This window comes from Dietzia sp. KRD202 (assembly GCF_017168155.1).
In the GTDB taxonomy this organism is placed as follows: Bacteria; Actinomycetota; Actinomycetes; order Mycobacteriales; family Mycobacteriaceae; genus Dietzia; species Dietzia kunjamensis.
On record NZ_JABFAN010000005.1, the window covers coordinates 355,140 to 468,189 of the forward strand.

Annotated in this window: 111 protein-coding genes, 1 tRNA gene and 1 pseudogene (1 of these 113 running past the window's edge); 53 read left to right on the top strand and 60 right to left on the bottom strand. The window is 70.4% G+C overall.

Features of this window, described 5'->3' with window-relative positions; all coding sequences use genetic code 11:
- Nucleotides 1–1,249: multidrug effflux MFS transporter (locus tag J1M64_RS02430; protein ID WP_307872347.1), on the top strand; the 1,249-nt coding region annotated here is incomplete at its 5' end.
- Here the strand turns inward: J1M64_RS02430 and J1M64_RS02435 are convergent.
- Entirely contained in the window at nt 1,224–1,961 is a 738-nt protein-coding gene (locus J1M64_RS02435; protein ID WP_206472459.1) for a CPBP family intramembrane glutamic endopeptidase, read from the bottom strand. The two genes, J1M64_RS02430 and J1M64_RS02435, sit on opposite strands and share 26 nt — an antisense overlap.
- A gap of 83 nt (nt 1,962–2,044) precedes the next feature.
- On the opposite strand from J1M64_RS02435, the gene J1M64_RS02440 reads away from it, so the two are divergent.
- From J1M64_RS02440 to J1M64_RS02455, 4 genes are all read left to right on the top strand, one after another.
- The gene (locus J1M64_RS02440) at nt 2,045–2,920 is read left to right on the top strand and encodes an oxygenase MpaB family protein (RefSeq protein ID WP_206472674.1); all 876 of its coding nucleotides are present in this window, start codon (nt 2,045–2,047) and stop codon (nt 2,918–2,920) included.
- A gap of 88 nt (nt 2,921–3,008) precedes the next feature.
- The gene (locus J1M64_RS02445) at nt 3,009–4,055 is read left to right on the top strand and encodes a DUF808 domain-containing protein (RefSeq protein ID WP_241260947.1); all 1,047 of its coding nucleotides are present in this window, start codon (nt 3,009–3,011) and stop codon (nt 4,053–4,055) included.
- Nucleotides 4,055–4,582 carry a DUF488 family protein gene (locus tag J1M64_RS02450; RefSeq protein ID WP_206472462.1) on the top strand — a complete coding sequence of 176 codons (528 nt, stop codon included), beginning with the start codon at nt 4,055–4,057 and terminating at the stop codon, nt 4,580–4,582. The genes J1M64_RS02445 and J1M64_RS02450 overlap by 1 nt, the downstream gene beginning before the upstream one ends.
- Nucleotides 4,583–4,622: 40 nt before the next feature.
- Nucleotides 4,623–5,105 carry an FABP family protein gene (locus tag J1M64_RS02455; protein WP_206472465.1) on the top strand — a complete coding sequence of 161 codons (483 nt, stop codon included), beginning with the start codon at nt 4,623–4,625 and terminating at the stop codon, nt 5,103–5,105.
- An 88-nt stretch (nt 5,106–5,193) separates the two neighbouring features.
- Here J1M64_RS02455 and J1M64_RS02460 read toward each other — a convergent pair.
- A pseudogene (locus tag J1M64_RS02460) lies at nt 5,194–5,466 on the bottom strand (ABC transporter permease); the annotation flags it as partial.
- A gap of 124 nt (nt 5,467–5,590) precedes the next feature.
- On the opposite strand from J1M64_RS02460, the gene J1M64_RS02465 reads away from it, so the two are divergent.
- A complete protein-coding gene (locus tag J1M64_RS02465) occupies nt 5,591–6,277 on the top strand; it encodes a PhoU domain-containing protein (protein WP_067718518.1) in 687 nt (228 codons plus the stop codon).
- A gap of 63 nt (nt 6,278–6,340) precedes the next feature.
- A complete protein-coding gene (locus J1M64_RS02470) occupies nt 6,341–6,745 on the top strand; it encodes a VOC family protein (protein ID WP_132063417.1) in 405 nt (134 codons plus the stop codon).
- Nucleotides 6,746–6,830: 85 nt separating this feature from the next.
- Here J1M64_RS02470 and ilvD read toward each other — a convergent pair whose 3' ends face one another.
- The 3 genes from ilvD to J1M64_RS02485 all read right to left on the bottom strand — a co-directional run bounded on the left by ilvD (nt 6,831) and on the right by J1M64_RS02485 (nt 11,207).
- Nucleotides 6,831–8,570 (bottom strand): dihydroxy-acid dehydratase, encoded by a 1,740-nt coding sequence (gene ilvD / locus J1M64_RS02475; RefSeq protein WP_206472467.1) that lies wholly within the window; start codon nt 8,568–8,570, stop codon nt 6,831–6,833.
- 108 nt (nt 8,571–8,678) lie between these two features.
- Nucleotides 8,679–10,040, bottom strand: a complete 1,362-nt coding sequence (locus J1M64_RS02480) for a deoxyribodipyrimidine photo-lyase (protein ID WP_206472676.1) — start codon at nt 10,038–10,040, stop codon at nt 8,679–8,681.
- Between the two features lie 99 nt (nt 10,041–10,139).
- Nucleotides 10,140–11,207, bottom strand: coding sequence for an LLM class oxidoreductase (locus J1M64_RS02485; RefSeq protein WP_206472469.1), 1,068 nt, complete (start codon nt 11,205–11,207; stop codon nt 10,140–10,142).
- Nucleotides 11,208–11,310: 103 nt separating this feature from the next.
- On the opposite strand from J1M64_RS02485, the gene J1M64_RS02490 reads away from it, so the two are divergent.
- Nucleotides 11,311–12,594 carry a cation:proton antiporter gene (locus tag J1M64_RS02490; protein ID WP_206472471.1) on the top strand — a complete coding sequence of 428 codons (1,284 nt, stop codon included), beginning with the start codon at nt 11,311–11,313 and terminating at the stop codon, nt 12,592–12,594.
- 130 nt (nt 12,595–12,724) lie between these two features.
- On the opposite strand, the gene J1M64_RS02495 is transcribed toward J1M64_RS02490, so the two are convergent.
- Both J1M64_RS02495 and J1M64_RS02500 read right to left on the bottom strand, forming a co-directional pair.
- Nucleotides 12,725–13,345, bottom strand: coding sequence for a hypothetical protein (locus J1M64_RS02495; protein ID WP_206472473.1), 621 nt, complete (start codon nt 13,343–13,345; stop codon nt 12,725–12,727).
- The gene (locus J1M64_RS02500; RefSeq protein ID WP_206472475.1) at nt 13,342–14,262 is read right to left on the bottom strand and encodes an endonuclease/exonuclease/phosphatase family protein; all 921 of its coding nucleotides are present in this window, start codon (nt 14,260–14,262) and stop codon (nt 13,342–13,344) included. The genes J1M64_RS02495 and J1M64_RS02500 overlap by 4 nt, the downstream gene beginning before the upstream one ends.
- A gap of 142 nt (nt 14,263–14,404) precedes the next feature.
- Here J1M64_RS02500 and J1M64_RS02505 point away from each other — a divergent pair, with 142 nt between their 5' ends.
- Nucleotides 14,405–15,388, top strand: coding sequence for a pseudouridine synthase (locus J1M64_RS02505; protein WP_154827970.1), 984 nt, complete (start codon nt 14,405–14,407; stop codon nt 15,386–15,388).
- Here J1M64_RS02505 and J1M64_RS02510 read toward each other — a convergent pair.
- The 3 genes from J1M64_RS02510 to J1M64_RS02520 all read right to left on the bottom strand — a co-directional run bounded on the left by J1M64_RS02510 (nt 15,357) and on the right by J1M64_RS02520 (nt 17,383).
- The gene (locus tag J1M64_RS02510; RefSeq protein ID WP_154827972.1) at nt 15,357–16,028 is read right to left on the bottom strand and encodes a dihydrofolate reductase family protein; all 672 of its coding nucleotides are present in this window, start codon (nt 16,026–16,028) and stop codon (nt 15,357–15,359) included. The two genes, J1M64_RS02505 and J1M64_RS02510, sit on opposite strands and share 32 nt — an antisense overlap.
- Nucleotides 16,029–16,077: 49 nt before the next feature.
- Nucleotides 16,078–16,542, bottom strand: a complete 465-nt coding sequence (locus J1M64_RS02515; RefSeq protein ID WP_206472477.1) for an SRPBCC domain-containing protein — start codon at nt 16,540–16,542, stop codon at nt 16,078–16,080.
- A 67-nt stretch (nt 16,543–16,609) separates the two neighbouring features.
- Nucleotides 16,610–17,383 (bottom strand): isocitrate lyase/phosphoenolpyruvate mutase family protein, encoded by a 774-nt coding sequence (locus tag J1M64_RS02520; RefSeq protein ID WP_206472479.1) that lies wholly within the window; start codon nt 17,381–17,383, stop codon nt 16,610–16,612.
- A gap of 98 nt (nt 17,384–17,481) precedes the next feature.
- Here J1M64_RS02520 and J1M64_RS02525 point away from each other — a divergent pair, with 98 nt between their 5' ends.
- The 6 genes from J1M64_RS02525 (at nt 17,482) to J1M64_RS02550 (ending at nt 25,438) form a co-directional block, all read left to right on the top strand.
- Complete coding sequence (locus J1M64_RS02525; protein ID WP_069390304.1) at nt 17,482–17,688, top strand: dodecin; 207 nt, start codon at nt 17,482–17,484, stop codon at nt 17,686–17,688.
- A 163-nt stretch (nt 17,689–17,851) separates the two neighbouring features.
- Nucleotides 17,852–18,295 (top strand): hypothetical protein, encoded by a 444-nt coding sequence (locus tag J1M64_RS02530; protein WP_069390305.1) that lies wholly within the window; start codon nt 17,852–17,854, stop codon nt 18,293–18,295.
- A 38-nt stretch (nt 18,296–18,333) separates the two neighbouring features.
- Nucleotides 18,334–19,899, top strand: a complete 1,566-nt coding sequence (locus J1M64_RS02535) for an ABC transporter ATP-binding protein (RefSeq protein ID WP_206472678.1) — start codon at nt 18,334–18,336, stop codon at nt 19,897–19,899.
- Nucleotides 19,896–21,746, top strand: a complete 1,851-nt coding sequence (locus J1M64_RS02540; protein WP_241260948.1) for an ABC transporter ATP-binding protein — start codon at nt 19,896–19,898, stop codon at nt 21,744–21,746. Before J1M64_RS02535 ends, J1M64_RS02540 begins: the two co-directional genes overlap by 4 nt.
- Nucleotides 21,747–21,858: 112 nt before the next feature.
- A complete protein-coding gene (locus J1M64_RS02545; RefSeq protein WP_069390307.1) occupies nt 21,859–24,093 on the top strand; it encodes an NADP-dependent isocitrate dehydrogenase in 2,235 nt (744 codons plus the stop codon).
- Between the two features lie 226 nt (nt 24,094–24,319).
- Nucleotides 24,320–25,438 carry a N(5)-(carboxyethyl)ornithine synthase gene (locus tag J1M64_RS02550; protein ID WP_241261035.1) on the top strand — a complete coding sequence of 373 codons (1,119 nt, stop codon included), beginning with the start codon at nt 24,320–24,322 and terminating at the stop codon, nt 25,436–25,438.
- Nucleotides 25,439–25,496: 58 nt separating this feature from the next.
- Here J1M64_RS02550 and J1M64_RS02555 read toward each other — a convergent pair whose 3' ends face one another.
- The 3 genes from J1M64_RS02555 to J1M64_RS02565 form a co-directional block, all read right to left on the bottom strand.
- Nucleotides 25,497–25,826 (bottom strand): hypothetical protein, encoded by a 330-nt coding sequence (locus J1M64_RS02555; protein ID WP_206472482.1) that lies wholly within the window; start codon nt 25,824–25,826, stop codon nt 25,497–25,499.
- Nucleotides 25,827–25,919: 93 nt separating this feature from the next.
- Nucleotides 25,920–26,252 (bottom strand): VOC family protein, encoded by a 333-nt coding sequence (locus J1M64_RS02560; RefSeq protein WP_206472484.1) that lies wholly within the window; start codon nt 26,250–26,252, stop codon nt 25,920–25,922.
- Between the two features lie 217 nt (nt 26,253–26,469).
- Nucleotides 26,470–27,123 (bottom strand): mismatch-specific DNA-glycosylase, encoded by a 654-nt coding sequence (locus J1M64_RS02565; protein ID WP_206472486.1) that lies wholly within the window; start codon nt 27,121–27,123, stop codon nt 26,470–26,472.
- Between the two features lie 174 nt (nt 27,124–27,297).
- Here J1M64_RS02565 and J1M64_RS02570 point away from each other — a divergent pair, with 174 nt between their 5' ends.
- Nucleotides 27,298–27,870 (top strand): YdeI family protein, encoded by a 573-nt coding sequence (locus J1M64_RS02570; protein ID WP_206472488.1) that lies wholly within the window; start codon nt 27,298–27,300, stop codon nt 27,868–27,870.
- A 62-nt stretch (nt 27,871–27,932) separates the two neighbouring features.
- Here the strand turns inward: J1M64_RS02570 and J1M64_RS02575 are convergent, their stop codons facing one another.
- Nucleotides 27,933–28,583 carry a DUF1877 domain-containing protein gene (locus tag J1M64_RS02575; protein ID WP_256819770.1) on the bottom strand — a complete coding sequence of 217 codons (651 nt, stop codon included), beginning with the start codon at nt 28,581–28,583 and terminating at the stop codon, nt 27,933–27,935.
- A gap of 122 nt (nt 28,584–28,705) precedes the next feature.
- Complete coding sequence (ychF, locus tag J1M64_RS02580; RefSeq protein ID WP_206472490.1) at nt 28,706–29,785, bottom strand: redox-regulated ATPase YchF; 1,080 nt, start codon at nt 29,783–29,785, stop codon at nt 28,706–28,708.
- Between the two features lie 99 nt (nt 29,786–29,884).
- Here ychF and J1M64_RS02585 point away from each other — a divergent pair, with 99 nt between their 5' ends.
- Both J1M64_RS02585 and J1M64_RS02590 read left to right on the top strand, forming a co-directional pair.
- A complete protein-coding gene (locus tag J1M64_RS02585; protein ID WP_206472492.1) occupies nt 29,885–31,390 on the top strand; it encodes an AI-2E family transporter in 1,506 nt (501 codons plus the stop codon).
- 11 nt (nt 31,391–31,401) lie between these two features.
- Complete coding sequence (locus J1M64_RS02590; RefSeq protein WP_206472494.1) at nt 31,402–31,899, top strand: DUF6542 domain-containing protein; 498 nt, start codon at nt 31,402–31,404, stop codon at nt 31,897–31,899.
- 71 nt (nt 31,900–31,970) lie between these two features.
- Here J1M64_RS02590 and J1M64_RS02595 read toward each other — a convergent pair whose 3' ends face one another.
- Entirely contained in the window at nt 31,971–32,951 is a 981-nt protein-coding gene (locus J1M64_RS02595; RefSeq protein WP_069390312.1) for a 4-hydroxy-3-methylbut-2-enyl diphosphate reductase, read from the bottom strand.
- Between the two features lie 73 nt (nt 32,952–33,024).
- Here J1M64_RS02595 and J1M64_RS02600 point away from each other — a divergent pair, with 73 nt between their 5' ends.
- From J1M64_RS02600 to J1M64_RS02610, 3 genes are read left to right on the top strand one after another with little or no spacing between them, the layout of a single operon-like run.
- Nucleotides 33,025–33,414 carry a hypothetical protein gene (locus J1M64_RS02600; RefSeq protein ID WP_067715593.1) on the top strand — a complete coding sequence of 130 codons (390 nt, stop codon included), beginning with the start codon at nt 33,025–33,027 and terminating at the stop codon, nt 33,412–33,414.
- Nucleotides 33,411–34,703: an exodeoxyribonuclease VII large subunit gene (gene xseA, locus J1M64_RS02605; RefSeq protein WP_069390313.1), complete on the top strand. Its 1,293-nt coding sequence runs from the start codon at nt 33,411–33,413 to the stop codon at nt 34,701–34,703. Before J1M64_RS02600 ends, xseA begins: the two co-directional genes overlap by 4 nt.
- Nucleotides 34,703–34,936 carry an exodeoxyribonuclease VII small subunit gene (locus J1M64_RS02610; protein ID WP_067715599.1) on the top strand — a complete coding sequence of 78 codons (234 nt, stop codon included), beginning with the start codon at nt 34,703–34,705 and terminating at the stop codon, nt 34,934–34,936. Before xseA ends, J1M64_RS02610 begins: the two co-directional genes overlap by 1 nt.
- Nucleotides 34,937–35,010: 74 nt before the next feature.
- Here J1M64_RS02610 and J1M64_RS02615 read toward each other — a convergent pair whose 3' ends face one another.
- Entirely contained in the window at nt 35,011–35,571 is a 561-nt protein-coding gene (locus tag J1M64_RS02615) for a DUF4245 domain-containing protein (RefSeq protein WP_206472496.1), read from the bottom strand.
- A gap of 165 nt (nt 35,572–35,736) precedes the next feature.
- Here J1M64_RS02615 and glpX point away from each other — a divergent pair, with 165 nt between their 5' ends.
- Both glpX and J1M64_RS02625 read left to right on the top strand, forming a co-directional pair.
- Nucleotides 35,737–36,747 (top strand): class II fructose-bisphosphatase, encoded by a 1,011-nt coding sequence (glpX, locus tag J1M64_RS02620; RefSeq protein ID WP_067715604.1) that lies wholly within the window; start codon nt 35,737–35,739, stop codon nt 36,745–36,747.
- Between the two features lie 73 nt (nt 36,748–36,820).
- The gene (locus J1M64_RS02625) at nt 36,821–38,224 is read left to right on the top strand and encodes a class II fumarate hydratase (RefSeq protein ID WP_206472498.1); all 1,404 of its coding nucleotides are present in this window, start codon (nt 36,821–36,823) and stop codon (nt 38,222–38,224) included.
- An 88-nt stretch (nt 38,225–38,312) separates the two neighbouring features.
- Here J1M64_RS02625 and J1M64_RS02630 read toward each other — a convergent pair whose 3' ends face one another.
- The 5 genes from J1M64_RS02630 to J1M64_RS02650 form a co-directional block, all read right to left on the bottom strand.
- Nucleotides 38,313–38,921 carry an LGFP repeat-containing protein gene (locus tag J1M64_RS02630; RefSeq protein ID WP_206472500.1) on the bottom strand — a complete coding sequence of 203 codons (609 nt, stop codon included), beginning with the start codon at nt 38,919–38,921 and terminating at the stop codon, nt 38,313–38,315.
- Nucleotides 38,922–39,007: 86 nt separating this feature from the next.
- Nucleotides 39,008–40,363 (bottom strand): PhoH family protein, encoded by a 1,356-nt coding sequence (locus J1M64_RS02635; protein WP_206472502.1) that lies wholly within the window; start codon nt 40,361–40,363, stop codon nt 39,008–39,010.
- A 222-nt stretch (nt 40,364–40,585) separates the two neighbouring features.
- Complete coding sequence (locus J1M64_RS02640) at nt 40,586–41,812, bottom strand: acetyl-CoA C-acetyltransferase (RefSeq protein WP_241261041.1); 1,227 nt, start codon at nt 41,810–41,812, stop codon at nt 40,586–40,588.
- Nucleotides 41,813–41,853: 41 nt separating this feature from the next.
- Entirely contained in the window at nt 41,854–42,306 is a 453-nt protein-coding gene (locus J1M64_RS02645) for a MaoC family dehydratase (RefSeq protein WP_206472504.1), read from the bottom strand.
- 13 nt (nt 42,307–42,319) lie between these two features.
- Nucleotides 42,320–43,474 carry an acyl-CoA dehydrogenase family protein gene (locus J1M64_RS02650; protein WP_206472505.1) on the bottom strand — a complete coding sequence of 385 codons (1,155 nt, stop codon included), beginning with the start codon at nt 43,472–43,474 and terminating at the stop codon, nt 42,320–42,322.
- 179 nt (nt 43,475–43,653) lie between these two features.
- Here J1M64_RS02650 and J1M64_RS02655 point away from each other — a divergent pair, with 179 nt between their 5' ends.
- Nucleotides 43,654–44,670 carry a MaoC family dehydratase gene (locus J1M64_RS02655; RefSeq protein ID WP_206472507.1) on the top strand — a complete coding sequence of 339 codons (1,017 nt, stop codon included), beginning with the start codon at nt 43,654–43,656 and terminating at the stop codon, nt 44,668–44,670.
- A 26-nt stretch (nt 44,671–44,696) separates the two neighbouring features.
- Nucleotides 44,697–45,455, top strand: a complete 759-nt coding sequence (locus J1M64_RS02660) for a FadR/GntR family transcriptional regulator (RefSeq protein WP_206472509.1) — start codon at nt 44,697–44,699, stop codon at nt 45,453–45,455.
- A gap of 34 nt (nt 45,456–45,489) precedes the next feature.
- Here J1M64_RS02660 and fabG read toward each other — a convergent pair whose 3' ends face one another.
- From fabG to J1M64_RS02675, 3 genes are read right to left on the bottom strand one after another with little or no spacing between them, the layout of a single operon-like run.
- On the bottom strand, nt 45,490–46,230 hold the full coding sequence (fabG, locus tag J1M64_RS02665) for a 3-oxoacyl-ACP reductase FabG (RefSeq protein ID WP_206472511.1): 741 nt from the start codon (nt 46,228–46,230) through the stop codon (nt 45,490–45,492).
- The gene (locus tag J1M64_RS02670) at nt 46,217–47,398 is read right to left on the bottom strand and encodes a CaiB/BaiF CoA-transferase family protein (RefSeq protein WP_206472513.1); all 1,182 of its coding nucleotides are present in this window, start codon (nt 47,396–47,398) and stop codon (nt 46,217–46,219) included. Before J1M64_RS02670 ends, fabG begins: the two co-directional genes overlap by 14 nt.
- On the bottom strand, nt 47,395–48,633 hold the full coding sequence (locus tag J1M64_RS02675; protein WP_206472515.1) for an acyl-CoA dehydrogenase family protein: 1,239 nt from the start codon (nt 48,631–48,633) through the stop codon (nt 47,395–47,397). Before J1M64_RS02675 ends, J1M64_RS02670 begins: the two co-directional genes overlap by 4 nt.
- 121 nt (nt 48,634–48,754) lie before the next feature.
- Here J1M64_RS02675 and J1M64_RS02680 point away from each other — a divergent pair, with 121 nt between their 5' ends.
- The 3 genes from J1M64_RS02680 to J1M64_RS02690 are packed head-to-tail and all read left to right on the top strand — an operon-like array spanning nt 48,755 to nt 52,224.
- Nucleotides 48,755–49,921, top strand: a complete 1,167-nt coding sequence (locus J1M64_RS02680; protein WP_206472517.1) for a CoA transferase — start codon at nt 48,755–48,757, stop codon at nt 49,919–49,921.
- Nucleotides 49,918–51,099 carry an acyl-CoA dehydrogenase family protein gene (locus J1M64_RS02685; RefSeq protein WP_206472519.1) on the top strand — a complete coding sequence of 394 codons (1,182 nt, stop codon included), beginning with the start codon at nt 49,918–49,920 and terminating at the stop codon, nt 51,097–51,099. Before J1M64_RS02680 ends, J1M64_RS02685 begins: the two co-directional genes overlap by 4 nt.
- Before the next feature lie 21 nt (nt 51,100–51,120).
- Nucleotides 51,121–52,224: a zinc-binding dehydrogenase gene (locus J1M64_RS02690; RefSeq protein WP_206472521.1), complete on the top strand. Its 1,104-nt coding sequence runs from the start codon at nt 51,121–51,123 to the stop codon at nt 52,222–52,224.
- Nucleotides 52,225–52,439: 215 nt separating this feature from the next.
- Here the strand turns inward: J1M64_RS02690 and J1M64_RS02695 are convergent, their stop codons facing one another.
- The 6 genes from J1M64_RS02695 to J1M64_RS02720 form a co-directional block, all read right to left on the bottom strand.
- On the bottom strand, nt 52,440–53,582 hold the full coding sequence (locus tag J1M64_RS02695) for a thiolase family protein (protein WP_069388699.1): 1,143 nt from the start codon (nt 53,580–53,582) through the stop codon (nt 52,440–52,442).
- 69 nt (nt 53,583–53,651) lie between these two features.
- Nucleotides 53,652–54,857: an acyl-CoA dehydrogenase family protein gene (locus J1M64_RS02700; RefSeq protein WP_067715648.1), complete on the bottom strand. Its 1,206-nt coding sequence runs from the start codon at nt 54,855–54,857 to the stop codon at nt 53,652–53,654.
- 100 nt (nt 54,858–54,957) lie between these two features.
- Nucleotides 54,958–55,719 (bottom strand): SDR family NAD(P)-dependent oxidoreductase, encoded by a 762-nt coding sequence (locus J1M64_RS02705; protein ID WP_206472686.1) that lies wholly within the window; start codon nt 55,717–55,719, stop codon nt 54,958–54,960.
- 62 nt (nt 55,720–55,781) lie between these two features.
- Nucleotides 55,782–56,855 (bottom strand): phosphotransferase family protein, encoded by a 1,074-nt coding sequence (locus J1M64_RS02710; protein WP_206472523.1) that lies wholly within the window; start codon nt 56,853–56,855, stop codon nt 55,782–55,784.
- Between the two features lie 67 nt (nt 56,856–56,922).
- Entirely contained in the window at nt 56,923–58,305 is a 1,383-nt protein-coding gene (locus tag J1M64_RS02715) for an MFS transporter (RefSeq protein WP_206472525.1), read from the bottom strand.
- 1 nt (nt 58,306) lies between these two features.
- Nucleotides 58,307–59,995 carry a class I adenylate-forming enzyme family protein gene (locus J1M64_RS02720; protein ID WP_206472527.1) on the bottom strand — a complete coding sequence of 563 codons (1,689 nt, stop codon included), beginning with the start codon at nt 59,993–59,995 and terminating at the stop codon, nt 58,307–58,309.
- A 118-nt stretch (nt 59,996–60,113) separates the two neighbouring features.
- On the opposite strand from J1M64_RS02720, the gene J1M64_RS02725 reads away from it, so the two are divergent.
- On the top strand, nt 60,114–60,749 hold the full coding sequence (locus J1M64_RS02725; protein WP_167507159.1) for a TetR/AcrR family transcriptional regulator: 636 nt from the start codon (nt 60,114–60,116) through the stop codon (nt 60,747–60,749).
- Nucleotides 60,750–60,810: 61 nt separating this feature from the next.
- Here the strand turns inward: J1M64_RS02725 and J1M64_RS02730 are convergent, their stop codons facing one another.
- Together J1M64_RS02730 and glyA are read right to left on the bottom strand one after the other, a co-directional pair.
- The gene (locus J1M64_RS02730) at nt 60,811–61,527 is read right to left on the bottom strand and encodes a LysR family transcriptional regulator substrate-binding protein (RefSeq protein ID WP_154828036.1); all 717 of its coding nucleotides are present in this window, start codon (nt 61,525–61,527) and stop codon (nt 60,811–60,813) included.
- A 31-nt stretch (nt 61,528–61,558) separates the two neighbouring features.
- Nucleotides 61,559–62,863, bottom strand: coding sequence for a serine hydroxymethyltransferase (glyA, locus tag J1M64_RS02735; protein WP_206472529.1), 1,305 nt, complete (start codon nt 62,861–62,863; stop codon nt 61,559–61,561).
- A gap of 136 nt (nt 62,864–62,999) precedes the next feature.
- On the opposite strand from glyA, the gene coaA reads away from it, so the two are divergent.
- Complete coding sequence (gene coaA, locus J1M64_RS02740; RefSeq protein WP_206472531.1) at nt 63,000–63,932, top strand: type I pantothenate kinase; 933 nt, start codon at nt 63,000–63,002, stop codon at nt 63,930–63,932.
- Here coaA and J1M64_RS02745 read toward each other — a convergent pair.
- Nucleotides 63,929–65,035: a tocopherol cyclase family protein gene (locus J1M64_RS02745; RefSeq protein WP_206472533.1), complete on the bottom strand. Its 1,107-nt coding sequence runs from the start codon at nt 65,033–65,035 to the stop codon at nt 63,929–63,931. The two genes, coaA and J1M64_RS02745, sit on opposite strands and share 4 nt — an antisense overlap.
- Nucleotides 65,036–65,072: 37 nt before the next feature.
- Between J1M64_RS02745 and J1M64_RS20135 the strand changes: the two genes are divergently transcribed.
- Both J1M64_RS20135 and J1M64_RS02755 read left to right on the top strand, forming a co-directional pair.
- Entirely contained in the window at nt 65,073–65,561 is a 489-nt protein-coding gene (locus tag J1M64_RS20135) for a PH domain-containing protein (protein WP_206472542.1), read from the top strand.
- The gene (locus J1M64_RS02755) at nt 65,558–67,024 is read left to right on the top strand and encodes a PH domain-containing protein (RefSeq protein ID WP_241260949.1); all 1,467 of its coding nucleotides are present in this window, start codon (nt 65,558–65,560) and stop codon (nt 67,022–67,024) included. The genes J1M64_RS20135 and J1M64_RS02755 overlap by 4 nt, the downstream gene beginning before the upstream one ends.
- A 39-nt stretch (nt 67,025–67,063) precedes the next feature.
- On the opposite strand, the gene J1M64_RS02760 is transcribed toward J1M64_RS02755, so the two are convergent.
- The 3 genes from J1M64_RS02760 to J1M64_RS02770 all read right to left on the bottom strand — a co-directional run bounded on the left by J1M64_RS02760 (nt 67,064) and on the right by J1M64_RS02770 (nt 69,722).
- Nucleotides 67,064–67,756 (bottom strand): MOSC domain-containing protein, encoded by a 693-nt coding sequence (locus J1M64_RS02760; protein WP_206472544.1) that lies wholly within the window; start codon nt 67,754–67,756, stop codon nt 67,064–67,066.
- Complete coding sequence (locus J1M64_RS02765; protein ID WP_206472546.1) at nt 67,756–68,523, bottom strand: isoprenyl transferase; 768 nt, start codon at nt 68,521–68,523, stop codon at nt 67,756–67,758. Before J1M64_RS02765 ends, J1M64_RS02760 begins: the two co-directional genes overlap by 1 nt.
- 125 nt (nt 68,524–68,648) lie before the next feature.
- The gene (locus J1M64_RS02770; RefSeq protein WP_206472548.1) at nt 68,649–69,722 is read right to left on the bottom strand and encodes a 3-deoxy-7-phosphoheptulonate synthase; all 1,074 of its coding nucleotides are present in this window, start codon (nt 69,720–69,722) and stop codon (nt 68,649–68,651) included.
- Between the two features lie 560 nt (nt 69,723–70,282).
- Between J1M64_RS02770 and J1M64_RS02775 the strand changes: the two genes are divergently transcribed.
- Together J1M64_RS02775 and J1M64_RS02780 are read left to right on the top strand one after the other, a co-directional pair.
- On the top strand, nt 70,283–71,533 hold the full coding sequence (locus tag J1M64_RS02775) for an LLM class flavin-dependent oxidoreductase (protein WP_206472549.1): 1,251 nt from the start codon (nt 70,283–70,285) through the stop codon (nt 71,531–71,533).
- Nucleotides 71,530–72,231: a CE1759 family FMN reductase gene (locus J1M64_RS02780; protein WP_206472551.1), complete on the top strand. Its 702-nt coding sequence runs from the start codon at nt 71,530–71,532 to the stop codon at nt 72,229–72,231. Before J1M64_RS02775 ends, J1M64_RS02780 begins: the two co-directional genes overlap by 4 nt.
- A gap of 57 nt (nt 72,232–72,288) precedes the next feature.
- Here the strand turns inward: J1M64_RS02780 and J1M64_RS02785 are convergent, their stop codons facing one another.
- Together J1M64_RS02785 and mca are read right to left on the bottom strand one after the other, a co-directional pair.
- Nucleotides 72,289–72,615, bottom strand: coding sequence for a hypothetical protein (locus tag J1M64_RS02785; RefSeq protein ID WP_067715680.1), 327 nt, complete (start codon nt 72,613–72,615; stop codon nt 72,289–72,291).
- Complete coding sequence (gene mca / locus J1M64_RS02790) at nt 72,612–73,535, bottom strand: mycothiol conjugate amidase Mca (RefSeq protein WP_206472554.1); 924 nt, start codon at nt 73,533–73,535, stop codon at nt 72,612–72,614. Before mca ends, J1M64_RS02785 begins: the two co-directional genes overlap by 4 nt.
- A gap of 153 nt (nt 73,536–73,688) precedes the next feature.
- Here mca and J1M64_RS02795 point away from each other — a divergent pair, with 153 nt between their 5' ends.
- The 6 genes from J1M64_RS02795 to J1M64_RS02820 all read left to right on the top strand — a co-directional run bounded on the left by J1M64_RS02795 (nt 73,689) and on the right by J1M64_RS02820 (nt 81,009).
- The gene (locus tag J1M64_RS02795; protein ID WP_067715685.1) at nt 73,689–74,147 is read left to right on the top strand and encodes a DUF4307 domain-containing protein; all 459 of its coding nucleotides are present in this window, start codon (nt 73,689–73,691) and stop codon (nt 74,145–74,147) included.
- Between the two features lie 147 nt (nt 74,148–74,294).
- Nucleotides 74,295–74,792, top strand: coding sequence for a transcription elongation factor GreA (gene greA, locus J1M64_RS02800; RefSeq protein WP_067715687.1), 498 nt, complete (start codon nt 74,295–74,297; stop codon nt 74,790–74,792).
- A 94-nt stretch (nt 74,793–74,886) separates the two neighbouring features.
- Nucleotides 74,887–77,127: an AAA family ATPase gene (locus J1M64_RS02805; protein ID WP_206472556.1), complete on the top strand. Its 2,241-nt coding sequence runs from the start codon at nt 74,887–74,889 to the stop codon at nt 77,125–77,127.
- Nucleotides 77,124–78,551: a hypothetical protein gene (locus J1M64_RS02810; RefSeq protein ID WP_307872348.1), complete on the top strand. Its 1,428-nt coding sequence runs from the start codon at nt 77,124–77,126 to the stop codon at nt 78,549–78,551. Before J1M64_RS02805 ends, J1M64_RS02810 begins: the two co-directional genes overlap by 4 nt.
- A complete protein-coding gene (locus J1M64_RS02815) occupies nt 78,548–79,747 on the top strand; it encodes an SGNH/GDSL hydrolase family protein (RefSeq protein ID WP_206472559.1) in 1,200 nt (399 codons plus the stop codon). The genes J1M64_RS02810 and J1M64_RS02815 overlap by 4 nt, the downstream gene beginning before the upstream one ends.
- 41 nt (nt 79,748–79,788) lie before the next feature.
- Nucleotides 79,789–81,009 carry an acetyl-CoA C-acetyltransferase gene (locus J1M64_RS02820; RefSeq protein ID WP_154828059.1) on the top strand — a complete coding sequence of 407 codons (1,221 nt, stop codon included), beginning with the start codon at nt 79,789–79,791 and terminating at the stop codon, nt 81,007–81,009.
- 292 nt (nt 81,010–81,301) lie between these two features.
- Here the strand turns inward: J1M64_RS02820 and J1M64_RS02825 are convergent, their stop codons facing one another.
- The 5 genes from J1M64_RS02825 to J1M64_RS02845 all read right to left on the bottom strand — a co-directional run bounded on the left by J1M64_RS02825 (nt 81,302) and on the right by J1M64_RS02845 (nt 85,312).
- Entirely contained in the window at nt 81,302–82,165 is an 864-nt protein-coding gene (locus tag J1M64_RS02825) for a Bax inhibitor-1/YccA family protein (protein ID WP_069389597.1), read from the bottom strand.
- Between the two features lie 226 nt (nt 82,166–82,391).
- Nucleotides 82,392–83,216 (bottom strand): excalibur calcium-binding domain-containing protein, encoded by an 825-nt coding sequence (locus J1M64_RS02830; protein WP_205475761.1) that lies wholly within the window; start codon nt 83,214–83,216, stop codon nt 82,392–82,394.
- A 140-nt stretch (nt 83,217–83,356) separates the two neighbouring features.
- Entirely contained in the window at nt 83,357–84,187 is an 831-nt protein-coding gene (locus J1M64_RS02835; protein ID WP_206472561.1) for a hypothetical protein, read from the bottom strand.
- Nucleotides 84,184–84,915 (bottom strand): ABC transporter ATP-binding protein, encoded by a 732-nt coding sequence (locus tag J1M64_RS02840; RefSeq protein ID WP_241260950.1) that lies wholly within the window; start codon nt 84,913–84,915, stop codon nt 84,184–84,186. The genes J1M64_RS02835 and J1M64_RS02840 overlap by 4 nt, the downstream gene beginning before the upstream one ends.
- A 1-nt stretch (nt 84,916) precedes the next feature.
- Entirely contained in the window at nt 84,917–85,312 is a 396-nt protein-coding gene (locus tag J1M64_RS02845; protein ID WP_206472565.1) for a GntR family transcriptional regulator, read from the bottom strand.
- A gap of 147 nt (nt 85,313–85,459) precedes the next feature.
- Between J1M64_RS02845 and J1M64_RS02850 the strand changes: the two genes are divergently transcribed.
- Nucleotides 85,460–85,951: a flavodoxin domain-containing protein gene (locus J1M64_RS02850; protein ID WP_206472567.1), complete on the top strand. Its 492-nt coding sequence runs from the start codon at nt 85,460–85,462 to the stop codon at nt 85,949–85,951.
- Nucleotides 85,952–86,166: 215 nt separating this feature from the next.
- Nucleotides 86,167–86,337 carry a hypothetical protein gene (locus J1M64_RS02855; RefSeq protein ID WP_096905156.1) on the top strand — a complete coding sequence of 57 codons (171 nt, stop codon included), beginning with the start codon at nt 86,167–86,169 and terminating at the stop codon, nt 86,335–86,337.
- Between the two features lie 246 nt (nt 86,338–86,583).
- Here J1M64_RS02855 and J1M64_RS02860 read toward each other — a convergent pair whose 3' ends face one another.
- Nucleotides 86,584–86,760: a hypothetical protein gene (locus J1M64_RS02860; protein ID WP_206472569.1), complete on the bottom strand. Its 177-nt coding sequence runs from the start codon at nt 86,758–86,760 to the stop codon at nt 86,584–86,586.
- A 29-nt stretch (nt 86,761–86,789) separates the two neighbouring features.
- On the bottom strand, nt 86,790–88,172 hold the full coding sequence (locus J1M64_RS02865; RefSeq protein ID WP_206472570.1) for a family 1 glycosylhydrolase: 1,383 nt from the start codon (nt 88,170–88,172) through the stop codon (nt 86,790–86,792).
- A gap of 223 nt (nt 88,173–88,395) precedes the next feature.
- On the opposite strand from J1M64_RS02865, the gene J1M64_RS02870 reads away from it, so the two are divergent.
- Entirely contained in the window at nt 88,396–90,027 is a 1,632-nt protein-coding gene (locus J1M64_RS02870) for an MFS transporter (protein ID WP_206472572.1), read from the top strand.
- Complete coding sequence (locus tag J1M64_RS02875; RefSeq protein WP_206472574.1) at nt 90,020–90,637, top strand: TetR/AcrR family transcriptional regulator; 618 nt, start codon at nt 90,020–90,022, stop codon at nt 90,635–90,637. The genes J1M64_RS02870 and J1M64_RS02875 overlap by 8 nt, the downstream gene beginning before the upstream one ends.
- Nucleotides 90,638–90,658: 21 nt before the next feature.
- Here the strand turns inward: J1M64_RS02875 and J1M64_RS02880 are convergent, their stop codons facing one another.
- The 3 genes from J1M64_RS02880 to J1M64_RS02890 all read right to left on the bottom strand — a co-directional run bounded on the left by J1M64_RS02880 (nt 90,659) and on the right by J1M64_RS02890 (nt 94,501).
- Nucleotides 90,659–91,777, bottom strand: coding sequence for a sterol desaturase family protein (locus J1M64_RS02880; RefSeq protein ID WP_307872349.1), 1,119 nt, complete (start codon nt 91,775–91,777; stop codon nt 90,659–90,661).
- Between the two features lie 100 nt (nt 91,778–91,877).
- Entirely contained in the window at nt 91,878–93,341 is a 1,464-nt protein-coding gene (locus J1M64_RS02885; RefSeq protein ID WP_241261053.1) for an MDR family MFS transporter, read from the bottom strand.
- Between the two features lie 176 nt (nt 93,342–93,517).
- On the bottom strand, nt 93,518–94,501 hold the full coding sequence (locus J1M64_RS02890) for an arsenic resistance protein (RefSeq protein ID WP_206472578.1): 984 nt from the start codon (nt 94,499–94,501) through the stop codon (nt 93,518–93,520).
- Between the two features lie 58 nt (nt 94,502–94,559).
- Here J1M64_RS02890 and J1M64_RS02895 point away from each other — a divergent pair, with 58 nt between their 5' ends.
- The 5 genes from J1M64_RS02895 to J1M64_RS02915 all read left to right on the top strand — a co-directional run bounded on the left by J1M64_RS02895 (nt 94,560) and on the right by J1M64_RS02915 (nt 99,570).
- Entirely contained in the window at nt 94,560–95,423 is an 864-nt protein-coding gene (locus tag J1M64_RS02895) for a helix-turn-helix domain-containing protein (protein ID WP_374220833.1), read from the top strand.
- A gap of 121 nt (nt 95,424–95,544) precedes the next feature.
- Entirely contained in the window at nt 95,545–96,573 is a 1,029-nt protein-coding gene (locus J1M64_RS02900; protein ID WP_206472582.1) for an iron-siderophore ABC transporter substrate-binding protein, read from the top strand.
- 68 nt (nt 96,574–96,641) lie between these two features.
- Nucleotides 96,642–97,643 carry a FecCD family ABC transporter permease gene (locus tag J1M64_RS02905; protein ID WP_374210677.1) on the top strand — a complete coding sequence of 334 codons (1,002 nt, stop codon included), beginning with the start codon at nt 96,642–96,644 and terminating at the stop codon, nt 97,641–97,643.
- 38 nt (nt 97,644–97,681) lie between these two features.
- Entirely contained in the window at nt 97,682–98,716 is a 1,035-nt protein-coding gene (locus J1M64_RS02910) for an iron chelate uptake ABC transporter family permease subunit (RefSeq protein ID WP_206472700.1), read from the top strand.
- A complete protein-coding gene (locus J1M64_RS02915) occupies nt 98,713–99,570 on the top strand; it encodes an ABC transporter ATP-binding protein (protein ID WP_206472584.1) in 858 nt (285 codons plus the stop codon). Before J1M64_RS02910 ends, J1M64_RS02915 begins: the two co-directional genes overlap by 4 nt.
- Here J1M64_RS02915 and J1M64_RS02920 read toward each other — a convergent pair.
- Entirely contained in the window at nt 99,556–101,550 is a 1,995-nt protein-coding gene (locus J1M64_RS02920) for a hypothetical protein (protein WP_206472702.1), read from the bottom strand. The genes J1M64_RS02915 and J1M64_RS02920 overlap by 15 nt on opposite strands.
- 130 nt (nt 101,551–101,680) lie before the next feature.
- On the bottom strand, nt 101,681–102,979 hold the full coding sequence (locus J1M64_RS02925) for an acetyl-CoA carboxylase biotin carboxylase subunit family protein (protein WP_241260951.1): 1,299 nt from the start codon (nt 102,977–102,979) through the stop codon (nt 101,681–101,683).
- A 208-nt stretch (nt 102,980–103,187) separates the two neighbouring features.
- Between J1M64_RS02925 and J1M64_RS02930 the strand changes: the two genes are divergently transcribed.
- Nucleotides 103,188–103,577: a DUF1622 domain-containing protein gene (locus tag J1M64_RS02930; RefSeq protein WP_206472586.1), complete on the top strand. Its 390-nt coding sequence runs from the start codon at nt 103,188–103,190 to the stop codon at nt 103,575–103,577.
- Nucleotides 103,578–103,579: 2 nt separating this feature from the next.
- On the opposite strand, the gene J1M64_RS02935 is transcribed toward J1M64_RS02930, so the two are convergent.
- The gene (locus tag J1M64_RS02935) at nt 103,580–104,932 is read right to left on the bottom strand and encodes a cytochrome P450 (protein WP_206472587.1); all 1,353 of its coding nucleotides are present in this window, start codon (nt 104,930–104,932) and stop codon (nt 103,580–103,582) included.
- A gap of 175 nt (nt 104,933–105,107) precedes the next feature.
- Between J1M64_RS02935 and J1M64_RS02940 the strand changes: the two genes are divergently transcribed.
- Complete coding sequence (locus J1M64_RS02940) at nt 105,108–105,404, top strand: hypothetical protein (protein WP_206472589.1); 297 nt, start codon at nt 105,108–105,110, stop codon at nt 105,402–105,404.
- Between the two features lie 11 nt (nt 105,405–105,415).
- Here the strand turns inward: J1M64_RS02940 and J1M64_RS02945 are convergent, their stop codons facing one another.
- On the bottom strand, nt 105,416–106,603 hold the full coding sequence (locus tag J1M64_RS02945; protein ID WP_206472591.1) for a methyltransferase: 1,188 nt from the start codon (nt 106,601–106,603) through the stop codon (nt 105,416–105,418).
- A gap of 139 nt (nt 106,604–106,742) precedes the next feature.
- Nucleotides 106,743–107,063, bottom strand: coding sequence for a hypothetical protein (locus J1M64_RS02950; protein ID WP_206472593.1), 321 nt, complete (start codon nt 107,061–107,063; stop codon nt 106,743–106,745).
- Between the two features lie 165 nt (nt 107,064–107,228).
- On the opposite strand from J1M64_RS02950, the gene J1M64_RS02955 reads away from it, so the two are divergent.
- Entirely contained in the window at nt 107,229–108,077 is an 849-nt protein-coding gene (locus J1M64_RS02955) for a class I SAM-dependent methyltransferase (RefSeq protein ID WP_206472595.1), read from the top strand.
- A gap of 23 nt (nt 108,078–108,100) precedes the next feature.
- On the opposite strand, the gene J1M64_RS02960 is transcribed toward J1M64_RS02955, so the two are convergent.
- Together J1M64_RS02960 and J1M64_RS02965 are read right to left on the bottom strand one after the other, a co-directional pair.
- A complete protein-coding gene (locus tag J1M64_RS02960) occupies nt 108,101–108,373 on the bottom strand; it encodes a type II toxin-antitoxin system RelE/ParE family toxin (RefSeq protein ID WP_119192872.1) in 273 nt (90 codons plus the stop codon).
- A 1-nt stretch (nt 108,374) separates the two neighbouring features.
- The gene (locus J1M64_RS02965) at nt 108,375–108,596 is read right to left on the bottom strand and encodes a ribbon-helix-helix protein, CopG family (protein WP_206472597.1); all 222 of its coding nucleotides are present in this window, start codon (nt 108,594–108,596) and stop codon (nt 108,375–108,377) included.
- Between the two features lie 241 nt (nt 108,597–108,837).
- Between J1M64_RS02965 and helR the strand changes: the two genes are divergently transcribed.
- Complete coding sequence (gene helR / locus J1M64_RS02970) at nt 108,838–111,093, top strand: RNA polymerase recycling motor ATPase HelR (protein ID WP_206472599.1); 2,256 nt, start codon at nt 108,838–108,840, stop codon at nt 111,091–111,093.
- 145 nt (nt 111,094–111,238) lie between these two features.
- Here helR and J1M64_RS02975 read toward each other — a convergent pair whose 3' ends face one another.
- The 4 genes from J1M64_RS02975 to J1M64_RS02990 form a co-directional block, all read right to left on the bottom strand.
- Nucleotides 111,239–111,703, bottom strand: coding sequence for a hypothetical protein (locus tag J1M64_RS02975; RefSeq protein WP_241260952.1), 465 nt, complete (start codon nt 111,701–111,703; stop codon nt 111,239–111,241).
- 422 nt (nt 111,704–112,125) lie between these two features.
- A tRNA-Met gene (locus tag J1M64_RS02980) sits at nt 112,126–112,199 on the bottom strand.
- Nucleotides 112,200–112,483: 284 nt separating this feature from the next.
- On the bottom strand, nt 112,484–112,639 hold the full coding sequence (locus J1M64_RS02985; protein ID WP_206472603.1) for a hypothetical protein: 156 nt from the start codon (nt 112,637–112,639) through the stop codon (nt 112,484–112,486).
- Nucleotides 112,640–112,844: 205 nt separating this feature from the next.
- Nucleotides 112,845–113,050, bottom strand: partial view of an NAD(P)/FAD-dependent oxidoreductase gene (locus tag J1M64_RS02990; protein WP_206472605.1) — the end only. Its footprint extends 1,921 nt past the window's final position; the window shows 206 of its 2,127 coding nt (coding positions 1,922–2,127); its start codon lies beyond the right edge, outside the window; its stop codon occupies nt 112,845–112,847.

Genomic DNA, 113,050 nt, shown 5'->3' on the forward strand with positions numbered 1-113,050 from the left:
ACCCACCGCACCGCCCACCGCGCCGCCGATCCCCACACCCACACCCACCGCGTCGGTGCCCGCCACGATGCTCCTCGCGCTCGCGCTGACCGGGGCGATCGGGCCGTTCGCCACCGACACCTACCTGCCCGCGCTGCCGCTGATCGTCGAGGAGTTCGAGATCACGGCCTCCACCGCCCAGCTCACTCTCACCGCGTTCATGGTCTCGCTGGCGGTGGGGCAACTATTGATCGGACCGCTCTCGGACCGGGTGGGGCGGCGGACGCTGCTCATCCTGGGCTCGGTGGGCACGGCGATCGCCGCCGTGGTGTGCGCGCTGGCCCCGTCCATCTGGATCCTGGTGCTCGGACGCGTCGCGCAGGGCTTCGCCGGTGCGGCCGGGATCGTCCTGAGCAAGGCCGTCGTGGTGGACGTCGGGCGCGGTGCGGGCGTGGCCAAGGCGTTCGCCACCCTCATGGCGATCCAGTCCGTCGCCCCGGTCATCGCACCGCTCATCGGCGGCGCGGTCGTGCCGTTCGGCGGCTGGCGGAGCGTGTTCTGGCTACTGGCCGGCCTGTCCGCCATCACGGTCGTCGGGGTCCTCGTCGCGGTGCCCGAGTCGCTCCCGGCCGCGTCCCGCCGTACCGGGAGCGTGCTGTCCACCGTGTCGGACATGCGGGGCGTGGCCACCCACGGCCCGTTCATCGCGCGCGTGTCGGTGTTCGTGTTCACCTTCGGCGTCCTGTTCGCCTACATCTCCGCCAGCCCGTTCATCTACCAGGACATGGTGGGCCTGTCCCCCACCGCGTACTCGGTGGCGTTCACCGTCAACGCGCTGGGGATCCTGGTCTCGAACCTCGCGGGCGCCCGGCTGATCGGCCGGTTCGCCCCGGAGAAGATCATGCGCACCGGCGTGGTGGGCATGGTGACGGCGATCGTCCACCTCGTCGTCGTCGTCGTCGCCCTCTCCCCCGCCGGCACCCTGGGGTTGGCACCGGTCACCGTGGGGTTCGTCCTGCTCACCCTGTCCGTCGGGTTGGTCCTGCCCAACGCCGCGGCACTGTCCATGCAGGCCACCCGGGGCCGCTCGGGCTCCGGATCGGCGCTCCTCGGCGCCGCCCAGTTCGGACTCGCCGCCGTGGTCTCCCCGCTCACCGGACTCGCCGGACCGCACTCGGCGATCCCGCTGCTCGTCGTGATGGGGGCGTGCGCCGTCCTGGTCGTCGCGGCGACGTGGGCGGTGATCAGCCGGCCAGTGCGCGCCACGTGAGCGCTCCGGCGAGCGCCCCGACGGCGTTGAACGCCCAGTGCAACCCGATCGGGGCCAGGAGGCTGCTGCTGCGGCGACGGATCCAGATGAACCCGGCCCCGGCCACCGAGGTCGCGGTCACCGCCAGGCCGATCCCCGCGAGCTGACCCGCCAGACCGGTACCGAAGACCTGTGCGAGGCCGGCGTTGCCGGCCGTGAGCCCGAGAGACGACGTGACGTGCCACAGTCCGAACGCCGATGACCCGATCACGAACACGCCCGTGGTGCCGAAGGTCCGCTCGAGCGCCCCCTGCAGGACCCCGCGGAACGCGAGCTCCTCGGGCAGGACCGTCATCAGGGGGATCAGCACGAGCGCCGAGAACACCGCCATGCGCAGGTCCGAGTAGCGCTCGGACAGGAAGAACGGGCTCGTCGCCGGGATCAGGCACCCGGCCGTGACCACGGCCGCCACCAGCACCGTCGCCGCGAGACCGTACGCCAGCCCGCGGGGCATGTGCCGCGCCGCCAGCCCCAGGTCCGACCACCGCATCCACCGCGCCTTGGCGACCACGACCAGCACGAGAACGGCCAGCGGCACGATCCACTCGCGGAAGGGCAGACCGGCCAGGTTGGCGGTGAGATTGATGGCGACCAGCGTGGCCAGGACCGCGGCGACGCCCGCCACCCCGCGCACACGGGAGCGGCCGGACAGGGACGTCGACGTCGTGGTCATCAGTCGCGACGATACCGCGCGGCCCGTCCGTACCAGGGGTATGGTGACACGGACGACCACGTCACGTGATGGGGGTGTCCACCATGGCAACGGTGACGACGACCGCGTCCCGCGCCCTGACCGGCGCCCGCCGCAGGGTGGGCCTAGTGGTCCGTTCCCGGGTGGCGGGTGACGACGCCGACGCGAGACGCCAGCAGATCTGGCACTCCGAGGGCGAACGCTGGAACTCCCCCGACGACGCCATCTGCCGCGTCAACGGAGACGCCTCCATGTTCGCCGGCGGACTCACCGCACTCCTCCTACAGTCCCTGCACCCGCTGGCCATGGCCGGGGTGGCCGACCACAGCGACTACCGCGGCGACCCGTGGGGGCGCCTCCAGCGCACCTCGCAGTTCATCGCCACCACGACCTTCGGCACGATCACCGACGCCTCCCGGCTCATCCGGGAGATCAACGGTGCGCACCGCGCGGTATTGGGCACCGACTACCGGGGGCGCCCCTACGACGCCCGCGACCCCCACCTCCTGCGCTGGGTCCACGTCGCCGAGATCTGGAGCTTCCTCGAATGCCACCGCCTCTACGGGCGCGAGCCGCTGACGCCGGCCGAACGAGACGACTACGTACGACAGGCCTCGAGAACCGGGCTCATGATGGGCGCCGGGGAGGTGCCCCTCACCGTGCGCGACCTCGACGCGGCGTTGGAGGAGTACCGGCCGGAGCTCGAGGCCTCGCCCGCCGCGCTCGACGCGCGCCACTTCCTGCTCGACGGACCACCGATGGGACTGACCGACAGGCCCGCCTACGCGCTGCTGCGGGAGGGAGCCGTCGCGGCGCTGCCGGGGTGGGCCCGGACGATGCTCGAACTCCCCGACGGGCCGCTCGGATCCAGCGGACTCGGACGGGCATTGGGACGCGCCGGTGTCTCCTCACTGCGCTGGGTCCTCGACGCGATCGAGTGACGCGGCGCTACCCTGTGACGATCCGACCCTCCGGGGTCGGCCCTGTCGTCCGCGGGTTCCCCCCGCCCGTTGAGAAGTGAGGTCTGTGATGGCCGGTGGACTCGCCGCCCTGCTCGATGACGTCGCGGTGCTCGCGCGCATGGCAGCGGCCAGTACCGACGACGTCGCCGCCGCCGCAGGCCGCGCCGGCGTGAAGGCCGCCGGCGTGGTGGTCGACGACACCGCCGTGACCCCCCAGTACGTCCGCGACGTCGACCCGTCCCGCGAACTGCCCATGATCCGCAAGATCGCCATCGGGTCACTGGGCAACAAGGCGATCATCATCGTCTTCGCACTCCTGCTCAGCCAGTTCGTGCCGTGGATCCTCACCCCGATCCTCATGCTGGGCGGGCTCTACCTCTGCTTCGAGGGGGCGGAGAAGGTTTGGGAGCGGGTCTCCGGACACCACGAGGAGGCCGCCCCCGTCGTGGACCGGGGCCCGGACGCCGAGGCGAAGATGGTCCGCGGCGCCGTGACCACCGACTTCATCCTCAGCGCCGAGATCATGGTGATCTCCCTCAACGAGGTCGCGTCGGAGTCCTTCTGGTCCCGGGCGATCATCCTGGTCGTCGTGGGGCTGGGCATCACCGCGCTCGTCTACGGCGTCGTCGCGGTGATCGTGAAGATGGACGACGTCGGCCTCCACCTGGCGGGGAAGGAGTCCCCGGGTGTGCAGCGGTTCGGCCACGGCCTGGTCAAGGCCATGCCGACGGTGCTCGAGGTGATCTCCTTCGTCGGCATGCTGGCCATGTTGTGGGTCGGTGGCCACATCCTCCTCGTGGGGCTCGACGAACTCGGAGTGACGGCGCCGTACCACCTCGTACACGTCCTGACCGAGCCCGCGGCGGGCGTCGCGGGCGTCGGCGCGGTACTGGCCTGGCTCGTCGACACGGCGTGCGCACTGGTCTTCGGCCTCGCGGTGGGCGCGGTGGTCGTGGCGATCATGCACCTGATCCCGCGACGGAGCTCCGGGTCGCACGCCGGGGCGGACGCCGACTCCGACTCCGACGCCGGGGCCGGCACCGACGCCGGGGTCGCGCGCGGTGACCACGGCGGGGCGACCCGAAAGAGGACGGGAGAGGACACCGGCCACTGATGCTGTTCACGGTGGGGCACGGCAGGTTGGATCGCGACGAGCTGGCACGGTTGCTCACCGGCGCCGGCGTCGAACTCCTCGTGGACATCCGGCGCTTTCCCGGGAGCCGCGCGAACTCCGCCGCTGCCAAGGGCGCGGTGCCCGAGATCGTCGGCGAGGCGGGGATCGACTACCGCTGGGAAGAGGACCTCGGCGGCCGCCGCAGCCTCACCGCCGACCGGCGCCGGGCCTCCCCCGACACCTGGTGGCGGGTCGAGGCGTTCCGCGCCTACAGCGCCTGGACCCGGGACCCAGCATTCCGCGCCGCCCTGGATCGGGTCGTGGCCGACGCCCGATCGCGACAGGTCGCGGTCATGTGCTCGGAGTCGGTGTGGTGGCGCTGCCATCGGCGGATCGTCGCCGACGTCGTCGCCACGGTCCACGAACTGCCCGTGGGGCACCTGATGCACACCGGCAAGGTCACCGAGCACCGCCCGAGCGAGGGCCTGCGGCTCGACGAGCACGGCGAACCGGTCTGGGATGGCTGACCCCGCGCGGCCGGCGTCACCGATGGCCTAGTCTCGCGCCATGGATCCCGCCCCGACGCCCGCCGCCAACCTGACCCCCGTCGCCGCCCTGCTGGGCACCTGGAGAGGCGAGGGGGCCGGTTCGTACCCGACGATCGACGACTTCACCTACACCGAGGAGATCACGTTCACCGACGTGGGCAAGCCCTTCCTGCACTACGTGCAGCGTACGTGGAGCCCCACCGGATCCCCCATGCACACCGAGACCGGGTACCTCCGGGTCCCGGGTGACGGTACGGCCGAGTTCGTCCTGGCCCAGCCCACCGGGCAAACCGAACTCTGCGAGGGGACGCTCGTCGCCGAGGCGGACGCCCTGGTGCTGGAGTTCCACTCACGCGTGCACAACAGTGCGAGCGCAAAACAGGTCGACACCACGCACCGCCGCTACGAGACCGTCGACGACCGGATCACCACCACGTTCGCCATGGCAGCGGTCGGCCAGCCCCTCACCCACCACCTGCGTTCCGAGCTGCGCAGGGCCTAGACCGCAGCACAGGGCCGGTCGGTCACGAGGAACGACGAACTGATCCGGGCGCTGCGCGACCACCGACCGCCGGGGCCAGCCGCGAGCGTCAGCGCGCGGCGCGGTCGCGCAGAACCAGCCGTGACAGCCCATCCAGCGCGAATCCGAGGATGCCGATCACGAGGATCACCGCCATGACCTGGTCGTAGGCCAACTGGTCGCGGGCGTTGAGGATCTGATAACCCAGGCCGGACCGCACACCGAGCATCTCCGCGGGCACCAACACTATCCAGGCCGTCCCGAGCGCGAGGCGGATGCCGCCCAGGATCGCCGGCCGGACCGCGGGGATGACGACCCGGGTGAGGCGCTCCCAGCCGCTGGCGCCCATGGTCGGGGACCGTTCTGTCTATTCATTCCCGGGCCGGGTCCCCCTTTCCGGAGGGCGGCGCGGTGAACAGTGGGAGAACGGAAGCCGTCCGTTACCGCACCGGCACTACAGTCGTGTCATGCGCACTGTCTTCCATTCCAAGCTCGATGAATTCTCGGACCAGCTGGTTCGCTTCTGCGAGACCAACATCCGCCTGCTCGACCGCGCCACCGCGGCACTGCTCGACGGCGACGAACTCGCCGCCATCGAGGTGATCGACGGCGCCGCGGAACTGGAGGATCTCCGTGAGGCCAGTGAGCAGCATGCGTTCGAGCTCCTCCTGCTCGAGTCCCCGGTGGCCGGCGATCTACGTCAGGTGGTCTCGGGGATCTACATCGTCGAGCACTTCACCCGCATGGCCGCGCTGGCCGGCCACATCGCCCGGGTCGCCCGACGGCGCCACCCGCAGTCCGTGGTGCCCGCCCCGCTCGTCCCGCTCATCCGGGAACTGTCGCAGCACGACGGTCGGATGGCCCGCGAGCTCACCGCCCTGCTCGTCGAGAAGGACGCGGACAGGGCCCGCACCCTGGACGCCGAGGACGACGCCGTCGACCGCCTCCACGCGGACCTCATGAAGCAGATCTCCGCCGAGGACTGGCCGCACGGTTCGGTGGCGGCCGTGGACCTGGCCCTACTCGCCCGTTACTACGAGCGTTTCGGCGACCACACCGTGAGCATCGCCAACCGGGTCGTGTACCTGGCCACCGGCGAGCGCCCCGAGGGCGGGTCGCTGTCCCATCTCGATGACGGCACGGTTCTGGACTGAGTACTGCCGGACGGTTCCGCGCGGCGATATCCTGGGGTCCCGCGACCCGATGAGGAGACCGCCATGTCCCGACCGGTCCATTTCGAGATCCACGCCTCCGACCCGGCCCGGGCCTGCACGTTCTACGGAGACGCGCTGGGCTGGACGTTCGAGGACTGGAGCGAGTACGCCGGGAGCCCCTACTTCGGGGTGACCACCGGACCCGAGGACGCCCCCGGCATCAACGGGGCCATCATGGCCCGGCCGGGGGACGCGCCGGAGCCCGGCTCCCCCGTCCGGGGCGCCGTGCTCACTGTGGGGTGCGAGGACTTCGACGTCACCGCCGGCAGGATCCTGGCCGCCGGGGGCGAGGTGGCCCTGGAGAAGCACGCCCTCCCCGGCATGGCGTGGCAGGGGTATTTCCTCGACACCGAGGGCAATGTGTTCGGTCTCCACCAGCCCGACCCCCGGGCCGGCGAGGAGGCCTGACCCCCGCGGGGGACGACCTCGGCCCACCCGAGACCGCCCCCGCGGGCGTCGACGGTCCGCACCGCCCCCGTCGACGCCGTCCCGGTCAGCGGCAGATCGCCCCGGTGGACGCCGACTGCACCAACTTGGAGTACTTGGCCAGGACACCGCGGGTGTAACGCGGCGGGAGCGGCTCCCAGCCCTCGCGCCTGGCGTGCAGCTCCGACTCGTCCACGAGCAGCTCCAGGGTGCCCTGCGAGACGTCGAGTCGGATCCGGTCACCGTCGCGGACGAATGAGATCGGGCCACCATCTACGGCCTCCGGGGCGACGTGGCCCACACACAACCCTGTGGTTCCGCCGGAGAACCGGCCGTCGGTCATCAGCAGCACGTCCTTGCCCAGACCCGCGCCCTTGATCGCTCCGGTGATGGCAAGCATCTCGCGCATGCCGGGGCCACCCTTGGGGCCCTCGTATCGGATCACCACCACGTCGCCCGCGGTGATGGTCCCGTCCTCGAGTGCGTCCATCGCGGCGCGCTCCCGCTCGAAGACCCGGGCGGTGCCCTCGAAGACGTCGGAGTCGAAGCCGGCGGACTTGACCACGGCTCCCTCCGGGGCGAGCGATCCGTGGAGAATGGTGATGCCGCCGGTCGGATGGATGGGCTCCCCCATGGCGCGCAGCACCTTGCCGTCCGGGTCCGGCGGGGCGATGTCGGCGAGGTTCTCGGCGACGGTGTGGCCGGTGACGGTGAGGCAGTCTCCGTGGAGCAGACCGGCGTCGAGCAGGGCCCGCATGACCACGGGGACGCCACCGATCTTGTCCACGTCGGTCATGACGTGGGCGCCGAACGGCTTGACGTCCGCCAGATGCGGGACCTTGGCGCCGATGCGGGCGAAGTCATCGAGGGTGAGCTCGACCTCGGCCTCGCTGGCGATCGCGAGCAGGTGCAGCACCGCGTTGGTGGACCCGCCGAAGGCCATGACCACGGCGATCGCGTTCTCGAACGCCTCCTTGGTCATGATGTCGCGCGCGGTGATGCCCTTGCGCAGGAGTTCCACCACTGCCTCACCGCTGGCCTTGGCGTAGTCGTCACGCCGACGGTCCGGGGCCGGCGGCGACGCGCTCCCGGGCAGCGACATGCCCAGTGCCTCGGCCGCGCTGGCCATGGTGTTGGCGGTGTACATGCCGCCGCAGGCGCCCTCGCCCGGGCAGATCGCGCGCTCGATGGTGTCGACGTCCTCGCGGCTCATCAGACCCCGCGAACAGGCCCCGACGGCCTCGAACGCGTCGATGATCGTGACCTGCTTCTCGGTCCCGTCGGAGAGCCTCGCGAACCCGGGCAGGGTCGACCCCGCGTAGAGGAAGACGCTCGCCAGGTCGAGGCGGGCGGCGGCCATGAGCATGCCCGGCAGCGACTTGTCACACCCGGCGAGCAGGACCGAGCCGTCCAACCGCTCGGCGCTCATCACCGTCTCGACACTGTCGGCGATCACCTCGCGCGACACCAGCGAGAAGTGCATGCCCTCGTGTCCCATCGAGATCCCGTCGGAGACCGAGATCGTCCCGAACTCCAGCGGATAACCGCCGCCTGCGTGGGTGCCCTCCTTGACCGCTTTGGCCAGCCGGTCGAGCGAGAGGTTGCACGGGGTGATCTCGTTCCACGACGACGCGACGCCGATCTGCGGCTTGACCCAGTCGTCGTCGCCCATCCCCACGGCGCGCAGCATCCCGCGGGCGGCCGTCTTCTCCAGGCCGTCGGTGACGTCGCGGCTTCGGGGCTTGATGTCGGCCTCACGGCCGGTGGTCGGGTTCTCGGAGCGGGGGGTGTCGGTGCCGGAGGTCATGGGGCCAGCCTAGGCACTCGCCGCGGTCGGCGCCCTCGGACCCTCCCGCAGGCCGAGGATCGGGCAGGGCCCGGATCGGCCGTGACGGCCGGCGGCCCCACGGCCCGGTCAGCGATCAGCGTCCCTGGCCAGGTCGTACCGACGTAGGGCCTCGCGGCGTTCCTCGGCGTGGTCGACGATCGGCGACGGGTAGCCGCCGTCGTAGCCGCCCGGGGCGCGCCACGGCTCGTGGGCGGCGGCCCCGGACAGGTGAGCGAGTTCGGGCACCCATCGCCGGACGTACTCCCCGTCGGGGTCGAATCTCCGCCCCTGGGTCACCGGGTTGAACACCCGGAAGTACGGGGAGGCGTCGGTTCCCGTGCCGGCCACCCACTGCCACCCGTGGTTGTTGGAGGCGAGATCGCCGTCGACGAGGTGGTCGAGGAAGTGCCGCGCCCCGACCGGCCACCACACGTGGAGGTCCTTGACGAGGAAACTGGCCGTGACCATCCGCACCCGGTTGTGCATCCACCCCTCGGTGAGGAGTTGCCGCATCCCTGCGTCGACGAACGGGTACCCGGTCCGGCCCTGTCGCCACGCCTCGACGAGGTCCTCCACGCCGGGGCCGCTGTCGTAGGACATGCCCGCGAGCGGGTCGCGCAGGTCGCGCCACGCGGATCGTGGCCGGTGCCACAGGACGTCGGCGTAGAACTCCCGCCACGCGAGTTCGGTGACGAAGCGGCGGGCTCCCTCCCCGCCCGCGGCCGGGTGGTCGGCGAGTTCGGCCAGGATCGTGCGCGGGTGGATCTCGCCGTACTTCAGGTACGCGGACAACCGACTGGTGGTGTCGAGGTCCGGTCGGTCCCGCTGCTCGTCGTATGCCTCAAGATCGTCGTGGAGGAACTCCCGCCACCGGGTGAGAGCCGCGGCCTCCCCCGCTGCGGCGGTCCCGCCCGCTCGTGCCGGGACCTCAGGTGGGCCCTCCCCGGACGCGGTGGTCCACGGGATGTGGTCGGGCCGCTCGCCGGGCGGGGGCCACCCGTGCTCGTGCCAGGCGCGGGAGAACGGTGTGAAGACCTTGTACGGCTCCCCGCTGCCGCCCAGGACCCGGCCCGGACCGACGGCGTAGGGAGACCCGGTGGTCACCAGTTCGCGACCGTCGGCGTCGAGTGCGGCGCGTACGCGGTCGTCGCGACATCGTCCGTAGGGGGTGGATTCCCGGCTGATGTGGACGCGGCCGGCGCCGACCTCGCGGGCGAGCCCCGCGATCACCTCGGCGGGGTCTCCGGTCCGCACGACCAGTGCACCGCCCGTGTCCCCCGAGAGCGCGGCGAGGGAGGCCGCCAACCGCCCCGCCCGTACACCGGCCCGCCGCAGCAGCGCGGGGTCCCGGACGAAGACCGGCAGGACCTCGTCCCCGGAGGCGACGGCCTCGAGGAGTGCGGGGTGATCGGTCAGTCGCAGATCACGTCGGAACCACAGGATCGAGATCCCCACAGGGCCTCCCTCGTCGACGGGCACGACCGCCCCCGGGGCGGCGGGCGGCGCAGTGATCTCCCGAGTGTGGCAGACCCGGGCCGGGGATCCCGTTCAGTCGAGCGCGGGGAAACGGGGCACGACGTACTCGGCCAACTCGGCGATCACCTCGAGGACGGGTCGGCGGCAGGCCCCCAGCCCCAGCTGTACGTGGTTGACACCGATCCCCCGCAGGTCCTCCAGGTGGTCGACCAGTCGCCGACGACCGATCCGGAAACCGAAGTCGATCGGGGAGGCGGTCTCGTCGGGGTTCTCCGCCAGGTCGATGCGGAGCGACTGTGCGAAGGGTTTGAACACCTCGTCGTCGTTCCCACCGCTCTCGTTCCCACCACCGCCGTCGCTCCCGGCTCCCCCGGCCGCGGCGCCGTCGCTCCCGGCTCCCCCGGCCGCGGCGACCACCATCTCCCGCCACTGCTCGACCGTGCGCCGCTGGACGTCGAAGTCCCGCGGGTAGGTCATCCAGCCGTCGCCGTGGGCGGCGAGGTACGCCACGCTCTGCTGACACGAGCCGACCATGATCGTCGGCACCGACGCGGCGCTGGGCTTGGGCACCACGTCCGCGCTGTGCATCCACCCACCGGACCAGCGGATCCCCCGCATCTCGGTGGTCCACGCGTGCGTCACCACGCGCAGGTTCCCACGGAACCGCTCGCCCCGCTCACCCTGCTCGAGGCCGAACGCCCGGAATTCCTCGGGCCTGTCGCCCGACGCCAGGCCCAGCAGGAACCGCCCCCCGGAGAGCCGGTCGAGGCTGGTGGCGGATTTGGCGACGTGGAGCGGGTGCCGGACGGGCAGGACGATGCCGGCGGTGCCCAGCGCGATCCGCGAGGTGTGCGCGGCCATGTGCGTGAGGAACACCCACGGGTCGTAGATCTGGCCGACGTCGCCGAACGACGGTACCCGCAGCGGGATGTCACGGGCGTAGAGGGCGGCGAAGCCACCGGCCTCGGCCGACTGCGCGATCCGCGCCTGGACGGCCGGGTCGCCCACCTCGTCGCCGTCGGCCCGGGTCCGCAGCGGGAATCCCAGGCCCAGGGTGAGGAGGCCGGGCGCGTAGGTGCGCCGGAATCCCGGCAATTCGCGTGGGTCGCCGTCGGAGCGGGTGCACGGCGAGTCGGTCATGCCCTCCACCCTCGCACGCCGTCTCCGCCGCCGGACCCCTGCCCGCCGCACCCGGGGCTACTCGACTAAGATCTCCCTCATCCGTCGAGCGGAAGGCTGAGCGTTGACCACGACCCTGCTGGCCGCGGAAGCCTCCTCGACCGAGCTGATCTCGCTGTTCTGGGTCGTCCTGGTCGTCTTCGCCGCCCCGCTGCTGTCCTCGCTGACGCGGTCGCTGGTCCCCGGCGTGGTGGTGCTCCTCGTGGGCGGGATGCTGGTCGGTCCGAACGGGTTCGGTCTGGCGGTCGAGAGCGGCGGGGTGGCGATGCTCGCCGAGCTGGGCCTGGGGATGCTGTTCCTCCTGGCCGGGTTCGAGCTGGAGGTGTCGTCGGTGACGGGCCGGGGTGGTCGACGCGCCGCCGGGACATGGCTGGTGAGCATGGTCCTGGCCGCGGGCGTGGGGTGGCTGGTGTCGGGGCGGTGGGAGACCGCGGTGGCGATCGGCCTGTTGCTCACGTCCACGGCGGTCGGCACCCTGTTGCCGATCCTCAAGGGAGCGGGCCACGACACCACCCCGGTCGGCAGGGCCGTCCTTACGCACGGCGCCATCGGAGAGTTGGGGCCGGTCCTGGTGATGGCCGTCCTGCTCGGCACCCGCAGCATCGGCTCCTCCCTGGTGGCGGTGGGTCTGTTCTTCGCGGCCGCGCTAGTCGTCCTGGTGGTGCCGGCCCGGCTGCTCCGGGTGCGCGGCCTGGGTCGGGCACTGGTTCGCGGTACCTCCACGACGAGCCAGCTCGCGATGCGCACCGTCCTGCTGCTGCTGACCGCGATGATGGTCGTGGCCACGGTCTTCGGGCTGGACGTGGTGCTGGGTGCGTTCGCTGCGGGCATCATCCTGCGTCGGCTGGTAGATGTGCTCGCCGACCAGCTCCGCGCGAGCGACGAGGACCCCGACCGAGGCCTGGCCGAGGTGCTCACGCACCAGCTGGAGACCGTCGGTTACAGCGTGTTCATCCCCGTGTTCTTCGTGGTCTCCGGGATGGCGATCAGCGTGGCCGCGGTCGCCGATGCGCCGTGGATCCTGGTGGCGGCGGTGGCGAGCATGCTCGTGATCCGTGGTGGCGGGGTGTGGCTGTCCGAGCGCGTCCTGCGCACGAGCCCGGGCCTGACCACGACGCGCGAGCGCGCCAGGGTGGGCCTCTACGCGGCGACGGGCCTGCCGATCATCGTCGCCGTCACTCAGGTCGCCGTGGACAACGGCCTCATGGCCGCCAGGATCTCCTCGGTGCTGGTGGCCGCGGGCGCGGTCACCGTGCTGCTGTTCCCGCTGCTGGCGGAGCTGGTGCGCGCCGGGACGACCACGGAGACGGAGGAGACCAAAGAGACCGAGGAGACGACGACGAGGTGAGGTACCTGTGAAGCTGACGGCCACCACCGGGGCCCGACGGCTCGTGGTGCAGTCCTCCCTGGGTGCCGGTGACTCCGGGAGTCAGCTGCCGCTGCCGCTACGGCTGCTGATGAAGGTCGTGCTGGCCGGCCTACCTGCTCGAGGTGGTCTCGGACGACTCCCTCGTCCGCAGGGCGGTCGGCGTCAGTAGCTGAGGCCCACGGGCCATGAGCACGCCGGCGACCAGGGCGCCCAGTCCGCCTGCCGCCATGTCGCCGACGGTGTCCCCGTAGGTCACGTAGATGTCGTCGGTGAGGAAGGCGTAGCCGAACCACTCGACCATCTCCCACAGGGCGCCCAGCGCAAGCCCCAGCACCGTGGTCAACACGATCCCCCCGGCGGTGGTGAACCCGCGGGCGTCAGGCGACCGCACGATCCCCCGGTGCGCCAGAAACAGATAGGCCACCACCGCCATCCAGCCTGCGAGGACGACGTGGACGGGCACGTCCCACCACCGCAGGACCCGGTACAGGTCGACGACGTTGCTCCACGCCGCCACGAGCAGGGCGGTCGAGACGGAGATGTCGGCCCACGCGCGCATCCCGATGAACCTGGGCAACATGAGCGCCGGCAGCGTGAATGCCACGATGGCCGCATCGGTGAGCTCGTGGAACAGCAGCGCCAGCAGGACGCTGAGGACACCGAGGAGGCGCAGGGCGTCCGCGACTCGCTGCGCCCCGGTCTCGGCGGGCCGGAGGAAGTTGTCGATCACGTCGCACCGGCCCCTTCCTGGTCTCGTCCCGGGTCTCGCGGCTCGTCCCGCCCGGGGTCCGGACGGACCACGGCCTGCACAGGCAGGTGGTCCGACGGCCAAGCACCGCCGTACCGCAGCGGGTTGATCGCGGCGTCGGTGACCCTAACCCGTGATGTGGCAAGTATCCAGTCGATCCGGGTGCCGTCCCTGCGCGGCTCGCGGTACGCGGCGTACGTGCCCCACGGGTCGGTCCGCCGGTTCTCCGCGGCGCCCCAGCTGTCCACCAGTGCCCCCTCCGCGAGCAGGGTTCGCACCGCGGCATCGGACGGGCCCGCGTTGAGGTCCCCCGCGACGACGGCCGGTACGTCGCGCGCGGCCACCAGATCGCGGACCGCCCGGGCCGAACGGACGCGGGATCGTCGTGACAGTGGGTCGAGGTGGGTGTTGACCACCAGCAACTCGTGGCCGGTGTCGCGATCCCGGAAGTGCGCCGACACGAGCACCCGGGGGAACAGGTTGCCCCAGGACATCGATCCGGGGCGGCCCGGGGTGTCCGACAGCGCCGACTGATCCCACCCCAGCAGGTCGAGCCTGGTCGTGTCGTAGAAGATCGGGCAGGCCTCGCCGCCGCCGTTCGCTCCCCTACCCCGACCGAGGTGGTCGAACCGCTGGCCGAGCCCGTCGCGGACGTCCGTGATCTGCTCGGCGACCACCTCCTGGGCGCACAGCACGGTCGGCTGCTCGGCGCTCAGCAGCGCCCGCACTCGCGGGGCCCGGGCGGTCCACCGGTCGGCCGCACGGGTCAATGCGGCGGGGACCGGTCGACGGATGTTCCAACTCATGACGTGGATCCCGGGCGCCCCGACCCGGCCGAGGACAGGCGTCAGCCCCGGACGCGCGGCGTCCGGGGCGGATGCGGAGCCGTGCGGTGGCATGTCGGACGTCCTCCGCTCTCGCCGTCGATCGGACATGGCCGGGATCGTTTCTCCCACTGTATTCGGCGCGCAGGCCGGCGCGGACCGGTCGCGGGGCGGCACGAGATCGCGTCCACGGCGACGCGGGTGGGAGGATGACCGCATGTCGACGCAGCCGCCCCTGCCCGTCAGGGACGGCGTGGGACCCACGCGGTTGCGGGTGCCGACCACCGGCCCCTGGGCGGGTATCCCCGGGTTCCTCGTGGCCAGGTTCGACCACCTCGACCCGGGGGAACTGCACCGCCGGATCGAGGCCGGCGAGATCGTCGGTGCCGACGGCCGGGCGATCGCCCTCGACACCCCACTGGGCACCCACGAGTTCGTCTGGTACCACCGCGACCTGCCGGAGGAGACAGTTCTGCCGTACCGGGAGGAGATCTTGTACCGCGACGACCACCTCGTCGTCGTCGACAAACCGCACTTCCTCCCCACCACCCCGTCGGGGAGGTTCCTCCGGGAGACCGCACTCGTGAGGCTGCGAACCCGCCTCGGCAACGACGCCCTGACACCGATCCACCGGCTGGACCGCGAGACGGCGGGCCTGGTGATGTTCTCCGCCCGCCCCGACACCCGCGGCGCGTACCAGTCGATGTTCGAACGACGCGAGGTCGCCAAGGTCTACGAGGCGGTATCGGCACGGCCGCGGGGATGGGACCCTCGCGGCCCGACGATCGGGGGCCGCCCGCTGCCGATCATCCACCGGGCCCACATCCGCTCCCGGCGCGGCGACCTGCGCGTCACGGTCGACCCCTCACTCCCGACGAACTCCGAGACCCTCATCGACGTGCTCGCGGCCGGGCCCGGTGTCACCGGCCGACAAGTGCTGCACACGATCCTTCGGCCGCGCACCGGCCGGCCGCATCAACTGCGGGTGCACCTCGCGGCGCTGGGCATCCCCATCCTCGGTGACCGGCGTTACCCCGACCTACTCCCCGAATCGCCCGACGACCCTCACCTGCCGCTGCAGTTGCTCGCCAGCGCACTCGAGTTCACCGATCCCGTCACGGGCGCACCGCGGCGGTTCGTCACCCGGCGAACCCTGCGCCACGCCCCCGTCAGCGGTCGCGCCGGAAACTCAGGTGGATGACGCCGCTGGGCGACGCGGCGGCCTCGATGTGGAACCGCTCCTCGAGCCCCTCCAGTCCGTCCCACAACCGCTCGCCCCTGCCCAGGAGGACCGGGACCACCGCGACGTGCATCTCATCGATGAGGTCGGCTTCGAGGAACTGCCGGATCGTCGTGGTGCCGCCCCCGATCCTCACGTCGCCTCCCGCCGCCAGACCGCGGGCGTAGTCCAGCGCCTCGGCGGGCGAGGCGTCGAGGAAGTGGAAGCTGTTCCCGCCGTCCAGTTCGAGGACCGGGCGCGGGTGATGGGTGAGCACGACCACCGGGGTGTGGAAGGGCGGATCGTCCCCCCACCATCCGCGCCACCGCTCGTCCCACGGCCCCCGCGACGGGGCGAACTTGTTGCGGCCCATGATCTCCACGCCCACGCCGGTGTTCCACCGGCTGGCGAACGCCTCGTCCACGCCCACCGTGGGCGACTGGGCGTCGTGGAAGCCCATCTCCTGGAAGGTCCGCGTGGGCAGGGCCCACTCGAGGAGGCGGTGGTCGGCGTGGCCGAACGGCGCCTCGAGGCTCTGCCCCTCGCCGGTTCCGAACCCGTCGAGCGAGACCGAGAAGTTGTGGACCCGCACCCTCGATGCGGGTCCGTCCGCGACCGTCATCGCTCGATCGTATGCCGATTCCCGGGGGCGTCAAGGCGTGGTCGGCCCCTCACTCCACGAATCGCGCGAGTTGTCCCGTGACGAGGGTCCAGCCCTCCACCAAACCGAGCTCGTCATGTGTGGCGCGCCCCTCCTCGTCCGCGTGGCGCGCGGTGATCCGGTATGTCGTGCCGTCCGGATGGTCCAGCAGAGCCACCTCTCCGGTCACGGCCACCGGTGCCGGAGTCGTCGGACGCAGGGTGCTGTCCACTGCATTGGTGAACACCAGACGTTCGCACTCGTCGACAACCAGAAATGCGGCGTCCATGTGAGGCGAGAAGTGCGACCCGTCCTCGCTCATCGACGTGATGAAGCCGCCGCCGGCGTGCGGGGCGAAGTGGTCCACCCGACAGAGGTACGGATCGGGGATCCACCACTGCGCGAACGCGGCCGGGGTGGTCCAGGCGTCCCAGACGGCCCGGCGCGATGCCCGGATCACCCTCTCGATGGTCAGGTCGTCATACTGCGGGTTCATGGGTGGCTCCCGTCCGCCAGGTCCGGCGATGAGGGGCGGTCGACCAGCGCCCGGCCACGGTGAGGCCTCAGCTCACAGGGCTCCACTCGGCGAGCTGTTTCGCCGAGACCTCCGCGAGCCACATCTGCCACAGCGGGCCGAACGACACCCGTCGCACCCCGAGGCCCCGCAGCGCGGAGGCGTCACCGGCGCCGTTGCCCTTGACCGGATGAGCGGTGACGTTGAGCGGGATGGTCACCGCCTGCACGAGTCGCCCGACCTGGTCAGCGGTCGAGAGCCCGACCGGGTAGACCGAACGCGCCCCGGCGTCCTCCATCAGCCGGATGCGCGCCTCGGCCTCCTCCAGGGGGTCCGCGAACACGTCGGTGCCGAGCTTGACCGCGTCCGTACGCCCGTTGATGACGAACGGGACCCCCGCCTCGTCCGCCGCGCGTCGGGCGCCGGCGATGTAGTCGGCGTGCTCCTGCCGCTCACGGACGCGCTTGCCCTCACCGTGGACCACGTCCTCGATGTTGGTGCCGACCGCACCCGCCTCGATCAGGCGGTTGATCAACTCACGCGGTTCCAGCCCGTACCCGGACTCGATATCCACGCTCACCGGGACGTCGACCGAGTCGGTGATCCGCTTGACCACACCGAGGTACTCGGTGAGATCCATGTTTTCGCCATCGGCGCTGCCGAGGGAGTCGGCGACAGGATGGCTGCCCACGGTGAGGCCGCCGAAACCCGCGTCCACCGCGATCCGGGCGCTCCACACGTCCCAGACCGTCGGCAGGACGAGCAGGTCGCCGGATCCGTGCCGTTCAGCGAATTCGCTCGCGCGCTCGGTGACATCAGTCATGGGGACCTCCTGGTGACGTTGGTGCCCCGACCCTACGGGATGCACCCCTCCACCAGACCACCGTAGAGTGATTCGGGTCACACGAAAAGGAGGTCATCGTGAATCACGTCTACAGCATCACCGAAATCGTCGGCTCATCCCCCGACGGCACGGACCAGGCCATCGCCAACGCGGTCGCGGAAGCGTCCAGGACGCTCCGGAACCTCGAGTGGTTCGAAGTGCAGTCCGTCCGCGGCAAACTCGACGCGGACAAGGTCACCCACTGGCAGGTCACCATCAAGGTGGGGTTCCGGCACGAGTCCTGAGCCCGGTCGGTCGCACCCGGAATCGTCCCGCCACACGCGTTCACGACGTCCCGGGCGGCCGTCCGGATCCCCCGGCTCTCTCCCTCCACAGGCGAGAACGGCCATTCCACGGATCCCTGACCAGGCCTGTTCCCGGGCGGCGGGGTGCCGAAGACTCAGGGCCATGCGATTCGAACAACTCCCAGAGAACTGGTCCGATCTCCCGCTCGACGACGCGCCGCTCGCCGCCGGCGTCATCGACCTGCTCATCGGTCACCGCGACCGCCATCGCGACACGATGCTCATCCTGCCGTGCGACGAGTACGACGTCGGTCTGCCCTCGCCGATCCTCGTCGGTGACACGCACTGGCTGGCGGCCCCGGCCGCGCGGCGCGAGGCCATGTCCGTGTTGTCCCGGATCCCGGTGCCCGGGTTCGTCGTGGGCATCTCGGCCAGACGTCGGCTGCCGGGCAAGGTGGTCCGGGGCTGGCTACGGACGGTCGAGGACGAACTGGACGCCTCAGGGCAGGCCCTGCTCGCGTTCGGTGTGGCCGATCTCGACGGGGTGGAGATCGTCGGCGGTCGCGCGGCTCGCAACGGAAGTCTCGGTGCTGCTGCTGCCGGGTAACATCGCTCCTCGTGCCCGACAACTCACAGGCCCCGGGAATGGGCAGCATCGTTGACTACGCGGCGCTTCCCGGACCCGGCGGGCGCCGGTCGAAACTCCCCGCCGTCGACGCGCCTCGGTGGACGCTCAAGGTCGCGCTGGCGCAGCGCCCGTGGAGCTTCATCGCCTCCGGTGCCATGGCCGTGGCGTTCCTGTGCAACGGACTGACCCCGGTCGTGGTCGGACGGGCCGTCGACGATGCGATCGCCGCGTCCTCCGCCGACCGGCTGTGGTTCTGGATCGCGATCCTGGGTTGCGTGTTCCTCATGGCGATCGCCGCCAACTGGACCGCTCGTTTCATGCTGGTGCGGAGCCAGCAGTTGGTCAGCCACGACCTGCGGACCGCGGTCACCGACCGCATCCAGGATCCGCGCGGGTTCGCCGGTCGCGATCGCACCGCCGGCGGCCTCCTGTCCGTCGCGTCCTCGGACACCACCCGGGTCGGCGACATCGTCATGATGACGGTCATGCCGGTCGCCGAGGCCGCCGCCATCACCTACGCCGCGGCGATGATGTTCACCATCAATCCCTGGCTGAGCCTCGCCACGCTGGTAGGTGGTCCGCTGCTGGTGGTGGTGGCACTGTGGGTGGCGCGCCCGCTGCAGGAGCGGTCGGTCGAGCGGCAACACGCGATCGCCAGGGCCGCCGCCACCGCCACGGACGTCGTGCAGGGCCTGCGCATCCTCAAGGGACTGGGCGCCATCGTCACCGTCCGCGGTCGCTACGACGAGGTCTCCGGCACCGCGTACCGCAAGACGGTCCACGCCGACGCCGCCGAGGCCCGCCTCAACGGCGCCACCGAGGCCGCGGGCGCCCTCTTCGTCTCCACGCTCGGCATCTCCGCCGGTGCGTTGGCGCTCGCGGGTCGTATCACGATCGGCGACCTCATCACCGTTGTCGGTCTGACCCAGTTCCTCGTCGTGCCGATGACCATGTTCGGCCGCAATCTCGCCTCCCGCTGGGCGTCGGCCGAGGCGTCGGGCAGGCGGATCCGTGAAGTTCTCGGCGCCGACTTCGAACGCCACTCGGACGTCGGGGCCACCACGACCCAGCACTTCATCGACGCCCTACCGTCCGGTCTGATCGCCGTCGACGGCACCGATCCCGATCTGGTCCACCTGCTCGAATCCCTGCCCCGCACCCGGGTGGTGGTCGCGCCGCACGCCGCTGACCTGTTCGACGGCAGCGTGGCCGACAACGTCCACCCCGACCGGGGCATAGCGGAGCGGGCGCTCGACGTGGCCTGCTGCGACGACATCCCCGAGGGCCCCGACAAGCGCGTCGGAGAGAGCGGGCGGATGCTCTCCGGAGGCCAGCGCCAACGCGTCGCCCTCGCCCGCGCCGTCGCCTGGGACCCGGAGGTCCTCGTTCTGCAGGACCCCTCCACCGCGGTCGACTCGGTCACCGAGCAGAACCTCGCCGACAACGTGGCCCGTCACCGGGCCGGCCGGAGGACCCTGGTGTTCAGCCAGGCCCCCGCGTGGAGCGCGGTGGCCGATTCCCGTCTGACCGTGGACGGGCTCCGCGCGGCGGCGGAGGGTCTGCTCGTGGGGGCCGGGAGATGACGACGACGATCCCGACACCCCCCGTCAAGACCGACAGCGCCCTGAGGTTCCCGGTCGCCTCCGCGGGCGAGGTCCGCCGCGAGGTGGCCCGGCAGTTGCGTGGGGTCCGCCATGCGAGGCGGTGGCTGGCTCTGGCCGTGGTTCTGCTCAGCCTCGGTGCCTACGCGGGGGTGCTCATCCCCCAGCTGATGGGGCGGATCGTGGACCTGGTCTCCGGACAGGCCTCGGGTTCGCTGTGGCATATCGGTGCGCAGTTGCTAGCCGCGGCCGTCGTCGGCGCGGTGTCGAGTGCCGCCGGCTTCTATCTGGTGGCCAGGTTGTCCGAGCGGGTGATCGCCACTCTGCGCCAGGACATGGTCGGCACCGCACTGGGGCTGCCCTCCCACCGCGTCGAGGACGCCGGGTCGGGAGACCTGGTCAGCCGGTCCACCGACGACGTCGCCGAACTGTCCTCGGCGGTCACGGAAACCGTCCCGACACTGTCCACGTCCGTTCTGACGGTCGTGGCCACGGTGATGGCCCTGTTCGCACTGGACTGGCAGTTCGTCGTCATCCCGCTCGTCGTCGCGCCTCTGTACTACGTCGCCGCACGCCGCTACCTGGCCAAGGCCCCGCAGCGCTACGCCGCGGAGCGGGCCGCGATGGCCGAGCGGGCCCGGCGCGTGCTCGAGGCCATCCGCGGTCGCGCGACGGTGCGCGCGTTCTCCCTCGAGGACCGGATGCACACCCTGACCGGGAACGCGTCCTGGGACGTGGTCCGCAAGGGGATCCGGGCCCGGACCACCATGCTCGTGCTGAACGTGTGGATGCTCATCGGCGAGTTCCTCATGCTGGCGATAGCGCTGGCGGTCGGGTACCACCTCGTCGCCACCGAAGCCCTGACGGTCGGCGCGGTGACGGGCGCTGTCCTCATGATCATCCGACTGCGGGGGCCGCTGAACACCTTCATGCGCATCCTGGACGTTGTGCAGTCGGGATACGCCTCGCTCGCCCGCATCGTGGGCGTCGTCGTGGACCCGCCCGTGTCCGTACCCGACAGCGGAGTGGACGCGCCGCAGGGTCGCGTCGAACTCCGCGGCGTCGGCTTCAGTTACGGCGGGTCCTGGGCCGTGCGCGACGTCGACTTCGCCATCTCGCCCGGTGAGACGGTCGCGGTCGTCGGCGCGTCCGGGGCGGGGAAGACCACCGTCGCGGCGCTCGTGGCCGGACTGCTCGTCCCCGACGCCGGCGAGGTCCTGGTCGACGGCCATCCGGTCTCGTCGCTGTCCGACTCCGAGCGCATCGCCCGCCTGGCCACGGTCAGCCAGGAGGTCCACGTCTTCTCGGGCACCCTGCGCCAGGACCTGACGCTGGCCAAACCAGCCGCCACCGACGAGGAACTGCGTCTCGTCCTCGAACGCGTCCATGCCACCGCATGGTTCCGCCGACTGCCGGACGGGCTCGACACCGTGGTGGGGGCACGCGGCATCCAACTCGACCCCGTCGCCGCCCAGCAGCTTGCGCTGGCCCGGGTGCTGCTGCTCGACCCTGCCGTCATCGTCATGGACGAGGCCACCGCGGAAGCCGGGTCCGCGGGTGCCGGGGCACTCGAGCTCGCCGCCGACGAGATCACCCGTGATCGTTCGGCCCTGGTCATCGCCCATCGCCTCGATCAGGCCTCACGCGCCGACACGATCCTCGTGATGGACGGGGGCGCGATCGTCGAACGCGGCTCGCACGCCGCGCTGATCGAGCGGGACGGCATCTACGCCCGTCAGTGGTCGGCATGGTCCGCCGGCCGGCAGGGGCAGGCCTCCCGGGCGTCCGCGACATCCCAGGCCGGCCCCGGGTCCGCCCGACCGGGGTAGATGACTCCGGGAAACGGCGCACAGGTGTCCGACTCGGGTGATGATGGAGTCGGCGAATTGACCCCGTTCCACAAGAACTCGCTCAGCCACGAGACGAAAAGAGTCGACATCCATGACCTCAGACAGACAGACGATCATCTACACGCTCACCGATGAGGCCCCGCGCCTGGCGACGGAGGCGTTCCTCCCGGTCGTGCGCACCTTTGCCGACGCGGCCGGCATCGACGTCACGACGAGCGACATCTCGGTGGCCGCTCGCATCCTGGCAGCCTTCCCCGAGCGGCTCACCGATGAGCAGAAGGTCCCGGACAACCTCGGTGAACTGGGCCGGATGACCCAGGACCCGCACACCAACATCATCAAGCTCCCGAACATCAGCGCCTCGGTCAACCAGCTGACCAACGCGATCGCCGAGCTCCAGTCCAAGGGATACGACATCCCGGACTACCCGTACGAACCCAAGACCCCCGACGAGGTCGAGATCGTCGAGCGCTACGGCAGCTGCCTCGGCAGCGCCGTCAACCCGGTGCTCCGCCAGGGCAACTCGGACCGCCGCGCCCCGAAGGCGGTCAAGGAGTACGCCCGGGCCAACCCGCACTCCATGGGCAAGTGGTCGATGGCCTCACAGACCCACGTCGCCCACATGACACACGGCGACTTCTACGCGGGCGAGAAGTCGATCATCCTCGACCGCGCGTGCGACGCGCGCATGGAGGTCGTGACCCCGGACGGCGAGACCCACGTGCTCAAGACCGTGCCGCTCGAGGCCGGCGAGGTCGTCGACTCGATGTACATGAGCAAGAAGGCGCTCATGGACTTCTACGAGGAGCAGCTCAATGACGCCAAGGAGACCGGCGTCATGTTCTCGCTCCACGTCAAGGCCACCATGATGAAGGTGAGCCACCCGATCGTGTTCGGCCACGCCGTGCGGGTCTTCTACAAGGATGCCTTCGCCAAGCACGAGGAGCTGTTCCACGAGCTGGGCATCAACGTCAACAACGGCATGGCCGACCTGTACAACAAGATCGAGAATCTCCCCAGCTCCAAGAAGGAGGAGATCATCGAGGATCTCCACCGCTGCCACGAGCAGCGGCCGGAGCTGGCGATGGTCGACTCGGCGCGCGGTATCACCAACTTCCACTCCCCCTCGGATGTCATCGTCGACGCCTCGATGCCCGCGATGATCCGCATCGGCGGGAAGATGTACGGCGCCGACGGCCGCAAGAAGGACACCAAGGCCGTCATCCCGGAGTCCACGTTCGCGCGGATCTACCAGGAGATCATCAACTTCTGCAAGACCAACGGGGCCTTCGATCCGACCACGATGGGCACTGTGCCGAACGTCGGCCTCATGGCCCAGAAGGCCGAGGAGTACGGCAGTCACGACAAGACCTTCGAGGTCCAGTACGACGGTGTGGCCAACATCGTCGACGCCGCCACCGGCGAGGTCCTGCTGTCCCAGGATGTCGAAGCCGGTGACATCTGGCGCATGTGTACCGTCAAGGACGCGCCGATCCGCGACTGGGTGAAGCTGGCCGTGGACCGCGCCCGCGCCTCCGAGATGCCGGCGGTGTTCTGGCTGGACCCGTACCGGCCCCACGAGAACAACCTGATCACCCTGGTGAACAAGTACCTCGCCGAGCACGACACCGAGGGTCTGGACATCCAGATCATGTCGCAGGTGCGCGCCATGCGGTACACGCTCGAGCGCGCCTGGCGGGGCCTGGACACCATCTCGGTGACCGGCAACATCCTGCGCGACTACCTCACCGACCTGTTCCCGATCCTCGAGCTCGGGACCAGCGCCAAGATGCTGTCCATCGTCCCGCTGATGGCCGGCGGTGGACTGTACGAGACCGGTGCGGGCGGCTCGGCACCGAAGCACGTCCAGCAGTTGGTCGAGGAGAACCACCTGCGCTGGGACTCGCTCGGTGAATTCCTCGCACTAGGGGCGAGCCTGGACGATCTCGGGCGGAAGTACGACAACCCCAAGGCCACGATCCTGGCCAAAACGCTCGACACGGCGACCGGGAAGCTGCTGGAGAACCGGAAGTCGCCGTCCCGCACGACCGGTGAGCTGGACAACCGGGGGAGCCAGTTCTGGCTCGCGATGTACTGGGCGCAGGAACTGGCCGAGCAGTCCGACGACGCGGAGCTGGCAGCACACTTCGGCCCGCTCGCGGAGAAGCTGACCGCGGACCGGGACACCATCCTCGACGAGCTGCTCGCGGTGCAGGGCACCCCGGTCGAGCTGGGCGGCTACTTCCAGCCCGCCATCGACAAGCTGAGGGAGGCGATGCGGCCGAGCGAGACGCTCAACGCCGCTCTCGAGGACACCCGCGCCTGACCCACCCGGCCCACAACACCGCACCCACCGGCCGTCGGCTGGTGGGTGCGGTGCTGTATCGGCCTACACTCAAGTCGGAGCTGGTCCCGGTTCCCCGATGATGGGAGCCCGGATGTCCGGCACCGCTCAACCGTCCCGTTTCCCCTCCGATCCGAAGGACTCCCCACACTCCCCGGAGACCGGGGCGCGACCCCTCCTGACGCTCGGAGTCCTCGCGACCTCCACGATGGAGAACGAGCGGCGCCTGCCCCTTCATCCGCATCACCTGGATCGGATCGATCCGGACGTTCGGGCTCGGATGGTCGTCGAACGCGGGTACGCTGCGGACTTCCAGCTCGAACCCGGGTACGTGGAGTCGAGGGTGGGCAGGGTCGCAGAGCGGTCGGAAGTCATCCAGGCCGCCGATCTCCTCCTGCTCCCCAAGCCCCAGGCGGCGGACGTGAACGAGATCCCTGCCGGTCGCACCCTCTGGGGGTGGCCCCACTGTGTGCAGGACACCGAGCTGACGCAGACCGCGATCGATCGACGACTCACCCTCATCGCCTTCGAGGCGATGAACCACTGGACACGGCAGGGTGACTTCAGCCTGCACGTGCTCCACAAGAACAACGAGCTCGCCGGGTACTCCTCCGTGATCCACGCCCTGAGTCTCACGGGGACCACCGGAGACTACGGCCCCCGTCGCAGCGCGGTCGTGATCGGTTTCGGCGCGACGGCCCGAGGAGCCGTCACCGCACTGAGCGCCCACGGGATCCACGACATCCAGGTCCTCACACAGCGCGGGGCGACGGCAGTCGGTTCACCGATCCACAGCGCTCACATCACCCAGCTCCACACCGGCGGCGGTCCAGCCCACCTCGGCACGGTGCCCACCGAGGATGGTGACGTCCCTCTCCCGGTATTCCTCGCCGCACACGACATCGTCGTCAACTGCACCCTCCAAGACGTGGACGCGCCGATGACCTACCTGCGCACCCGCGACCTGGAGGGGTTCGCCCCGGGCAGTCTGATCATCGATGTCTCGTGCGACGCAGGCATGGGGTTCGAGTGGGCCGAACCCACCGGGTTCGACGATCCGATGTTCACTGTCGGCCACGGGGTGCACTACTACGCCGTCGACCACAGCCCCTCCTACCTGTGGAACTCGGCGACGTGGGAGATCAGCGAGGCACTACTTCCGTTCCTGCGCACCGTCATGGAGGGCCCCGCCGCGTGGGACGAGAACCTCACCATCTCCCGCGCCATCGAGATCCGTGGCGGGGTGATCGTTAACCCGAGAATCCTGAGCTTCCAGGGCCGTGACACCGAGTATCCCCACGCCCTGGCCGGGTCGCGTCCCGCATAGCCGGCTCATAGCGCTCACGGGTCCGGGGCGACGGCGAGCGGCTGGGGGCCGTCGACGGTCACGGGACGTCGGGGCACTCGATGACGTCGATCGAGTTGCCCGGGAACAGCGCGAGAAACGGGTGCCCACGCACGAGGTCGACCGCCGACTCGTGCGAGGGCGCTGAGAGCAGCATGTAGGCGACCCTGTCGTCCTCGAAGACCTCGACACCCTGGCTGGTGACGCGCCGCTTGCGGTACAGCGGACGTCCGGGATCCACGAGCGCCGGGCCCGCCTCCTCCGCCCACCGGGACCACGCCGCCATGAACTCTGCCTGCTCCGCCTCGGTGAGTTGAGGCTCGGTCGCCAGGTCGGCCGCGCCGTTGAGTATTCCGAGGAAGATGCCCATCCGGGAAGCGTTTCCGCGGGGGACGCACTGCGGAACGGTCCCGACGAGTCACTCTCCTCTGACCAGGCGCCCGGCCCCGCGTCGTGCGCGCGATTAGTCTCCTGCGAAGACGACGCGGTTGCCCTCGGGGTCCTCCACCACGAGAATCCTCCGACCGCCGCCGGGTTGCGGACCGTGATTGTCGACCCCGGCCGCAACGAGGCGACCGACCACCGAGTCCAGGTCGTCGACCTCGATCACCACCGACGAGTGCCCTGCCCGATCCGGTTCGGCCCAGACCTGGAGCCCGAAACCGTCTCCGAGATGCCATTCGAGCAACTCCGGCATCGGCCGGCTGTCCGGCCCCCGGTCGAGATGGCGGGAGTACCACGCGTCCCCCACCGATTCGTCGGAAACCGTGCAGTTCGCCATCAACAATCTGAACATCGTCGCTCCTCGGTCCGGTCTGCTGTGATCCCTGGGCGTCGCGCACGGAGTCGCGGCGCTTACCGATCGTCCCGGGAGCGCCAGATGGCCCGGGCGAACGCCGGGCTCGTCGTCGCGATGGCCCCGGATCCTATCTCCTCGCGTAGCGCGCGAGCAGGCACAGGAGGAACGTCCTTCCGCGGTGACCGGCCCACCCCCGCGCTGAACGTGCAGCTCGTCAGCCGTCGCTCGACCCGTGACGCTCCTCGACCGCCTCCCAGACCCGACGCCAGTGGTCGGCCAGCGAGTCGATGGTCTCGTGAGCGTTCAACCCGCTCGGCTGGGGCACTACCCAGAGTGCGACATCGTCGGGCCACCCTGGGACCGGGGTGGTGTCCTGTTCTCCGTACGTCGCTTTCGGCATCGCGAAGGCGGTACGGAAGGCGGTGATTCCTGCGACCGATACCACTGCGGGCCCCAGCTCCCCGGCCAGCGCGGCCAGGCGTTCGGCACCTGAGCGAAGCTCGTCGCGAGAGAGCTCATCGGCCCGCGCGGTGGCCCTTCCGACGAGATTCGTCATGCCGATCCCGCGGGAGAGCAGTTGCGCCTCATCCTCCGCCGACAATCCTGTCGAGGCGTCCACGAGGTGGTTGGTCAGCCCGGCCCGGTGCAGTGAGGGCCAGAATCGGTTTCCCGGCCGCGCGAACGGCGCATTGACGGCCGCGGTCCACAATCCCGGATTGACTCCCACGATGAGCAGGCGCAGCCGGCCGGGATCGGCGGGGAGGACGGCGTCGACACCGTTCGGATCATCGGTCGCGAATGCGGCGAGTTCCTCCCGCCTCGGGCGGCGACCACCCAGAGGTGAGGGCCGCCGCGGTACCCCGGTCACGATGTGCCGACGTCGAGCGCACCCCGACACTCTTCGCCCCTCTTCACCTTCTCAACCATGGGAGGAGGCTAGCGCGACGAGATCCCCGCGATCTCGACCGGCGGGGTCGGACAGACTCACCACCGTCTCCACCTGAGGACAGCGTGCGTCCGTAGTGCCTGAAAGGCTGGGCCCATGAGCGCAAAGGAAGGCCCGGCGTCCCCTGTCGTCTTGGCCGGCAGAGCCCAATGGCGCGAGTGGCTCTGCACGAACGAGGACAGTTCCGACGGCATCTGGCTGATGCTCGCGAAGAAGGGGGTGACGACTCCGACCTCCCTCAGCTATGGGGAGGCTCTCGACGAGGCTCGGTGCAGCGGATGGATCGACGGCCAGCGCAACGGCTATGACGAGCGGACCTACCTGCAGAGGTTCACCCCACGCCGGGCGCGTTCGCTCTGGTCACGGCGAAACGTCGAGATCGCGGAGCGCCTCGCCGCCGATGGTCGACTTCGACCGCGGGGCATCGCCGAGATCGAGAGGGCGAGATCCGACGGACGCTGGGACCGCGCCTACCCCGGGCAAGCGACCGCGCAGCCTCCGGATGCTCTTCGCACTGCCCTCGAGGCGGCACCAGCCGCGAAAGCGGCCTTCTCCCGGCTCACCCGGCCCGAGCGCTTCAGCGCGCTCCTCCCACTGCTCACGGCTACGAACGAGGATGCCCTCGAGCGACGCGTCGCGCACCTGATATCGCGGCTCACGCCGCCGTGATCCACCCCTTCTCCATGATCCCCCCCGCGACCAGATGCGACGACGAGGGGCCAGCCGTGCTGTCACCCGATCAAGTACGCGAATCCTCGACCGGATGTAACGAGCCCGCGGAGAAAATGTCTCGCCCGGCCTAAGAAGTGATCGACGTAGTCTGCTTCCGCTTCGTGGTCTTCCCCGAACGGTCCGCTGTGCCGACTGAACCAGGGAACGAAGTCCGCGCGGGTGATCGCGTCCAGATCGTCCGCGATCCAAGCGACGTCTTCGGGCGGTATCGCCCGTACCCACGGCAACCAGCCCTCCCAGTTCCCGAGCGGAGTCACGGCGCCTTCGAACATCCGGTAGGCGGGGCGCGCTCGCTCATCCGGATCGGATGGCTGCGTCATCATCTGCAGGTTTCTCCACGACTTGTCGAGGTAGAGCATGTCCTCCACTGGTGGCCCCTGTTGGAAGTCGGTCGTCCCCATTGCGAAGCCGTGCGGCAGTCCGAAGGCGTCCGCGAGCGGGTCCGCGCTGATGTAGGCGCGTGGATCGGCGAGCACCACCTGTGTGATCTCGCTGTCGAATGCGTATGCGTAGTACCTGATTCCCATGCACCCAGCATCGACCTCCACGCGGGACCCGATAACCCCCCACGACCGATCTGTGGATAGGAAGTGTCGATCGCACTCGCCTGTGGAGAAACTCCTAGCGCCCACGGACAGCCTCGCCAGCACGAACGAGTCCAGAAAGCCCTAGCGCAGGCGAGTTCACGCCGTCCGGATGCACGAGCCGCACGCGCCCACCGCTCTCTGAGATTAGTCAGTAGAGCCGACAAGCCCCGCCTAGCAGGCAGTCCCTAGACGTTGAAGCGGAACTCCACCACGTCGCCGTCGGCCATGACATAGTCCTTGCCCTCCATGCGCACCTTGCCGGCGGCCTTGGCGGCGGCCATCGAGCCGGCGGCGTCGAGGTCGTCAAAGGAGACGATCTCGGCCTTGATGAAGCCCTTCTCGAAGTCGGTGTGGATGACGCCGGCGGCCTTGGGGGCGGTGTCGCCCTTGCGGATCGTCCAGGCGCGCGACTCCTTGGGGCCGGCGGTGAGGTAGGTCTGCAGCCCGAGGGTGTGGAAGCCCGCGCGGGCCAGTGCGTTGAGGCCCGGTTCGGTCTGGCCGATCGACTCGAGCAGCTCCATGGCGTCCTCCTCGTCGAGTTCTTGCAGCTCGGCCTCCACCTTGGCGTCGAGGAACACGGCGTCGGCCGGCGCCACGGCGGCGCTCAGCTCAGACTTGCGCTCGTCGCTCGTGAGCACCGACTCGTCGGCGTTGAAGACGTAGAGGAAGGGCTTGGCGGTCATCAGGTGCAGGTCACGCAGCAGGGTGCGGTCCACCTCGTCCTGCGCCCTGAACAGGGTCCGCCCGTCCTCGAGCACGGCCTGCGCCTTGCGGACCTCGTCCAACAACGCCACGAGGGACTTGTCCTTGCGCGAGTCCTTCTCGAGCCGCGGGATGGCCTTCTCGATGGTCTCCAGGTCGGCCAGGATCAGCTCGGTGGCGATCACCTCGATGTCGGCCATCGGGTCGACCTTGCCGTCGACGTGGATGACGTCCGGGTCGTCGAAGACGCGGACGACCTGGCAGATCGCGTCGGCCTCACGGATGTTGGCGAGGAACTTGTTGCCCATCCCTTCACCGGTGCTGGCGCCCTTGACGATGCCCGCGATGTCGACGAACGACACGACGGCGGGCAGGATCCGCTCGGAGCCGAAGATCTCCGCGAGTCGGTTCAGGCGTGGGTCCGGCAGATCGACCACGCCGACGTTGGGCTCGATGGTGGCGAACGGGTAGTTCGCCGCGAGGACGTCGTTGTTCGTCAGGGCGTTGAACAGGGTCGACTTACCGACGTTGGGCAGTCCGACGATTCCGAGGGTGAGGCTCACGAGGGCACAGTCTACGGACAGCACCCCGGCTCCTCCCCCGCGGCCGTCGGGCGCCTCGTCAGGGAGCACACCACCGTGACCTCTGACATCATGTGACCCATGACCGACGAGCCGAAACCGCGTCCCCCCGTCGAGGACCAGGAGCAGCACGTCGACCGTTCCGTCCTCATCGGACTGGGCGGGCGCTGGGTCACCGACTGGGCCCTGCGACTGGCCATCCTTCTCGTCGCGGGCTGGTTGGTATCGAGGATCGGTGGCGCCCTGTGGGTCGGCATCCTCCCGATCCTGTTGGCGCTCATCGTCTCCACGGTGCTGTGGCCGCCGACGGGGTGGATGGTGCGGCACAGGGTCCCCAAGACGCTGGCCTCGCTGTTGTCCATCATCGCGTCACTCGGCCTCGTCTCGGGCGTGGTCGCCCTCATCGCCCCGTCGATCGTCGAGCAGAGCGTGCAGCTCGCCGACCAGACCTCGGAGGCGATCACCCAGGTCCAGGACTGGTTGCGCGGACCGCCGCTGAACATCCGGGACGAGCAGCTCGACGGGGTCCTCGAGCAGCTCAGCTCCACCCTGCAGGACCGCGGTGACCAGATCGCCTCGGGTGTGTTCAGCGGTGTCAGCGCGGTGGGGTCCTTCGTGATCACCCTCGTGCTGGTTCTGGTCCTGACGTTCTTCTTCATCAAGGACGGGCCGAGGTTCCTCCCGTTCGTCCGCCGCATCTCCGGGCGCACCGCCGGCCGTCACCTGACCGAGGTCCTGACCCGCGCCTGGAACACCCTCGGCGGCTACATCCGCGCCCAGGCGATCGTGTCGTTCGTCGACGCGGTGCTCATCGGTCTGGCTCTGGTGATCCTGGGCGTACCGCTGGCCTGGGCGTTGGCCGTCATCACGTTCATCGCCGGGTTCATCCCCATCGTCGGCGCCTTCACCGCGGGTGCGCTCGCAGTCCTCATCGCCCTGGTCGCCAACGGCTTCACGACCGCGATCATCGTCCTCGTCGTGATCATTCTGGTGCAGCAACTCGAGGGCAACGTTCTCCAGCCGATCGTCCAGTCGCGCGCGATGAACCTGCACCCTGGGGTCATCCTGCTCGGCGTGGCCGCGGGTAGCACGCTGTTCGGCATCATCGGCGCGTTCCTGGCCGTCCCGCTCCTCGCGGTACTGGCGGTCGCGCTGCGCTACATCAACGAGCAGATCGATCTGCGTACCGGTGATGTGACCGCGTCGGATCTGGCGTCAGCGACAGACGAGGGACGTTTGACAGCGTGGCTCGCCGAGCTGTCGAGCTCGCGCTTCGCACCTCTGCGCAAGAGCAGCACCGCGATCATGGCCGGGATGATCGACGAGCGCCCCGACATCGCCGGGCCCCGGCGCCCGGTCCCCACCCGTGCGGGTGCAGGGGTCACCGTGGAGGCCGACGACGACGAGGTGGGCGGCGGCTCCACCACCGCCGCACCGGGGTTGTCGGATGAACCCCCGCCGGCGGCGGGCCCCGTCGATCCGAAGGCGGTCGACGGCTACCGCCCGTCCTCGCAGGAGCAGGAGGCGGAGAAGCCCAACCCGCTACGGCGGTTCGGCCGTTTCCTCGCCCGCCGACTGGGAGGTTAGAGTCTTCTCCCGTGACTAGACGCAGGAGTGGGCGGGTACCCGCGGACGAGCGGTCCGTGCTGTCCTCGACGCGGGGGCTGCCGGCCTGGACCGCGGTCCTCCTGGCGGTGGCGATCTCGCTGACCGGCGTGGCCATCGACTCGGTCTCCGGGGACCTCGGCGCGGGCTTCACCGTGGCGTTCTTCCTCGGCTGCGTGGTGTCCGTGCTCGCGGTCGCGCGGCGCTCGGTGTTCGTCGCGGGGGTGCAGCCACCGATCATCATGGCCCTGCTGGTCCCGCTGGTCTACGTCGTCTCCGGGGTCGGTTCGGGCGCGGACGTCTTCTCGCGGTCCCAGCTCGTGGCGATCATCCTGCCGCTGGCGACCCGCTTCCCGCCGATGATCACCACGACCGTCGTGGTGGTGGCGATCGCCCTGATCCGTGCCCTGGTGCTGGAGCCGCGGCCGCGGGTCGCCCGCCCCGCGGCGCCGCCCGTCCAGCGCAGCGCCCCGGCACACGCCCGCCGTTGAGGCGGGGTGCGCCGGGGCGCTGACGGCTACCGCGTCCTCCCCCGCCACCTACCGGCGGGCGGGGGCGCGTATCAGACCTTCTTGGGGACCCGCAGTTCGCGGGGCAGCGAGAACGTGATGGTCTCCTGCGCCGTCCGGACGGTGGAGACGTCGCCGAAGCCGTGGTCGGCGAGCAGGTCCACCACCCCGCGGACGAGGATCTCCGGCACGGACGCGCCCGAGGTCACGCCGACGGTGGTGACGCCCTCGAACCAGGACGTGTCGATCTCCTTGGCGTAGTCCACCAGGTGCGCGTCGCGGGCTCCCGCCTGCAGCGCGACCTCCACCAGTCGCACGGAGTTGGACGAGTTCTGTGACCCCACCACGATCACCAGGTCGCACTGCGGGGCCATGGTCTTGACCGCGACCTGACGGTTCTGCGTGGCGTAGCAGATGTCGTCGGACGGCGGGTCGATGAGCGTGGGGTACTTCTGCTTGAGACGGCGCACCGTCTCCATGGTCTCGTCCACGCTGAGCGTGGTCTGCGAGAGCCAGATCAGCTTCTCGGTGTCCACGGGAATGTCCAGCGCGTCCACGGACTCGGGACCGTCGACCAGCGTCACCACGTCGGGCGCCTCACCGGCGGTCCCCTCGACCTCCTCGTGGCCCTCGTGGCCCACCAGCAGGATGAGGTAGCCCTCGCGCGCGAAGCGCTTGACCTCGGTGTGGACCTTGGTCACCAGGGGGCAGGTGGCGTCGAACGTCTTGAGTTCGAGCTGGAGAGCGCTCTCCCGGACGGCGGGCGAGACGCCGTGCGCGGAGAACACCAGGTTCGCGCCGTGCGGGACCTCGTCGGTCTCGTCGACGAAGATCACGCCCTGGTCGGTGAAGGACTCGACCACGTGCTTGTTGTGGACGATCTCCTTACGGACGTACAGCGGCGCCCCATGCTTGGCCAGGGCTTTCTCGACCGTCTCGACGGCTCGGTCGACGCCGGCACAGTAGCCGCGCGGTTCCGCGAGAAGTACCCGCTTGGTTGCCGGTTCGGCGATCATGTCGGTCTGCTCGGTCATGTCCCCAGGGTACGGTTCATACTGGATTTCGACCATTACGCCTCCCTTCACGCCCCCCGGCAGAGAGGTCCGCATGCTCCGACCCCTGTTCCTGACCCGTGCCTCGATCGGTCTCGCCGCCACCGCGGCGGAGCGTGTCGTGGCCCTGCCCGGCCGTGCGGTCGAGGCGGTCACCACGCTGCCCGCGATCCCCGTGCGGGTCGCCGGCGGCCTGGTCCAGTCCTATCTCCACGCCGGTCAGACCCTCACGGACCTGGCCGTCAAGGGCGACAAGGTGCTCGCCTCGGTGTTCCCGGCGCGGTCCGACCAGCCGGAGTGGGCGACGTTCGACGAGGACGAGGCCGACCCCGACGAGGTCCTGGACGTGTCCTACCGGGTCTACGGGTCGTCCTCGAGAGCCGCCCGCGACCGGGACGACGACCCCGACGTGCCGACCGGCCGCGTCGCCCCCCGCGACGCGTGACGGCCTCGTCCCCGCGCACGCCGAGCAGCGCCGAGCAGCCGTGGCCGGTCCGGGTGGTCTCGGACCAGATCGCGGCGTGGATCCACCGGCTCGGGGCGGTGTGGGTCGAGGGTCAGATCACCCAGCTGAGCCTGCGCCCCGGCACCCGCACCGCGTTCCTCACCCTGCGTGACCCCTCCGTCGACAACTCGCTGACGCTCACGTGTCCACCCAGGCTCATCTCGGAGTCGCCGGTGCCGGTCACCGAGGGCAGCCGGGTGGTCGTGCGGGGGACGCCCCGCTTCTATACGGGCCGCGGGTCGTTCTCCCTCCAGGTGTCGGAGATCCGGCCCGTCGGCGTGGGCGAGCTCCTCGCCCGCATCGAGCGGCTCAAGCAGGCGCTGTCGGCGGAGGGGTTGTTCGACCCCCGACTCAAGCGGCCCCTGCCGTTCCTGCCCACGTGCGTCGGCCTGATCACAGGTCGGGCGAGCGCCGCCGAACGCGACGTCGTCGAGGTGGCCCGCGGCCGCTGGCCGGACGTGCGTTTCGCCGTGCGCAACACCCCGGTGCAGGGGGTGTCGGCCGTGCCCCAGATCCTGGACGCGCTGGCCGAGCTCGACGCCGACCCCGTCGTCGACGTCATCATCCTCGCCCGCGGCGGCGGGTCGGTCGAGGACCTGCTCCCCTTCTCCGATGAGGCTCTCATCCGCGCGATCTCGCGGTGCCGCACCCCGGTGGTCTCCGCGATCGGCCACGAGCCCGACTCGCCGCTGTCGGATCTCGTCGCCGACCTGCGGGCGGCCACCCCGACCGATGCGGCCAAACGGGTCGTGCCCGACGTGATCGAGGAGCGTCGTCGTATCGCCGAGGCCCGGTCCCGTACCGCCCGGGCGCTGCGCGGTTGGGTGGACCGGGAGCGCAACCAGCTGGCGGCCGTGCGGTCGCGGCCGTGCATGGCGAACCCGTACGGGATCGTCGAGTCGCGGGCGGAGATCGTCGCCGAGGCACTGCGCGCGGCCCGACGCGACATCACCCGGATCATCGACTCGGAGTCCACGTCGCTGGGCCACCTGTCGGCGCGTCTCACCACGCTCGGTCCCGCCGCCACCCTGGCCCGTGGCTATGCCGTGGTGCAGTCCGTCGCCGGGAGCCACGACGGCCGGGTGGTCTCGTCGATCGCCGACGCCCCACCCGGATCGCAGCTGCGGATCCGCGTCTCCGACGGCTCGATCTCCGCGGCCGCACTCGGGTCGACACCCGCCGCCGGCCGACCCACCCCTTCCACCGAACCGACCGAGGAGCAGTCCTGATGTCCGACGAGCAGACCCCCGTCTCCGAGCTGGGATACGAGCAGGCCCGCGACGAGTTGATCGAGGTGGTCCGCATCCTCGAGGCCGGCGGTCAGGACCTGGACGCCTCACTGGCGTTGTGGGAGCGGGGCGAGGAACTCGCCGAGCGGTGCACCGAACACCTCGACGGCGCGCGTGCGCGCATCGACGCCGTCCTGGGTGACGACGACGAGGGCGACTCCGGCCGGGGGTGATCCCGTCGCCCGGCCGGGCGCGAACACCTACCGCCGCCCCGATGCGATCACCGCGGGCACGGCACGCCGGGCGTCTACGGCGCGGGCAGCGGCTCGACGTCCTGTACGGCGGCGGCGAGTGACTCGAAGTCGGACGTCGGCGCGGAGCCGGTGACGGCCACGCGGACGTCGTCGAGGTCGAGCACCCACACCGGCCGGACGTCGTCCCCGGTGAGGACGGCCCACTCGCGCCCGGAGACGGGCACCACGGTGCGACTGGGCCTCGGCCCGCCACCCAGTGACCGGAATGCGTCCTCGGGAGCGTCGGACTGGACGAGCTCGATGTAGCTGCGCTCGCCCGTCACCCAGCCGACGTGGCTGGAGGTGGTCCCGGCGAAGCCCTGGACACGGCCCGAGTTGGCGGTCCAACCCTCCGGGACCTCCGGCGAGCGGATCGGGAAGTCCAGGCTCCGGGCGTCCTGCTCCAGCGAGGCCCGCGCGTCGAAGTCGGGGATCTGTCCCTGCTGCGGGCCGGACGGGCTGAAGGTGCACAGTCCGGCCACTCCGGCGAAGACGCCACAGATCACCATGAGCACCACCACCGACCAGAACATGTCGCGGTTGCCCTGCAGGATTCTCGGTTTCGCCTCGGCCACGCCTGCGAGTATCCCACCCGGCCGGGGCGAGTCCGGCGCGTGGCCCCCGGCGGGGTGGCCGAGGTGGAACAATGGGCGCCGACACCCCACCGCGGCTGTGCGCGCCACCGTCGCGCACATGCCACTGACAACCCCAGCCACCGTTCACTAGGAGCCAGACCACCTATGTCACCCACCAAGCGTCCCGATCGAAACCTCGCAATGGAGCTGGTCCGTGTGACCGAGGCCGCCGCCCTGGCCGCCGGGCGGTGGGTCGGGCGTGGCGACAAGAACGGTGGCGACGGCGCCGCGGTGGACGCGATGCGCGAGCTCATCTCCACCGTCGACATGGATGGCGTCGTGGTGATCGGTGAGGGCGAGAAGGACGAGGCGCCCATGCTCTACAACGGTGAGAAGGTCGGCACCGGCGAGGGGCCGGCCGTCGACGTGGCCGTGGACCCCATCGACGGCACGCGGCTCATGGCGGAGGGCCGGCCCAACTCGATCGCGGTGATCGCGGTCGCCGAGCGCGGGTCGATGTTCGATCCGTCCGCCGTGTTCTACATGCGCAAGATCGCCGTCGGCCCGGACGCCGTGGGCAGGATCGACCTCGCCAAGTCCACCGAGTGGAACATCCGCTCGGTCGCGGAGGCCAAGAACATCGACGTCGGGGACATGACGGTGTGCGTGCTCGACCGGCCGCGTCACGCCGAGCTCATCGCCGAGATCCGGGCCGCGGGCGCCAAGGTCCGGCTCATCATGGACGGCGACGTCGCCGGCGGTGTGGCGGCGGCCTCCGACGACAGCTCGGTGGACATGCTCATGGGCATCGGCGGTACCCCGGAGGGGATCATCACCGCGTGCGCGCTGAAGTGCATGGGCGGCGAGATCCAGGGCCAGCTGTGGCCGCAGGACGAGGCGGAGCGCCAGAAGGCGGTCGACGCCGGACTCGACGTCGACGCGATCCTCGGCACGGACGACCTGGTCAAGGGCGACAACTGCTTCTTCGCCGCCACCGGCATCACCAACGGCGACATGGTCCGCGGTGTGAGCTACCGCGCCAACGGCGCCGTCACCCGCTCGCTGGTGATGCGGTCCAAGTCGGGCACCGTCCGCCACGTCGAGGGGCGCCACAAGATGGAGAAGCTCCGCGAGTTCTCCGCCGTCGACTACGGCCAGGCCGCCGGCGGCAACTGATCCCACCCGGCACCCCGCGCCCGCCGCTTCCGTCCTCCTGCACGGTGCGGCGGGCGCGCCTAGTCTGACCGGTATGGCCGATCAGACTGAATTCCGTATCGAACACGACACGATGGGCGAGGTCCGGGTCCCCGTCGACGCTCTCTGGCGGGCACAGACCCAGCGTGCCGTCGAAAACTTCCCCGTCTCGGGCAGCGGGCTCGAACGAGCGCAGATCCGCGCGCTCGGTCTGCTCAAGTCCGCCTGTGCGACGGTCAACGGTCGGCTGGGACTGCTCGACCGGGACAAGGTCGACGCGATCGTCGCCGCAGCCGGCCGCATCGCCGAGGGTGAACTGGACGAGCACTTCCCCGTCGACGTGTTCCAGACCGGCTCGGGCACGAGTTCCAACATGAACACCAACGAGGTCATCGCCTCGCTCTGCGCGGCAGAGGGCGTCACCGTGCACCCCAACGACGACGTGAACATGTCGCAGTCGTCCAACGACACCTTCCCGACGGCGACCCACGTCGCGGCCACGGAGGGCGTGATCGCCGATCTCGTCCCCGCGCTGAACACCCTCGCCGAGTCCTTCGAGACCAAGGCCGGTCAGTGGCGCGAGGTGGTCAAGCCCGGGCGCACCCACCTGATGGACGCCGTGCCGGTGACGCTCGGACAGGAGTTCGCCGGCTACGCCCGGCAGATCCGCGCCGGGGTCGAGCGCGTCTGCGGAACGCTGCCCCGTGTCGGCGAGTTGCCGATCGGTGGGACCGCCGCCGGCACGGGCCTCAACGCCCCCGACGGCTTCGGCTCCGCTGTGGTCGAGGAGCTGCGCTCCCTCACCGGCCTGGAGGAGCTCCGTCTGGCGGCGGATCCGTTCGAGGCCCAGGCCGCCCGAGACGGCCTTGTCGAGCTGTCCGGGGCCCTGCGTTCCGTCGCCGTCTCGCTCACCAAGATCGCGAACGACGTCCGGTGGATGGGGTCGGGCCCCATGACCGGGCTGTCGGAGATCCACCTTCCGGACCTGCAGCCGGGGTCGTCGATCATGCCCGGCAAGGTCAACCCGGTGCTGTGTGAGACGGTCGCGCAGGTCGCCGCCCAGGTCGTGGGGAACGACGCGGCCGTGGCGTGGGCCGGGGCCAGCGGTGCCTTCGAGCTCAACACCGCGATCCCGGTGATGGCGCGCAACGTGCTCGAGTCGGTCCGGATCCTCGCGAACTCGTCCACGCTGTTCGCCGAGCGCTGCATCGACGGGATCGAGCCGGACACCGATCGCATGCGGCGGCTCGCCGAGTCCTCCCCCTCGATCGTCACGCCGTTGAACTCGGCGATCGGCTACGAGGAGGCCGCCCGGGTCGCCAAGCACGCCCTCGCCGAGGGGATCACCATCCGCGAGGCCGTCATCGCGCTCGGCTTCGTCCCGGATCCGCTGTCCGAGTCCGAGCTCGACCGGCGCCTCGACGTCCTCGGCATGACCGGACTCGACCGCGAGCGCTGACCCGACGGTCTCGCCCTGAGTGCGCACCGCGATGTGCGCCGCGGCCCGGGCTCGGCGCGCCCGGCCCGCGGCGCGTCGCGTTCCGGGGTCAGCCGGAGTGCTCGACCACCCGGATGGCCTGGTCCTCGAGGCGGATCTGTCCGCGTTGGAAGTCCGAGTAGATGACCTCGCCCTCGGTGATCTCGTCGCTCACCGGCCACCCCAACCGACCGGCGGGTCCGCCGTTGTCGCGGTAGGTGGCGAGGATCTGCCCGCGGACGATCTGCGCACCGGTCTGCGGTGACCAGAAGATGGCCCCGTCGGCGAAGTCCTGCTTCTTGCCACCCTCGAGCTCCTCTGCCGGGGCGACCGGGGCCCCGAGCGCGAGTGGGGTCTCCTTGGCGTCGTCGTATCGGCGATAGATGGCCATGTTCGTGAGGAACTCCTCCTCGCCGATCTTCACCACGATCGGGTCGTTCGCAGCGGCCCCTGCGGCGGGAGCGGCCGCGCCCGGGTCCGCACCGGTCTGGTCACCAGCGCCCTGGTCCCCACCGATCTGGTCCGTAGCAGGTTGCTCCGTAGCAGCCTGTCCCGCAGCGGTCTGGGACTGCGCCTCGGCCGGCATGCCACCGGGGACCTGCTCGCCACACGCGGCCAGCCCCAGGACGCAGGCGGTGAGCAGCCAGAGCGCGGGCGCCGGCGACGAGCGTCGGGACATGGGGAACCTCCGTAACGGCATGCACGATGCGGGCCCGGGCTCGCTCGCCCGGACCCGTATCATCCCACGCTGCCCGGAGCCTGAAGTCAGGCGGCGTGGATCCGTCGCAGCTCCCCGGAGGAACCCTCGGGGTGGAATTCCTCCAGCATCGTGGTGACGAGTTCGGCGATGGCGGAACGTTCCGAGCGGTTGAGGGTGACGTGCGCGAAGAGTGGATGCCCCTTGAGCTTCTCCACGACCGCCTGGATGCCGTCGTGGCGCCCCACCCGGAGGTTGTCCCGCTGCGCGACGTCGTGGGTGAGCACGACCCGCGACCCGGTCCCCAGCCGCGAGAGCACGGTGAGCAGCACGTTCCGCTCGAGTGACTGCGCCTCGTCGACGATCACGAACGAGTCGTGCAGACTCCTGCCGCGGATGTGGGTCAGCGGCAGCACCTCGAGGATGTCGCGGTCCATGACCTCGTCGATGACGTTCTCGCTGACCAGTCCCTCGAGGGTGTCGAACACGGCCTGGGACCAGGGGGACATCTTCTCCGACTCGCTGCCGGGCAGGTACCCCAGTTCCTGCCCGCCCACGGCGTACAGCGGGCGGAACACGACGATCTTGCGGTGACGACGCCGCTCCAGGACCGACTCGAGGCCCGCGCACAGCGCCAGCGCCGATTTGCCGGTGCCCGCCCGGCCGCCGAGGGAGACGATCCCGATCGACTCGTCCAGCAGGCAGTCGATCGCGATGCGCTGCTCGGCCGAGCGGCCGCGCAGGCCGAAGACCTCGACGTCGCCGCGGACCAGCCGCAGCCCGCCGTCGTCGGCGACGCGCGCCAGAGCCGACGACGACTCGGTCTGGACGCGGACGCCGCAGTGCACCGGGGTCCCGCTCTCCAGTCCCGCGGCCCGGGCTGCGAGGCCCGACGCGCGGCCCTCCGAGAACAGGGTGTCGACGAGGTCCTGGGTGGCCGGCAGGTCGGCGACCCCGCTGTACCCGGTCAGCACGACGTCCTGGGCGTGGTACTCGTCGGCCGGCAGGCCCACCGAACCCGCCTTGACCCGCAGAGGGACGTCCTTGGACACGAGCACGGTGTCGGCGCCCCCGGCCCGCAGGTTGAGCGCACACGCCAGGATCCGGGAGTCGTTGCCGGTGTCGCGGAATCCGGACGGCAGCACCGCCTGGTCGGTGTGGTTGAGCTCGACCCGCAGGGTGCCGCCGACGTCGGTGACGGTGATGTCGCCGTCGAGGCGCCCGTGCCGCAGCCGCAGGTCCTCGAGCAGCCTGAGGGCCTCACGGGCGAAGTAGCCCAGCTCGGGATGATTGCGTTTGCCCTCCAGCTCGCTGATGACCGCGATGGGGAGCACCACGCGGTGCTCGGCGAAGCGGGTGACGGCCCACGGATCGGACAGCAGAACCGAGGTGTCGAGGACGTAGGTACGTACGGTGTCGGTCACGGCGCGCTCCTCGCCCGCGGCACCCGCGAGCGTGTTGGGATGGACCGGCCGGCCCAGGTCACCTGGTGGTGACGGGGCCGGGTGCCGGCCCCCTCCCGATCGAGACAGACGATCATCGGCTGGGACCTCCCGACGGTCGGCTTCCCCACCGACCGTTGCCGATGACGCTACGCCCGAATCACATCCCTGTAGTTAAGTCTGGGTGAACTATCAGGTGACCCGTCACGCCACCCGCTCGACCGCCGCGGCCAGCCCCTGCCCACCGCCGAGGCACATCGTCTCCAGGGCGAGCCGGCCCTCCCGGCGCGCCAGTTCGCGCGCCATGGTGGTGAGGATGCGCGTACCGGTGGCACCCACGGGATGCCCGAGCGAGATGCCGGAACCGTTGACGTTGAACCGCTCGCGGTCGGCGGCGGTGAACCCGTGGTCCGACTCCCACTCCCGCAGGCACGCCAGCACCTGCGCGGCGAACGCCTCGTTGAGTTCGATGAGGTCGAAGTCCGCCAGCCGCAGGTCGAGTTGCCGGAGTAACTCGGCCGTCGCGGGAACGGGGCCGATGCCCATCCGCGCGGGGTGGACGCCGGCCACCGCCCACCCGAGCGGACGGACATAGGCGCGCAGCCCCAGCTCCTCCGCGCGACTGCGGGTGGTCACCACGCACACCGCCGCGCCGTCGTTCTCCCCCGACGCGTTGCCGGCCGTCACCGTCGCGTCGGGGTCGACGCGGAGGCGGACGGGGCGCAGTGCGGCGAGGGAGTCGGCCGTGACGCCTCGCCGGGGGTGTTCGTCGGTGTCGACGACGACGAGCTCTTCCTTCCGCTGAGGGACCTGCACCGGCACGATCTCCTCGTCGAACACCCCCGAGTCCTGCGCGGCAGCCGCGCGCCGCTGGCTCTCGGCCGCCAGTTCGTCCTGCTCCGTCCGGGAGATGGAGTACTCCGCGCGGAGGTTCTCGGCGGTCTCGAGCATGCCGCCCGCCACCGGGTGGTCGCGGCCGCCGGAGGTCACCCGGCCGCGGGCGATGCGGTCGATGAACTCGACCCGGTCGCCGCGGACCCCACCGCGCAGCCCGAGGGAGTAGAACTCGCTGTTCGACATCGACTCGGCGCCACCGGCGATCACCACGTCGCTCGCGCCGACGGCGACCTGCATGGCGGCGTTGAGCACGGCCTGTAGACCCGATCCGCAGCGGCGGTCGATCTGGATCCCCGGCGTGCTGATGTCGAGCCCGGCGTCGAGTGCCGCCACCCGCCCGATCGCGGGCGCCTCACCGTTGGGGTAGCACTGGCCCAGGATCACGTCGTCGATGTCCGTCGTTCCGAGTCCGGTGCGGTCGACGAGTCCGGCGATCGCGGCCGCGGCGAGGTCGGCGGCCTGCAGTGGTGCCAGGACGCCGCCCCGGCGGCCGACCGCGGTCCGGACGGGTTCGCAGATCACCACGTCGGCCAGCGCCTCGGCCATCCTGGATCCGGGCCCGGTGGTCACCGGTGTCACTCGACCATCATGCGGACGGTCTCGGCCACGACCGCCGGCCGGTCGGAGCCCTCGACCTCGACGGTCACCAGACTGTTGAGTTGCACCCCCGACGACTTGCGCTCGAGCGACGTCAGCTCGATCCCCGCGCGGATGCGTGACCCGACCGGCACCGGCGCGGGGAACCGCACCTTGCCGACCCCGTAGTTGATCATCATGGCGAAGCCCCGGATCTCCATGACCTCGGCGCCGAGCACCGGCAGCAGCGACAGGGTGAGGTACCCGTGCGCGATGGTGCGGCCGTACGGTCCCTCGGCCGCCCGCGCCGGATCGACGTGGATCCACTGGTGGTCCCCGGTGGCGTCGGCGAACGCGTCGATGCGCTCCTGGGTGATCTCCATCCAGTCGCTGTACCCGACATGCCGGCCGAGCTCGGCCTCGAGCTGCTCCAGCCCCTCGAACACCTTCATGACAGTCCTCTCCTCATTCCAACCCGCCACGTGCCACCAGTTGCGATGCGATGACGTTGCGCTGGATCTCGTTGGTCCCCTCGCCCACGATCATGAGCGGGGCGTCGCGGAAGTACCGCTCGATGTCGTACTCCGTGGAGTACCCGTAGCCGCCGTGGATCCGGACGGCGTCGAGCGCGATCTCCATCCCCACCTCAGAGGCGAAGAGCTTGGCCATCCCCGCCTCCATGTCGCAGCGCTCGCCGGCGTCGGCCTTCTCGGCGGCGAACAGGGTGAGCTGGCGGGCGGCGGTGAGCTTGGTGGCCATGTCGGCCAGGTGATGCCCGACGGCCTGGTGCTTCCAGATGGGTTGTCCGAAGGATTCGCGCTGCTGCGCGTACGCGAGCGAGTCCTCAAGCGCGGCCGCCGCCACCCCGAGGGCGCGACTGGCCACCTGGATCCGGCCGGTCTCCAGGCCCTTCATCATCTGCGCGAAACCCTTTCCCGGTTCGCCGCCGAGGATCCGGGTCGCCGGGGTGCGGTAGCCGTCGAAGACGAGTTCGCACGTCTCGACTCCCTTGTACCCGAGTTTGGACAGATCCTTGGAGACCGTCAGTCCGGGACCGTGCTCGACCAGGACGATCGAGATGCCCTTGTGCTTGGGCGTCGCGGACGGATCGGTCTTGCACAGCAGCGCGATGAGGCCGGAGCGTCGCGCGTTGGAGATCCACGTCTTGGTGCCCGTGATCACGAGCTCCTCGCCCTGCGTCGTGGCGGTGGTGGTCATCGCCTGGAGATCGGATCCCCCGCCGGGCTCCGTCAGCGCCATGGTGGCTCTGATCTCACCGGTCGCCAACCGGGGAAGGTAGGTGGCCTTCTGCTCCTCGGTGCCGAACTCGGTGAGCAGCGTGGCGACCACGGTGTGCCCGCCCATGGCGCCGGCGAGCGACATCCACCCGCGGGCGAGTTCCTCGGTGACCCGCACGTAGCACGGCATCGAGACCGGCGTCCCCCCGAATTCCTCGGGCACCGCCAGGCCGTAGATGCCGATCGCCTTCATCTGCTCGATCCAGCGTTCGGGGTACTCGTTCGCGTGTTCCATCTCGCGCACGGACGGCTTGACCTCGCGATCGATGAACCGACGCACGGTCGCGACGAGGTAGGCCTCGTCATCGTTCAGGTCCGGCACCGCAGAACACCTCGTCGTCGTCGTCTCGATCCGCCGGTCAGGCGGGCTCCGGACCCCATCGTCGCAACGGACCGCCCAATAGTCAATAATGATGCGCATGGTTTTGTGTACACTGTGATCGGTCAGTCGTCGGCGCGCGGCCGCGCGACGCACGCCACCCGCGCCGGAAGGAGGCCGCGATGACCGAGAACCCCACCCCGCAGGGACCCGTCGTGGAGATCGGCGGCCCCTACTTCGACCAGCTCGAGGTGGGGCAGGTCTTCGATGAGGCCCCCTCGGTCACCCTCACCGATGGGCTGGCGGCCGCGCACCAGGCCATCCTCGGTGACCGCCTGCGCCTGCCGCTGGACCGCCACCTGTCCCACGCGGTCACCGGCGCCGCGGTGGCACACCCCGGGCTGGTGACGGACATCGCGATCGGCCAGTCCACCGTGGTGACCCACCACGTCAGGGCGAACCTGTTCTACCGGGGCCTGCGTCTCCTGGCGGCTCCCCGGATCGGTGACACCCTGACGACCAGGACCGAGGTGGTGGGACTCAGGACCAACTCCCCCAGGCCCGGCCGCGCCCCCACCGGGCTGGTCGCCCTCCGGATCACGATGACCGACCAGGACGGCCGGGCCGTCCTGGATTTCCACCGGTGCGCGATGCTGCCGATGTCCGGGGGCGCGGACCCCAGGTCCTGCGTCCACGACGACGACCTCTCGCGCATCGGCGGCGGGCACGAGTACCCGTGGGCGACGCCGCAGGGTTGGGACCTCGACGCCTACCGCGCCGCGCTCCCCGGCGGACACCCGCCGATCCCCGCGGCAGGCACCGTCCTGCGGTCGGGCGCCGACGTGGTGTCGGGTGCACCCGAGTTGGCGCGATTGACCATGAACGTCGCCCGAACCCATCACGACGGCCGCGTCTCGGGCTCCGGCCGGTTGGTCTACGGCGGCCACACCATCGGACTCGCGCTCTCGCAGGCCACCCGGGCCCTGCCGTCCATGCTCACGGTGCTCGGGTGGCACTCGTGCGACCACGTGGGTCCGGTCCGCGAGGGCGACACCCTGAGCAGCGACGTCGTGGTGGGCGCGGCGGTGGAGGCGGCAGGAGGTGGGACGGCGCTCGACCTGCGGTCGCTCGTCACCGCGCACCGTCAGGACGGCGACGCGCCCGTCCTGGACTGGACCTACACCGTGCTCATGCCCTGAGACGGGAGACGGAGATAATGGTGGCCATGAGTTCAGGCAGCGGCGGGGTCCGCCCGGCGGTCGGCCGACCCAAGAAGACGGCGTTGCTCGTGGCCCAACAGATCGTCGAGGACATCTCCCGCCGCGGGAACACCGTCGGCGACCGGCTGCCGCCCGAGCACCTCATGCTGGAGGAGTACGGGGTCGGCCGCGGCACCCTCCGGGAATCGCTCCGCTACCTGGAGCTCCAGGGCGTCATCATGCTCAAGCCCGGCCCGGGCGGCGGCCCCATCGTGCAGCAACCCGACGGCGGCACCCTCGCCGCCACCCTGAGCCTGCTCCTGCAGTTCGAGAACGCCCCGTTCTCGACGATCATGGAGGCCCGCGCCGCCCTCGAGCCGGGTATCGCGCGGCTGGCCACCACCCGCATCGACGACGCCGGCCTGGAGCGACTCGCGGAGAACCTCCGGGAGACCCGGGCACGGTCGGCCGACCCGGCAGCCTTCTCCGCGCACTCGGAACGCTTCCACGAGCTCATCGCCTGGAGTTCCGGAAACGCCCTCTTCGGCTACCTCTTCGACGCGCTGACGGGCCTCATCGCCGGGGCCTCGATGGGGATCAGCTACCCGAAGCGCCAACGTGAGCTGACCTGCGACATCCATGAGGACATCTACGCCGCGATCGCCGATCGCGACGCGGACACCGCCTCCCGGTTGATGTCCGTGCACATCGACGAGCACACCACGTACCTCGAGAAGCGGTTCCGGTCCGAACTCGCCCAGCCGATCCGCTGGGACCTCGCCTGAGCGCACGGCATCGCACGGCCCGCGGTCCGGGCACTCAGATGTGCCGCCCTCCCGTGATCTCCAGGACGGTGCCGGTCATGTAACTGGACATGTCGCTGGCGAGGAACAGCACCACCTGCGCGACCTCGCTCGGCTCGGCTGCGCGCCCCATGGGGATCTCGGCCAACTTCTCCTCCCAGACGTGCTCGGGCATGGCCAGTGTCATGGCGGTGCGGATGAGCCCCGGCTGGACCGCGTTGACGCGCACCCCCGCGAACGCCACCTCCTTGGCCGCCGCCTTGGTGAGCCCCACGATCCCGGCCTTGGCTGCGGAGTAGTTGGTCTGGCCGACGAGACCGACCTTGCCGGAGATCGACGAGATGTTGACGATCGCCCCTCCCCCGTGCCCGCGCATCCGGCCGGCGGCGGCGCGGGTGCCGTTCCACGTCCCCTTGAGGTGGATGGCGATGATGTCGTCGAACTGCTGCTCTGTCATCTTGCGCATGGTCGCGTCACGGGTGACGCCGGCGTTGTTGACGAACACCCCCAGCGGCCCGAACGCCTCCTCGGCCACGTCGATCATCGCCTCGACCGCCGCTCCGTCCCGGACGTCGCAGTGGACGTAGCGCGCGGTGTCCTGCCCGCCCAGGTCGGCGACGGCCGCGGCGCCCGCCTCGTCGTCGATGTCGCCGATCACCACCCGCGCGCCCTGGTCGATGAACGTCCGGGCGATCTCCAACCCGATGCCGCGCGCGGCCCCGGTGACGACTGCGGTCTTGCCCTCAAGTAGTCCCATGATGCGTGTCCTCTTCTCGTGCGTTCGCGCCCAGTTCCGCCAGGATCGCGTCGGTGTGCTGCCCCAGTGCGGGAACGGGCCCCATGGGCAGCTCTACATCGGTGAAGGTCATCGGCGGGAGCAGACCGCGAACCGGACCCGCGGGCGTCTCGACGTCCCGCCACCGATCCCGCGCCGCGAGTTGCGGGTGGTCGACCAGTCCGGCGACGTCGTTAAGCCGCCCCGCCGGGACGCCGAACTCGTCGAGCCGGTCGGCCAGCTCCACCGAGCCGTACCCCATGGTCAGGGAGCCAATCAGCGCGTCCACCTCGGCCCTCCGGGCGACGCGAGCGATGTTGGTGGCGTACCTCTCGTCGTCGACCAACTCCGGCCGCCCCAACACGTCGCGCACCAGTGCGGCCCACCCTCGGTCGTTCTGGACGCCGATCAGCACCTGCCCGTCGCGGGTCGGGAACGCGTCGTACGGGCAGATCGACGCGTGGGACAGTCCCATCCGCTCGACCTGCCTCCCCGCATACATCCGGGTGTACATGGGGTGGCCCATCCACTCGGCGGTGGCCTCGAACATGGACACCTCGACGGTGGCCCCGCGCCCGGTCCGTTCCCGCCGGAAGAGCGCCGACTGGATCGCCGACAGGGCGTACATCCCGGTCGCGATGTCGGACACCGGGACCCCGGTCTTGGCGGCGGCCTCGGGGGTGCCGGTGATCGCGCACAGCCCGGACTCGGCCTGCACGAGCATGTCGTAGGCCTTGCGGTCCGTGTACGGACCGCCGTCTCCGTACCCGGAGATGGTGACGACGACGAGGTCCTCCCGTCGCTCACGCAGCGCCGTCGCCCCGAGTCCCAACCGGTCCATCGCCCCGGGCGCCAGGTTGCTGATCACCACGTCCGCCCGGTCTGCCAGGGCCAGCGCGGTCTCCCTGCCGCCCGGCGAGGCGAGGTCGAGTTCGATCGACTCCTTGCCCCGGCCCAGCCACACGAAGTGGGAGGCCAGCCCGTGCACGGCGTCGTCGTAGGCGCGGGCGAAGTCACCCTCCCCCGGGCGTTCGATCTTGATGACGCGCGCGCCGAGGTCGGCCAGGTGCCGGGTGGCCAGTGGCGCGGCGACGGCCTGCTCCACCGCGACCACGGTGATACCCGCCAGCGGAAGGGGCTCGCCGGTCACCGGGAACCCGCGTCCCGCAGCGCACCCTTGACGAGGCCACCGCCGATGATGAGGCGCTGGATCTCGCTCGTGCCCTCGTACAGGCGGAGCAGTCGGACGTCACGGTAGATCCGCTCAACCGCCACGCCCCGCATGTAGCCCGTGCCGCCGTGGATCTGGACCGCCTTGTCCGCGACGTCGGCGACCATCTCGGTGCAGTACAGCTTGGCCACCGAGGGGGCGATCCTGCGGTCCTCGCCGGAGACGTACGTGGCGGCGGCCTCGCGGACGAGGGCACGGCCCGCCATGACGCCGGTCTGCTGGTCGGCGAGCATCCCCTGGACCAGTTGGAACCCGCCGATGGCCTCGCCACCCTGGGTGGTGGTCGCCGCGAAGGCGAGCGACTCGTCGAGCGCCCGCTGCGCCGATCCCACGGCGACGGCGGCGATGTGGATGCGGCCGCGGGCCAGGGAGGTCATCGCCGCCCGGTATCCGGCCTCCTCGTCGCCCCCCACCAGGGCGGTGGCGGGCACGCGCGCGCCCCGGAAGTCCACCTCGGCGGTCCACGCGCCCTCCTGCCCCATTTTCTTGTCCCTGGGGCCGACACTCACGCCCGGGGCGTCCGCCGGGACGAGGAACACGGCGATCCCCGTCCCGCCGGCATCGGCGGGACGGGTACGTGCGAACACGATGAACAGATCCGCCAGCGGGGCGTTGGTGATGAAGCGCTTGGTGCCGTCGATGATCCAGTCACCGCCCTCACTGCCCGCACCGCCGTCTCGCACGGCCTTCGTGGTCAGCCCGGCGGGGTTCGAGCCGGCGCCGTCCTCGGTCAGGGCGAACGAGGCGATGACCTCGCCGGAGGCGATCCGCTCGAGCCATTCAGCCTTCTGGGCACCGGTGCCGAAGTTCACGAGGACCTGCCCGGCGATCCCGTTGTTGGTCCCGAACAGCGACCTCATGGCCAGTGTCGTGTAGCCGAACTCCATCGCCAGTTCGACATCCTGGGTCAGGTCGAGGCCCAACCCGCCCCACTGCTGTGGGATCGCGTAGCCGAACAAGCCCATGTCGGCCAGGCCCGCACGGATGTCGTCGGGGACTGCGTCGGTGTCGGCGATCTCCCGCTCCCGCGGCACGACCATCGCACGGATGTACTCACGCGTGGTCGCGAGGATGTCCGCGAAGTCGTCCGCGTCGACCTCCGTGTCGACCTCCGTGTCGACCTCGGGGGTCGGGCTGCTCGGCTGCTCGATCATGGTCTCGCCCCTGTCCGCCGGCGATGGGTGTCGCGGAACACAATCCACGCTGTATGCTTCAAACTATTATCATGATTTGCACTGCGGGGCAACCGGCCCGCCGCACCACCGGGAGCCGTTGATGCCAGAGCCCTCCGCGTCCCGACCGCTGGACGGGATACGCGTCGTCGAACTCTCGAGCTTCGTCGCCTCACCCTTGTGCGGACTCACGTTGGCGCAGCTCGGCGCCGAGGTCATCCGGGTCGATCCGGTGGGTGGCGCGGCGGACGTGAACCGGTGGCCCCTGGCGCCCGACGGGACGTCGATCTACTGGACCGGGCTCAACCGGGGCAAGGCCTCGGTCACTCTCGATCTGCGCTCCGACGACGGCCGGCGGGCGTTCCGCGAGCTCGTCACCGCGCCCGGCGAGGGTGGGGGGATCCTCGTGACGAACTCGGGCGGGCGGTCGTGGATGAGTCACGACGTCCTGGCCGCCGACCGCGAGGACGTCATCACCCTCGAACTGCTCGGCCGCCGCGACGGCCGGCCCGGGGTGGACTACACGGTCAACGCCGCCCTCGGTTTCCCCGCCATCACCGGCCCCGGCTCGGGCCGCGTCGTCAACCACGCCCTGCCGGCCTGGGACGTGGCCGCCGGACTGCACGCGGCGCTGGCCGTGGTGGCCGCCGTCCGCGAACGTGAGCGGACCGGCCGCGGGCGGCGGATCGTCCTGCCCCTCGATGACGTCGCCCTGGCCACCGCCGGGACGCTCGGATACCTCACCGAACCACAGCTCGACGGGTCGTCGCGGCCTGCCGTGGGCAATCACGTCTACGGGACCTTCGGCACGGACTTCACCACCTGCGACGGAGGTCGGTTCATGATCGTCGCCCTGACCACCCGGCACTTCCACGACCTGGCTCGCGTCACGGGCACCCTGGAGGCCGTCGACGCGCTCGAGACCGCGGCCGGCGCCGACTTCACGGAAGAGGCCGACCGCTACTCCTATCGCGAGGTCCTCGCCGCGCTGTTCGCCCGCTGGTTCTCCGCTCGCACCACCGACGAGGTCGCGCGGGCCCTGGACGACTCGGTGGTGCTGCACGAGCGCTACCGCACGTTCGCCGAGGTCGTCTCGGAGGGCGAGCTCCGGAACAACCCCCTCTTCTCCCGCCTCGACCAACCCGGCATCGGCCCCTATCTGGCCGCCGCGCACCCCGCGACGTTCGACGGGGACCACCTCGCCACGGGCCCGGCGCCCTCCCTCGGCGCGGACAACGACCGACTCACACCGGGAGGACGATCCGGATGACCCACAAACCCACCGCCCGCGAGGACGTTCCCGTCTACCTCACGGAGGAGCGCCTCGCGATCCGGGACCTCGCACGCGACTTCACCGCCAGAGAGGTCCTCCCGGTCGCGAACCGCCTGGACCCGGAGAAAGGCGACATCCCGGACGAGCTACGGCAGAAGATGGCCGACATGGGATTCTTCGGGATCATGATCGACGAGGAGCACGGCGGCCTGGGACTGGGCGTCTTCGAGTACTGCCTGGTCGCCGAAGAGCTGGCCCGCGGGTGGCTGTCGGTGTCCGGTCTGCTCGCGCGGGGAAACGGCATGGGCGGCGGCTTCACCGCCGAGCAGCAGGCCCGCCTGCTCCCCCGCGTCGCCCGCGGCGAATGGCTGGGCGCGTACGCGCTCTCGGAGGCCGAGGCGGGGTCCGACGTCGCCAACATCTCGTGCCGCGCCGTCCGCGACGGCGACGCCTGGGTGATCAACGGGACCAAGATGTGGTGCACCTACGCAGACCAGGCCGACTACCTCGTCCTGTTCGCCCGCACCGATCCGGACCGCGACCCGGACAAGCCGCACCGGGGCATCTCGACCTTCCTGGTGGAGAAGGAGCGCGGCTCCTTCCCCTCCGGCATCAGCGGCAACCCGGTCCGCAAGATCGGTTACTTCGGCTGGCAGACCTGGGAGTTGTCCTTCGACGACTTCCGGATCCCCGCGTCGTCGCTGCTCGGCGAGGAGGGCAGGGGCTTCTACATGGCCGTCTCCGGTCTCGAGGTGGGCCGAGCGCACACCGCGGCCCGCGCGATCGGACTCGCCCGCGCCGCACTGGAGGACTCGATCGCGTACGTCGCCACCCGGGAGCAGTTCGGTCAGCCGATCGGCCAGTTCCAGTATCTGCGCTTCGAGATCGCCAAGATGGCCACGGACATCGAGGCCGCGCGTCAGCTCATGTACTCGGTGGCCACCGCGATCGACTCGGGACGGCGGTGTTCGCTCGAGGCCGCCATGTGCAAGCTCGTGGCGACCGAGATGGCCGAGCGGGTCACGTCGCAGGGCGTCCAGATCCACGGGGGTGCCGGTTACACCACCGACTTCCAGGTGGAACGGCACTGGCGCGACGCCCGCCTCACCAGGATCTTCGAGGGCACCAGCGAGATCCAGATGCGGATCATCTCGGACGAGCTCCTCGGCCGCTGAACGCTGCGTACAGTCAGCCCCATGAGAGCTGCGGTGTGCGTCGAGACCGGGTCCCCGTTGGTGATCGAGGACATCCCGATCCCGGAACCGCGCGCCGGCGAGGTCCTGGTCCACAACCACGCCTGCGGGGTCTGCCACACGGACCTGCACGTGATGAAGGGCGAGGTCGGGTTCCCGCTGCCGGGAGTCCTGGGCCACGAGATCTCCGGTGTCGTCGCCGAGGTCGGCGCCGGGGTCACCCACGTCCGGCCCGGCGACCGGGTGGTCGGCTCCTTCATCATGCCGTGCGGGTCATGCGAGAACTGCGCCCGTGGCATGGAGGACATCTGCTCCACGTTCTTCGAGTACAACCGCCTGCGCGGCACCCTGTACGACGGCGAGACGCGCCTGCACCGGGCCTCCGGCGAACCGTTGTCCATGTACTCGATGGGCGGACTGGCCGAATACAGCGTCACGCCCGCCACCGCGGTGTTCGCCCTCCCCGAGCAGCTCGACCTCACCGATTCCGCCATCCTTGGCTGCTCGATGTTCACCGCCTACGGCGCGGTCCGCAACGTGGGCGACGTCCGGACCGGGGAATCCGTCGCGGTGGTGGCGGTCGGTGGGGTCGGCCAGAACATCGTCCAGCTGTCGGCGGTCAGTGGCGCGGAGTCGGTCATCGCGATCGACGTGGACGACGACAAGCTCGCCCTCGCCCGCCGCATGGGCGCCACCCACACCGTCAATTCGCGTGAGGTGGACGCGACCGAGGCGGTCATGGCGATCACCGGCGGCCGCGGGGTGGACGTCGCCTTCGAGGCGCTGGGGTCGGCGGCCACCACCCGGCAGGCGACCGACATCGCCCGCGAGGGCGGGCGGGTCGTGGTCGTGGGCATCCCTCCCGCGGGCACCGCGCTCGACGTGGACCTGGCCCGCATCGTGCGTCGCAAGATCCAGATCAAGGGCTCCTACGGCGCGCGCGCCCGGCAGGACGTGCCGGCGCTCATCCGACTGCTGGCCGCCGGGAAACTCGACCTGGGCGGGATGATCTCCCGCCGGGTGCCGCTGACCGAGGCACCGGAGACCTACGAGGCCCTCGACCGTGGCGAGGTGCTCGGCCGCGCAGTAGTCCTCACCGGCGACTGAGACACGCGCCCCGAGTGCCCCCGGCCGCCGCCGGACCGGGCCTGTACGCCCACAACACGGCCGCACGCGCGCAAGTACGCCCACAGCGCAGCCGCCCCCGACGATGGCGTCTGGCGTGCGCAGATGCGCAGGCCGGAGTTCATCGCGGGGGGCGGCTGTGAGTCACCGGGCAGCCGCTCGCGCGGATGCACGCGGGCTGGGGGGATGCTAGGCCGTCAGAGCAGTTCGATGATGGTGGCGTTGGCCTGGCCGCCGCCCTCACACATCGTCTGCAGGCCGTACTTGATGCCCTCGTTCTTCATGTGATGGACGAGGTCGGCGAAGATCCGGGCGCCGGAGCCACCGAGCGGGTGCCCGAGGGCGATGGCGCCGCCGTTCGGGTTGAGCTTCGCCGGGTCCGCCCCGGTCTCGGCCAGCCACGCCATCGGCACGGACGCGAACGCCTCGTTGACCTCGTACACGCCGATGTCGTCGATGGACAGTCCGGACTTGGCCAGCGCCTTGGCGGTGGCGGGGATCGGAGCGGTGAGCATGATGACCGGGTCGTCACCGGCGAGCGTGGCGGTGTGCACCCGCGCGATCGGTGTGCACCCGTACTTGGCGGCCGCCTCCTCGCTCATCACGAGGATCGCCGCGGCGCCGTCCGAGATCTGCGAGGCGTTGCCGGCGTGGATCACACCGTCTTCCTTGAACGGGGTCTTGAGCCCGGCCAGCCCCTCGACGGTGCTGCCGCGGCGGATGCCCTGGTCGGTGTCGAAGACGCCGTCCGGGGTGGTCACCGGCACGATGTGCCCGGCGAAGAACCCGGCGTCCTGCGCGGCGGCGGCCTTCTCGTGCGACGCCACGGCGAACTCGTCGAGCTGGGTGCGCGTGAAGCCCCACCGCTCGGCGATCATCTCGGCACCGACGCCCTGGTTGGGGGCCGTGCCGTCGTAGCGGTCGAGGAACGCCTGACCGTAGGGGAACGACTCGGAGGAGACGTGCGAGCCCATCGGCACCCGCGTCATCGACTCGACGCCGCCGGCCACCACCACGTCGTGGAAGCCTGCCTCCACCACGGCCACCGCGAAACTCAGCGCCTGCTGCGACGAGCCACACTGCCGGTCGATCGTCACGCCGTTGACCGTCTCCGGCCATCCCGCCGACAGGGCGGCGGTCCGGGCGATGTCCCCGGCCTGCTCCCCGGCCTGGGTGACACAACCCCAGATGACGTCCTCGACGATCGATCCGTCGATCCCGGCGCGCTCGGCCAGCGCCGTGAGAACGGTCCCTGACAGATCGGCGGGATGCACCCCGGCCAGTCCACCCTTGCGCTTGCCCACCGCGCTGCGCACGGCCTCCACGATTACTGCACCCATGTTCTGCACTTCCTTGTCTCTGCGGTTCCGGCGCCGGGCGGCACCGACCGTTACTGGGACATCCTAGTTTTATCCGACGTACGGCGGGGTCTTCTTCAGCTCTCCGCGCGCGATGGTGCGACGGTGGACGGCGTCCGGTCCGTCGACGATCCGCAGCGCGCGCGCCCAGGCGTAGAAGTACGCCAGCGGGGTGTCGCCGGAGACGCCGGCGCCGCCGAAGATCTCGATGGCCCGGTCGATCACGGCACAGGCGACCTGCGGGGCGATCACCTTGATGGCGGAGATCTCGAACCGCGCCTCCTTGGCGCCGACGGTGTCGATCATCCAGGCGCAGTGCTGCACCTGCAGCCGCGCCTGGTCGATCTCGATGCGCGAGTTGGCGATGTGCTCCTGCACCACGCCCTGGCTCGCCAGCGACCCACCGAACGCGTGCCGGGACTTGGCGCGGTCGACCATCAGGGCCAGCGCCCGCTCGGCCATGCCGATGGCGCGCATCGCGTGGTGGATGCGGCCCGGCCCGAGACGGGCCTGGGCGATCGCGAACCCGGCGCCCTCCTCGCCGAGGAGATTCGACACGGGCACCCGCACGTCGGAGAACACGATCTCACAGTGACCGTGCTGGTCCTGGTATCCGAACAGCGGCAGGTTGCGCTCGATGGTCAGGCCCGGGGTGTCGCGGGGCACGAGGACCATCGACTGCTGCCGGTGGGTCTCGGCGGACTCGTCGGTCTTGCCCATGACGATGAGGATCTCGCAGCGGGTGTCGGCGATGCCGGTGATCCACCACTTGCGACCGTTGATCACGTACTCGTCGCCCTCGCGACGGATCACGGTCTGGATGTTCGTGGCGTCGGAGGACGCGACATCGGGCTCGGTCATGGCGTACGCCGAGCGGATCCTGCCCTCCTTGAGCGGCTCGAGGTACTTCGCCTTCTGCTCGTCGGTGCCGAACAGGTGGAAGGTCTCCATGTTCCCGGTGTCCGGGGCCTGAGAGTTGATCGCCTCCGGGGCGATGACGGGCGACCACCCCGTGATCTCCGAGACGGCGGCGAACTCGAGGTTGGAGATCCCGGACCACTCGGGCAGGAAGAGGTTCCACAGCCCACGGCGCCGGGCCTCGGCCTTGAGGTCCTCCATGACCGGCGGGTAGGCGTTGTCCCCGTGCTCACGCAGGTACTCGGCCCAGACGGGCTCGGCGGGGAAGACGTGCTCCCGCATGAACTCCCACATGTTCTCCTGCAGCTCGATGCTGCGCTGACTGTGAGCGAATTCCATGTCATTACTCCTGTAGAAGCGTGCCGCGGCGGCCCGCCGCGGGCGGGATGAGTGAAGTGGTGCCTGCGTCAGTGCTGAGTTGGTTCAGTGCTGAGTCGGTTCAATGCATAGTCATCCCACCGTCGACCACGAGCGTGGTCCCGGTGATGAACGACGATGCGTCGGAGGCGAGGAAAAGCAGCGCGGAGTCGAGCTCGGGCTGGAGCCCCAGTCGGCCGAAGATGGTACTGCCGGTGATGTCCGCGAGCATCTTCTCCGGGATCTCGTCGGTCATCTCGGAGGCGAAGTACCCGGGGGCCAGCGCGTTGACGCGGATACCGCGGCGGCTGCCCCACTGCGCGGCGAGGTCGCGGGTCAGCCCGAGCACGGCCGCCTTGGTCGCCGAGTAGGCGGCCTGCGGTGCGAAGCCGGCGGTCAGGCCCAGGACGCTCGCGACGTTGACGATGCTCGCACCCGGCTCCATGACGGCCGCGCACTCCTTGGCCGCCCAGTAGGCGCCGTTCAGGTTGACGTCGACCACCCCGCGGAACTGCTCGGGGGTCTCCTTGAGCGCGGGCACGGCGGTCCCGATCCCGGCGTTGTTGACCAGCACGTCGATGCGCCCGTGGGCCTCCATCGTGTCGCGGACCATCGCCGCGCACGCCTCGGGGTCCGCCACGTCGCACGCCACGGTCGAGGCGGTGCCGCCGGCGGCACGCAGTTCCTCGGCGAGGGCGTCGAGCCGCTCGCGGCGCCGGGCGGCCAGGACGACCGTGGCGCCTGCCGAGGACAGGGCCCGCGCGAAGCCGGCTCCGAGCCCGGACGACGAGCCCGTGATCACCACGACGCGGCCGTCCAACCGGAAACGGTCGAGCACGGGCAGCGCAGCCTGCGGACCCGTCCGGGGATCGACCGGGGTGGGCGCTGCGGATGAGGACTCAGCCATCAGTTGGTGACCTTCCTGGAGTCGAGGATCGAGTGGCCGTGGTCGACCAGCTCGCGGATCTGCGGGCCGATGTCGCCGAAGTTCTGACCGGCCATGTCACCGGCCTCGGAGCGCGTCGCCACGCCCTGGGCGATCGCCGCGAACTTGAACGTGGCGAACGCCAGGTACCACGGCATGTGGGACGGATCGGTGCCGGTGGCCGCGCAGTACCGGTCGAGCAGCCGCTCCGGTCCGGGCCAGCCCGGTTCGGTGGTGATGCTGGGGATGAGCGGCACCGTCGGCCCATCCGGGTCACCCCAGTACAGAACCGTCTGCGCGAGGTCGGCGACCGGATCACCGAGGGTGGACAGCTCCCAGTCGAGGATCGCCTTGATGCGCCCCGGGTCGTCGGGGTCGACGACGTAGTTGTCGAGCCGGTAGTCACCGTGGATGATCCGCGACGACGGCGAGGTGGGCATGCTCTCTCCGAGACGCGCGGCCAGGTCGGGCAGCCGGTCCGCTCGAACGGAGTCGGACGCCTTCTCGGATTGCCCGAGCCAGCGCCGCAATTGCCGCTCCAGATAGCCGTCCGGGCGACCGAGATCCCCCAGTCCGACCGCGTTCTGGTCCACGGCGTGCAGCGCGACCAGAGCGTCGATCTGCGCGTCCGCCATGGCCGCCTTGTCGTCGTCGGACTCGGCGAAGCCCGCCGGCAGCGCGTCACGGATGACGTGGCCGACCACCTTCTCCATCACGTAGTACGGCACGCCCAGGTCCTCACCGGTGGTCTCGTTGAGCACCACCTTCGCGACCGGCACGTCGGTGTCCGCCAACCCGAGCTGGATCCGCGCCTCGCGGCCCATGTCGTGCGCGCTGGGCAGCAGCTCCCCCGTCGGCGGTCGCCGCAGGATCAGCTCCCCCGCGTCGGAGCGGAGCGTGAACGTGAGGTTGGACTTGCCACCGGCGATGAGGTCGGCGTCGAAGTCCGCCCAGGCCTGGTCACCGGTGGCCTCGGCGATCTTCGGCCCCACGACGTCGGGGCGGAGCAACTGGTCGACGGACAGTCCCGTGGACTCGGACGATGAAGTGGTCATGGCGTGGATCCTCGCGGTTGATGGGCGACCGGGCGGGCGGTTCGGGTGGATCAGTTGTGGCCGACGCTCAGTTGTGGCCGACACGGTGCAGGTCGTGACCCCGGGTCTCCTTCATGAAGGCGGTCGCGACCATCGTCGCCACGCAGAGGGCGATGATGTAGGCGCTGATCATCCAGTACAGATCCCACTCGATGAACTGGGCGTTGAGGTACGGCGCACTGCCGCCGAACACCGCGACGGACAGAGAGTACGCGAACCCGATGCCCGCCGTGCGCATCTTGGTGGGGAACGCCTCCGACATGAAGGAGGACAGGATCGAGCCGGCGGCCGCGACCAGGGTCATGGCGACGAGCGAGGCGAGGAACAGCGTCCACGGGCGGTCGTCGATCATCCCCATGAGCATCGGCGTGGTGATGATCGTGCCGATGGCGAAGATGAAGATGACCGGGCGCCGGCCGATGTGGTCCGAGAGCAGACCCCACAGCGGGAGGGTGCACAGGGCGATGAGCTGGCTGCCGAAGATCGCCCAGAACGCGGCCTCCGAGTCCATGTCACGCTGCGTGATGGCGAACGTCGAGGCGTAGGAGCTCCAGGTGTAGTGCGCGACGGTGATGCCGGAGACCATGGCCACGACCAGCGCGATGGCACCGGCGAGCTTGCGGCGCGAGAACGTGGCGACCGGGGAGGTCGGGTCGGCGGCGGCGGCCTCGGCGGCCTTGTCGAAGACGTCGGACTCCTCCATGCCGGACCGCAGGTACAGCACGAACAGCGCGAACACGGCGCCGAGCAGGAACGGCACGCGCCAGCCCCACTCGCCGACGGCGGACTCGGAGAGCACGGCGGTGATGCCGCCGCCGATGCCGTAGGCGATCACGGTGCCGCCCATGATGGCGACGAACACGAGGCTGCCCCACATGCCGCGACGGTGCGGCGGTGCGATCTCGGCGACGTAGCTGTAGGCGGTGGCCGACTCGCCACCGTGGGCGAAGCCCTGGATCATGCGGCACAGGAGCAGCAACGCCGAGGCGAAGATCCCGAGCGTCTCGTAGCTCGGGAGCAGGCCGATGAGCAGGCTGGCGCCGGCCATCATGAGCATGGTGGTGATGAGGACGAACTTGCGTCCGCGCACGTCCGCGATCCGGCCGAAGACGATCCCGCCCAGCGGGCGCATGAGGAACCCGACCGCGAAGACGGCGAACGTGGCCAGCAGCGCCGAGACCGGGTTCTCGTTGTTGAACATCACCGCGGCGATGTACGGGGCGAAGACCGCATAGGCGGTCCACTCGTACCACTCGAACAGCTGCCCGGTGGTACTGGCGGCCAGCGAGCGGACGCTGCCGCGGCTCGCCTTGGCGGACGGGTGCGGGGCTGCGGTGTCGGCGGTGGCGGCGGTGGCGGCGGTGGCGCCGGCCCGCCCGCGGCCGTCCGGGTTGATGGTGGCCTCGGCCATGTCAGTTCCCTTCGGTGGGAGTGGAGGAGTGGGAGGGGGTGTGTTCGTCGCGGAGTTCGCGACGGCGGATCTTTCCGGTCTGGGTCTTGGGGAGCTCGCCGACGACGTGGACCTCGCCCGGCCGCTTGTAGGCGGCGAGCCGCTCCGAGGCGAACGCGATCAGCTCGTCCTCGGTCGCCGTCCGCCCGGCCTTGAGCGAGACGAACGCGACGACCTTCTCGCCGCGGTACTCGTCCGGCAGTCCCACGACGGCGGCCTCGAACACCGCGTCGTGCTCGTACAGGGCGTCCTCGACCTCCCGCGGCCAGACCTTGTAACCGGAGGCGTTGATCTGGTCCTTGAGGCGGTCCACGAGGTACACCCAGCCGTCGGCGTCCATGACAGCGACATCGCCGGTGTGCAGCCGGCCGCCGGGCATGGTCGAGGCCGTAGCGGCCTCGTTGCGCCAGTAGCCGGACACGATCTGCGGTCCCGACAGGACGAGCTCGCCCTGTTCGCCCGGGGCGACCGGCTGGTCGTCGACGCCGACGACCTCGGCGCCGATCCCCGGCAGCGGCACGCCGATGGACAGGGTGCCGCTGGTCTCGTCGACCGGCGCCCGCGACCCGGGCGGCACCGCGATGACCCCGGAGGTCGTCTCGGTCATGCCGTATCCGTTGTGGATGTAGTGGCCGAACCGCTCCGCGAAGCGCTCGACCGTCGAGGGCGGGATGGGCGCGCCCCCGCTGTACAGGGTCTTGACCGACGCGAAGTGCTCCGGTCCCGCCTCGTCCAGGCGCATGAGCGCGTTGTACGCGGTGATGGAACCGATGGTGAAGGTCACCCCGTGTTCGCGGAACGCGTCCAGCATGACACCGGGCCGGAAACGTCCGGCGAAGACGAGGGTGGAGTCGGTGACCAGCGCGACGGTGGCGTTGATGACGGCGCCGGTGATGTGGAACAGCGGGGCGATCGCCAGCACCACGTCGCCCGGCACGAGACCGACGAAGTCGGCGAAGCTCCGCGCGACCGCGATGACGTTGCCATGCGAGTTCATCGCCCCCTTGGGCGGCCCGGTGGTTCCCGAGGTGTAGGTGAGAAGCGCGAGGTCGTCGGGGGCGACCTCCGCCGGCTCCGGGGTGCGTCCCTCGAACTCGCGGATCAGGGAGATCAGGTCGCCGTCCGGCGAGGGCTCGACCTGCTGGTCGTCGCCGAACGCGCGGGGGTCGTTCCGGGTCTGCAGGTCGCGCTCGCTCGTACTGACGACCCATGCGACGTCCGTACCGCTCACGGCGTCGCGGATCGCCGTGGCGTCCCGGTCGGTGGCGATGATCCCCACGGCACCGGAGTCCTCCACTGGCAGCCTGAGTTCGCGGCCGAAGTACATCGGGTTGAGCACCACGGCGGCGGCGCCGATCTTCCACAGCGCCAGCATCGCCAGCGCGTACTGCGGGATGTTCTGCAGGTGGATACCAACGCGGGAACCGGGCGCCACCCCGCGGACCTGCAGTGCGGTGGCGAGCGCATCCGCCATCGCGTCGACCTCGCGGGCCGACAGCGTGGTGTCGAAGTAGGCGACGGCCGCCCTGTCCGGCGAGGAGTCGACTCGCTCACGCCAGGCGTCCACGAGCGTCGACCGCCGCGTCACGAGGCTCTCATCGAGGCCCGGTGGGTACAACGTGCGCCACGGCCGTGGGTCTTCCTGGCTCATCCTCGCTCCTCTCGTTCACGATTATTGTGCGGTTCACCGACCGATCGATCGCTCGGTGTGCCATAGTGTTACCCACACCACAACCGGTGTCAAGCGAAGGGTGGCTAGTGTTGTGACGATGAGTGAGGAGACCGCGACGTCAGAGACCGCGACGTTGGCGCAGTGGCGCGAGTTCGGCACCGACGAGCTCTCCCCTCCGCTCCGCGCGGCCCTGGTGATCTTCGCAAGGCACGGTTATCACGGAGCCTCGATCCGGTCGATCGCCGAGGCCGCCGGACTGTCCGTCCCGGGCCTCTACCATCACTACCGATCGAAGCAGGCCATCCTCGCAGCGGTCGTCGACCAGGCCATGGCGGAGATGCTCACGCACACGCAGGCCGCGGCCGACGACGCCGGCGACCGCACCGTCACCAGGTTCGAGAACATCGTGGAGTGCCTCGCCCGCTTCCACATGGCGCGGCGCGACCACGCGTTCGTGGCGTCCACCGAGATGCGCAGCATGGACCCGGACGTGCGCGCACGCCACATCGCGCAGCGCGATGCGCAGCAGAAGATGCTCGAGGACGCCATCCGCGCCGGTGTCGACTCCGGGGAGTTCTCCTGCGCCCACCCCGAGGACGCGGCCCGCGCCATCGCCTCACTGTGTGTGTCGATCGCGTCCTGGTACCGGCCCGACGGGCCGCTGTCGGCCGACGACGTCGTCGCCCGACACCTCGAGTTCGCCCGCGGGATGGTCGGCGCCGCACGCGGCTGAGGTCGACGGCGCCGCACGCGGCTGGGATCGACCGCGCCGCACGCGGCTGAGACCCGCCCGGTCAGCGTCTGCGCTGCCCCCGACCCACCGGCTTCGGCGCACGTTCGGCGCGGGCCTTCGCCTTGGCGGCGGCCTTCTCCTTCGCGGTCCGCTTCTCGCGCGGGGGCTCGCCCGCTCCGCGCGAGGTGCCCGCCCTGCGACCCCGCACGATCCCCACGAACTCGTCGATCAACTCATCGGTCTCCCTCGCGGGCGACCAGGCGATGCCCATCCGGGTCGCGGGGACCCCGTCGACGGGCCGCGCCACCACGTCCCGCCGACTCAGCGCCCTCGCGTACGGCGCCGGCAGGACGAGCAGTCCCACGCCGGCGGCGACGAGGTCCACCGCGGCGGACACCTCGTCGGGCGATGCCGCGATGGGGTCGACCGGCTCGAGCCACCGCTCCCCTTCGAGATCGGCGATCCCCAGCGAGTCGAAGGCGGCGAGCTCGTGGTCCTTCTCGGCGAGAACGGCCATCGTCTCGGTGTACAGCGGGACCCGGAGCAGGCCGGCCGGCGCCGAGCGCGGTGCATCGTCGGGCTCGCGGAGGAAGATCACGTCGAAGCCGTCGTCGCCGGCGGAGTCCACGAGCTCCGCGCGCGGGTCCCCGGCGCGCCGGGCCGAGATCGGCACGCGCGGATTCCGCTCGCGCCACCGCGCGAGCCACTTGTCCGGCTGGACACCGGGGACGTAACCCACACGCAGGCGGGGGCCGATGCCCGAGTTCTCGTCGGTCATCGACCCCCGCCTGTCGTTCTCTCGTTCCGCGTCAGCCCAGGATCTTCCAGTCCTCGAGACCTTCGTACAGCGGCTTCGACGCGGCCAGCGCGGACACGCGCTCACGCAGGGCGGTGACGTCGGCGCCCGTCCCCGAGGCGAGGGCGGTGCCGATGATGTCCGCGACCGCACGGAAGTCCTCGGCCTCGAAACCACGGGTCGCCAACGCGGGCGTTCCGATCCGCAGGCCGGAGGTCACCATCGGCGGACGCGGGTCGAACGGCACCGCGTTACGGTTCACCGTGATCCCGACCTCGTGGAGGAGGTCCTCCGCCTGCTGGCCGTCGAGCTCGGAGTCACGGAGGTCGACCAGCACCAGGTGCACGTCGGTGCCGCCGGTGAGCACGGAGACGCCGGCGTCCTTGCAGTCCTGGGCCGTGAGCCGCTCGGCGAGGATCTGGGCACCCTCGATCGTGCGCTGCTGACGCTCGCGGAACTGCTCCGTCCCGGCGATCTTCATGGCGGTGGCCTTGGCGGCGATCGCGTGCATGAGCGGTCCGCCCTGCTGGCCCGGGAACACCGACGAGTTGAGCTTCTTGAACAGCTCGAGGTCGTTGGTGAGGATCATGCCGGAGCGCGGCCCGCCGAGCGTCTTGTGGACGGTCGTGGAGACGACGTCGGCGTGCGGGACGGGACTCGGGTGCAGGCCGGCGGCGACCAGGCCGGCGAAATGGGCCATGTCCACCCACAGCTTGGCGCCGACCTCGTCGGCGATCTCGCGGAACTTCGCGAAATCCAGGGTCCGCGGGTAGGCCGACCAGCCGGCGATGATGACATCCGGCTTCTCCGCCAGCGCCATCTCCCGGACGGTGTCCATGTTGACCTGCATGGTCTCCGGATCCACCTCGTAGGCGGCGACCTCGTAGAGCTGGCCGGAGAAGTTGAGCTTCATGCCGTGCGTGAGGTGCCCGCCGTGGGCGAGCGACAGGCCCATGATCTTGGAGCCCGGCTTCGCGAGCGCCATGAGCACCGCGGCATTGGCCTGGGCGCCGGCGTGCGGCTGGACGTTCGCGTACTTGGCGCCGAAGACCTCCTTGGCGCGGTCACGAGCCAGGTTCTCCACCACGTCCACGTGCTCGCAGCCGCCGTAGTAACGGCGACCCGGGTACCCCTCGGCGTACTTGTTCGTGAGCACCGAGCCCTGCGCCTGCAGGACCGAGCGCGGCACGAAGTTCTCCGACGCGATCATCTCGAGCGTGTCTCGCTGTCGGGCGAGCTCGCCGGCCATCGCCTCGGCGACCTCCGGATCGAGCTCGGTCAGGGAGGCGGTGAACACGTCGGTGTTCGGGTCGGTCATCGTTGCTCCTCGCACGTGGGCTTTGCACTTCGTACGAATCGTGTGGGGCCACGGCTCGTCTCGTCGTCGTCGTCAGTCTAGTGCCATGCCACCCTGACACCCTCTCCCCCGTGGCCACCTGCCACAATCGGGAACCGTGAGCAGACACGCCGGCGACTACACGCCGTACGTCGAGTTCGACCGTCGGAGCTGGCGGCGCCTGCGGCGTGCGATGCCCATGGTGCTCACCGAACAGGACCTCGAGGGCCTGCGTGGCCTGGGCGAACACCTCGACCTCGACGAGATCGCGGAGATCTACCTGCCGCTGAGCCGGCTCATCCACCTGCAGGTATCCGCCCGGCAGCGGCTGTTCCAGTCGACCAATCTGTTCCTCGGCGAGACCGTGGACGCCCCCATGCCGTTCGTGATCGGCGTCGCCGGGTCGGTGGCGGTCGGCAAGTCCACGTCCGCCCGTGTGCTGCGCGCGCTGCTCACCCGTTGGGACTCCCACCCCCGGGTGGACCTCATCACCACCGACGGCTTCCTCCACCCCAACCGCGAACTCCAGCGGCGTGGGCTCATGCACCGCAAGGGCTACCCGGAGTCGTATGACCGGCGCGCGCTGCTGAGGTTCGTCACCGAGGTCAAATCCGGCGCCCCGGTCGTGCGCGCGCCTGTGTACTCGCACACCAAGTACGACATCGTGCCCGACGAGCTCATCGAGGTCCGCCGACCCGACATCCTCATCGTGGAGGGCCTCAACGTCCTGCAGACGGGTCCGCGCCTCATGGTCTCGGACCTGTTCGACTTCTCGCTCTACGTCGACGCGCGGATCGAGGACATCGAGCAGTGGTACGTCGAGCGCTTCCTCGAACTGCGGAGCACGTCGTTCTCCAACCCCAACTCGCACTTCGCGCACTACGCCGACCTGTCCGACAAGGCGGCCCGGCTCGCCGCCCGCGAGATCTGGACGTCGATCAACCGGCCGAACCTGGTGGAGAACATCCTGCCGACCCGGCCTCGCGCGACGCTGGTGCTCCGTAAGAACTCGGACCACTCCATCCAGCGGCTGCGCCTGCGCAAGATCTAGAGCGGCGGCGTGCCCGTCTCCCCCTCCGGGACGCCACGCCGCCGCAGCTCGGCCTCGGCGCGGTCGAGCCCGCCGTGTTCGAGCGCGGCCAGGGCGCTGCGGTCCGACCACACCAGTCGCCCGTGCCGGCGCACCTCCACCTCGAGCTCGCCCGCGAGGTGTTCGATCGACCCGGCGGAGTTGCGCTTCTCCGACGGCAGCGGGACCGGCAGCACGTGCGCGCGGTCCAGGGGCGAACGCCCGCTGATCCGGACCTGCCAGCCGTAACCGCGGCCCTGGAACTCCCACCGCTCGTCGGTCACCTCGGCGCGGACCGGCGAGACGACAGGGTTGCCCAGCCGGATGACCTTCCCGCCGGGCAGTCGCACGACAACTGCAGTCACCTCGGTGCGCAGCGGCCCGGAGTGGATCTGCCCGCCGGCGAACGCCACGCACGTGTTCGGCTCGGAGAACGCCTGCGCCTGGCCCCACCACCACGAGTCGGGGAAGCCCTCGGCGCCCCAGTTCTTCTCGCCGTACACCTCGGCGCCGTCGAACTCCCAGTGCTCGCCGTCGAGTTCGGCCCATCCGCTCGCGCGGCCGCCGAGCAGCCAGGGGTGCCAGTACTGGTTGAGGGCGGGGACGGACTGGAAGATGCTCGAGCCGCCGACGGCGTGGTGCGGCCACTGCACCGGGTCGGTGATGTTCACGTGCAGGCGAGCGCCCTCCCCCATGTCCACGCGGACCCCGTCGGGTCGGTACTCGAACAGTTCGCCGGAGCGGGCGCCGATCCGGTCCGGGTCGGCCCAGCCGTGCGGCGCGGCCCTGAGACGTAGGGAGGAGAACGAAGACGACGATGAGGACGACGACGAGGACTCCCCGTCACCGGCCCGGGGCGATCCACCGGCCTCGATCGGGATGGGCTCCTCGTCGGAGGCGAGCCCGAGCGTCGCCCAGTGCCCGTCGGGTCCTCGGTTGACCCCGATGAGGGCGATCACGACGCGCCCGCGCTCGCGGTCGGTGACCCGGAGGAAGTACCCCTCCATGGCCACGTCGTGCGCGCGAAGCGGATCGCCGAAGGGCAGGTCTGCGCCGGTGGCCCGGTATCGCCGGAGAAGTCCCATACGGGTCAGCGTCCCACAACAGGCCTAGGGTGGAGTCGTGAATGCGACGCAGCTCGGCCTCCGTCCGCCCCGGCATCGAGTCGACCCCCGCTGCCGACGGTGGTGGACGACCCAGGTCGCGCTGTGGACGCTCTGGCCCCTGCCTGTGCTGGTCGTACTGGGCCTGCTGCTCACCCCGTGGCTGCTCGCGGCGGCGGCCGTGTGGGCGGTCCTCACCGTCGCCGCGCTCGTCGTGGTCCCGCGGGTCCGGTGGGCCATCCACCGCTGGGAGGCCACGGACGACGCCATCTACAGTCGTAGTGGCCTGTTCTGGGAGGAGTGGCGCGCCGCTCCCCTGTCCCGTGTCCAGACGGTCGACAAGACCCGCGGGCCGCTCGAGCGGCAGTTCGGTCTGGCCACGGTCGTGGTGACCACCGCCTCGTCGAAGGGCGCGGTACGGATCAGCGCCCTCGACGCCGCGCTGGCCGAGGAGATGGTCGACCGCCTCACGATCCTTGCCGAGGACGACCAGAGGGACGCGACATGACCGTGCACGACGACGGCTGGGTACGCCTGGACCCCCGGACGATCCCCGCGACCACACTGGTGGCGGCGGGTGCTCTCGCCGCGACGGCCGTCCCCATCGGCCTGGGCATGGTGCTCAGTGGCCTAGGGATCGGGTGGGTGCTGTTCTGGACGATCGGCGGGGCCCTCGTCGGCACCGCCGCCACCGCCGTCACGGAGACCGCCCGCCTGGCCGTCACGCGATACCGGATCGACCCCCACCGCATCGAGCGCCGTGTCCGGTTCCTGTCGAGCACCACCACGACGCTGTCCACGAGCCGGGTGCGCAACGTGGAGATCACCGCGGACGTCATCCAACGCCGACTGGGCATCGCCACGGTCCGCCTGGCCAGCGGCGAGACCGACGGCTCGCGCATGTCCCTGGCTGCGCTAGACCGCGAGGTCGCCGAGGACCTGCGCCGGCACCTGCTCGCCGACCGGGCCACGACCGACACCAGCGAGATCCTCCGCCTCGACCCACGCTGGGTCCGCTATGCCCCGGCCAGCGTCATGACGCCGCTGTTCGGCCTCCTGGGTATCGGGCTCGTGGTGCAGGTCGCCGACTGGTTCAACGCCGTCCCCCGGGTACTCGCGTGGATCTGGGACCGGATCGGGGCGCTGCCGATCCCGGTGATCGCGGTCGGCGTCCTGACGATCGCGCTCCTGCTGGGCACGATCGCCTCGGTGGCCCTGTTCATCGAGAACTGGTGGAATCTACGACTCGACCATCACGAGGACGGATCACTGGAACTGCGGCGCGGTCTGGTGGTGGGCCGTCACACCACCTTCGATGGCCGGCGTATCCGGGGAGTGACACTCCACGAACCCCCGGGGTTCCGCGCTCTGGGCGCCGCACGGCTCGATGTGATCGCCTCGGGCGTCGGTATCGGCAAGGACGAGGACGGCAAGCAGAAGCAGAGCCCGGGGCTCGTACCCGCCTCCCCCCTCGATGTGCCGACCGGCGTCGCCGAGACCGTGCTCGGTGAGCCCGTCCCCGGCGACCTCTCCGCCCATCCGCCCGCCGCGCGTCGCCGCAGGATCGTACGGGCGACCGCGGTCGTCGTCGTCGTCACCGCCGTGGCCCTCGTCCCGGGCGTGATCTGGACGTGGCTGTGGTGGGTCCCGCTGCTGGCGTTCGCTCTGTCCTCGGCAGTGGCGCTCTGGATCGCGGTCGACAACTCGCGCGGACTCGGGCACGCGGTCACCGGCGGGGTGGTGGCGTTGCGCAAGGGGTCGCTGATGCGACGCACCGACGTCCTCGAGCGGGAGGGGATCCTCGGATGGAACATCCGGCGCTCGCCGCTGCAGCGTCGCGCCGGGTTGGCCACGCTGGTCGTCACCGCGGCCGGCGGAGGGGGCGCCTTCCGGGTGCCTGACGTGGGCCTCGAGCAGGCGCCGGAACTGTGGCGCACCGCCGGCCCGGTGTGGGACCATCTGTCCTGCTAGACAGTCGGCCTCACTAATCGGCCTCACCAGACGCCCCGGTCAGTCGGCGTCCACGGGCCTGTCGTCGGTGGCCGGATCCAGCTTCCGGACCAGACTGGGCGCCAGGTCGGACAGCGCGTACTCGTCGAGGAGCCGCCGGGCCTCGTCGTCGTCGACCCCGGCGAAGACCCGCCCGATCGTGACCCCGTGCGTGGGCACGGCGACCACCCGGATCTCATCCCCGGCCTCGACGGGGCCCGCGGCGAGGACCCGCGCGTACGCGCCGGGTCGCCCGCCCTCGGTGAAGCGCCGCACCCAGCGCGGCTTGCCCACGTGGTGGCCGAAGGTCTGACACGGGATCCGCGGCGTCGTGACCTCCATGCGCAGGCGGCCCACCTCCAGCACGGTGCCGATCTGCAACTGCGAGGTGTCGACGCCGGTCACGCGAAGGTTCTCGCCGAAGTACCCGGGCGGGATCGGGCCGCCGAACTCGGGCTCCCACTGCTCGACGTCGGACTCCGAGAGCAGGTAGACGGCCTTCCACACCCCTCCGTGATGCTGGCGGTCTGCCTGGACGTCGCCGTGGAGGCCGTACTCGCGCACCTGGACGGGGCCGTCGACGGGCCGCTTGTCGATCGCGGTGACGCCGACCCGGCCGGGCACCTCGAGCAGTCGGTCCACCACGCACACGGCGCGGACGGTGAACCCCTCGCCCACGGTGATCGGCGCGCGCTCCGCCTCCGCGCCGGCCATCACTGACCGAACCGACGGTTGCGGGCTCCGTACTCGCGCATCGCCCGGAGGAAGTCGACCCGCCGGAACGCCGGCCAGTACGCCTCGGTGAACCAGATCTCCGAATACGCGCTCTGCCACAGCAGGAAGCCCGAGAGCCGCTGCTCGCCCGAGGTGCGGATCACGAGGTCCGGGTCGGGCTGGCCCGAGGTGTAGAGGTGCTCGCCGATGCCGTCGACGGTGATCGCGTCGACCAGCTCCTGCCCGCTGCAGCCCTTGTCGATCAGCTCCTGGACCAGCTCGCGGGCGGCGTCGGCGATCTCCTGCCGCCCGCCGTACCCCACCGCGACGTTGACCTTGACGCCCGGCCGGCCCCTGCTCACCTGCTCGGCGTGGCGCAGTCGCTCCGCGAGCCAGTCCGGCAGCACCTCGAGACGCCCGACGATCCGGACCACCCAGTTCTTCCCCGGGCCGGTGATCTCGTCCACCACGTCCGCGATGATCTGCAGCAGTTCATCGAGTTCCTCGGCATCGCGACCGAGGTTCTCCGTGCTGAGCAGGTAGATGGTGGCGACGTCCACACCGAGGTCGTCACACCAGCCCAGCATCTCGGCGATCTTGACCGCGCCCGCCCGGTGACCGTGCGCGACGTCGGTGAACCCCGCCTCGCGTGCCCACCGGCGGTTCCCGTCCGCCATCACGGCGATGTGCCGCGGCAGCCTCGACTCGTCCAACGAGGCGCGGAGGCGCGCTTCGTACAGCGAGTACAGGGGGAAGGAGACGGCCACGCGGAAAGGGTACCGCGCGGCGTCGCCCGCCCAGTGGTGCCCCTCGGGCCGCCGTCCCCGGGCCGACAGGGGCGCGGGGCCGACGGCGAGGGCCGCGGCGGGGCCGGCGGCGAGGGTGGCGGCGGTCAGCCCCGTCGGCCCCGGCGGACGGCCGCGGCGAGCGCGCGCAGGCTGTCGGCGGTGGTGTCCCAGCCGATGCACGCGTCCGTCACGGACCGGCCGTACACCAGCTCGTCGGCCTCGACGGACTGGGCGCCGGGCTCGAGGAAGCTCTCGATCATCAGTCCGGAGATGCCCTGCTCCCCCGCGCCGATCCGCTCGGCCAGCTCGGCCACGACCTCGGCCTGCCGCTCGTGCGACTTGCCCGAGTTGGCGTGGCTCGCGTCCACCATCACCAGACCGGGCAGCCCGACCTTGCCGACCGCCGCGACGGCCGAGGCCACGGATTCGGCGTCGTGGTTGGGTCCGCCGGTCCCGCCGCGGAGAATGACGTGGCAGTCGGTGTTGCCGGCGGTCTCCACCACGGAGGCCCGGCCCTCGGCGTCGGTGCCGAAGAACACGTGCCGCGCCGCCGACGACCGGCAGCCGTCGACCGCGACCTGGACCTCGCCGTCGGTCCCGTTCTTGAAGCCCACCGGCATCGACAGTCCCGACACCAGCTGACGATGCACCTGGCTCTCGGTGGTGCGCGCGCCGATCGCGCCCCAGGACACGGCGTCGGCGATGTACTGCGGGCTGGTCGGCTCGAGGAACTCGGTCCCCACGGGCAGCCCCAGGTCGAGCACGTCGAGCAGCAGGGTGCGGGCGGTGCGCAGGCCGCGCGCGATGTCGTAGCTCCCGTCGAGCGCGGGGTCGTTGATGAGGCCCTTCCACCCGACGGTGGTCCGGGGCTTCTCGAAGTACACGCGCATCACGATGAGCAGGTCCTCGGCCGTCTCCTGCGCGAGCGCGGCGAGTCGCGCCGCGTAGTCGAGGGCCGCCTCGGTGTCGTGGACCGAACACGGGCCGACCACCACGAGCAGGCGGTCATCGCGCCCGGCGAGCACGTCGGCGACCTCGGCGCGACTGCGCTCGACCAGCGCCTCGCGGGCCTCGCCCAGCGGGAGCTCGCCGAGGATCTCGGTCGGCGTCGGCAGCGGGGAGTAGGACAGGACCCGCCTGTCGGCGGTCTGGGTGGGGTTCTCGGCGGTGACGGTCACGGCTGTGCACTCCTGGCGATGTGGTCATGGCGGGCCGGGTGCCGTGATCTCGTGGTGCCCTGTATCTCGCGCACCCGGATCCGCCGTCTGGAAAGGCGGAAGGCGGCGACCATGGTGGTCACCGCCTCTGGGCTCCGGGTGTCGAGACGTCCGTCTAGCGGACGCGTGCGCTCGCGGCGCGGGCTCCACCCGGAGCCCACATAAAGCGCCAATAAGCGCGAGCGTTCGACATGCCGGACACGATAGCAGACGGACCCGGGCCGGCCGGAATCGCCTCGCAGCCCTACCCTGACAGCCGCTCCCGCGCCTGGCGTGTCGCCCGCGAGGCTGGCGTGTCGCTCCCGCGCCTGCTCGACCAGGACGCAGCCGCGTCCCGCCATGGCGTCTGGCGTGCACCGCTGCGCAGGCCAGACGCCGTCGCGAGGGGCGGCTGCGGAACCGTCCACACCGGGGCAGGCCGGACGGCACCCGCCATGTGAGGGGGAATACCGCCCCACACCCTTTTGTTTGACATGTCAGCAAGTTAAGATGGGGACACCAACAGACGAGAGGCCACCATCATGCAGTTCGGAATCTTCAGCATCGCCGACATCACCCCGGACCCCACCACCGGGCGGATACCCACCGAGCACGAGCGACTGGAGGCGGTCGTCGAGTACGCCACGCTGGCCGAGCAGGTGGGCCTCGACGTCTTCGCGCTGGGTGAACACCACAACCCGCCGTTCGTGACGTCCTCCCCCACCACGACGCTGGGCTACATCGCGGGCAGGACCTCCGAGATCATCCTGTCGACGGCCACCACCCTGATTACCACCAACGACCCGGTGAAGATCGCCGAGGATTACGCCATGCTGCAGCACCTGGCAGGCGGCCGGGTCGACCTGACGATGGGCCGCGGCAACACCGGCCCGGTCTACCCGTGGTTCGGTCAGGACATCCGGCAGGGGCTGCCGATCGCGATCGAGAACTACGAACTGCTCCACCGCCTGTGGCACGAGGACGTCGTGGACTGGGAGGGTAAGTTCCGCACGGCCCTCCAACAGTTCACCTCGACCCCGCGCCCGCTGGACGGCGTCGCGCCCTTCGTGTGGCACGGCTCGATCCGCTCGCCGCAGATCGCCGAACAAGCCGCCTTCTACGGCGACGGCTTCTTCCACAACAACATCTTCTGGCCGATCCACCACACCAAGCAGATGGTCGAGCTGTACCGCCGCCGCTACGAGCACTACGGTCACGGCTCGGCGGACCAGGCGATCGTCGGCCTGGGCGGGCAGTTCTTCGCCCGCGCCAACAGCCAGGACGCGGTCAACGAGTTCCGCCCCTACTTCGACAACGCCCCGGTCTACGGCCACGGCCCGTCACTGGAGGACTTCACCGCCCAGACCCCGCTGACCGTCGGCTCGCCGCAGCAGATCATCGACCGATACATGACGATGCGCGAGCACGTGGGCGACTACCAGCGTCAGCTGTTCCTCATCGACCACGCCGGCCTGCCCCGCAAGACCGTTCTCGAGCAGATCGAGATCCTGGGCACCGAGATCGTGCCGACCCTGCGGCGGGAACTCGACGCACTGCGCCCGGCCCACGTCCCGGACGGGCCGACCCACGCCGGGCGAGTGGCCGCCCGCGACGCCGACCTGGCCGCCGCCGGCGACCCCGCCTACTCCGACGCGTACCGCTTCGGCACCGGCGACAACTGGACGGGCCTCACCGCCGAGGGCGGTCAGCTCGCCCGGGAGCAGTCGCTGGCCCGCGCCCGCCGCAACCAGGCCCGCCTCGCCGAGGCGCCGGCCGGGAAGGACTCCAAGTGACCGACTCCCACGACAGCCACTCCGCCGGGCGGCCGCTCAACCTCGTCGTCGTCGCCGCCGGAACCTCGGTGCCCTCCAGCACCCGGATGCTCGCCGACCAACTCACCGCCGCGACCCGCGACGCGCTCGCGCGGCACGGCCAGAGGGTCGACGTGACGGTCCTCGAGGCCCGCGAACTGGCGCACGAGGTCGTCGACGCCACTTTCACCAGGTTCCCCGGGGAGAAACTGGCCGCGGCGATCGACGAGATCGGCCGGGCGGATGGGCTTATCGCGGTGACGCCCATCTACAACCAGTCGTTCTCGGGCCTGTTCAAGTCGCTGTTCGACGTCATCCAACCCGGCACGATCGCCGGCGTGCCGGTGGCGTTGGGCGCGACCGGCGGAACCGCGCGTCACTCGCTGGCGGTCGACTACGCACTGCGGCCGATGTTCGCCTACCTCAAGGCCGACGTCGTGCCCACGACCGTGTTCGCGGCGTCCGAGGACTTCGGCGCCGTGGCCACCGACGGCGACGAGGACTCGCTGCGCGCCCGTACCGCGCGAGTGGGGACCGAACTGTCGGACTACATGCTGCGGTTCGCCGGGGTCACCGCCGGCGCGGTGGCGCCGACGCGCGCGGACTCCGGTCGGGGACGGAAGACCGACGACGACGAGTTCAGCGACTTCGTCCCGATGGGCGACCTCTTGGGCCGCTGAACCGGCGGGCAGGTCCTGCCCCCGGCGGGGTGTGCGGCCCGGCCCCGACGCAGACCGTCAGCGGGGGTCGGGCTGCCCGTCGGTCGACTCCAGGGGCGGGACGGCGCCGCGGTCGGTGCCCTCGTCGGCGAGCTGATCCGGCTCGGGATGCTCGGTGTCGAAGCTCTCCGGCAGGTTCTTGATGTGCTTGTTCATGTTGCGGATGAGCAGCACGGTGGCGATGAGCAACAGCAGGATCACCGGGATACCGATCGGCGATGCCTTGCCGAACTCCGGCCCCACCGGGTTGTCGTTGTACCCGGGCGTACCGGGCGACTGGTTCTGCGCGAGCACCATCGCCGACTGGTACGCCAGGATCTGGACGTCCGGTCCCAGGGTGATCATCGTGGGTCCTCACTCGTGCTCGGGCCGACGGGGAGCGCGACGTAGGGGTCGACTCCCTCGAACAGGTCTGTCTCGTATTCTCCCTCACCGAGCTCGGGAAAGCCCACCCGGCTGGCGGCGAGCTCGAACTCCTCGGTGGGCCACACCCGCTGCTGCATCTCCACGGGTGCGGCGAAGAACCAGCCGTTGGGGTCGATCTGGGTGGCGTGGGCCAGCAGTGCCGAGTTGCGCTGCTCGAAGTAGTCAGCGCACTCGACCCGCGTGGTGACCCGCTCCATGATGTCGGGGCGGTCCCCCCAACGCGACAGGAACTCCTCGAAGTGGCGCACGCCATCGCGGGCGAACAGTTCGTCGTCCAGCAGCTGGAGGCGACTCTTGGGGAATCCGTGGGTGTAGTAGACCTTGGCGATCGCCCACGGCTCACCGGCGTCCTGATACCGGTCGGGGTCGGCGGCGGCCTCGTACGCGGCCATCGACGCCGAGTGCACCTTCAGGTGATCCGGGTGGGGATATCCACCGTTCTCGTCGTAGGTGATCATCACGTGGGGACGGAACTCCCGGATCCTGCGGACCAGGGACTCGGTGACCTCGTCGTCGTCGGCCAGGGCGAAACATCCCTCCGGCAGGGGTGGCGTGGGGTCACCCTCCGGCAACCCCGAGTCCACATATCCCAGCCAGTGGTGGTCGACCCCCAGGATGTCGGCCGCGCGCGCCATCTCACGCACCCGGACGCCCGTCAGGTCCGCGACGATGTCGGGGCGGTCCATCGCGGGGTTGAGGATGTCGCCCCGCTCGCCCCCGGTGCACGTCTCCACCAGCACGTGGACGCCCTCGGCGACGTACCTGGCCATGGTTGCCGACCCCTTTGACGACTCGTCATCGGGGTGGGCGTGGACCGCCATCAGCCGCAGACCGGCCATCGGGAGCACCTGCCGTTCTTCTCACGTGAGTGGATGACCGCACCATTCTATGGGCGTCGGCCCAGGCGCCGCCCCCGGCGGGGCCCGCCGGCGACCCCCGCCCGTCCCCGCCAGCGTGCCCCGATCCCCAGCGTGCCCCGATACCCTGGTTCCATGAGTGAGCCGAGGTCGGACGCCCCGTCGCAGCCCCCCGTGGGCCCGCCCGCGGACCGGTACGCGACCGCCGACCGCGGCTCGAACCTGACCGGCAAGGTCGTCGCCGTCATCCTGGCGCTGCTCGTGGGCGGCCTCGTGGTCGCCGGCGTCTACACGACGTGGCGACTCAACCAGACGCCGGACATCACCGGTGAGGCGATCGGGGTGGAGGTCGTCGACGAGACCCGGGTCGACCTGACGTTCACCGTGACGCGCGAGGAGCCCGGCACACCCGCCTACTGCATCATCCGGGCCCAGGAGGAGTCGAAGGGCGAACTCGGCCGACGCGAGGTGTACGTCCCACCGTCGGAGAACACCACGATCCAGATCGACGCGTCCGTCTTCACCACCGGACGCGCCTTCGCCGCGGACGTCTACGGGTGTGGCGACGACGTCCCCGACTACCTGCGCAGGTAGGGCCGCAGACGGCGCGGCCGTCAGGGCCGCGCGTAACGGACGGCGAGCAACGGCGCCTGTGTTAGAATCGGCGCTTCAGCACGGCTCCATTTTTCGCGGGGCCGTGTTTTTCTTACATCACGCACGCGAACAGATTGGAGTGCGCTCATGGCGAACGACACCCAGGTCCACTGGTTGACCCAGGAATCGTACGACCGCCTCATGGCCGAGAAGGAGGCGCTGATCGCCAACCGTCCGGTCATCGCCGCCGAGATCAACGAGCGGCGCGAGGAGGGCGACCTCAAGGAGAACGCCGGCTACCACGCCGCGCGTGAGCAGCAGGGCCAGGAGGAGGCCCGCATCCGGACCATCGACGACCTGCTGGCCAACGCCCAGGTCGGCGAGACGCCCACCGAGTCCGGTGTCGCGCTCATCGGCTCCGTCGTCCGCGCCTACTACAACGGCAACGAGGACACCAAGGAGACCTTCCTCATCGGTACCCGCGGCGAGGGTTCCGGCAAGGACGACCTCGAGATCTACTCCCCCGAGTCCCCGCTCGGCAAGGCCGTCCTCGGCGCCAAGAACGGGGAGAGCCGCGAGTACACCGCCCCCAACGGCAAGAAGGTCGCCGTCACCATCGTGACCGCGGAGCCGTACCACAGCTGACCGGCTGAAGACGGGGACCGGTGGTACGTTCTTCACGAATGTCGGGTCGCCTCCAGGCGGGCCCGAATCCGCCCCGGCGTAGCAGGAGTTCCACGTGTCAGACGGTTCCCAGGACAGGCCCCACGGCCCGGCCCCGACTATCGAAGCGGCGGCCGGGCGGGTCCTGGGACCGGCACTACGGACGGGTCAGTCCCCCTTCGAGGACGACCTCTACACGTGGACGCCCGAGGTGGCCGAGGAGCTGGCCCGCCGTCTGGACTCCGACCCCGAGGAAGGGGCCGCCGGCGCGGCGCCCGGGTCGACACGCTCCCCCGTGATGCAGGCGCTGCACGACCAGCTCGAGGGCGCCCCGCGGCCCGTGGTCCTGCTCGCCGCCGAGCTGCTCTTCATCCAACAGCTCCCCCTGTCCACGGTCACGGCCCGCCTCAAGCGCGGCCGCGTCCGCGACGTCCTCTCCTGGATCGAGGACGCGCCCGCGATCCCCACCGATCTCGACGAGGTCCTCAGCGAGAAGGGCCCGCTCACCGGCGGCCTGGGTTTCAACGTGCAGATGCGCGAGCACCTGCGCTGGCTGTGCTCGTTCGTCATCCACTGGGCCGAGCTCGACGCGTCCGTCCGGGACGCCGCGCTGTCGGATCCGTGGGAATTCCAGCGCGCGGCCCGCTCCACCCCCGGTGACTGGCGGGCCATCCGCTACAGCCTCCAGTACCTCGTGTGGCCCGGCTACTTCCAGCCGATCGTCAAGCACGAACACAAGACCCGCATCCGCGACGCGTTCGCCGACCTCATCGGCGGCCCGTCCGGCATCGACGAGCTGGACATCGACCAGGACCTGCACCGCATCTCCGAGGTGCTGTCCGCGCAGCTCGGCCAGCCCGTCGACTGGTACCGCGGCTCCGTGGCCAACCAGTGGCAGCGCCACCGCGACGACCACTCCCGGCGCGCCTGGCTCGTGCGGCCCGGCCGCGGCGGCGTCGGCCAGGCCGGCCAGTGGGTCGCCCAGAACCGCATCGCGCTGCCCGCCTCGCACCTGCCGCGGATCCCCGCGCACGCCAGCCGGCTCGAGGTGTCCCAGGCCGTCGAGCAGGGCTACCCGCACCTGGACTACCAGGCCCGGTTCCAGCTCACCGCCGAGCTGCACACCTTCCTGTCCCGGATGAACCCGCAGGACGTGGTGGCCACTGTCGCCGACGCCAAACTGCATCTGGGCACCCTCACCGACGACCTCGGCTACGTCGACGACGGCGGCCAGCAACTCGAGCGTTCGGTGCTGTGGAGCACCGTCACCCTCGACCTGGAGACCCTGCCCAGTCCTCTGTCCGAGTTGATCGGCGAGCCCGGCACGGTCGTCGACCTCACCGACGGCCTGGACGCGATGCTGTCGGCGATGCACCCCGGGCGCCACTCCGCGGAGTCGCAGGTCGCCGAGGCGCCCGCCGCCGGGGCGGTGCCGACCCTGCCCGAGGTCACCGACGAGCTGGCGGACGGCCTGCACATGCCCCGCGAGGAGCTGCAGGAGATCGTCGACACCCTGCAACAGCGTCAGCAGATCGTGTTCTACGGCCCGCCCGGCACCGGCAAGACCTTCCTCGCCCAGGAACTGGCCCGCTTCCTCGCCGGCCCCGACGACCCCAGCCGGGTCCAGCTGGTGCAGTTCCACCCCAGCTACGCCTACGAGGACTTCTTCGAGGGCTACCGGCCCACGCTCACCGAGTCGGGGCAGCCCGGCTTCGCTCTCCAGGCCGGGCCGCTGCGGCGCCAGGCCGCGCGGGCGACCTCGGAGTCGGGCCGCGAACACCCGAGCTTCCTCATCATCGACGAGATGAACCGCGCCGACCTGGCCCGCGTGTTCGGCGAGATGTACTTCCTGCTGGAGTACCGGGACCGGACCGTGCTGCCGCAGTACTCCCCCGACACCTCGTTCCGGCTGCCGCGCAACCTGTTCATCATCGGGACCATGAACACCGCCGACCGGTCGATCGCCATGGTCGACGCCGCCATCCGCCGACGCTTCGCGTTCATGGAACTGCACCCCGACACCCCACCGGTGGCCGGCGTGCTGCGACGCCACCTCGAGGCGCGCGGCGTGACGACCGAGCCCGCGGAGCTGCTCGAGGCGCTCAACTCCGAGATCGACGACTCCGACCGCGACCTGCGGATCGGGCCGTCGTACTTCATGAAGGACCAGGCCACCGAGCCGGGCGGCCTCGAGGCGATCTGGCGGTTCGACCTCCTCCCGCTGCTCGAGGAGCACTACTACGGGCGGCTCACCCGCGCCGAGGTGCACGAGCGGTTCGGCCTCGCGGCGTTGCGCCGCAAGATCGGGCGGGCGTGACCGCAACTCCGACGCGCGCCGGCGCGCCGGCGTCGGCACAGTCGCCGGCGTCGCCGGTGGCGCTCGAGTTCGACGAGTTCGACCGACGTGGCCGACTGGTCAACCTGAGCTGGGAGGGTGCGCAGCACCTGTCGCAGACCGGACTCGTGGAGGTGCTGCCCGCCGGCCGTGACACGTGGCGGCTCATCCCCTGCGGCGCGGTCGGCTCGGTCCGCGTCGAAGGCCTGTCGGTGCGGGTCATGCCCGCCGCCAGCCTCGGCCTGACGCAATTGTTCTTCCTGCTCGACCACGCGGCCGACGACCCGTTCCTGTCCTCGTCCGTGCAGGCCAGGGACGACGACGAGCTGTGGACCTCCGTCGCCGAGTCCATGGCCCGGTTGGCGCACCGGGCCCTGTCCGCCGGGCTGCTGCGCGGGTACCGCAGGGTGGACGAGGCGCTGACCACCGTGCGCGGCCGGATCCGCCTGGGTGACCAGATCCGCCGCCACCCGGGCATGACCATCCCGCTCGAGGTCACCTACTCCGAGTTCACCCCGGACATCGCAGAGAACCGCATCCTGCGGACGGCCGCCCACCGCCTCCAGTTCCTGCCCGAGCTGCCCGATGCCACCCGCCGCCAGCTGGCGATGGTCGACGCCCGACTCTCGGATGCCACGCTCATCGGCCAGGGCGCGCCCGTGCCGGCGTGGACGCCCAGCAGGCTCAACGCCCGCTACCAGGACGCGCTGGCGTTGGCGGACCGCATCGTGCGGCGGATCTCGGTGGAGGTCGAGGACGGTCACGCCGCGTCGGCGGCTTTCGTCACCGAAATGCCGGCACTGTTCGAACGCTTCGTGGAAGCCGAGCTGACCGCCGCCCTCGACGGCCGGGGTGGTCGGCTGCTGCAGAACCCCGTCGTCAACCTGGATTCCGGTGCCGAGGCGGACGACGCGCCGTCGGGGCGTCACAGCGCGCCGTCCGACGACGGTGACCACATCTCCGTGCGCACGGGGTTGGTGTACGAGGTCGACGGCGAGCCCGTCACCACGTTCGTCCCGACCTATCCCACGGACCGCCGGGCCCGCGCCGCCGAGCACTATCGACTGTTGGCCGCCTGCACCGCGCTCGGGGTGGACCGCGCGTACCTGGTCTACCCGGCCCAGCGGCGCGACGATTCCCCCCAGCCCCGACGGATCGTCCACACCGACATCTCGATCGTGGAGTACCCGATCGATCTCTCGCGCGGGCCCGCCGAGAGCAGGAGGGCTATCGTCGAGTTGGCCCAGCACGCCCGTGAGCTGGCCGCTCCGTCCGCCGCACGCCACCGAACAGCCTCACGTCACGACGCCGGGGCCCACCACAGCGCAGAGTCCGACCACAACGCAGAGTTCGACCACAACCCAGAGTCCGACCACAACCCAGAGGGGAGACGACACGCCCGATGACCGACGCCGACGACGCCTCCCGACGCATCTGGATGAGCCTCGGGCTGGCAGCCGTGGGCACGGTGGGGGCGTACCGCGGCGCGCAGGAGGTACTCACGCAGCAGGCCAGGATCGCCCGCCGGGTGATCCCCAAGCCGACGTCGCGGCCCTACTCCGGCGACGGGCTCTACCGGCCCAGGGCCAGCGCGCCCGAACCGTGGCGGCCCGGCATGACGTGCGACGTGCACATGATGATCTTCGGCGACTCGCTCGCCGCCGGCCTGGGCGCCGACTCCCCTGACGAGCTGCCCGGCGTGCTGCTGGCACGCGGCCTGGCCGAGGAATCCGGGTGGAACGTGCGGCTGAGCATCAAGGCGATCGTCGGCGCCACCTCCAAGGGACTGCCCGGGCAGATCGAGGCCATGCAGATCGCGCACGGCGACCCCGACATCTCGGTGATCCTCATCGGCGGCAACGACATCACCTCCCGCAACGCGATCGGCCCCTCGGCCCGCCGCGTGGGCGAGGCCGTGCGGGCGCTGCGGGAGAACGGTTCACACGTCGTCGTGGGCACCTGCCCCGACCTGAGCATCATCAAGCCGGTCCCCCAGCCGTTGCGATCGGTCATGTCCGGCCTGAGCCGACGCCTGGCCGCCGCGCAGGCCGTGCAGGCCCGCAAGGCCGGCGGCGTCCCCGTCTCCCTCGCGGAGACCCTTGCGCCCGAGTTCCACCGTCGCGGCGAGAGCCTGTTCTCGCCCGACCGCTTCCACCCCAACTCCGCCGGATACGAGCTCGCCGCCGGCCTGCTGCTGCCCGCCGTGTGCGTTGCCCTGGGCGTGTGGGACGAGATTCCCGAGGAGCACGTGCCGCGCGACGCCGAGGAGGCCGCCGCGTCGCTGGAGGCCGCCGAGAGCGCCGCGGCAGACGCTGCGTCGGATGCCCGCGCGGAACCGGACGCCGATTCCTCCGACGCCGCCTCTCCGGCCGAGCACCGCGAGTCCGTGGTGGCCCGGCTGACCAAGCGCCTGACCGACTTCGCCCGCACTCACGAGGATGCGGACGACGGTGACCGGAACACGTTCCTGCATAATGAGGACGTGGACGGTGACCCCGAGAGCACGGGCGAGGCCCGTGAGGCCGCGGACACCCTCCGACGCCGTAGCCGGATCCTGACACCGACCCGCTCGACGCGGGACGACCCGGATCCCCAGGACTGACCCGACCACACCAGCACTCACCCGCAACGAAGGAGCTCTCCATGCCGGAAGCCGTGATCGTCTCGTACGCCCGTTCCCCCATCGGGCGCGCCAACAAGGGTTCCCTCGTGGGCATCCGCTCCGACGACCTCACCGCCCAGATGGTCAAGGCCGCGCTGGACAAGATCCCCGCGCTCGACCCCACCCAGATCGACGACCTCATGTTGGGGAACGGGCTGCCCGGCGGCCAGCAGGGGTTCAACATGGCCCGCGTCGTGTCGGTCCTCGCCGGCCTGGACACCGTGCCCGGCACCACCGTCAACCGCTACTGCTCCTCTTCGCTGCAGACCACCCGCATGGCACTGCACGCGATCAAGGCCGGGGAGGGTGACGTGTTCATCTCCGCCGGCGTGGAGACCGTCTCCAACTTCCAGTACGGCACCTCCGACCACATCCCGAACACCCACAACCCGATCTTCGCCGACGCCGAGGCCCGCACCGCCGCGCGCGCCGAGGGCGGGGCCCCTGTGTGGACCGACCCGCGCGCCGAGGGCCTGCTGCCCGACGTGTACATCCCGATGGGCCAGACCGCCGAGAACGTGGCCCAGATGACCGGCATCACCCGCGAGGAGCAGGACCGCTGGGGCGTGCGCTCGCAGGAGCGCGCCGTGGCCGCCGTCGACCGTGGCCACTTCGCCAATGAGATCACCCCGGTGACGATGCCCGACGGCACCGTCGTCTCCGCCGACGACGGCCCGCGGCCCGGCACCACCTACGAGAAGATCTCGCAGCTCAAGCCGGTCTTCCGTCCCGACGGCACCATCGCGGCCGGCAACTGCTGCCCGCTCAACGACGGTGCTGCCGCCCTGGTGATCATGTCCGATACCAAGGCCAAGGAGCTGGGCCTGACCCCGCTCGCGCGCGTCGTCTCCACCGGCGTGTCCGGCCTGTCGCCCGAGATCATGGGCCTGGGGCCGATCGAGGCCGTCAAGAACGCCCTGCGGATCGCCGGCAAGTCGATCTCCGACATCGACCTGTTCGAGATCAACGAGGCGTTCGCCGTGCAGGTGCTCGGCTCGGCCCGCGAGCTCGGCATCGAGGAGGACAAGCTCAACATCAACGGCGGTGCCATCGCGCTCGGCCACCCCTTCGGTATGACGGGCGCCCGCATCACCGCGTCGCTGCTCAACAACCTGCAGGCCGAGGACAAGCAGTTCGGCGTCGAGACCATGTGCGTCGGCGGCGGCCAGGGCATGGCGATGGTGCTCGAGCGCCTCAGCTGATCCCATCCGGCGTGGCCTGAGCCCGCGCCACCCCGCGGCACTGCGAGCGCCCCGGGCACGCTTCTCTCGAGGAAGTGTGCCCGGGGCGCTCTCGCCGTTGGTCCTGCAGCCGGCTACCCCGGCGGCGCCCGCGGGGTGTACGAGGCGGGCCGGGCACGCCGGCCGCCGCCGGAACCCCATCGCCGCCACACCCGAAATGCCGACGACCCCGGCTCCCCTCGCGGGGGGCCGGGGCCGTGGGATTCGCCGGAACCTGACCTGATCAGTCAGGCAGCGCTACAGCTCGCGCCGGTCAGTCGCGGAAGTAGCTCATGAGGCGGAGGATCTCGACGTACAGCCACACCAGGGTGACCGTGAGGCCGAGCGCGACGCCCCACGCCATCTTGGACGGGGCACCGGCGCGCACGAGGCGGTCGGCGTTGTCGAAGTCCATCAGGAAGCTGAACGCGGCCAGGCCGATGCACAGGAGGGAGAAGCCGATCGCGATCGGGCCGCCGTCGTAGAGCGGGTTGGTGCCGGTGAACAGGCTCAGCACGATGCTGCCCAGGGCCGCGAACAGCACGCCGACGATCGCGGCGGACATGAAGCGGGTGAACTTGGGCGTCACGCGCACGGCGCCGGTCTTGTAGACGAACAGCATGCCCACGAAGACGCCGATGGTGCCGAGGATCGCGGCACCCACCGCGCCGAGGACGCCGCCGGTCCCCTGCAGGTCGATGGTGAACAGGTACGTCGCCGCGCCGACGAACAGCCCCTCGAGGGCGCCGTAGGTCAGGGTGACGGGCGCGGAGTCCATCTTGCGCGCGAAGGTGGCGATCAGAACGGTGATCAGGCCGCCGATGCCGCCGACCAGGATGAACGGGAACAGCAGCCCCGGGTTCATCGTGATCAGGTAGAAGGAGATCGTGCCGACGATGGCGAGCAGACCGAGGGTCGTGCCGGTCTTCGCGACCACATCATCGATCGTCATGGGCCGCGTGTCGGCGGCGAACTGCGGGTGCGCCTGCGGGGCACCGTAACCGGCCTGGGCACCGAAGCCCTGCTGGCCGTACTGGCCCTGCTGGAAGGCGCCACGGCCGGCACCACCGAGATGGGTGGCGCCGCGGGCACTGTCCGTGGACAGTGAACTGAAGACCGGGTTGCTACTGGTGCGCATCGAGGTCCCTTCGGAATTGTCGGGGAAGGTCGTTGGTCGAGAGTCCCCGCCGGGTCACCGACGAATCACTCGTACATAGTCAACGCGCGGGCTCACCTGTGTGTTCCCGGCGCCGATACCTATCTTGCCCGATCCGTTCGCCCGGCCCGGAACGACTCACGGGAACGACGACGACGACGACGAAGATTTCAGCGCCGAGCGATTCTGCGGTCCCCGACGCCGCGGATCATTCGCAGGCGACACCGTCGTCGTCGCGGTCCAGTTTCGAGGCGTACCCCGGCTGCCCGCGGTACAGCGGCGCGACGCCGGCGGCCCGGGCCGCCGAACAGTTGGCGTAGTACGCCGCCTGCGGGACCGGCTCGGCGACCGGGGCGGGCGCGTAGGTCTGCGGCGGGGCGTACGTCTGGACCGGGGCGGGCGCGTACGTGGGCTCGGGAGCCACCGGCTGCCGGGGCGCGGACTCCGACTCGACGGCGACGGGCGTGACCGGGGTCGCCGAGGCCGGTGAACTCGTGGGGGTCTGCGTCACGGTGGTCGTCGGCGCCGCGGCCCGGGCCGTGGTGGTGACGGTGCTGGTCGCGGCCACCGGGCTCGAGGCCGGGGTCGGCGTGGGCGCGGGGGTGGGCATCAGTGCCGCCCCGACGATGAACATGGCCACCGAGACGGAGCCGACCACCGGCCAGCGACGGGTGAACGGGCGCAGCGGGGTGTTCCAGGTCAGCGGGCTCAGCGCGTCCGGGGCGACGAAGCCGGACATCGACTGCGCGGCGAGAGCGGCCTGCCGGTCGAGTTGGAAGTCCTCCTCGGCGTGGGTGCGGTCCTCACGCTCGCAGAAGACCCACCACCCGCCCGCCACGGCCATGGCCAGACCGATGAGCGCCATCGCCACCGACTCGAGGACGCCGCTGCCGAGCGTTCCGAGCGCCCCCACCAGTATGATCCCGCCCATGACCAGGCCGGCCCAGGCGAGGACCGGCTTCCAGACGGGAGGCGTGAGGTAGGTGGGCTCGGTCAGGGTCGGACGGGCCATGGAGGGCAGGACGATCGGCATGCTCGCGGTCTTTCGAGGGAGGTGAGGGGCCCGCGGCGGCCAACGGACGACGCGCGGTGAGGATGTGAACACTACTCCACCGCGTGCCGCCCGCCAAAGAAATCCTTATCCAGACAGGGGTCGGCCCCGCGCAGGGTCCACTACCCCAGCGCCACCTTGTGGTTCCACGATCGCGCGGTGCGCCAGAGGCAGAACGCCGCCACCGCGACCAGGGAGACCACGAACCCGACCGGCATGACCTCGCTGGTCGTGTGCCCCGCGGCGAGCTCGCCGACAAGGTCGAACCGGACGAGGCCCAGGGTCTCGCCGTCGGCCTCCCCCACCCCGAACGGGATCACGAGCATGCCGAGCAGGGCAAGGACCTGGCTGGCGATGTAGACCGCGACGAACACCACCACGGGCCCGCCGGCACCGAGTCCGGCCAGTCGCCGCTCGTGCCCCACCGAGACGGCGAAGTAGTAGTACACCGGCCAGACGAGGAACCAGGCCAGCACCAGTGCCAACCCGGCGGCGATCATCCACCCCGGGGTCACGGCCGTGACCGTGGACCACGCCTCGGTCAGCGTCGACCACGACGGCGCGGTGCCCCCGGACCGCTGCGAGTTCGCCCACCACGCGAGCAGCGCGAGCACGAGGGTCAGGACGATCGCCGCCAGCGAGGCGAGCATCGTCCACGCCAGCTTGGCCCGGAAGATGCGGGCCCCGCGCACCGGGATCGAGTGCGTGAAGTACCCCGTCCGGCCGTAGCCGGAGCGCCAGTAGTCGGCGGCGAGGGCCAACTGGACGGCCGGGACCGCCACGACCGCTGCGAGCATGCCCGCGGCCAGCCCGAGCTCGGACAGGAGCGGCCATCCCGAGGCACCGAGCAGGCTGCCCAGCACGCCGACCAGCGCGATCAACCCGAAGAGGGTCGCGAGCGGACCGCGCGTGCGCAGCCACTCGTGCTTGAGGAGTGTTGTCGTCGTCGTCATCGGTAGGTCTCCCTGAAGATCTGGTCGAGGCTGGCGCCGCGGCTGCCGCGGAGGTCGTCGGCGTCGCCGGAGAGCAGGACGCGGCCGTGGCGCATCATGACGGCGGCGTCGAGGATCGGCTCGAGGTCGTGGACGAGGTGGGTGGTGATGAGCAGGAGCGAGTCCTCGGAGAGGTTGCGTACGATCCCGTCGAGGATCACCTGACGCGCGGCCGGGTCGACGCCCGAGATGGGCTCGTCGAGGAGGAACACGCGCGCGTCGCGGGACATCGCCAGGGCGATCTGGACCTTCTCGCGCATGCCCTTGGACATCTGCTTGAGGCGCGCCGACTCGCTCAGGCCGAAGAAACCGATGAGGTCGCGCGCCTTCTCGGGCTGAAAGTCGGCGAAGAAGTCCGTGTACAGCTCGAGGCAGTAGCTCACCCGCGCGGCGTCGGGCAGGAAGCTGGTATCGGGCAGGTAGGAGACGAGAGCCTTGGATTCCGGGCCGGGGACGTGACCGGCGATCCGCACGTCGCCGGAGTACCCGGCCAGGACGCCGGCGAGGATCTTGAGCAGCGTGGTCTTGCCGCAGCCGTTCTCGCCCAGCAGGCCCACGATCTGCCCCGGGGCCAGGGCCATGTCCAGGCCGTCGAGAGCGGTGGTGGCGCCGTACGTCATGCGGAGCCCGGTGGCCTCAACGAGTGTAGTGGCGGGGCTCGCGGTGGCGGCGTGGTCGGTGGCGCTCATGTCAGGCACCTCCGTCGTGCTCATCGGTAGTGGTGTGTTCATGGGTGTCCCATCTGTGGTCGAGCAGCGTTCGGGCTTTGTCGTGCGCCATTCCCAGGCCGCGGACGCGTCGAATGAAGGCGTCGGCGGCGCCGGTGGCGAGGTCGGCGCGGACCTCGTCTATCCGTTCATCGTCCTGCGTGACGAACCGCCCGGTGGCCCGCTCGGACCGGCACAGTTCGAGCCGTTCCAGTTCCGCGAGGGCCCGCTGGGCGGTGTTGGGGTTGACGCCGAGATCGGCCGCCAACTCCCGGACGCCGGGCATCTTCTCCCCGGCCGCCCACTCCCCGGTCACGATGCGCCGCGAGAACTCCCCGACGAGCTGCACCCAGATCGGGGACGAGTTGTCGAACTGCATCGCCGCCCCGCTTCCGTGTTGCTGTATTAGGTGCTTAATACAGTGACATCAGGCGGGGCGCTTGTCAAAAAGTGGATGCTGACGAGCCGTTGCGCGGGGCGGCCCAGAGGCGCAGACTGAGGCAAGGACCTGCGGAAAGGGCCGGCCATGAACGCACTCGTCGTGTACGAATCCGCGTGGGGGAACACCAGGCTCGTCGCCGAGGCGATCAGCGACGGCCTGTCCCCTCACCTGACCGCCGAGGTGGTGGCCGCCCACCAAGCGCCGCCGCTCGCCGAACTCAAGGTGGACCTCCTCGTGGTGGGCGCGCCGACCCACGCGTTCGGGCTACCCCGCGACGGCACCCGCGAGGACGCCCACGCCCGCGGCGGCGAGCTGATCCCGTCGGGAGTGCGCGAGTGGCTCGACGCCGCCGAGCCCGCCTCCCTTGCGGTGGCCACCTTCGACACCCACGTCCGCCATCCCGACCTCCCCGGCCATGCAGGCAAGAAGGCCGCAAAGAAGCTACGCAAGCTCGGCTGCCACCCGGTGACGGATCCCGAGACCTTCTACGTGGACGGCTACGAGGGCCCGCTCCTGACCGGCGAGCTGGAGCGCGCGAGGGAATGGGGAGACGGCCTGACGCGCGGCGACTGGTGAGCCGGGCCGGGTGTCGGCGGGGTGGGCTTCGAGGGAAACTACGACGACGAGGTCGACCACCCCGCCCACGCCGCAGGTGCAGGGCGTGCCGAACCGGCAGGGTTGACCGATACCCCTAGGGGTATGTAACCTCGGGGCATCAGCCAGTCGGATCATCGGCCGGCGGTCGGCGCGATTCACGCCGACGACAACCCCACCCCCTGAGGAGTCTCATCATGTGCCGTCCCGCCACCTGCAAGAAGTGCGGCAAGACCACCTGGGCCGGATGCGGAATGCACGTCGACCAGGTGATGGCCGGTGTGCCCAAGGCCGACCGCTGCCCGGGCCACGAGTCGGACGTCCCCGCCGTCAAGGACGGCTTCTTCGCCAAGATGTTCAGCAGGTAGTCCCGACCGCCGCCGTCGAGCCTGGCGGAATTCGATCCGCATTCGATCCGCCCCTCGGATTTTGACCTGCGTTCGATCCGCCCCTCGGATTTTGACCTGCGTTCGATCCGCCCCTCGGATTTCGATCCACGCTGCGGCCCCGGCGCGCAGAAGAAAATCCGACGGGCGGATCGGGGCGTTTCGGACAGGGGCTACCGGGAGTCGTCGGCCGGGGGCCGTCAGTCGGGGCTCGTCAGTCGGGGCTCGTCAGCTGGGGATACCGAAACGGGCCGCGAGGTACGGGATCAGGCCCATGCACTCCGGTGTGAGAGCGAGGCACGCGGGCTCATCCGGCCCGGGGCCGAACAGAAAACGCAGCGGATTCTCGATCGAGCCGGCGGGAAACATCTCATCGGTCCTCTCGTGGTCGACGGGCGGGTCCACTAGGGAAATCGCGTGTGAGGTCGATCCTGTTATCGCCCTGCCAGCGTCGTCAAGGGCCCTTCTGCCGACACCGGCCCGATGCAGCTGTCCGGGATCGTGGCCAGCGAACACCACGCAGACGGCAGCACCGGACGGTATCCGTCGGGCACTCCCCCGCCCGCGATGATCTCGCGGTAGGCGTCGACGCCCGACGTGGGTTGGCGTGTCAGCGTCGGGTCGGTGAGCACGTTCACCCGATACAGCCCGAACCGCGCCGAGTAGTCGCCCCATTCGTAGTTGTCGACCAGTGACCAGTGGTTGTAGCCGATCACGGGGTAGCCGTCCGCCACGGCCCGCTGCAGCCAGAAGACCGTGTCGCGCAGGAAGTCGCCCCGCTCGATCCCGTCGGCGCGACCACCGTTGAGAGTCGGAATCCCGTTCTCGACGATGTAGATCGGCTTGCCCGGGTAGGCCTGCGCGTAGTGCGTGACCGCCTCGTAGATGCCCTCCGGCTGTGGCCGCACGGCCGCGAAGTCGTCCCACGCGGCGTTGATGGCGGTGAGGTTGTTCAGCGCGACGCCGTAGTAGTAGTCGATGCCGACGTAGTCCACGACGTCGGCCACCCTGTCCCCGATCAGCGTGTCGGTGAACTCGGTGGCCATGGGTAGATAGGCCTCGTTCATGGTGACCATCGCGGCCGGGTCGGCCCGGTGGGCGGCAGCGTAGCCGAGCCGGTGGGCGGCCTCGATGGTGTCGAGGAAGCGGGAGAAGTCGGTGAAGGCGACCCGGCCGATGGTCATCTCGTGTTTGAAGAACACCAGCGGCTCGTTGAACGTCACCCACATGGTGCCGGCGCCGGCCCACCGGTCGGTGATGAGGTCGGCGAAGCGGCCGAACGATTCCACCGCGTTGTCCGCGAGCATCCCGCCCCGGTCGGCCAGCCACCCGGGGTAGACGAAGTGCACCATCGTGATCATGGGGGTCATGCCATGTCGGCGGACCGTGTCGATGATCCGGTCGTAGTGTCTGAGGGCCTCGTCGTCGTACTCCCCCGGCGCGGGCTCGATCCGCGCCCACTCCACGCTCAGCCGGAAGGTGTTCACGCCCATCGCCGCGGCGTTGGCAATGTCCTCCTCATAGCGGTTCCAGAAGTCCACCGCCTCACCCACCGGGTCGGCCTGACCCGTCGGCGCGGTCGCGTCGACATACCGCTTCCAGTTGGAGTCCGGGTTCGAGCCCTCCACCTGGAAGCCCGACGTGGCGACGCCCCAGTGGAAGCCGGAGCCCGGTGCGGCCGGGCGCCCACCAGGCTGGGCCGCTGCGCTCGGCTGCAACTGCGGGGCCACCGCCACGGCGAGGACGAGCGCCAGCAGCAGTAGAAGCGCCCTCCGGATGATCGTCGGATGTCCTGCCCCTCGCGCGCGTCCGCTCATGGGTGAACCCTAGGAAGCACCCTCGCGGACGGCAGCGGAATGACCCAAGTGCGCGAACCGCGAGCGCTCCCGACGGTGGCATTCTTCACACTTCTGGCCATCTGGCCAAGAGAGGTTGGCCAGGTGGCCAACCTCGTGTCAGGATGGTCTACGCCGGGTGCGGATCTCCCCGGCATCGCTGCGTGCACACCGCCCGCAGTCCGACCGCCTTGGAGAGGCACCCGTGTCCCCCGCACGCCGCTGGACGGCCCTGCTCGTCCTCGTCCTTCCCGTTCTGCTGATCTCGATCGACATGTCCGTGCTCGGTATCGCCGTGCCCGCGCTGTCCGCAGACCTGCAGCCGACGTCGAACCAACTGCTGTGGATCATCGACCTCTACTCGTTCCTGCTCGCGGGCCTGCTGATCTTCACGGGCTCGCTCGGGGACCGGATCGGCCGCAAACGGATCCTCATGATCGGCGCACCCCTATTCGGCGTCGCCTCCCTCGTGGCCGCGTTCTCCACCAGTCCGGAGATGCTGATCCTCGGCCGTGCGCTCCTCGGCATCGGCGGTGCGACCCTCATGCCCTCCACCCTCGGCCTGATCCGCGCGATCTTCCCGGACCGCACCGAGCGACGCACCGCCATCGCCGTGTGGGCCACCGCGTTCTCCGGCGGCGCCGCACTGGGCCCCGTGGTCGGCGGGCTGCTGCTGGAGAACTTCTGGTGGGGCTCGGTCTTCCTCCTGAACGTCCCGGTCATCGCACTGTTCCTCCTCACCGCCCCGTTCCTGCTCCCCGAGGCGAAGGACCCCAACCCGGGCCCGTTCGACCCGACCTCCGTCATACTCTCGATCGCGGGAACGATCTCCCTGGTCTACGCCCTCAAGACCGGCGTGAAGGGAATCGACGGGGCGGTGCTCGTCGCCTTCGTTCTGGGTACTGCCGCGCTGGTCTGGTTCGTGTCCCGTCAGCGCCGCCGCGAGAACCCCATGATCGACGTGACCCTGTTCGGGAACTTCGCGTTCTCCTCGGCGGTGTCGATCAACGTGATCTCGGTGTTCGCGTTCATGGGGCTGATGTTCTTCCTCCCGCAGTACCTCATGCTCGTCCGCGGCATGGGCTCGGCCGAGGCCGGTCTGTGGATGCTGCCGCTCGCGGTGGCCGCCGTCGTCGGAACCCTGCTGGCCCCGGCCCTGGCGCGGACGGTCTCGGTGCGCACCGTGATCATGACGGGCCTGTCGCTCGTGATCGTCGGGTTCGTCATCGGCACCCGGTTGGACACCGCCGAGACGATGCTCCTCTTCACGCTCCTGTCGGCCCTGTTCGGCATCGGCGTGGGCCTCGCCGAGACCCTCACGAACGACGTCATCCTCACTGCCGCCCCGAGTGACCGCGCCGGCGCCGCCGCGGCGATCTCCGAGACCGGCTACGAGTTCGGCGGCGCGATGGGCACCGCCGTACTCGGCACCGCGGGGATGGCCGTGTACTCGAGCCGCGTGGTCGAGACCGCTACCCTGCCCGGCATGGATGCCGACTCCGCGATCGCCGCCTCCCAGACCCTGGCGGGTGCCCACGAGGTCGCGGAGACGCTACCCGGCGGCGGCGCTCGTCTGCTGGAGATCGCCGATTCCGCCTTCCTGGCGGGCATGGATCTCGTGGCCGCGATCGGTATCGGGACGGCGGCGATCACTCTGATACTGGCCTGGCGTGGCCTGCGCTCGGAGTCGCGAGCGGCCGGAGCAGCCAGGCCGGCGCCGGTAGAGGCGCACGACGCCGCAGCCGCCACAGCCGCGGGAGGGCCGGAGGCGAACCTGCCGTACATGCCACCGGCCGCGCGAGCGGACTCCGCTGCGTCGGAGGTGAACCGTGGCTGACGCTCGCCGCGCACAGGTGCCGATCGAACAGCGCCGCCGGGAACTCACCGAGACCGCGGTGACGGTAATGGCGCGGGACGGGGCGTGGGCGCTCACCACGCGGGCCCTGGCCAAGGAGGCCGGGGTGCCCCACGGGTCCGTCCACTACGCGTTCTCATCGAAGGACGAGCTGATGCGTTCGGTGCTGCGTCTGGACCTGACGCACCTGTCGGACCTGGTCCAGACGCAGCAGGACCGGCCGGTACACGGACCCGACGACGTGACCGCCGCCGTGGCCGAGCTCTTCGCGGCCTACGCGGATTCCGTCCTCGCCGATCCGATGACCGAGATCGCCTACTTCGAGTTGTCTCTGATGGCGGCCCGCGACGAGCAGCTGCGGGCTCTGGCCGCGCAGTCCCACCAGGAGTATCGCCGGATCATCGTCTCCCTTCTCGACGACCTGGCCGAGCGTGCGGGCCTGCGGTGGGACGCCGACGTGGTGCTGGTGGCCGAGCAGGCGATGACGCTGATGTTCGGGGCGGCGCTGGGTTGGTTCGAACTGCGCGACGACGCCCTGTTCCGGGCTGTGCTCGACGATGCCGCCGGGATGGTCGGTCGCCGACTCGTCTGAGCCCACGTTGCACCGGCGGCCCTACGCCCTCCGCGCCCCGGCCCACCCCGGCCCGCGCACCAGGTACCCCGCGCGGTCGCGCCAGGTCTGCGCGCGGAAGATGTCGCGCCCGATCGCGACCCATTCATGCGTGGCGATCCGTAGCGGGTTGAACGTGTCGATGTTGGTGGTCAGCCCGTAGACCACGTCCTCGCGCTCGGGTTCGTAGGTACCGAACAGACGGTCCCAGATGATGAGGATGCTGCCGTGGTTGCGGTCGAGGTACCGCCGGTTGCTGCCGTGGTGCACGCGGTGGTGCGAGGGCGAGTTGAGCACTTTCTCCAGCGGCCCGATCGACCGCACCGCCTCGGTGTGGACCCAGAACTGGTAGATGAGGTTGATCGCGCGGGCGTCCATGACGATCGCCGGCCGCACCCCGAGCAGCGAGAGCAACCCGTACGGCACGTAGATCGCCAGCGCCTCGGCGACGGGCTGGCGCAGCGCCGTCGACAGGTTGTAGTGCTCGCTCGAGTGGTGGACGACGTGCATGGCCCACAGCCACCGCGACTCGTGGGCGAGGCGGTGATTGCAGTAGTAGATGAGGTCCCAGCCGAGGATCCCTACTGCGTACGCCAGCGGCCCGGACCCCAGGTCGAGCGGGGACGTCCGGAAGAGCCGGGAGCTCGCGGTCTGGGCGCTCCACAGCGTGGAGACCATCACCACGGTCGAGGCCACGGCGGTCACCGCAGAACCGCCAGTGATCCGACGGAGGGCGGGAGGAACCGCCACGCCGGTGGCACCGTCGGCGTCGGGTCCGGGGCCGGATGACGACGACGACAACGACCCCGCCTCACCCAGACCCGACCCGCGGTGGCGTCGGAGGACGTCCCCGGCAGTGGCGACGGCCGCCGCCCCGAGGGACAGGCCCATCACGGCTTTCGCGCATCGGCCTGTCCGCGGGGTCAGCGGCGAGAGCACCGTGGCGGAGATGTAGGGGGCGAGCAGACTCCCCACGCCCATCGAGAGGCTCGCCATGGTGTCGGCGAACTCGTAGTCCCCCGCCCGCTCCCCGATGGCCGGGTTGCGCTTCTGCCACGCGTATTCGGCTGCCATCGCCCCGACGAACGCCGGGATGGCCAGGACCGTCAGATCAACCTTCACGCCATCCAGGGTATGGCGTGGGTCACTCCAACGGGCGTTCGGCCGACCACGCCCGGGCTACCGGCTACACCCGAACTGTCGGCTACACCCGAACTGCCGGTTACGCCGAGGCGGTCTCCTGCGCCGTGGCGGTCTCGGACCGCTCGGCCGTCGGCGCCGAGGCAGGCCCCTCGGTCTGCGCGCTGTTGCGGACGAACCACACGCCGACGACGGTGACGAGCGAGATGCAGGCGCCCAGCAGAAGTGCGTTGTGGACGCCGGTCATCTGCGCGGCGACGTCTCCCAGGCCGGACTCGGCGCCGGAGACGATGCCCAGCGTCATGACGGTGATGAACAGCGCCGTGCCCGCGGCGGCGGCGACCTGCTGCAGGGTGTTGAGCAACGCCGACCCGTGCGAGTACAGGTGCGGCGGCAGGGAGCCGAGCGCGGAGGTCATGAGCGGCGAGAAGAGGAACGCCAGGCCCACGCTGAGCACGATGTGCCAGACGACGACCGTGACCAGGGAGCTGTCCGCGGAGAAGAACGTGTACATCCCCCACAGGCCGGCGGACGCGAGGATGGAGCCGGGGATGATGAGCGGCCGGGGGCCGATCCGGTCGAACGCGCGGCCGACGAACCAGCCGAGCACCCCCATGATCAGGCCGCCGGGCAGCAGCGCCAGCCCGGAGTTCAGGGTGCTGGTGCCCACGACCTGCTGCATGTAGAGCGGCAGCAGGATGAGGGTGCCGAACAGCGACATCATCGAGATGAGCATGAGGGCCAGGCTCACGGTGAAGGTCGGGAACGCGAACGCGCGCACGTCGAGCAGCGCGTAGTCCTTGAGGGCGAGCTGGCGCCAGACGAACACGGCCAGGGCGACCACGCCGATCGCCACGGGGATCCACGGCGAGATGAGGGCGTTGTCGCTGGCAGCCTCGCCGATGGAGCTGAGACCGAAGATGAGGCCGGCGAACCCGATCGCCGAGAGGACGCCGGAGAGGATGTCGAGCGGGATGCGCCGGGGCTCGGTGACGTTGCGGATCAGCACCGCTCCGGCCACGAGTGCCAGCACACCGATCGGCAGCACCGACCAGAACATCCAGCGCCAGCTGAGCACGTCCAGCACCAGGCCGCCCACCGTGGGGCCGACGGCCGGGGCGACGGCGATCACGATGGAGATGACGCCCATGGTGCGGCCGCGACGGTCGGCGGGCACCACATTGAGCACGGTGGTCATGAGCAGCGGGATCATGATGGCGGTGCCGACGGCCTGGACGACCCGGCCGGCGACGAGCATGGGGAACACCATGGCCAGCGACGCCAGCAGGGTGCCGGCGGTGAACGTGCTCATCGCGATGACGAACACGGACCGCAGCGGCAGGCGCACGAGCAGCCACCCGGTGAACGGGATGACCACGGCCATCGTGAGCATGAACGCGGTGGTGAGCCACTGCGCGGTGGCGGCGGTGACCGCGAACTCGCCCATGAGCTCGGGCAGTGCCACGGACATGATGGTCTCGTTGAGGATCACCACGAACGCGGCGCCGACGAGCAGGGCGATGAGCCGCACGGTGGCGGCGGGCATCGGCGGGGAGGCCTGCGAGGCCGGGGCCGCTTGTGCGGAATGGGGGGTGGCGGAGACTTCAGACGTCACGGTCGTCCTCTGGGATTGCGGTGTGAGCAGAGAGCAGAATCCGGCGCCGGCCTCAGCCGCGCACGGGAACCCTATGAAGCTACCGGAACCACGGTTCCCATGGCGGGTCACGTGACGGTCGTTACCTCGGGGATGAGTAGTGGGACGAGCCGGACGAGGACGACCATGGCGACGAGCTCGACGAGGGTCTGGGTGACGACGACGAGGGCTGCCAGATCGAACGCCGGGGGCAGTGCCAGGACCAGCGGGAGGACGACCAGGGAATTTCGGGTCGCGCCACTGAACGCGATCGCCCGCCTGCCCGGGACATCGAGGCCCGCCAGCCGCCCGGCCGCCATGCCCACCGGCACCATGACCATGGCGAACGCCACGTACACCGGGACCACCTGCACCAGCGCCCCGAGCCGCTCGCTCACCGCGCTGATCTGGGAGGCCACGACGAGCGCGAGCGTGGCGACCATGAGCGGGACCATCGCCGCGGACGCGCCCTGCTCCAACGCCCGGGCGGCGCGGGCGCGCTCACCTCGACCGGCGACGAACTGCGTCAGCGCCGCGGCAACGAGGGGCAGCGCGATGAGCAGGACGAACGCCCGCACGAACGGGTCGAACTCCACGGCATCGACGAACCCCGGTCCGACGAACAGCCACAGGTACAGCGGCAGCAGCACCATCTGGACGAGCATGAGCAACGGGGTCGCGGCCAGGAGTCGGTGCACGTCGGCCCCGGCGAGGCCGGCAAACACGAGGACGTAGTCGATACACGGGGTCAGCAGGACGAACAGCACGCCCACCAGGAGCACACGGTCGTGGGCGACGATCCGCGTCAGCAGCCAGACGATCGGCGGCACCAGCAGAAAGTTGACCGCGAGGATCGTGCTCAGGAAGCGCCCGTCACGGAACGCCCTGCCGATGCGCGCGAACGGGATGCCGAGGAACGTCGCGTACAGCAGCAGCGCGAGCACGGGCTGGATCGCGAGCTCCGCCGGGCCGGCCACCGCGGGCGCGAGCACCCCGACGACCCCGCCCAGGACGAGCCCCGCCAGGTAGAGCGACACCTGGTGCGACTCCATCCACTCCACGCTCGCGCGCATGCTCCCCCTCACGCCGGCTGCCGGTCCCCGCCGGTCAGATCAGGTCTACCCTGGCCGCGTGGAGACGCGCACACTGCCCGTGTACGAGGCGGGCGCAGTGGTGATGCCGTTCGTCATCACGGGCATGGCCGAGCGCGTGGACCGCGACACCGTGTGGGAGCCGCACTCGCACCCCACGCACGAGCTGCTGTGGAATCGCGCCGGGGCGTCGACCGCGACCATCGGCGCTCGCACCTGGACCATCACCCCGTCGATCGGGCTGTGGATCCCCGCGGGGGTCCTGCACTCGGCCACGGCCCCGGCGGGCACGTGGTACCGCACGGCCCACGTCGATACGCGGACCCGCTCGCCCCTGCCGGGAGAACCCGTGGCGGTGGAGGTGACCCCGCTGCTGACCCTGCTGCTCGAGCGCCTGGTCGACCAGGCACTGCAACCGAAGTCGCGGGAGCTCACCGAGCAAATGGTGTTCGACCTGCTCGCTCCCTCACCGCACGCCCTGCTCGTGCAGCGCCCGGACTCCGCGCTGCTCCGCCCGATCGTCGACGCGCTCGAGGTGAACCCCGGCGACACCCGCTCGCTCGGTGAGTGGGCGGCCCGGCTCGGGGTGAGCGAACGGACCGTGACCCGGACGTTCCGCGCCGAGACGGGGCTGAGCTTCGGTGCGTGGCAGGCGGCGCTGCGCGCGCAGCACGCCGCGGTGATGCTCGGCGGCGGAATGCCGGTCGACGAGGTCGCGGTGCGGGTCGGCTACAGCTCCGCCAGCGCGTTCGGCGCGGCGTTCCGCCGGACCACCGGCCTCACCCCGGGCCGGTTCCGCGGGGCGGGACACTCGGACGAGGCGGGCGGCGTCGACGCGGCGGGCGACGCGGACGGGCCCGCGACCGGCTCACCCCTGTCCGAATCGCTATACCCGGCGTCCTGATCAAGCGATTGCGCCGCCGGCCAGCCGGGTCGTAACGTCTTAGGCCAGCCTCACCTAACGCCGATGGTGGTGTCGGGTGGGCCGCCCTGTCGACCTTTTTGAGAGTGAGAGAGCCGCCCTGATGCGTTCTCGCGGTATTGCCTCTGTCCTGATCGCCTCCACGACTGCGCTGGTGTTGACCGCGTGCGGGTCGTCGTCCGAGGCTGACTCCCCCGGCGGTGCCGCCGCGTCCGGCGACTCCGGGGCGTTCCCCGTCGTCGTCGAACACGCGCTCGGCACCACCACCATCGAGCAGGCGCCCGAACGGGTGGCCACCGTCGCGTGGGCCAACCACGAGGTGCCGCTCGCCCTCGGCGTCGTGCCAGTGGGCATGGCCGCCGCGAACTTCGGCGACGACGACGGCGACGGCCTGCTCCCGTGGGTCGAGGAGAAGCTCGACGAGCTGGGCGCCGAGACCCCGGTGCTCTTCGACGAGACCGACGGGATCGACTTCGAGGCCGTCGCCGACACCGACCCGGACGTCATCCTCGCCGCCTACTCGGGCCTGACGCAGGAGGACTACGACACGCTCAGCGAGATCGCGCCGGTCGTGGCCTACCCCGAGGAGGCGTGGGCCACCTCGTGGCGCGACGTCATCCGCTTCAACTCCCAGGGCCTGGGCCTCGAGGCCGAGGGTGACGAGCTCATCGGACGGATCGAGGGCGAGATCGCCGAGGCGACCGCCGAGTACCCGCAGCTGGAGGGCACCGCGACCATGTTCATGACGCACGTCGACCCCACCGACCTGTCCACGATGAACTTCTACACCGCCGCCGACACCCGGGCCGCGTTCTTCGAGGATCTGGGCCTGACCACCCCGAAGGCGGTGGCCGAGGCGTCGGCCGGCGGGAAGTTCTCGGGCAGCGTCAGCGCCGAGCAGCTCGACATGTTCGACGACGTCGAGCTCATCGTCACCTACGGCGACCAGTCGCTGGTCGACACGCTGCGCGCGGACCCGCTGCTGTCGCAGATGCCGGCCGTGAAGAACGATGCGATCGTGTTCCTGGACGGCAACGGCCCCATGGGCACTGCGGCCAACCCCACGCCGCTGGCCATCTCGTGGGTGCTCGACGACTACGTCGCGCAGCTCGCGGAGGCCGCCGGCAGGTGACCGCCGACCCGGCCACGGCCCCGGCCGCAGCCCCCGCGTCGGGCGTCGCGAGGTCAGCCGTCCAGGCTGTGCGACGCCCGGCGCGCGTGCGTCTGCTGTGGCTCACGGTGACGATCGCGGTCCTCGTCGTCGTCGTCATCGCCTCGGTGACCATCGGCTCCCGCACCGTCTCCCCCGACGAGATCGTCGCGGCGCTGGGCGGATCCACCGACGGACTGGGCGAGGCCGCGGTGACCAAACGCGTGTGGCGCACCGTCCTCGCCGTGCTCGTGGGCGCGGCCCTGGGCGTGGCCGGTGCGGTGATGCAGGGCGTGACCCGCAACCCCCTCGCCGACCCCGGGATCCTCGGCGTGACCATGGGCGCCTCGCTCGCCGTGGTCGTGGGCATCGCGTGGTTCGGACTGTGGAGCTTCACCGGTTACATCTGGACCGCGATCGCCGGCGCCGCGATCACCGCCGTGTTCGTCTACGTGGTGGGCTCGCTCGGCCGCGGCGGTGCGACGCCACTGAAGCTCGCGCTGGCGGGGGCGGCCACCTCGGCGGCGGCGTCGTCGTTCATCAGCGCGGTGGTGCTGCCGCGCGGGGACATCGCCGGCGGCGTGCGCTCGTGGCAGATCGGCGGCGTCGGTGGGGCGAGCCTCGAGCCGATCGAGCAGGTGCTGCCGTTCCTCGCGGTGGGCGCGCTGATCTGCGTCCTCACCGCACGGCCCCTCAACTCGCTCGCGCTCGGTGACGATTTGGCCGCCGGGCTCGGCGAGCACGTGCTCGCCACCCGCGCCGTGGCCTCCCTCGGCGCGGTGCTGCTCTGCGGCGCCGCCACCGCGGTGGCCGGTCCCATCGCCTTCGTCGGGCTCATCGTCCCCCACGCCTGCCGGCTGCTCGTGGGCGTGGACCACCGCTGGCTGCTGCCGTTCTCCGCGCTCACCGGCGCCGTGCTCGTGACCGCCTCCGACGTCCTCGGCCGGATCGTGGCCCGGCCCGCCGAGATCGACGTGGGCATCATCACCGCCCTGGTGGGAGCGCCGTTCCTCATCGCGATCGTGCGCCGGCAGAAGGTGCGTGAGCTGTGACCGCCGTCGTGGGTCGCGGCGCGCGGGGTCTCGCCCCCGTGCACTCGTCCGCCGCCGAGGTGGTGGCCGCGGGCCGGCATGCGCGCGGTCGCCGGCGCCGGCTGGTGTTGGTCCTGCTCGTCGTGGCGGCCGTCGGCCTGTTCGCAGCCTCCCTCATGGTGGGCAAGACCTTCTACTCCCCCGCCGAGGTACTGGGCGTGATCCTCGGCCACGACGTCGACGGGGCGACCTTCACCGTCGGACGCCTCCGGCTGCCCCGCGCGGTGCTGGCCGTGCTCACCGGCGCGTGCTTCGGGCTGGGCGGCGTGACGTTCCAGACCATGCTGCGCAACCCCCTGGCCTCGCCGGACATCATCGGCATCAGCTCCGGCGCCAGCGCGGCGGCCGCGTTCGCGATCGTGGTGCTGGGCCTGGGCGGCGCGCAGGTCTCCGCCTTCGCGATCGTCTCGGGGCTCGTCGTGGCCCTGGGAATCTACGCCCTGGCCTACCGCGGCGGCGTGGCCGGCACGCGGCTCGTGCTCATCGGCATCGGCATCGCCGCCACCCTCAACGCGGTCACCGACTACATCCTCAAGACCGCCCCGCAATGGGAGCTGCAGGAGGCCATGCGCTGGCTGACCGGCAGCCTCAACGGCGCATCCTGGGAGCAGGTCCGACCCGTCCTGGTCGCGGCGGCGGTGCTCGCACCCGTGCTGCTCCTCCTCGGACGCGACCTGGGCCTGCTGCGGCTCGGCGACGACACCGCCTCCGCGCTGGGCGTGCGCACCGAACGCACCCGGATCGTGCTCATCATCGCCGCCGTGGGCCTCATCGCGTTCGCCACCTCCGCCGCCGGACCCATCGCCTTCGTCGCGTTCCTCGCCGGACCCATCGCCGCGCGGCTGGTCGGCCCACACGGGTCGCCACTCATCCCCGCCGCCCTGGTCGGAGTGGTGCTGGTGCTGGCCGCCGACCTGGTGGGCCAGTACGCCTTCGGCTCCCGTTATCCCGTCGGGGTGATCACCGGGGCCCTGGGCGCCCCGTACCTCGTCTACCTCATCGCCCGCACCAACCGCACCGGAGGCTCACTGTGACCGCCGACCACTCGCTCGAGGCCACCGGGTTGGACCTGGGTTACCGGGACCGCGCCGTCATCCGCGATCTGGACCTGCAGGTGCCGCCCGGGGCCATCACCGCGATCGTCGGCGCCAACGCGTGCGGCAAGTCCACCCTGCTGCGCTCGATGTCCCGCCTGCTGCGGCCCCGCGGCGGGCAGGTGCTCCTCGACGGCGAGCAGGTCCACCACATCCCTGCCAAGAAACTCGCCCGCACCCTGGGCCTGCTCCCCCAGTCCCCGATCGCACCCGAGGGCATCACCGTCTCCGACCTGGTGGGGCGCGGGCGGAACCCGCACCAGGGGATCTTGTCGAGGTGGTCGAGGGACGACGACGAGGCCGTGGCCGCAGCCCTCGAGGCGACCGGCACCCTCGAGCTGGCCGACCGGGCCGTGGACGAGCTGTCGGGCGGTCAGCGCCAGCGCGTGTGGATCGCCATGGCCCTGGCCCAGAACACCGACCTGCTCCTGCTCGACGAGCCCACCACGTTCCTCGACGTCGCCCACCAGGTGGAGGTGCTGGACCTGCTGGTGGATCTCAACCGCGACCGCGGCACGACCATCGTCATGGTGCTGCACGACCTCAACCTCGCCGCCCGCTACGCCGATCACCTGGTCGCGCTCGCCGACGGCCGCGTGCACTGCAGCGGTGCGCCCGACGAGGTGCTCACTCCGGAGATGGTGCGGGCGGTGTTCGGGCTGGACGCCGTGGTGATCGACGACCCCACCTCGGGCCGGCCGCTCATGCTGCCGCTCGGGAGGCACGGGGTGAGGGGCGCTGCGGGCGCAGCCGGGCCGGGCCGGGCCGCGCCGCAGCCCTCAGAGCTCCGGTAGCCGGTCGGCGCCCCAACTGCCGTGGATCAGCCCGGTCACACGGGCGATCTCCTCCGCGGAGACGGTCTCGGTCTCGCCTGGCTCGAGGGCGTCGAAGTGGAAGATGTACAGCCGGGAGGCGAACTCCTCGAACGGCAGTGACGACTCACCGAACCGCTCGCCGCTCCCGGCGGTGCTCACCACTACGCCGTTGCCCCAGTCCTGCCCGCTGTCGTTGTTGGGGTTGAAGAAGTAGACGCGCATGGTCTCGTCCGGGTCCAGCGCGACCCGCAGGATCGTGATGGCGTGCCACCCGACGAACCGCGCGGAGGAATCGGTGACGGCCACGCCGGCGGGCTGCGGGTGGATCAGCGGCTGGTTGCCGTTGTGGAACGGGTGGTAGCTGCCGTAGAAGTGCCGCAGGAAGTCCTCGAGCCCGGTCAGCCTGCCGGACTCGACGTCCACGTTGATGCTGAAGCCGCGGGCCGACCACCAGCCGTGGAACTCGGGGTTGACCCACCGGTGGGGGTCGCCCGGGCGGTCCGAGCACAGGCGGCCCATCTCGGCATAGATGCGGTCCAAGTGCGGCACCACCAGCAGCGACACGGGGTCGAGATCCACCGGCAGGGTGGTGGCCAGGCCCGCGTCGAGTTCGCGGGAGGAGATCGGCCGGCCCTCGAAGTGCATGACCACCTCGTTGTCACGCGCCGCCCACGCGATGATCTGCAGCAGGTAGTCGGGGTCGTTGTACGCCCACATCGACAGCGCCCGGGCGGACTGGCAGGTGGGGTTGTCGCCCTGCCCCACGCCCAGCGGCTGCCCGAGCATCGACAACGTCCCGGCGAGAAGCCAGACGCGCCCCTCGTGGGCGGGGCCGCACGAGAGGGCGAGCCGCTCGGCCGCGTAGCCGGACAGCGGCAGCGCCAGCAGCCGCCACAGCGCGGGGGCGGCGGGCGGCTGGAACAGGATCCCCCGCTCGAGCAGCAGCGCCAACCCGTAGACGGACTGCGCGGTCTCGGGGTGCACGGCCGCGTCGATCAGGGCGTCGACCAGACCGTGGAAGCACAGCAGGCTCTCCCGGCCCGTGCTGGACAGCCCGAGCGCCTCGCTGAGCAGGAAGCTGCCCTTCTCCCGCAGGAACCGCACGAGCACCGGGTGGTACGGCGACACCAGGCCGGTGTCGTGCATTGACCGCGCGAACCCGGCCGCCTCGTACTGCAGGGTCCCCTCGTCCATGGACTCCAGTCGGGAGAGGTAGACGTCCACGCCGGGGTCCTCGCGGCTGGCCTCTGTGGTGCCGTAGATGCTGCTGATGAGCCGGTCGATGCCCACGCCGCCGCCGCTGGTGCCCAGCTGCGGGTCCTGACGGGCGATCGAGATCTGGGTGATGGTCTGCTTGATCTGGTCCACCTGGATGGGGCGTTGGCGCAGGATGCGCCAGATCTCCTCGACCAGTTGGTCGAGCACGCCGTCCAGACCGATCTCCGAGGCGATGTGCGCCAGGGCCGTCCGGGTGACGGTCGCCATCCGGCCCTGCTGTGTGCGCTCGGCCTCGGTGGCCACGGTGAACAGCAGTGAGGCATTGTTGGCGAGCACCTCGGCGAGGTGCTGGCGCGCCTGCTCGGCCGTGACCTCGGGGTGCTCGTACTGACCCTGCGCCACGGCCGTCAGCCGCAGATCACTGACGATCTCGGTGACGACCTTGTCCGAGTCGGAGCTGCGAAGGGTGCCGGCGCTCAGGGCCGGGATCAGGGCCGCCGGCGAGTCCCAGTCGGTGCCCTCGAAGATCCCGGCGGCCTCGAGCTCCCGGGCCATCGCCTGCACGGCCCCGGCTCCCCCGTCCTGGAGCAGCACCAACCGGGCCCCGTCCAGCACGCGCCGCAGACGCGACGACTTGGTCACGTCACCGGCCTCGGCGAGCGCTCTGGTGGCGTCGGCCAGGGAGGCGACCCGTTTGTCCAGGACCCGCGTCGCGCCGGGCTCGTCGTTTCCCACTTCGATCCACTCTCCGTCTCTCGCCGCTGAGTCGTGCCGCGTCGTGCCAGGTCGCCCCAGGCCGTGCCTGGTCATCCCACGTCGTTCCACGTCCACCCGCCGGTACCGTACCCGCGGGTCGGTACCGGCCGAGGCGTCACACGTAGAAGTCGAGGTCCTCCTGGTTGCGCAGGACCGACCGCATCTCGTAGGCGTCGTCGCCGAAGAAGTAGACCAGCCCCCAGTGGGTGCCGAAGGCGGTGCGCTTGGTGACCGTCTCCTCGACCGGCGCGGTGAGCTCGTGGGACTCGAAGTACTCGTGGTCCTCGGTGGCCTCCGGGATCTCGAGCGTGGAGACGACCCGGCGCCGCGGGTAGACGCCGAAGCACCCGGCGTGACCCTTCGCGTCGACCACCTCGCGCGGGAAGAACGCCGCGATCTCGTCCTCGGTGGTCTTGGGGTCGAACGCCAGCACCAGGCCCTGGTAGGCGTTGAACCCGTACGTACGCTCGAGCAGTTCGAAGACCTTGAACCCCGGCGGCCGGTAGGCCACCTCGCCGAAGTACATCTCGCCGTCGCTGGTGACGAAGTACTCGGGGTGGACGAACCCGAACTTGATGTCAAAGGTCTTGATGAGCTTCTCGATCTGCCGGGTGATCTCCGGACGGTACTTCTCCAGCTCGGGCGAGGCCGGTACGAACACCGAGTAGCCGAGCGTGACGTACTCGGAGATGTTGAGGAACACGATCTTGCCGTTGTGCACCCAGGCCTCCACGGCGAACTCCCAGCCGTCGAGGTGGGACTCCATGAGGACGGGGAACTCCTCCTCGGGAATCGTGTCGACCTCGTCGGGAGTACGGATGACGCGGTGACCGAGGCACCCGGCCTTGTCGAAGGCCTTGAGGTGGATCGGGTCATTGGGGTCGCCGTCGAGCTTGAGCAGGGTCTGGTTGACTCGCTTGAGGAACCGGATCACGTCGTCCCGCTCGTGCGCCTCCTCGAAGATGCCCACGCGGATCCCGCCGAGCTGCGCGCGCCGCTTCATCAGCGCCTTGTCACGCAGCAGCAGGGACTGACCGTACAGGGTGGGGTTGTCGAGCAGCATCGAGTTGATGGCGCCCGCCCACTCGACGGTCTCCTCGAACAGCGGGATCGCCACGTCGACGCCCATGTCCCGCAGCGTCTCGGCGATCTCCATGGACCGGTCGTTGAGCCGCTCGAAGTCCCACGGGACGTACGGGATCTGGTGCTGGCTGCAGTATTCCTCGGCCCAGGGCGGTGCCACCACGACGTAGCGGCGGTCGAACTTGTCGAGCGCGTCGATGGCGTTGGGCACCCAGCCCAGCAGTGCGACGTAGCCCTTGTCGGGATCGCGCAGGTGCTCGTTGGGGTCGTGGGTCGGGTTCGGACGAAGGTCCGTGGCTCCGGAGGTCGATTCTGCGGTAGGCGTCTGCAAGTGCGGTGCCTCCTCGAGTTGGCGCGGGTTCGATCTGCGTGGGCCGATCAATCCAGGGCGGTGGGCCACAAACGTACCCAAGACCCGTCTCAGTGCAACTGGTTACGGGATCGGCGAACGCCCGGGCGCGCGGCGGGAGGCCCCCTAGGCTCGTCGGACAACGCCGTCCGGGTCGCCCCGGTGCGGATCCGGGTGAGAGGAGTCCAGGGTGCCTTCCAAGGAGTACATCGAGGCGGTCGGCGAGGTGATCGATGCGCTCGGGGTGGCGGCGATCGTCATCGGCATCGTGGCGGCCACGGTCATCGCGGGGTGGCGCCTGCTCAGCCGGCAGCCGGACACCTATCGGCACTTCCGCCGGTTCCTCGGTCGGTCGATCCTGTTGGGGCTGGAGATCCTGGTGGCGGCGGACATCATCAAGACGGTCGCGGTGACCCCGACGCTGGAGAGCGTGGCGGTGCTGGCGGCGATCGTCGTGATCAGGACCTTCCTCAGTTGGTCGTTGGAGCTGGAGATCTCGGGCCGGTGGCCGTGGCAGAAATCGAGGGCCCCGGAGGCCAAGCCCCGGGACGCCGCCGCCTCACCGGCGCCGTCCGACTAGCGTCACCGACGCCGGACGGTGATCCGCCCGCCGCGACGGGGTGCGAACGCGACCCCCCGCGAATGCCATTTCTCGTCAGGCTCGGTCGTGGGGACGATCTCGTACATGCTCAGCACGGTGCGCAACACGACATCCATCTCCATGGCCGCGAACGCCGCCCCGATGCACCGCCGGGTCCCCCCGCCGAACGGCAGCCACGCCGGAGGTGGCGTGGTGCCGAGGAAGCGGGTCGGGTCGAAGCGTTCGGGTTCGGCGAAGTGCGTGCTGTCGTCGTGCAGTAGCGAGATCGCGACCAGCACGTTGTACCCGCGCGGGATCCGCCACGGACCCAGGTCGAGGTGCGGGAACTGCACGTTGCGTCCGGCGAGGTCGATCACCGGCCGGCTGCGCTGGACCTCGAGGATCGTGGCGCTGCGGTAGTCGGTTCCCCCGGCATCGACCTCGGCGACCAGCTCGCCTAGCACCGCGGGGGTGCGGCTGAGCCGCTCCAGCGCCCAGGCGAGTGTCGTCGCCGTGGTCTCGTGCCCGGCCACGAGGAGTGCGGTGAGCTCGTCGCGGATCTCGTCATCCGTCATGGACGATCCGTCGTCGTAGGTGCTCTGCAGCATCATCGCGAGGATGTCGTCGCGCTCGTCGAGCCGGTCGTCGCGGCGACCCCGGGTGATGAGGGCGCCGATCGCCTCGTCGTACACCTTCTTGTAGCGGGCGAACCGGGCGCGCGGGCCCACCGAGCCGAGCCGTACCGGCAGCTCCGGGGTGATCACCACCGCCGAGCCGGCCTCGACCATGGGCGGGATGACGCGGCGCAGGGTGTCGAGCTCGTCGTCCCGGGCGCCGAACACGGTCCGGAGGATGACGTCCAACGTGATGCGGGTCATCGAGGGCATGGAGGCGAACGGTCGGCCGGCGACCCACGAGTCGAGCTCGCGACGGGTCTCCTCCTCGACGATCGCCTCATAGGCCTTGATTCGTCTGCCGTGCAGTGGCGGCGTGAGCAGTTTCCGGCGCCGGCGGTGGTCGGTGCCCTCGAGCGCGAACATCGAATTCTCGCCCAGGACCCGGCCCAGGTTGGGGTCGACGTTTGTCAGCGACTCCTGCGGGGCGGTGAACAGCTCCTTGGCCAGCGCGGGGTCGGAGATCACCACCGCGCGCCCGTAGATGGGAAGGTGCACGGTGAACGCGGTGCCGTACCGCCGGTGCAGTAGTCGGAGAGTCTCCCGCCGGGCGATCCCGAAGCCCACGCCCTGGACTGGCCTGGGCAGCCGGGGCCCGGGTGGGAGCTGGGGTGCGCGCTCGCCCTCGGTGGAGTGTCCGTCGCCAGCGGCGGGAGCCGACCTGTCCGTCATGCTGTCCATGGCATCCTCGGCCTCGGGTGGGGTGCGGGCGCCGCCAGCCTACGTTCCGGAATCGCCGTGTTGGCGGGGTAAGTGCGACGACGACGACAAGGTGCTCCACTGCCGCCGGAGACCCGCCGACTGCTCGCTCGGCCGAACCGGCCATCCGGGCTCCCCTGGGTGACGAACCCCTGTCATGCACTCCGCCTCGCAGTCCCCTCGGCCCGCCGACTTCCCACTGGCGGCGGACAGCTCTGACGTTGAAGGGCTGTGGGCGGGCTCCTCACACGACGACCCCGAGCTCGCCGACCCCGGGCACGGCGCACCCGAACAGACCGATCCCGAGCGCGGCGACTTCCTCGCCGCCATGCGCGCGTCGTGGGACGACTGGGTCCCGGTCGCCACTACGGGCTGGGGCGCGGTGGTGCTCATCGCCCCGTTGCTCGCGGTGCACGCGCTGGTCTGGGCGTTCGGTGGGCGCCGCCCCCGTTAGGTGTCCCGCCTCTAGGTGTCCCGCCTCGCCCCCACCCGCCACAGGATGGTCCGCTCGCGCGACCGGGCAGCGTGGAGCGGATCGCCCGTGTCAGATACGCGCGAGTGCCGGGGCGTCGTCTCGTGGGTGCCGATCACGGTCAGCCCGGCGTCGGCGATGCGGGTCAGCAGCTCGTCGCGAGTGCGTAGGCCGAGATGCTCGGCGAGGTCGGACAGGATCAGCCACCCTTCGCCCTGCGGCGTGAGGTGCTGCGCGAGCCCGTCCAGGAAGCGGCCCAGCACGTCCGAGCCCGGGTCGTAGATCCCCTGCTCCAGTGCCGAGGTCGGATGACCGGGAATCCACGGCGGGTTGCACACCACCACGTCGGCCCGCCCGGAGTCGCCCACCACGTCGTCGTCGTCGTAAGGCCACAGGTCGGCCTCCACCACGTCCACCCGGTCGGCCGACCCCAGCCGACCCACGTTGTCCCGCGCGCACTGCACAGCGCGCGGGTTGATGTCGGACGCCACGACCCGCCGGGCCCCGCGCCGGGCCAGGACGGCCGCGAGCACACCGGTTCCGGTGCCGATGTCCCACACGATCGGATTCTCGACGCCCTGCGGCCAGGGGGCGTCGGCGACCAGGTCGATGTACTCGTCTCGGGTCGGAGCGAACACGCCGTAGGCGGGATGGATCCGGGCCCCCAACGCGGCCAGCTCGATGCCGCCCAGGTGCCACTCGTAGGCACTGATGACGCCGAGGAGTTCGGGCAGCGAGACCAGCGTCTCCCGACCGGTGGAGTCGTTGCCGGCGTCGCTCGGCGGCCCGTAGGCATGGGCGCAGGCGTCGCGCACGTCAGGCGCTCGGCGCAGCCGAACCGAGTAGTCCTGCTCCAGTGGGATGAGGATCCTTCCCAGCGTCTCCGCCCGCTGCGCGCGTGCCTTCCGGTTGGCGAGGAACACCTCCCCGGGGTCGGAGCTCTGTGGCGCCCGGGACGCCCGTTTCTGCAGACGCCGGTCGAGGGCGCGCATGAGCTGGCGGGCGTTGTGGAAGTCGCCTCGCCACAACAGGCCGGTGCCCCGCCGGATCATCCGAAGCGCCTTGTCCGCGGGAATGTCGTCGTGGATCACCACGATGTCTCGCGGCGGCGGCGCGCCGTTCTCCGAGTGCCACCGGGCCGTGCGGCCCTCGCCCTTCTCGCGCCAACTGACGGTGGTCACAGGCGACCCGGGAGCGGCAGGAGAAGACACGGGAGTCCTTTGAACGGGCGCGCACTCGACCGTGGGGAGGAATGACGCGCGAGAGCAAGCTACCCGCGAACCGGGTCGCACCCAGTGTCTCAGCTCCGCCGCCGACCGGTTACTGCCAGTCGATCTCATACGGCTCGGCCCGGGCCGAGTGCATCCGACCCCCGCTGACGAAGTAGCCATCGGTGTAGGTGGCCGTGTCGGACGGGATGCCGTGGGCGAGCGCGTAGAGCTGGGCCGCCAGGTCATCGGCATCGAACGCGCCGGAGCTGTCGCGATGGGGGGTGATGACCGCGGTCCTGTCGGCGAAGACCCCGGGCGCTCCCTTCAGAGTGATTCGGCGAGCGCGGTAGTCCCCGGCGCGAACGTGGGCCAGAGCCTGGCGGAACACCGTGTCGTAGCGGGTGTCGGTCAGTGGGGTGGCGATGTGCATGGCCGACAGCGTCACACCCGTCGGCGGCGTCCTCGCCCGCGAAACGGTTCCCGGCACGGCGCCCTGTGGAGAGTCGCGTGCCCTGTGAGTGTGGTGCCGCTGCCGTGAGGGTTCCGGTCGCCTCTCCTCGGTTCTACGATGAGAACCAAGGTATTGGAGCTCATCATGAGTGCATCGCAGGCCGACCTCTGGAGTGGTCCCGTCGGGCAGTCGTGGGTGCGCAATGCGCTCGCGTACGACACGATTCTCGAGCCGCTCGGTCGCGCGGCCCTCGACCGCCTGGACCTCGGCCCACCGCAGCGGGTGCTGGACATCGGGTGCGGGACCGGGACCACGACGTTGGAGATCGGACGCCGGGTGCGCCCGGACGGGTCGGCGGTCGGCGTGGACGTGTCCCGACCGATGGTCGAGTGCGCGCAGGCTCGCCTGGTGGACGAGGCCGATGCGGAGAACGTCGAGTTTCTCACCCTCGACGTGGAGAGCGAGCCGTTGCCCGGCCTGTTCGACGCCGCGTTCTCGCGGATGGGCGTGATGTTCTTCGACCGACCCGAGGTGGCGTTCTCCGCCGTCCGGGCGGCCCTCCGACCGGGCGGCCAGCTCGCGTTCGTCTGCTTTGCCGCGCCCGCCGCGAACCCGTTTATCACGGTCCCCACCGGCGCCGCGTTGGCCCGGCTCGGCGGTGCCCCCGTGCCACCTCCGGGCGCGCCGGGACCGTTCTCGTTCGCCGACCCGGACCGGGTGCGCAATGTGTTGGAGACCGCCGGCTTCGAGTCTGTCGAGATGAACCCCGGCCCCGACGAGGTCACCCTCGGCCCCGCCGGCCGCCTCGAACAACTCGCCCGGCAGGCGCTGGAACAGAACCCCCAGGCCATGATGGCGATGGCCGCCAACCCCGACGCCCGCGACTCCGCCGTCGCCGCGGCCGTGGCCGCGCTGGGTGAGCATGTCACCGACGGCGAGGTCCGTCTGGGTGCCGGAACCTGGGTAGTAGAAGCCCGTGCCCCCGGGGCGTGACAGGGCAGAAGCACCAAGGGCCGCTATCGATAGACCTCGCGCCGATGGGCAATATCGACAACGAGGACGGTCACCCGTTGATCCTCGATCGAGCAGATGATCCGGTAGTCGCCCACGCGGTACCGCCAGAGGTGCTGGTCGCCGCGAAGTGCCTTCCCGAGATACCTGGGGTCTTCGCACCCGTGTATTCGCTCCTCGAGGAATGCCCGGATTCTCTGCTGCGCAGTCCTATCCTGTCGACCGAGTTTGGTGATGACCTTCTGGACGTGCGGCGTGACCTCGACCAGATACGCCACCTCAGGACCAGTCCACCTGGTCCAACGGGATCGCGGAATCGTCTGACTGCCTGAATTCCTCCAGACGGTGCCGGGCCAAGTACCAGTCCTCCATCTCGTCGAGTCCGCTGCGGATGAACTCGCTCGCGTAGAACGACTTGGACCTGCCGGTGATTCGAGCCAGATGGTCCAGACGGGCGAGGGTTTCGTCGTCCAACTTGGTGTTCAGCTGTTTGGCCGTCATGACACCCCTTCCGCCGCTATACGAGTATAGACCCAGTGACCACCCTGAGACCGTGACCATCCGGCCGGTCGATGTCGAGAGCGTGATTGACGCCAAGCGTGAGGGCGAGCCACTGCGAGGCGCGGCGTCGATCTGGCAGCCTTCAGACAACCAGACTCCTGCCGGAAACCCCTCCCCTTTTCAAGTTATAGCTGGTAGGGGGCCTTGCGGCAAGACCCCGGTGGGGGCGCACACTGGCGCCATGTCCCCCGAGGCACCCCGCATCTTCGCCCTCCCCGATCACCTCGCCCACAAGGCTGCCCCGGCGCACATCGCCGCCGACGAGCGCCACCTCGCCGCCATCTCCCACGCCCTCGACCAGAAGGTCGCCTCCCTGTCCGCCCGTCTGGACGCCCGCCGCCGCGACCCCGCAGGCCGCGGCGCGCAGACCATCGAGCGCGACGCCGACATCCGCCGCCTCGTCGCCGAGCTCGCCACGCTGCGCCGCTTCGGGCTGGACGTGTGCATCGGCCACTACGCCACCGCCGCCGCCTCCCGCGCCCCTCAATGCGACTCCAGCCCCACAGCACCCGCGACCGCGCCGGCGTACGTGGGCCGCATCGGCCTCACCGATGCGGCCGGCACTCCCCTCCTCGTGGATTGGCGCACCCCGGCCGCCGAGCCGTTCTTCGCCGCGACGCTCGCCGATCCGAGGGGCGTGACGTATCGCCGTCGGTACCGGTGGTCGGGCCGGCGCATCGTGGACTACTGGGATGAGGTCTTTGGCGACGACGACGAGGTCTTCGCTCACGTCAGCCCCGACGACCTCTCGGCGTTCGTCTCGAGCTTGTCCGAGGCGCGGACCGGCCGAATGCGGGATGTGCTCACCACGATCCAGGCCGATCAGGACGCCATCATCCGCGCGGACTCCCGGGGAGCCCTCATCGTGGACGGCGGACCCGGCACCGGCAAGACCGTCGTGGCCCTGCACCGGGCGGCCCACCTGCTCCACGAACAGTCGCGTACCGGGCTGCGGCGCGGCAACCTGCTCCTCGTCGGGCCGCACCGACCGTATCTGGACTACGTGGCGGATGTACTCCCCTCCCTCGGTGAGCACAGCGTGCAGACGGCGACCGTGGCCGATCTCGGCGTCGCCGCGCTCGGCGGGACGATCGCGGCACCGCCCGGCGGACTGCCCGACGAACCCGATCCCGAGGTCGCCCGACTGAAGTCAGAGCTCCGCATGGTCGAGACGATCGAGGCCGCGGTGCGCTTCTACGAGCAGCCGCCCGAGCAGTCGATGGTGATGCAGACCGAGTGGCTGGACCTGCGCCTGACGCCGGCCGACTGGGCCGAGGCGTTCGGCTCGGTCGAGGACGGCACTCCCCACAACGAGGCTCACCCGCAGATCCGCGAGACGGTCGCCGAGATCCTCGTTGACCGGGCCCTCCATAACAGCGCCGGAGGCGTGCCCGAGGAGGTCCTCCGCGCTGAGCTCGCAGCGCACCCGGACCTGCACCGCGCCCTGTACCGGGTATGGCCGATGATCAGCGCCACCGATCTTGTCGGGGACCTGTGGACCGTCCCGGCGTACCTGCGCCTGTGCGCACCGTGGCTGACCACCGAGCAGCTCCGGCTCCTTCAGCGACCCGCGGCCGGCGCGTGGACGACCGTGGACCTGCCGCTTCTGGACGCGGCCCACCACCGGCTGGGCGACGCCGACAGGGCGCGCAGGACTCAGCGCCGCCGGGCCGATCGATCCGCAGAACTCGCGAGGCGCCAACGGGTGATCGACGACCTCATCGCCGCCGACGACGACCCCGAGGGCGTCTCCCCCATGCTCCGCCACGCCGATCTCCAGGAGGCACTGCTCGACCCTTCGACCGACGACGAGCCGACTGCTGGCGCGGCCCGCCTCGCAGGACCGTTCGGTCACATCATCGTCGACGAGGCGCAGGAACTCACCGACTCAGAGTGGGCGATGATCCTGCGCCGCTCCCCCTCGGGCAGCCTCACGGTGGTCGGCGATCGCGCGCAGTCCCGGCGCGACTTCGACGAGTCCTGGCCCGAGCGACTGGAGCGCATCGGCCTCTCCCCTGCCCGCATCACTTCCGTGCACTTGAGCATCAATTACCGCACCCCCGCCGAGGTCATGGAGGCCGCCGCTCCGGTGATCCGGTCGGTGCGGCCCGACGCCAACGTGCCCGAGTCGGTGCGCCGCAGTGGGCTCCCCGTCGAGTACGGCCGTGTCGAGGATCTCCAGCGCGTAGTCGAAGACTGGATCAGTACCCACCTCGAGGGCACGGTCGGCATCATCTGCGCGCCCGGTTCGACTATTTTGGACTCCAGCGGCTCGGACCGCGTCCGCTCGCTGACCCCCGCGCAGGCCAAGGGCCTCGAGTTCGACCTGGTGGTTCTGGTCGACCCGGATTCGTTCGGCTCGGGCGTTACCGGTGTAGTTGACCGCTATGTGGCGATGACGCGGGCAACGCGCCATTTGGTCGTTCTCAGCTCGTAGGTTCTCGCCGGGCGCGCGGTGTCACAACGCCGACGCCTGCCTCAGTGCTGCGTCCGCGATCGGTCGCTCAAGCAACTGCCCTGGGAGAGTGTCGATCTCCTGTCCACCGCCGTTGCAGCCCGTCGCCGCTCACCCCAACGAGCAATCACAGGTCGCTTGACTCCAGGCGCTGCACCACCCGGGGAGCCAACTCGCCTTCCGCGAGCCTGTACTTCGACCACTTGTCAGCACTCTCGGCGGACATCGACGCCGAGAAGACGCGCCGGCCCCTTGCGTTCACAGTGGTGTTCGCCTCGAAAGCGGGGCTCGGCACCATCCATGACTGCGCGATCGACCCCCGCGTCACGTCTACGTACACGAACAGCATGTCCAGGTCACCGCGTGGATAGAAGGACGAGTCGCGGACAACAGCCTGGAAACGGCCTCGTTGCACCACCAGTCCATCCGACATTCGCGCTTTCACTTGGACCGCAAGAGTGGCGGTGTGTTCGCGCAAGTGGAAGACCAAGTCGACGCCCTCGTCGTCAATGATCGACGTCGACACATTGAGCTTCGCGCGGGACTGCAGGATGCAGGTGGCAGCGACGAGCAGCTCCGCTGCCTTGCCCATTCGGCCAGAATCCGGGGACTTGTCAAGGTAATCGTCAGGCCCCATTCCCGCACTATAGGGGCCGCCCGGCGAACCAGGCGGCCCAAGAGCACAACAGCCCGTCAGCCGGCCGCCACACCGGCTCAGCAGAGTGGATCTCCTCGCCGCGGCAGTGACCTTCGCTGCGGTCGCCGCCGCCGGGCTCTGGGTGCGGTTCTTCGTCGCGGGGTAGCGCCAGGCCGCTGACCTGGGGTGCCCTAAACGCCCCTTGCAGGGCACCCCAGGTCACCGGCCGTCTTCGACCTCCCGCACGAGAGCGCGTGCCGGACTCGATTTGGATTCCCCTCGCGCTGACCGACTCCGGCCGAGGGTTGATCGGGGGCCCGGGCGGAAAGCACTCAAGCTCGGCTCCCCCAAGAGGGAACCGAGCTTGAGTGCGTTTGTAGCGGGGACAGGATTTGAACCTGCGACCTCTGGGTTATGAGCCCAGCGAGCTACCGAGCTGCTCCACCCCGCGTCGATTGCCTCACCGACAGTACGTGTGGCGCAGCAAGGTTCCAAATCGGTAGGAGCACATGGCGCTCCGCCACAGTGCGCCACGTGCGATTTCATGGCGCAAATGGCAGATGTTTGCAAACCGCGACCGGCCCAAAATCTGGTCGGGTGCGTCTTCGCGAATCGGGATCCGGTCTACTCCGGAGAGGAGAATGCAGAAGGACCAATTAAGTGGGTCCCGCCCCCGAAGAGCGCATGCTCTTAGCCCTCTTTCGTATCAGCCCGCCTTTAATTTCTCAGCTTCGTTCAGGCCAGCAGAAGAACTTGCAGAGATGAGAGAGCTAGGATCGTTCCGCCCACGACGGGCCAGTACATGTCCGCGTTAAGCCCGGTCATGTAGGTGAATTGCTCAAGCGACTGCTTCATCATCGGTGAATTCATGAAGTGCTGGAACGGATCCATTTCGTTTTCCTTTACAGAAAGTGGATGAACAGGCCAGTAGGCCACGAAGTCATAAGTTTACACTTAACCAACTGCGGTAGCCAAGCAGACCGCAAGTTCCGACGAACCGTCAAGCCGTTTGAGCCGTCTACGAAAGTCGCTTTAGAGAACCGCGATCGAGCGGGTTTCGACGGTCGCCTTCATGCTGGTTTGGCGCGAGTAGCTCCTACCCCGTTGCAGCCACCTTCCACGCCGAGTGGATGGCGCCGTGGATGTAACCCACCTCGCCGGCGTCGCCGATGACCTCGCAGTAGATGCCCGCGGCGCGGAGCTCGTCGGCCAGCGGGGCCGCGGCAGTTGTCCCGTCGGCGTAGATGACCATGTCGGCAGCGGCGGACTGGGCGCGACCCTTGGCATCGGTCCAGGCCACCG

Coding starts and splice junctions, on each gene's coding strand:
- J1M64_RS02795 (WP_067715685.1), top strand. CDS start 73,689: ATGAGTGAGCCGAGGTCGGACGCCCCGTCGCAGCCCCCCGTGGGCCCG.
- J1M64_RS02695 (WP_069388699.1), bottom strand. CDS start 53,582: ATGGGTGCAGTAATCGTGGAGGCCGTGCGCAGCGCGGTGGGCAAGCGC.
- J1M64_RS02455 (WP_206472465.1), top strand. CDS start 4,623: ATGGATCCCGCCCCGACGCCCGCCGCCAACCTGACCCCCGTCGCCGCC.
- J1M64_RS02950 (WP_206472593.1), bottom strand. CDS start 107,063: ATGCACATCGCCACCCCACTGACCGACACCCGCTACGACACGGTGTTC.
- glpX (WP_067715604.1), top strand. CDS start 35,737: ATGTCACCCACCAAGCGTCCCGATCGAAACCTCGCAATGGAGCTGGTC.
- J1M64_RS02825 (WP_069389597.1), bottom strand. CDS start 82,165: ATGCGCACCAGTAGCAACCCGGTCTTCAGTTCACTGTCCACGGACAGT.
- glyA (WP_206472529.1), bottom strand. CDS start 62,863: ATGACCGACCCGAACACCGACGTGTTCACCGCCTCCCTGACCGAGCTC.
- J1M64_RS02555 (WP_206472482.1), bottom strand. CDS start 25,826: ATGGGCATCTTCCTCGGAATACTCAACGGCGCGGCCGACCTGGCGACC.
- J1M64_RS02515 (WP_206472477.1), bottom strand. CDS start 16,542: ATGAACCCGCAGTATGACGACCTGACCATCGAGAGGGTGATCCGGGCA.
- J1M64_RS02830 (WP_205475761.1), bottom strand. CDS start 83,216: ATGCCGATCGTCCTGCCCTCCATGGCCCGTCCGACCCTGACCGAGCCC.
- J1M64_RS02610 (WP_067715599.1), top strand. CDS start 34,703: ATGTCCGACGAGCAGACCCCCGTCTCCGAGCTGGGATACGAGCAGGCC.
- J1M64_RS02730 (WP_154828036.1), bottom strand. CDS start 61,527: ATGACCGACGAGAACTCGGGCATCGGCCCCCGCCTGCGTGTGGGTTAC.
- J1M64_RS02435 (WP_206472459.1), bottom strand. CDS start 1,961: ATGACCACGACGTCGACGTCCCTGTCCGGCCGCTCCCGTGTGCGCGGG.
- J1M64_RS02865 (WP_206472570.1), bottom strand. CDS start 88,172: ATGAGCGGACGCGCGCGAGGGGCAGGACATCCGACGATCATCCGGAGG.
- J1M64_RS02855 (WP_096905156.1), top strand. CDS start 86,167: ATGTGCCGTCCCGCCACCTGCAAGAAGTGCGGCAAGACCACCTGGGCC.
- J1M64_RS02655 (WP_206472507.1), top strand. CDS start 43,654: ATGACCGAGAACCCCACCCCGCAGGGACCCGTCGTGGAGATCGGCGGC.
- ilvD (WP_206472467.1), bottom strand. CDS start 8,570: ATGACCTCCGGCACCGACACCCCCCGCTCCGAGAACCCGACCACCGGC.
- J1M64_RS02585 (WP_206472492.1), top strand. CDS start 29,885: ATGACCGACGAGCCGAAACCGCGTCCCCCCGTCGAGGACCAGGAGCAG.
- fabG (WP_206472511.1), bottom strand. CDS start 46,230: ATGGGACTACTTGAGGGCAAGACCGCAGTCGTCACCGGGGCCGCGCGC.
- J1M64_RS02450 (WP_206472462.1), top strand. CDS start 4,055: ATGCTGTTCACGGTGGGGCACGGCAGGTTGGATCGCGACGAGCTGGCA.
- J1M64_RS02840 (WP_241260950.1), bottom strand. CDS start 84,915: ATGAGCGCCACCGACCACGCCGCCACCGCGAGCCCCGCCACTACACTC.
- J1M64_RS02820 (WP_154828059.1), top strand. CDS start 79,789: ATGCCGGAAGCCGTGATCGTCTCGTACGCCCGTTCCCCCATCGGGCGC.
- J1M64_RS02725 (WP_167507159.1), top strand. CDS start 60,114: ATGAGTGAGGAGACCGCGACGTCAGAGACCGCGACGTTGGCGCAGTGG.
- J1M64_RS02445 (WP_241260947.1), top strand. CDS start 3,009: ATGGCCGGTGGACTCGCCGCCCTGCTCGATGACGTCGCGGTGCTCGCG.
- J1M64_RS02530 (WP_069390305.1), top strand. CDS start 17,852: ATGCGATTCGAACAACTCCCAGAGAACTGGTCCGATCTCCCGCTCGAC.
- J1M64_RS02785 (WP_067715680.1), bottom strand. CDS start 72,615: ATGATCACCCTGGGACCGGACGTCCAGATCCTGGCGTACCAGTCGGCG.
- J1M64_RS02720 (WP_206472527.1), bottom strand. CDS start 59,995: ATGAGCCAGGAAGACCCACGGCCGTGGCGCACGTTGTACCCACCGGGC.
- J1M64_RS02940 (WP_206472589.1), top strand. CDS start 105,108: ATGCACTCCGCCTCGCAGTCCCCTCGGCCCGCCGACTTCCCACTGGCG.
- J1M64_RS02440 (WP_206472674.1), top strand. CDS start 2,045: ATGGCAACGGTGACGACGACCGCGTCCCGCGCCCTGACCGGCGCCCGC.
- J1M64_RS02975 (WP_241260952.1), bottom strand. CDS start 111,703: ATGGGCAAGGCAGCGGAGCTGCTCGTCGCTGCCACCTGCATCCTGCAG.
- J1M64_RS02690 (WP_206472521.1), top strand. CDS start 51,121: ATGAGAGCTGCGGTGTGCGTCGAGACCGGGTCCCCGTTGGTGATCGAG.
- J1M64_RS02625 (WP_206472498.1), top strand. CDS start 36,821: ATGGCCGATCAGACTGAATTCCGTATCGAACACGACACGATGGGCGAG.
- J1M64_RS02465 (WP_067718518.1), top strand. CDS start 5,591: ATGCGCACTGTCTTCCATTCCAAGCTCGATGAATTCTCGGACCAGCTG.
- J1M64_RS02685 (WP_206472519.1), top strand. CDS start 49,918: ATGACCCACAAACCCACCGCCCGCGAGGACGTTCCCGTCTACCTCACG.
- J1M64_RS02520 (WP_206472479.1), bottom strand. CDS start 17,383: ATGACTGATGTCACCGAGCGCGCGAGCGAATTCGCTGAACGGCACGGA.
- J1M64_RS02890 (WP_206472578.1), bottom strand. CDS start 94,501: ATGCGCGCGAGCGTGGAGTGGATGGAGTCGCACCAGGTGTCGCTCTAC.
- J1M64_RS02680 (WP_206472517.1), top strand. CDS start 48,755: ATGCCAGAGCCCTCCGCGTCCCGACCGCTGGACGGGATACGCGTCGTC.
- J1M64_RS02645 (WP_206472504.1), bottom strand. CDS start 42,306: ATGAAGGTGTTCGAGGGGCTGGAGCAGCTCGAGGCCGAGCTCGGCCGG.
- J1M64_RS02850 (WP_206472567.1), top strand. CDS start 85,460: ATGAACGCACTCGTCGTGTACGAATCCGCGTGGGGGAACACCAGGCTC.
- J1M64_RS02815 (WP_206472559.1), top strand. CDS start 78,548: ATGACCGACGCCGACGACGCCTCCCGACGCATCTGGATGAGCCTCGGG.
- J1M64_RS02745 (WP_206472533.1), bottom strand. CDS start 65,035: ATGGGACTTCTCCGGCGATACCGGGCCACCGGCGCAGACCTGCCCTTC.
- J1M64_RS02470 (WP_132063417.1), top strand. CDS start 6,341: ATGTCCCGACCGGTCCATTTCGAGATCCACGCCTCCGACCCGGCCCGG.
- J1M64_RS02985 (WP_206472603.1), bottom strand. CDS start 112,639: ATGGATCCGTTCCAGCACTTCATGAATTCACCGATGATGAAGCAGTCG.
- greA (WP_067715687.1), top strand. CDS start 74,295: ATGGCGAACGACACCCAGGTCCACTGGTTGACCCAGGAATCGTACGAC.
- J1M64_RS02600 (WP_067715593.1), top strand. CDS start 33,025: ATGCTCCGACCCCTGTTCCTGACCCGTGCCTCGATCGGTCTCGCCGCC.
- J1M64_RS02835 (WP_206472561.1), bottom strand. CDS start 84,187: ATGACGACGACGACAACACTCCTCAAGCACGAGTGGCTGCGCACGCGC.
- J1M64_RS02550 (WP_241261035.1), top strand. CDS start 24,320: ATGGAGAACGAGCGGCGCCTGCCCCTTCATCCGCATCACCTGGATCGG.
- J1M64_RS02715 (WP_206472525.1), bottom strand. CDS start 58,305: ATGGCCGAGGCCACCATCAACCCGGACGGCCGCGGGCGGGCCGGCGCC.
- J1M64_RS02505 (WP_154827970.1), top strand. CDS start 14,405: ATGTCGACGCAGCCGCCCCTGCCCGTCAGGGACGGCGTGGGACCCACG.
- J1M64_RS02845 (WP_206472565.1), bottom strand. CDS start 85,312: ATGCAGTTCGACAACTCGTCCCCGATCTGGGTGCAGCTCGTCGGGGAG.
- J1M64_RS02570 (WP_206472488.1), top strand. CDS start 27,298: ATGAGCGCAAAGGAAGGCCCGGCGTCCCCTGTCGTCTTGGCCGGCAGA.
- J1M64_RS02485 (WP_206472469.1), bottom strand. CDS start 11,207: ATGACCGACTCGCCGTGCACCCGCTCCGACGGCGACCCACGCGAATTG.
- J1M64_RS02500 (WP_206472475.1), bottom strand. CDS start 14,262: ATGCCACCGCACGGCTCCGCATCCGCCCCGGACGCCGCGCGTCCGGGG.
- J1M64_RS02710 (WP_206472523.1), bottom strand. CDS start 56,855: ATGACCACTTCATCGTCCGAGTCCACGGGACTGTCCGTCGACCAGTTG.
- J1M64_RS02595 (WP_069390312.1), bottom strand. CDS start 32,951: ATGACCGAGCAGACCGACATGATCGCCGAACCGGCAACCAAGCGGGTA.
- J1M64_RS02755 (WP_241260949.1), top strand. CDS start 65,558: ATGACCGTGCACGACGACGGCTGGGTACGCCTGGACCCCCGGACGATC.
- J1M64_RS02760 (WP_206472544.1), bottom strand. CDS start 67,756: ATGGCCGGCGCGGAGGCGGAGCGCGCGCCGATCACCGTGGGCGAGGGG.
- J1M64_RS02630 (WP_206472500.1), bottom strand. CDS start 38,921: ATGTCCCGACGCTCGTCGCCGGCGCCCGCGCTCTGGCTGCTCACCGCC.
- J1M64_RS02540 (WP_241260948.1), top strand. CDS start 19,896: ATGACGACGACGATCCCGACACCCCCCGTCAAGACCGACAGCGCCCTG.
- J1M64_RS02965 (WP_206472597.1), bottom strand. CDS start 108,596: ATGACGGCCAAACAGCTGAACACCAAGTTGGACGACGAAACCCTCGCC.
- J1M64_RS02935 (WP_206472587.1), bottom strand. CDS start 104,932: ATGGACAGCATGACGGACAGGTCGGCTCCCGCCGCTGGCGACGGACAC.
- J1M64_RS02545 (WP_069390307.1), top strand. CDS start 21,859: ATGACCTCAGACAGACAGACGATCATCTACACGCTCACCGATGAGGCC.
- J1M64_RS02560 (WP_206472484.1), bottom strand. CDS start 26,252: ATGTTCAGATTGTTGATGGCGAACTGCACGGTTTCCGACGAATCGGTG.
- J1M64_RS02700 (WP_067715648.1), bottom strand. CDS start 54,857: ATGGAATTCGCTCACAGTCAGCGCAGCATCGAGCTGCAGGAGAACATG.
- J1M64_RS02775 (WP_206472549.1), top strand. CDS start 70,283: ATGCAGTTCGGAATCTTCAGCATCGCCGACATCACCCCGGACCCCACC.
- J1M64_RS02675 (WP_206472515.1), bottom strand. CDS start 48,633: ATGATCGAGCAGCCGAGCAGCCCGACCCCCGAGGTCGACACGGAGGTC.
- J1M64_RS02660 (WP_206472509.1), top strand. CDS start 44,697: ATGAGTTCAGGCAGCGGCGGGGTCCGCCCGGCGGTCGGCCGACCCAAG.
- J1M64_RS02955 (WP_206472595.1), top strand. CDS start 107,229: ATGAGTGCATCGCAGGCCGACCTCTGGAGTGGTCCCGTCGGGCAGTCG.
- mca (WP_206472554.1), bottom strand. CDS start 73,535: ATGGCCGGTCTGCGGCTGATGGCGGTCCACGCCCACCCCGATGACGAG.
- J1M64_RS02900 (WP_206472582.1), top strand. CDS start 95,545: ATGCGTTCTCGCGGTATTGCCTCTGTCCTGATCGCCTCCACGACTGCG.
- J1M64_RS02535 (WP_206472678.1), top strand. CDS start 18,334: ATGGGCAGCATCGTTGACTACGCGGCGCTTCCCGGACCCGGCGGGCGC.
- J1M64_RS02510 (WP_154827972.1), bottom strand. CDS start 16,028: ATGACGGTCGCGGACGGACCCGCATCGAGGGTGCGGGTCCACAACTTC.
- J1M64_RS02885 (WP_241261053.1), bottom strand. CDS start 93,341: ATGCCCGCCGCCACCGTGCGGCTCATCGCCCTGCTCGTCGGCGCCGCG.
- helR (WP_206472599.1), top strand. CDS start 108,838: ATGTCCCCCGAGGCACCCCGCATCTTCGCCCTCCCCGATCACCTCGCC.